Annotated in this window: 107 protein-coding genes and 2 riboswitches (1 of these 109 running past the window's edge); of the genes, 39 read left to right on the top strand and 68 right to left on the bottom strand. The window is 55.7% G+C overall.

Annotated elements, in window-relative coordinates:
• Positions 1–162 precede the first annotated feature (162 nt).
• From E5161_RS08905 to E5161_RS08920, 4 genes are read right to left on the bottom strand one after another with little or no spacing between them, the layout of a single operon-like run.
• On the bottom strand, positions 163–1,095 hold the full coding sequence (locus E5161_RS08905) for a hypothetical protein (RefSeq protein WP_136777376.1): 933 nt from the start codon (positions 1,093–1,095) through the stop codon (positions 163–165).
• Between the two features lie 44 nt (positions 1,096–1,139).
• Complete coding sequence (locus E5161_RS08910; RefSeq protein ID WP_136777377.1) at positions 1,140–2,714, bottom strand: UDP-glucose--hexose-1-phosphate uridylyltransferase; 1,575 nt, start codon at positions 2,712–2,714, stop codon at positions 1,140–1,142.
• 14 nt (positions 2,715–2,728) lie between these two features.
• Entirely contained in the window at positions 2,729–3,715 is a 987-nt protein-coding gene (galE, locus tag E5161_RS08915; RefSeq protein ID WP_136777378.1) for a UDP-glucose 4-epimerase GalE, read from the bottom strand.
• Position 3,716: 1 nt separating this feature from the next.
• Positions 3,717–4,898, bottom strand: a complete 1,182-nt coding sequence (locus E5161_RS08920) for a galactokinase (RefSeq protein WP_136777379.1) — start codon at positions 4,896–4,898, stop codon at positions 3,717–3,719.
• A 169-nt stretch (positions 4,899–5,067) separates the two neighbouring features.
• Between E5161_RS08920 and E5161_RS08925 the strand changes: the two genes are divergently transcribed.
• Positions 5,068–5,931, top strand: coding sequence for an AraC family transcriptional regulator (locus tag E5161_RS08925; protein WP_136777380.1), 864 nt, complete (start codon positions 5,068–5,070; stop codon positions 5,929–5,931).
• A gap of 201 nt (positions 5,932–6,132) precedes the next feature.
• Here E5161_RS08925 and E5161_RS08930 read toward each other — a convergent pair whose 3' ends face one another.
• The gene (locus E5161_RS08930) at positions 6,133–7,182 is read right to left on the bottom strand and encodes an asparaginase (protein WP_136777381.1); all 1,050 of its coding nucleotides are present in this window, start codon (positions 7,180–7,182) and stop codon (positions 6,133–6,135) included.
• A 210-nt stretch (positions 7,183–7,392) separates the two neighbouring features.
• Between E5161_RS08930 and E5161_RS20750 the strand changes: the two genes are divergently transcribed.
• Together E5161_RS20750 and E5161_RS08935 are read left to right on the top strand one after the other, a co-directional pair.
• Complete coding sequence (locus E5161_RS20750; RefSeq protein WP_169306643.1) at positions 7,393–7,569, top strand: hypothetical protein; 177 nt, start codon at positions 7,393–7,395, stop codon at positions 7,567–7,569.
• A gap of 17 nt (positions 7,570–7,586) precedes the next feature.
• A complete protein-coding gene (locus E5161_RS08935; RefSeq protein WP_136777382.1) occupies positions 7,587–8,480 on the top strand; it encodes a LysR family transcriptional regulator in 894 nt (297 codons plus the stop codon).
• 75 nt (positions 8,481–8,555) lie between these two features.
• Here the strand turns inward: E5161_RS08935 and E5161_RS08940 are convergent, their stop codons facing one another.
• Together E5161_RS08940 and E5161_RS08945 are read right to left on the bottom strand one after the other, a co-directional pair.
• Positions 8,556–9,542, bottom strand: coding sequence for a glycosyltransferase family 2 protein (locus E5161_RS08940; RefSeq protein WP_136777383.1), 987 nt, complete (start codon positions 9,540–9,542; stop codon positions 8,556–8,558).
• 42 nt (positions 9,543–9,584) lie between these two features.
• Complete coding sequence (locus tag E5161_RS08945) at positions 9,585–11,375, bottom strand: phospholipid carrier-dependent glycosyltransferase (protein WP_136777384.1); 1,791 nt, start codon at positions 11,373–11,375, stop codon at positions 9,585–9,587.
• 183 nt (positions 11,376–11,558) lie between these two features.
• On the opposite strand from E5161_RS08945, the gene E5161_RS08950 reads away from it, so the two are divergent.
• Positions 11,559–11,858: a YtxH domain-containing protein gene (locus E5161_RS08950; protein ID WP_169306644.1), complete on the top strand. Its 300-nt coding sequence runs from the start codon at positions 11,559–11,561 to the stop codon at positions 11,856–11,858.
• Between the two features lie 83 nt (positions 11,859–11,941).
• Entirely contained in the window at positions 11,942–12,445 is a 504-nt protein-coding gene (locus tag E5161_RS08955; RefSeq protein ID WP_136777386.1) for a hypothetical protein, read from the top strand.
• 149 nt (positions 12,446–12,594) lie between these two features.
• On the opposite strand, the gene E5161_RS08960 is transcribed toward E5161_RS08955, so the two are convergent.
• The 5 genes from E5161_RS08960 to E5161_RS08980 form a co-directional block, all read right to left on the bottom strand.
• On the bottom strand, positions 12,595–12,903 hold the full coding sequence (locus E5161_RS08960; RefSeq protein WP_136777387.1) for a hypothetical protein: 309 nt from the start codon (positions 12,901–12,903) through the stop codon (positions 12,595–12,597).
• Between the two features lie 260 nt (positions 12,904–13,163).
• Positions 13,164–13,505 carry a hypothetical protein gene (locus E5161_RS08965; protein ID WP_136777388.1) on the bottom strand — a complete coding sequence of 114 codons (342 nt, stop codon included), beginning with the start codon at positions 13,503–13,505 and terminating at the stop codon, positions 13,164–13,166.
• Between the two features lie 145 nt (positions 13,506–13,650).
• Positions 13,651–14,430 (bottom strand): sigma-70 family RNA polymerase sigma factor, encoded by a 780-nt coding sequence (locus E5161_RS08970; RefSeq protein ID WP_136777389.1) that lies wholly within the window; start codon positions 14,428–14,430, stop codon positions 13,651–13,653.
• Positions 14,427–14,867: an anti-sigma B factor RsbW gene (gene rsbW / locus E5161_RS08975; protein ID WP_136777390.1), complete on the bottom strand. Its 441-nt coding sequence runs from the start codon at positions 14,865–14,867 to the stop codon at positions 14,427–14,429. Before rsbW ends, E5161_RS08970 begins: the two co-directional genes overlap by 4 nt.
• A 32-nt stretch (positions 14,868–14,899) precedes the next feature.
• Positions 14,900–15,220, bottom strand: coding sequence for an STAS domain-containing protein (locus tag E5161_RS08980; protein ID WP_136777391.1), 321 nt, complete (start codon positions 15,218–15,220; stop codon positions 14,900–14,902).
• Positions 15,221–15,461: 241 nt separating this feature from the next.
• On the opposite strand from E5161_RS08980, the gene E5161_RS20755 reads away from it, so the two are divergent.
• Positions 15,462–15,626 (top strand): hypothetical protein, encoded by a 165-nt coding sequence (locus E5161_RS20755; protein ID WP_169306645.1) that lies wholly within the window; start codon positions 15,462–15,464, stop codon positions 15,624–15,626.
• A 101-nt stretch (positions 15,627–15,727) separates the two neighbouring features.
• Here the strand turns inward: E5161_RS20755 and E5161_RS08985 are convergent, their stop codons facing one another.
• From E5161_RS08985 to E5161_RS09020, 8 genes are all read right to left on the bottom strand, one after another.
• Entirely contained in the window at positions 15,728–16,225 is a 498-nt protein-coding gene (locus tag E5161_RS08985; protein WP_136777392.1) for a hypothetical protein, read from the bottom strand.
• Between the two features lie 33 nt (positions 16,226–16,258).
• Positions 16,259–18,262, bottom strand: a complete 2,004-nt coding sequence (locus E5161_RS08990) for a response regulator (protein WP_136777393.1) — start codon at positions 18,260–18,262, stop codon at positions 16,259–16,261.
• Positions 18,263–18,283: 21 nt separating this feature from the next.
• Positions 18,284–19,120, bottom strand: coding sequence for a CheR family methyltransferase (locus E5161_RS08995; RefSeq protein ID WP_136777394.1), 837 nt, complete (start codon positions 19,118–19,120; stop codon positions 18,284–18,286).
• Positions 19,117–22,833: a response regulator gene (locus E5161_RS09000; RefSeq protein WP_136777395.1), complete on the bottom strand. Its 3,717-nt coding sequence runs from the start codon at positions 22,831–22,833 to the stop codon at positions 19,117–19,119. Before E5161_RS09000 ends, E5161_RS08995 begins: the two co-directional genes overlap by 4 nt.
• Positions 22,830–23,990, bottom strand: a complete 1,161-nt coding sequence (locus E5161_RS09005) for a PP2C family protein-serine/threonine phosphatase (RefSeq protein WP_136777396.1) — start codon at positions 23,988–23,990, stop codon at positions 22,830–22,832. The genes E5161_RS09000 and E5161_RS09005 overlap by 4 nt, the downstream gene beginning before the upstream one ends.
• A 153-nt stretch (positions 23,991–24,143) precedes the next feature.
• Positions 24,144–24,467 (bottom strand): YflT domain-containing protein, encoded by a 324-nt coding sequence (locus E5161_RS09010; RefSeq protein WP_136777397.1) that lies wholly within the window; start codon positions 24,465–24,467, stop codon positions 24,144–24,146.
• Positions 24,468–24,487: 20 nt separating this feature from the next.
• A complete protein-coding gene (locus E5161_RS09015; RefSeq protein ID WP_136777398.1) occupies positions 24,488–24,760 on the bottom strand; it encodes a hypothetical protein in 273 nt (90 codons plus the stop codon).
• Positions 24,761–24,811: 51 nt separating this feature from the next.
• Positions 24,812–25,354: a DUF948 domain-containing protein gene (locus tag E5161_RS09020; RefSeq protein WP_169306646.1), complete on the bottom strand. Its 543-nt coding sequence runs from the start codon at positions 25,352–25,354 to the stop codon at positions 24,812–24,814.
• 243 nt (positions 25,355–25,597) lie between these two features.
• Here E5161_RS09020 and E5161_RS09025 point away from each other — a divergent pair, with 243 nt between their 5' ends.
• The 4 genes from E5161_RS09025 to E5161_RS09040 all read left to right on the top strand — a co-directional run bounded on the left by E5161_RS09025 (position 25,598) and on the right by E5161_RS09040 (position 29,428).
• A complete protein-coding gene (locus tag E5161_RS09025; protein WP_136777400.1) occupies positions 25,598–25,768 on the top strand; it encodes a DUF1328 domain-containing protein in 171 nt (56 codons plus the stop codon).
• A gap of 192 nt (positions 25,769–25,960) precedes the next feature.
• A complete protein-coding gene (locus E5161_RS09030) occupies positions 25,961–27,004 on the top strand; it encodes a nucleotidyltransferase family protein (protein ID WP_136777401.1) in 1,044 nt (347 codons plus the stop codon).
• A complete protein-coding gene (locus E5161_RS09035) occupies positions 27,001–28,188 on the top strand; it encodes a glycosyltransferase family 4 protein (protein ID WP_425456489.1) in 1,188 nt (395 codons plus the stop codon). The genes E5161_RS09030 and E5161_RS09035 overlap by 4 nt, the downstream gene beginning before the upstream one ends.
• Positions 28,178–29,428: a hypothetical protein gene (locus tag E5161_RS09040; RefSeq protein ID WP_136777402.1), complete on the top strand. Its 1,251-nt coding sequence runs from the start codon at positions 28,178–28,180 to the stop codon at positions 29,426–29,428. Before E5161_RS09035 ends, E5161_RS09040 begins: the two co-directional genes overlap by 11 nt.
• A gap of 100 nt (positions 29,429–29,528) precedes the next feature.
• Here E5161_RS09040 and E5161_RS09045 read toward each other — a convergent pair whose 3' ends face one another.
• Positions 29,529–30,599, bottom strand: a complete 1,071-nt coding sequence (locus tag E5161_RS09045; protein WP_246042157.1) for an RluA family pseudouridine synthase — start codon at positions 30,597–30,599, stop codon at positions 29,529–29,531.
• Positions 30,600–30,862: 263 nt separating this feature from the next.
• Here E5161_RS09045 and E5161_RS09050 point away from each other — a divergent pair, with 263 nt between their 5' ends.
• Entirely contained in the window at positions 30,863–31,204 is a 342-nt protein-coding gene (locus E5161_RS09050) for a hypothetical protein (protein ID WP_136777403.1), read from the top strand.
• 76 nt (positions 31,205–31,280) lie between these two features.
• Here E5161_RS09050 and E5161_RS09055 read toward each other — a convergent pair whose 3' ends face one another.
• From E5161_RS09055 to E5161_RS09125, 15 genes are all read right to left on the bottom strand, one after another.
• Positions 31,281–31,952, bottom strand: coding sequence for a tetratricopeptide repeat protein (locus E5161_RS09055; RefSeq protein ID WP_136777404.1), 672 nt, complete (start codon positions 31,950–31,952; stop codon positions 31,281–31,283).
• A gap of 946 nt (positions 31,953–32,898) precedes the next feature.
• Positions 32,899–35,412, bottom strand: coding sequence for an ATP-dependent helicase HrpB (hrpB, locus tag E5161_RS09060; protein WP_136777405.1), 2,514 nt, complete (start codon positions 35,410–35,412; stop codon positions 32,899–32,901).
• Positions 35,413–35,537: 125 nt separating this feature from the next.
• Complete coding sequence (locus E5161_RS09065) at positions 35,538–36,434, bottom strand: nucleoside hydrolase (protein ID WP_136777406.1); 897 nt, start codon at positions 36,432–36,434, stop codon at positions 35,538–35,540.
• Positions 36,435–36,447: 13 nt separating this feature from the next.
• A complete protein-coding gene (locus tag E5161_RS09070; protein WP_136777407.1) occupies positions 36,448–37,431 on the bottom strand; it encodes a Gfo/Idh/MocA family protein in 984 nt (327 codons plus the stop codon).
• 18 nt (positions 37,432–37,449) lie between these two features.
• The gene (locus E5161_RS09075; RefSeq protein WP_169306647.1) at positions 37,450–38,427 is read right to left on the bottom strand and encodes a Gfo/Idh/MocA family protein; all 978 of its coding nucleotides are present in this window, start codon (positions 38,425–38,427) and stop codon (positions 37,450–37,452) included.
• Between the two features lie 36 nt (positions 38,428–38,463).
• Positions 38,464–39,492 carry a LacI family DNA-binding transcriptional regulator gene (locus E5161_RS09080; protein ID WP_136777409.1) on the bottom strand — a complete coding sequence of 343 codons (1,029 nt, stop codon included), beginning with the start codon at positions 39,490–39,492 and terminating at the stop codon, positions 38,464–38,466.
• A gap of 45 nt (positions 39,493–39,537) precedes the next feature.
• The gene (locus E5161_RS09085) at positions 39,538–40,077 is read right to left on the bottom strand and encodes a D-lyxose/D-mannose family sugar isomerase (protein WP_136777410.1); all 540 of its coding nucleotides are present in this window, start codon (positions 40,075–40,077) and stop codon (positions 39,538–39,540) included.
• Positions 40,078–40,080: 3 nt separating this feature from the next.
• The gene (locus tag E5161_RS09090; RefSeq protein ID WP_136777411.1) at positions 40,081–41,022 is read right to left on the bottom strand and encodes a nucleoside hydrolase; all 942 of its coding nucleotides are present in this window, start codon (positions 41,020–41,022) and stop codon (positions 40,081–40,083) included.
• Positions 41,019–41,888, bottom strand: a complete 870-nt coding sequence (locus E5161_RS09095) for a sugar phosphate isomerase/epimerase family protein (protein ID WP_246042158.1) — start codon at positions 41,886–41,888, stop codon at positions 41,019–41,021. The genes E5161_RS09090 and E5161_RS09095 overlap by 4 nt, the downstream gene beginning before the upstream one ends.
• Before the next feature lies 1 nt (position 41,889).
• Positions 41,890–44,043, bottom strand: a complete 2,154-nt coding sequence (locus E5161_RS09100) for a hypothetical protein (RefSeq protein ID WP_136777413.1) — start codon at positions 44,041–44,043, stop codon at positions 41,890–41,892.
• A 19-nt stretch (positions 44,044–44,062) separates the two neighbouring features.
• Entirely contained in the window at positions 44,063–45,208 is a 1,146-nt protein-coding gene (solA, locus tag E5161_RS09105; RefSeq protein ID WP_136777414.1) for an N-methyl-L-tryptophan oxidase, read from the bottom strand.
• A gap of 75 nt (positions 45,209–45,283) precedes the next feature.
• Positions 45,284–47,332 carry an alpha-amylase family glycosyl hydrolase gene (locus E5161_RS09110; protein WP_136777415.1) on the bottom strand — a complete coding sequence of 683 codons (2,049 nt, stop codon included), beginning with the start codon at positions 47,330–47,332 and terminating at the stop codon, positions 45,284–45,286.
• A gap of 77 nt (positions 47,333–47,409) precedes the next feature.
• A complete protein-coding gene (locus E5161_RS09115; RefSeq protein ID WP_136777416.1) occupies positions 47,410–48,147 on the bottom strand; it encodes a phytanoyl-CoA dioxygenase family protein in 738 nt (245 codons plus the stop codon).
• Between the two features lie 18 nt (positions 48,148–48,165).
• Positions 48,166–49,242, bottom strand: a complete 1,077-nt coding sequence (locus E5161_RS09120; protein ID WP_246042159.1) for a Gfo/Idh/MocA family protein — start codon at positions 49,240–49,242, stop codon at positions 48,166–48,168.
• 170 nt (positions 49,243–49,412) lie between these two features.
• Positions 49,413–50,597, bottom strand: coding sequence for an ABC transporter substrate-binding protein (locus E5161_RS09125; RefSeq protein ID WP_169306648.1), 1,185 nt, complete (start codon positions 50,595–50,597; stop codon positions 49,413–49,415).
• A 1-nt stretch (position 50,598) separates the two neighbouring features.
• Here E5161_RS09125 and E5161_RS20760 point away from each other — a divergent pair, with 1 nt between their 5' ends.
• A complete protein-coding gene (locus E5161_RS20760) occupies positions 50,599–50,913 on the top strand; it encodes a hypothetical protein (RefSeq protein ID WP_169306649.1) in 315 nt (104 codons plus the stop codon).
• Between the two features lie 54 nt (positions 50,914–50,967).
• Here the strand turns inward: E5161_RS20760 and E5161_RS09130 are convergent, their stop codons facing one another.
• The 12 genes from E5161_RS09130 to E5161_RS09185 form a co-directional block, all read right to left on the bottom strand.
• Complete coding sequence (locus tag E5161_RS09130) at positions 50,968–51,912, bottom strand: carbohydrate ABC transporter permease (RefSeq protein ID WP_136777419.1); 945 nt, start codon at positions 51,910–51,912, stop codon at positions 50,968–50,970.
• Between the two features lie 5 nt (positions 51,913–51,917).
• Positions 51,918–52,802, bottom strand: coding sequence for a carbohydrate ABC transporter permease (locus E5161_RS09135; RefSeq protein WP_136777420.1), 885 nt, complete (start codon positions 52,800–52,802; stop codon positions 51,918–51,920).
• A complete protein-coding gene (locus E5161_RS09140; RefSeq protein WP_136777421.1) occupies positions 52,799–55,057 on the bottom strand; it encodes a DUF5696 domain-containing protein in 2,259 nt (752 codons plus the stop codon). Before E5161_RS09140 ends, E5161_RS09135 begins: the two co-directional genes overlap by 4 nt.
• Positions 55,058–55,067: 10 nt before the next feature.
• Positions 55,068–55,709, bottom strand: coding sequence for a YIP1 family protein (locus E5161_RS09145; protein WP_136777422.1), 642 nt, complete (start codon positions 55,707–55,709; stop codon positions 55,068–55,070).
• On the bottom strand, positions 55,706–57,199 hold the full coding sequence (locus E5161_RS09150) for an NHL repeat-containing protein (RefSeq protein WP_136777423.1): 1,494 nt from the start codon (positions 57,197–57,199) through the stop codon (positions 55,706–55,708). Before E5161_RS09150 ends, E5161_RS09145 begins: the two co-directional genes overlap by 4 nt.
• Positions 57,200–57,205: 6 nt before the next feature.
• Positions 57,206–58,069 carry a carbohydrate ABC transporter permease gene (locus E5161_RS09155; RefSeq protein WP_136777424.1) on the bottom strand — a complete coding sequence of 288 codons (864 nt, stop codon included), beginning with the start codon at positions 58,067–58,069 and terminating at the stop codon, positions 57,206–57,208.
• A gap of 7 nt (positions 58,070–58,076) precedes the next feature.
• The gene (locus tag E5161_RS09160) at positions 58,077–59,024 is read right to left on the bottom strand and encodes a carbohydrate ABC transporter permease (RefSeq protein ID WP_169306650.1); all 948 of its coding nucleotides are present in this window, start codon (positions 59,022–59,024) and stop codon (positions 58,077–58,079) included.
• A gap of 31 nt (positions 59,025–59,055) precedes the next feature.
• Positions 59,056–61,986: an extracellular solute-binding protein gene (locus E5161_RS09165; RefSeq protein ID WP_136777425.1), complete on the bottom strand. Its 2,931-nt coding sequence runs from the start codon at positions 61,984–61,986 to the stop codon at positions 59,056–59,058.
• Positions 61,987–62,205: 219 nt separating this feature from the next.
• Positions 62,206–63,087, bottom strand: coding sequence for an ABC transporter ATP-binding protein (locus tag E5161_RS09170; RefSeq protein ID WP_136777426.1), 882 nt, complete (start codon positions 63,085–63,087; stop codon positions 62,206–62,208).
• A 3-nt stretch (positions 63,088–63,090) separates the two neighbouring features.
• The gene (locus E5161_RS09175) at positions 63,091–65,979 is read right to left on the bottom strand and encodes an ABC transporter permease (RefSeq protein ID WP_136777427.1); all 2,889 of its coding nucleotides are present in this window, start codon (positions 65,977–65,979) and stop codon (positions 63,091–63,093) included.
• 34 nt (positions 65,980–66,013) lie between these two features.
• Positions 66,014–67,045 (bottom strand): efflux RND transporter periplasmic adaptor subunit, encoded by a 1,032-nt coding sequence (locus E5161_RS09180; RefSeq protein WP_169306651.1) that lies wholly within the window; start codon positions 67,043–67,045, stop codon positions 66,014–66,016.
• The gene (locus E5161_RS09185; protein ID WP_136777429.1) at positions 67,029–67,718 is read right to left on the bottom strand and encodes an ABC transporter ATP-binding protein; all 690 of its coding nucleotides are present in this window, start codon (positions 67,716–67,718) and stop codon (positions 67,029–67,031) included. The genes E5161_RS09180 and E5161_RS09185 overlap by 17 nt, the downstream gene beginning before the upstream one ends.
• A 292-nt stretch (positions 67,719–68,010) precedes the next feature.
• Here E5161_RS09185 and E5161_RS09190 point away from each other — a divergent pair, with 292 nt between their 5' ends.
• From E5161_RS09190 to E5161_RS20960, 4 genes are all read left to right on the top strand, one after another.
• Positions 68,011–68,862, top strand: coding sequence for a MurR/RpiR family transcriptional regulator (locus E5161_RS09190; RefSeq protein ID WP_136777430.1), 852 nt, complete (start codon positions 68,011–68,013; stop codon positions 68,860–68,862).
• A gap of 8 nt (positions 68,863–68,870) precedes the next feature.
• On the top strand, positions 68,871–69,599 hold the full coding sequence (nagB, locus tag E5161_RS09195) for a glucosamine-6-phosphate deaminase (protein WP_136777431.1): 729 nt from the start codon (positions 68,871–68,873) through the stop codon (positions 69,597–69,599).
• Positions 69,596–70,765 (top strand): N-acetylglucosamine-6-phosphate deacetylase, encoded by a 1,170-nt coding sequence (nagA, locus tag E5161_RS09200; protein ID WP_136777432.1) that lies wholly within the window; start codon positions 69,596–69,598, stop codon positions 70,763–70,765. The genes nagB and nagA overlap by 4 nt, the downstream gene beginning before the upstream one ends.
• A 461-nt stretch (positions 70,766–71,226) precedes the next feature.
• Positions 71,227–71,424, top strand: coding sequence for a hypothetical protein (locus E5161_RS20960; RefSeq protein WP_211246719.1), 198 nt, complete (start codon positions 71,227–71,229; stop codon positions 71,422–71,424).
• A 319-nt stretch (positions 71,425–71,743) separates the two neighbouring features.
• On the opposite strand, the gene E5161_RS09210 is transcribed toward E5161_RS20960, so the two are convergent.
• The gene (locus E5161_RS09210; protein ID WP_136777433.1) at positions 71,744–72,841 is read right to left on the bottom strand and encodes a ParM/StbA family protein; all 1,098 of its coding nucleotides are present in this window, start codon (positions 72,839–72,841) and stop codon (positions 71,744–71,746) included.
• A 180-nt stretch (positions 72,842–73,021) separates the two neighbouring features.
• Here E5161_RS09210 and E5161_RS09215 point away from each other — a divergent pair, with 180 nt between their 5' ends.
• From E5161_RS09215 to E5161_RS09225, 3 genes are all read left to right on the top strand, one after another.
• On the top strand, positions 73,022–74,023 hold the full coding sequence (locus E5161_RS09215; RefSeq protein ID WP_136777434.1) for a M23 family metallopeptidase: 1,002 nt from the start codon (positions 73,022–73,024) through the stop codon (positions 74,021–74,023).
• A gap of 5 nt (positions 74,024–74,028) precedes the next feature.
• Positions 74,029–74,484, top strand: coding sequence for a bactofilin family protein (locus tag E5161_RS09220; RefSeq protein WP_136777435.1), 456 nt, complete (start codon positions 74,029–74,031; stop codon positions 74,482–74,484).
• Between the two features lie 110 nt (positions 74,485–74,594).
• Entirely contained in the window at positions 74,595–75,440 is an 846-nt protein-coding gene (locus tag E5161_RS09225) for a hypothetical protein (protein ID WP_136777436.1), read from the top strand.
• 64 nt (positions 75,441–75,504) lie between these two features.
• Here the strand turns inward: E5161_RS09225 and E5161_RS09230 are convergent, their stop codons facing one another.
• The 5 genes from E5161_RS09230 to E5161_RS20765 form a co-directional block, all read right to left on the bottom strand.
• Positions 75,505–75,768, bottom strand: a complete 264-nt coding sequence (locus E5161_RS09230) for a DUF1294 domain-containing protein (protein WP_136777437.1) — start codon at positions 75,766–75,768, stop codon at positions 75,505–75,507.
• Between the two features lie 32 nt (positions 75,769–75,800).
• Positions 75,801–77,855 (bottom strand): Ig-like domain-containing protein, encoded by a 2,055-nt coding sequence (locus E5161_RS09235; protein ID WP_136777438.1) that lies wholly within the window; start codon positions 77,853–77,855, stop codon positions 75,801–75,803.
• Positions 77,856–78,370: 515 nt separating this feature from the next.
• Positions 78,371–78,841 (bottom strand): DUF1904 family protein, encoded by a 471-nt coding sequence (locus E5161_RS09240; protein WP_136777439.1) that lies wholly within the window; start codon positions 78,839–78,841, stop codon positions 78,371–78,373.
• Between the two features lie 152 nt (positions 78,842–78,993).
• On the bottom strand, positions 78,994–79,164 hold the full coding sequence (locus tag E5161_RS09245; protein WP_246042160.1) for a hypothetical protein: 171 nt from the start codon (positions 79,162–79,164) through the stop codon (positions 78,994–78,996).
• Positions 79,165–79,194: 30 nt separating this feature from the next.
• Positions 79,195–79,338 carry a hypothetical protein gene (locus tag E5161_RS20765; protein ID WP_169306652.1) on the bottom strand — a complete coding sequence of 48 codons (144 nt, stop codon included), beginning with the start codon at positions 79,336–79,338 and terminating at the stop codon, positions 79,195–79,197.
• Positions 79,339–79,430: 92 nt separating this feature from the next.
• On the opposite strand from E5161_RS20765, the gene E5161_RS09250 reads away from it, so the two are divergent.
• Positions 79,431–79,628, top strand: a complete 198-nt coding sequence (locus tag E5161_RS09250; RefSeq protein WP_136777441.1) for a hypothetical protein — start codon at positions 79,431–79,433, stop codon at positions 79,626–79,628.
• Here the strand turns inward: E5161_RS09250 and E5161_RS09255 are convergent.
• From E5161_RS09255 to E5161_RS09270, 4 genes are all read right to left on the bottom strand, one after another.
• A complete protein-coding gene (locus tag E5161_RS09255) occupies positions 79,612–80,574 on the bottom strand; it encodes a metallophosphoesterase family protein (protein WP_136777442.1) in 963 nt (320 codons plus the stop codon). The two genes, E5161_RS09250 and E5161_RS09255, sit on opposite strands and share 17 nt — an antisense overlap.
• A gap of 21 nt (positions 80,575–80,595) precedes the next feature.
• On the bottom strand, positions 80,596–81,234 hold the full coding sequence (gene trhA, locus E5161_RS09260) for a PAQR family membrane homeostasis protein TrhA (RefSeq protein WP_136777443.1): 639 nt from the start codon (positions 81,232–81,234) through the stop codon (positions 80,596–80,598).
• A gap of 155 nt (positions 81,235–81,389) precedes the next feature.
• A complete protein-coding gene (locus E5161_RS09265) occupies positions 81,390–82,967 on the bottom strand; it encodes an NAD(P)H-hydrate dehydratase (RefSeq protein WP_136777444.1) in 1,578 nt (525 codons plus the stop codon).
• Between the two features lie 15 nt (positions 82,968–82,982).
• On the bottom strand, positions 82,983–83,846 hold the full coding sequence (locus tag E5161_RS09270) for a DUF72 domain-containing protein (protein ID WP_136777445.1): 864 nt from the start codon (positions 83,844–83,846) through the stop codon (positions 82,983–82,985).
• A 160-nt stretch (positions 83,847–84,006) separates the two neighbouring features.
• Here E5161_RS09270 and E5161_RS09275 point away from each other — a divergent pair, with 160 nt between their 5' ends.
• Positions 84,007–84,909 carry an aldo/keto reductase gene (locus tag E5161_RS09275; RefSeq protein WP_136777446.1) on the top strand — a complete coding sequence of 301 codons (903 nt, stop codon included), beginning with the start codon at positions 84,007–84,009 and terminating at the stop codon, positions 84,907–84,909.
• Between the two features lie 138 nt (positions 84,910–85,047).
• Here the strand turns inward: E5161_RS09275 and E5161_RS09280 are convergent, their stop codons facing one another.
• The 5 genes from E5161_RS09280 to E5161_RS09300 all read right to left on the bottom strand — a co-directional run bounded on the left by E5161_RS09280 (position 85,048) and on the right by E5161_RS09300 (position 89,945).
• On the bottom strand, positions 85,048–85,590 hold the full coding sequence (locus tag E5161_RS09280) for a GNAT family N-acetyltransferase (protein WP_246042183.1): 543 nt from the start codon (positions 85,588–85,590) through the stop codon (positions 85,048–85,050).
• A 27-nt stretch (positions 85,591–85,617) separates the two neighbouring features.
• Positions 85,618–86,826 carry a lysophospholipid transporter LplT gene (gene lplT, locus E5161_RS09285; protein ID WP_136777448.1) on the bottom strand — a complete coding sequence of 403 codons (1,209 nt, stop codon included), beginning with the start codon at positions 86,824–86,826 and terminating at the stop codon, positions 85,618–85,620.
• A 90-nt stretch (positions 86,827–86,916) separates the two neighbouring features.
• The gene (locus tag E5161_RS09290; protein WP_136777449.1) at positions 86,917–88,020 is read right to left on the bottom strand and encodes a citrate synthase/methylcitrate synthase; all 1,104 of its coding nucleotides are present in this window, start codon (positions 88,018–88,020) and stop codon (positions 86,917–86,919) included.
• 402 nt (positions 88,021–88,422) lie between these two features.
• On the bottom strand, positions 88,423–89,223 hold the full coding sequence (locus tag E5161_RS09295; RefSeq protein ID WP_136777450.1) for a hypothetical protein: 801 nt from the start codon (positions 89,221–89,223) through the stop codon (positions 88,423–88,425).
• A 47-nt stretch (positions 89,224–89,270) separates the two neighbouring features.
• A riboswitch (cyclic di-GMP riboswitch) is annotated at positions 89,271–89,353 on the bottom strand.
• Positions 89,354–89,411: 58 nt separating this feature from the next.
• The gene (locus E5161_RS09300; RefSeq protein ID WP_136777451.1) at positions 89,412–89,945 is read right to left on the bottom strand and encodes a hypothetical protein; all 534 of its coding nucleotides are present in this window, start codon (positions 89,943–89,945) and stop codon (positions 89,412–89,414) included.
• A 187-nt stretch (positions 89,946–90,132) separates the two neighbouring features.
• On the opposite strand from E5161_RS09300, the gene E5161_RS09305 reads away from it, so the two are divergent.
• Genes E5161_RS09305 through E5161_RS09315 form a run of 3 tightly spaced genes read left to right on the top strand, consistent with a single transcriptional unit; the run spans position 90,133 to position 93,612 of the window.
• Entirely contained in the window at positions 90,133–90,516 is a 384-nt protein-coding gene (locus E5161_RS09305; RefSeq protein WP_136777452.1) for a hypothetical protein, read from the top strand.
• Positions 90,517–90,539: 23 nt separating this feature from the next.
• Positions 90,540–92,042, top strand: coding sequence for a sensor histidine kinase (locus E5161_RS09310; RefSeq protein WP_136777453.1), 1,503 nt, complete (start codon positions 90,540–90,542; stop codon positions 92,040–92,042).
• A gap of 4 nt (positions 92,043–92,046) precedes the next feature.
• Positions 92,047–93,612: a DUF3369 domain-containing protein gene (locus tag E5161_RS09315; protein ID WP_136777454.1), complete on the top strand. Its 1,566-nt coding sequence runs from the start codon at positions 92,047–92,049 to the stop codon at positions 93,610–93,612.
• Positions 93,613–93,693: 81 nt separating this feature from the next.
• Here the strand turns inward: E5161_RS09315 and E5161_RS09320 are convergent, their stop codons facing one another.
• Positions 93,694–94,419: a hypothetical protein gene (locus tag E5161_RS09320; RefSeq protein WP_136777455.1), complete on the bottom strand. Its 726-nt coding sequence runs from the start codon at positions 94,417–94,419 to the stop codon at positions 93,694–93,696.
• 48 nt (positions 94,420–94,467) lie between these two features.
• Positions 94,468–94,550, bottom strand: a riboswitch (cyclic di-GMP riboswitch).
• Between the two features lie 257 nt (positions 94,551–94,807).
• Here E5161_RS09320 and E5161_RS09325 point away from each other — a divergent pair.
• From E5161_RS09325 to E5161_RS21115, 8 genes are all read left to right on the top strand, one after another.
• A complete protein-coding gene (locus E5161_RS09325) occupies positions 94,808–97,702 on the top strand; it encodes a 2-oxoglutarate dehydrogenase E1 component (protein ID WP_136777456.1) in 2,895 nt (964 codons plus the stop codon).
• Between the two features lie 5 nt (positions 97,703–97,707).
• Positions 97,708–98,961: a 2-oxoglutarate dehydrogenase complex dihydrolipoyllysine-residue succinyltransferase gene (odhB, locus tag E5161_RS09330; protein WP_136777457.1), complete on the top strand. Its 1,254-nt coding sequence runs from the start codon at positions 97,708–97,710 to the stop codon at positions 98,959–98,961.
• 370 nt (positions 98,962–99,331) lie between these two features.
• Entirely contained in the window at positions 99,332–100,726 is a 1,395-nt protein-coding gene (locus E5161_RS09335) for a sensor histidine kinase (protein ID WP_136777458.1), read from the top strand.
• Positions 100,723–101,415 carry a response regulator transcription factor gene (locus tag E5161_RS09340; RefSeq protein WP_136777459.1) on the top strand — a complete coding sequence of 231 codons (693 nt, stop codon included), beginning with the start codon at positions 100,723–100,725 and terminating at the stop codon, positions 101,413–101,415. Before E5161_RS09335 ends, E5161_RS09340 begins: the two co-directional genes overlap by 4 nt.
• A gap of 30 nt (positions 101,416–101,445) precedes the next feature.
• Positions 101,446–101,898, top strand: coding sequence for a hypothetical protein (locus E5161_RS09345; RefSeq protein ID WP_136777460.1), 453 nt, complete (start codon positions 101,446–101,448; stop codon positions 101,896–101,898).
• Between the two features lie 34 nt (positions 101,899–101,932).
• Entirely contained in the window at positions 101,933–102,349 is a 417-nt protein-coding gene (locus tag E5161_RS09350) for a DUF6220 domain-containing protein (RefSeq protein ID WP_136777461.1), read from the top strand.
• Positions 102,350–102,482: 133 nt separating this feature from the next.
• A complete protein-coding gene (locus E5161_RS21110) occupies positions 102,483–102,596 on the top strand; it encodes a putative holin-like toxin (protein ID WP_246042161.1) in 114 nt (37 codons plus the stop codon).
• Between the two features lie 290 nt (positions 102,597–102,886).
• Positions 102,887–103,000, top strand: coding sequence for a putative holin-like toxin (locus E5161_RS21115; protein ID WP_246042162.1), 114 nt, complete (start codon positions 102,887–102,889; stop codon positions 102,998–103,000).
• A gap of 23 nt (positions 103,001–103,023) precedes the next feature.
• Here the strand turns inward: E5161_RS21115 and E5161_RS21290 are convergent, their stop codons facing one another.
• From E5161_RS21290 to E5161_RS09360, 3 genes are read right to left on the bottom strand one after another with little or no spacing between them, the layout of a single operon-like run.
• Positions 103,024–103,158 carry a hypothetical protein gene (locus E5161_RS21290; RefSeq protein WP_281279869.1) on the bottom strand — a complete coding sequence of 45 codons (135 nt, stop codon included), beginning with the start codon at positions 103,156–103,158 and terminating at the stop codon, positions 103,024–103,026.
• Positions 103,155–104,918, bottom strand: a complete 1,764-nt coding sequence (locus tag E5161_RS09355) for an ABC transporter ATP-binding protein (protein ID WP_246042163.1) — start codon at positions 104,916–104,918, stop codon at positions 103,155–103,157. Before E5161_RS09355 ends, E5161_RS21290 begins: the two co-directional genes overlap by 4 nt.
• Positions 104,905–106,656 (bottom strand): ABC transporter ATP-binding protein, encoded by a 1,752-nt coding sequence (locus E5161_RS09360; RefSeq protein WP_136777463.1) that lies wholly within the window; start codon positions 106,654–106,656, stop codon positions 104,905–104,907. The genes E5161_RS09355 and E5161_RS09360 overlap by 14 nt, the downstream gene beginning before the upstream one ends.
• Before the next feature lie 251 nt (positions 106,657–106,907).
• Here E5161_RS09360 and E5161_RS09365 point away from each other — a divergent pair, with 251 nt between their 5' ends.
• The 6 genes from E5161_RS09365 (at position 106,908) to E5161_RS09390 (ending at position 112,946) form a co-directional block, all read left to right on the top strand.
• Positions 106,908–108,134 carry an MFS transporter gene (locus E5161_RS09365; RefSeq protein WP_136777464.1) on the top strand — a complete coding sequence of 409 codons (1,227 nt, stop codon included), beginning with the start codon at positions 106,908–106,910 and terminating at the stop codon, positions 108,132–108,134.
• 163 nt (positions 108,135–108,297) lie between these two features.
• Positions 108,298–109,218, top strand: coding sequence for a hypothetical protein (locus E5161_RS09370; protein WP_136777465.1), 921 nt, complete (start codon positions 108,298–108,300; stop codon positions 109,216–109,218).
• A gap of 57 nt (positions 109,219–109,275) precedes the next feature.
• Positions 109,276–110,043: an ABC transporter ATP-binding protein gene (locus tag E5161_RS09375; protein WP_136777466.1), complete on the top strand. Its 768-nt coding sequence runs from the start codon at positions 109,276–109,278 to the stop codon at positions 110,041–110,043.
• Positions 110,015–110,767 (top strand): ABC transporter permease, encoded by a 753-nt coding sequence (locus tag E5161_RS09380; protein ID WP_136777467.1) that lies wholly within the window; start codon positions 110,015–110,017, stop codon positions 110,765–110,767. The genes E5161_RS09375 and E5161_RS09380 overlap by 29 nt, the downstream gene beginning before the upstream one ends.
• Positions 110,768–110,778: 11 nt before the next feature.
• Positions 110,779–112,263, top strand: a complete 1,485-nt coding sequence (locus tag E5161_RS09385) for a sensor histidine kinase (protein ID WP_136777468.1) — start codon at positions 110,779–110,781, stop codon at positions 112,261–112,263.
• Positions 112,260–112,946, top strand: a complete 687-nt coding sequence (locus E5161_RS09390; protein WP_136777469.1) for a response regulator transcription factor — start codon at positions 112,260–112,262, stop codon at positions 112,944–112,946. The genes E5161_RS09385 and E5161_RS09390 overlap by 4 nt, the downstream gene beginning before the upstream one ends.
• An 8-nt stretch (positions 112,947–112,954) precedes the next feature.
• Here the strand turns inward: E5161_RS09390 and E5161_RS09395 are convergent, their stop codons facing one another.
• A complete protein-coding gene (locus tag E5161_RS09395) occupies positions 112,955–113,851 on the bottom strand; it encodes an AraC family transcriptional regulator (protein ID WP_169306653.1) in 897 nt (298 codons plus the stop codon).
• Between the two features lie 151 nt (positions 113,852–114,002).
• Between E5161_RS09395 and E5161_RS09400 the strand changes: the two genes are divergently transcribed.
• Positions 114,003–115,343, top strand: the beginning of a protein-coding gene (locus E5161_RS09400; RefSeq protein WP_136777471.1) for a sugar-binding protein. The gene runs 1,458 nt beyond the window's last position; only the first 1,341 of its 2,799 coding nucleotides appear in the window; its start codon is at positions 114,003–114,005; the stop codon falls past the right edge of the window.

Raw genomic sequence — 115,343 nt, forward strand, 5'->3', positions numbered from 1 at the left:
ATTTCTCAATGGCTTCGATTTTTTCAAATCCTGATATTTTTGCTTTATGGGACATAAAAATGCTCCACCTCGCAGTAAACAGTTTTATTATTTCAACTGTCTACCGCAAGGGGAGCATATCAACATCGCGGCGATTTCGAGGTTTTTTCATGTGCTAAGCTATTAGTCTTTCACATAATGCTTCAACATCTGGACGGCTTCCGCATGCGGCGGCTTCCTCAAGTCGAGACCTTTCACCAATTGCCACGTTTCCTCGTGCACAACCGTTTCCCCGGACTCCACCTCGCGGTACTCGCCGAGCGTCTCCATCTCTAGCATGGAGCTATTGGTGTACATTTCAAAAGAGACGCCGAAATCCGGATATTCGCCGCCCGGTACCGGACGGTAACGTTTAATGAACGTATCCCCGTGATTGCTGTAGGCCGCCCAGCCGGACTCGTTGTCAATGCCGATTTTGTAGGGAGTCGGCCCCTCGCCTTGATCGACGATAAGCTCTGATTCGGTAAAAGTGATGCGCGGATCGTTCAGCCGGCTGTACGGCCACAAAATAAACCGCCGATTCGGCAGCAACCCGGTGTCCTTGCCGGCCATCGGCAGGATCGCACGGCCGCCAGCGCCCATTACGGACAGCGCCCATGGCGCAAAACGGATCGGCCAAGCGCCCTCGTTCGTCACCCGATGAATGACCGCAACATGCGGGCCGGCATGATCGATGCGAATTTCGATTTCCTTCGTGACCTGATTCCATCTTTCTTTCGCGGCGCGAAGGACGATCCCGTTATCTCCGACCTTCTCCCATTGTACCGGATCATTGTCCGGGTAGGTGGTGCGCGGGATCCGTTCCGGGCTCGTCCACAGACGGTGCCCCCCGTAATTTTTCCAGCTCCCTCCCCCTACCGGGGCAAAAGCTTCGCCGCTTTGGACCATTTCTCCGTTTCGGTCCTCGAAAAATAAGTTGGAGCCGCCTTCGGAAGATAGATGAATAATTCGTGGACCGAAATCCAAAGTGGCCAACAGTTCGATGCTGCCATTTCGGATGGAGACGCATTGCCCCCAGTGTTCATGGCGGATCGCTTCCCTTACGACTGCCGTCATTCGTATTCCCCTTTCATGAAATAAAATCACGGTACCCTCTTGCTTTAGTCCGCCATCAACGACGATGTAACGAGAAACCGCTGGAACGCTTCCTGTCCTCGTTCATCGGCCTTGAACACTCCGGAATCCCGAAGCACCGCGTAAAATTTATTCCCGACCTCATCCCGGACAATCGCTTCCGCTTCCGACAATCCGTTCGAAGTTCCGTAATTATCCACCAGCTCTTCGATCCAAGCCGAGTGTTTGTGCAATGGGTGATCTGGATTTGCCAACGTCGAGGAATCGTAAGGCTGCCTGCCGCTCAGCATAGCGGCGATAGACGCCGTTTCCTCCTGAAGACGGCCCGGCAATACCGCCAAGCCCATTACTTCAATCAGGCCGATATTTTCTTTTTTAATATGATGCAGTTCCTTGTGCGGATGAAAAATACCGTCCGGATGTTCGGAGCTTGTGCGGTTGTTGCGCAGGACGAGATCCATTTCATATTCGCCGTTATCCCGAAGCCGCGCGATCGGCGTAATCGTGTTGTGCGGCGTCTCCCCGGTGTAGGCCGCAATCTCGGCGTCAGGGTCGGAATATTCCCGCCAACGGGCTAATACATTCGCGGCAACACGAAGCACGGCGTGGCGGTCGGCCGACCGCAATCGAAGCACGGACATTGGCCATCGCACGATGCCCGCCCGTACGGACAATTCGCCGGCAACGGCAAACCATTCCGGCACAGCCGCTTTTTCCATCGGGAATGCGTGCCGGCCGGCCTGAAAATGGTCGTGATTCAAGATCGAACCGCCGACAATCGGCAAATCTGCATTGGAGCCGACGAAATAATGAGGAAAATGCTCGACGAAATCGAGCAGGCGGGCGAACGTGGACGGCGAGATGCGCATCGGCACATGTTCGTCCCTCAATACGATGCTGTGTTCATTATAGTACACGTAAGGCGAATATTGGAAATACCACAGTTCATCCTGCAGCGTCACCGGTAAAACGCGTAAGTTTTGCCGGGCGGGATGGTCCGGACGACCGGCATAGCCTACGTTTTCCTTGCACAGCAAGCATTTCGGATAATGGGCCGGAGGCAGCGTTTTCAGCAGGGCGATCTCCCGCGGATCCTTTTCCGGCTTGGAAAGATTGATAGTGATCTCCAGCTCGCCGTCGGGAGTGGAATGACGCCAGTAGCCGTTTTTGCGGATGCGGTCCATGCGGATATAGTTCGAATCGATATTCAACCGATAAAACCAATCGGTCGCAGCCTCGAGCCCGTTGTACCGCGCCTGTTCGAGAAAGATTCTCTCCGTTTCGGAAGGCCGGGGCATGAGCAGCCCCATAATCCGGGCTTCGAGCAAATCGCGGGAAGTCGTCGTATCGTCTTGCAGCAGCCCGATTTGGACAGCCGCATCCAATAACGGCTCCAGGAGCGGGACCGGACTGTCGGGCAACGGCTCTTCCACGTTCCAGTCCTGGTGGGCAGGCTCGTTTAAACGAAATAGATCCAGCAGCGCGTTTTGGGCATGCTCCCGGTCGAGAGGCTGCAACAAACCGCTCTTTAAGGCGAAAGCCACCAACCTTCCGATACTGTGGCTGATGGAAACCGGTGAAGCCTCATTCCGTATGTTCATTGCGGCCCCCCCATTCAGTTGTCGTATCCGTTCGGATGCCCGTTATGCCATCTCCAAGCGCTGGCGATAATGTCTTGCAACCGGCTGCGATAAGGATTCCAGCCGAGCTCCTGCCGCGCACGCTGCGAAGAAGCGACGAGAACCGCCGGATCACCGGCGCGCCGCGCCTCGATTCGAACCGGTATCTCACGGCCGGTTACTTCGCGGGCAATGTCGATGACTTGCTTCACGGAAAAACCTTGACCGTTCCCAAGGTTATATACGGCACTTTCTCCATTGCCGCGGAGCCGTTCCATCGCCAAAATGTGCGCGTCTGCCAAGTCGCTGACGTGAATATAATCCCTCACACAAGTCCCATCCTCGGTCGGATAGTCGTCTCCGAATACGGCGATGAATTCGCGCTGGCCGAGTGCCGTTTGCAGGACGAGCGGGATCAGGTGGCTTTCCGGCCGGTGATCTTCCCCGATACGACCGCTCTCGTGCGCGCCCGCCGCGTTAAAGTAGCGCAGAGACACCGACCGGATCCCGTGGGCAACGTCGAACCAGCGGATCATTTTTTCCATCGCCAGCTTGGTCTCTCCATATACGCTGGTCGGCTCGGTGCGGTCAAACTCGTCGATCGGCACGCGTTCCGGCTCTCCGTATGTCGCAGCCGTCGAAGAAAAAACGATGCGGGAAACGCCGGCTTTATTCATTTGCTCCAGCAGGCACAATGTGCCATATACGTTGTTGTGATAATACATTCCGGGCTTATACATGCTCTCCCCGACCAAGGAATTCGCTGCAAAATGGATGACGCCGTCGATCTCGTTTTCCGCAAACACTTGCGACAGGAAGGCTTCGTCCCGCAAATCCCCGACATATAACTTGCCGCCCAGCACTGCATCGCGATGCCCTTGATACAGGTTATCCACGATGACGACCTGTTCGCCTTTCTCCAGCAGCGCGGCTACTGTATGAGAGCCGATATAGCCTGCGCCTCCTGTTACCAAAACCGCCATTTTACGCTTCCCCCTTCAACTCGCGCACACCGTCGCCGATGTCGCAAACGTAAAAATCCGCGCGCAGGCCGGTCGCCGCTTCATATTTGGATCCCACTTCCGACAGAAACCGTTCGACGGAATTTTGATGAACGAGCGAAATCGTGCAGCCACCGAAGCCCGCCCCGGTCATTCTGGAGCCGAGCACACCCGGAACTGAGCGTGCGGCTTCTACCATTGCATCAAGCTCCGCACCCGTCACTTCGTAAAGATCCCGCAAAGAGTCGTGCGAAGCGTTCATGAGCAGCCCGAACTCGGCCAAGTCGCCACGTTTCAGAACATCCATGGACAACGCGACACGATGGATCTCCTCCGCTACATGGCGGGCACGTTTACGTACGGTCTCATCTTGAATGAGATGCTCGTGGCCGCGGAATTGCTCGATCGAAAGCTGGCCGAGCAACTGCAGTTCCGGGAACGCCTTCCGCAGGTCGCGGACCGCCTGCTCACATTGCGAGCGGCGTTCGTTATACTTCGAATCCACAAGGCCGCGCCGTTTGTTGGTGTTGCCGATGACGAGCTTGAACTCGCCGGTGCGGAACGGAACAAGCTCATACCGGAGCGTGTCGCAGTCCAGCAAAATCGCATGATCCTTTTTCCCGTTCGCCACCGCGAACTGATCCATAATGCCGCATTTCACGCCGATAAATTCGTTTTCGGCGTGCTGGCACCACACAGCGATGTCGACCGGATCGGCCGGTTTGCCTTCCATCGACAAGAGGGCGAACGCGGTGACGACTTCGATGGAAGCCGAGGAGGACAAGCCTGCGCCGTTCGGGATTTCACCGTGATACAGCAAGTCATATCCCCGGCTAAGCTTGATTCCTCGCTGGTTCAACTCCCATACGACTCCTTTGGGATAGTTGATCCAATCGTCTTCTTCGCGAAACGTCACGTTTTCGGTCGAAATTTCCCGGGAAATGGGAAAGTTTGTGGAGGCGAAACCCAATTTCCCGTCCTCCCTCGGACGAAGAAGCAGCGTAGTGCCGAACGTTAAAGCCGCCGGAAAAACGGAGCCGCCGTTATAATCCGTATGCTCCCCGATCAAATTTACCCGTCCTGGAGCCTCGTATACCGAAATCCCGGACTCTTCACCGCCGAAACGGTCTACAAATTTACGTTTTAATTCCGCAAGCAACGCCATATTAACGCCACCTTTTTTTCGATAATTGCTTTTTGTAATCTCAGTATAACGGATGCCGGATGTTTGGAAAAATGGCGGGATGTGCGGTTCATATGGAGAAATGTGACTTTTGAGAAGAGACTTGACGTGTTGGCGTGTTACAATAGGAGGAGTGAAAGGAGGAACGGACGTGGCGAAAAACCCTACCTATCATGTCGCTTCCAACCCCGTCAGCGTGGAGCCCGGCGAGTTAACCGTACTGTTCGCGGGGGAAAGCCAAACGAAGCCGAATCACCGCGTCGGGCCGAAAGTCGTCGATTATTTTTTGCTGCATCATGTGATTTCCGGGAAAGGTACGTTCCAATTGGGAGATATTCAAGCAGAGTTGGGGGCCGGAGACAGCTTCCTGATTCTGCCGGAGGAGCTATTCCGGTATGTCTCCGACGAACAGGACCCGTGGCGGTACCGCTGGGTGGCGTTCGCGGGGTCGCGGGCCGCCGCTTTGGTCGAAGCAGCGGGTTTGGGCGCTGCGCGGCCGGTCGCGAATACAGGTACAAGCCGCATTCCGGGAGAACGGTGCCGGAGCATTTTCGAGGCATTTCGCGAGAGGAAAGTTTCTGCCTCCATGGAGGCTTCCGGACATTTGCACTTGCTGCTTGCCGTCCTGCAGGAAGCGGCAGCCGGAGACACGGCGGCGCCGCTGCGGCCGGACACGCACAGCGAAGAGCTGGTGCGGCAGATTGCCGGGTACCTTTCCTCGCAGTACGCGGAGCCGGTGACGATCGAGGGGATGGCGGAGGCGCTTGGTTACAATCGGGCTTATTTGTCGAGGTTGTTCAAGCAACATACGGGTTTGACCCCGGCGACATTCTTGGCAAAGCTGCGCGTCGATCAGGGCCGGCGCCTGCTGCGTGAGAGACCGGAGCTTACAGTGGAGCAAATCGCCTCGTCGGCGGGATTTGTAGACGCTCTGTATTTCTCCAAGCAGTTTCGCCGCTGGTACGGCCAATCGCCCACCGAATACCGTGCCTCGGTCGGGCGCAAGGGGAAGTAAGGGCAAAGGTAGTTTGGATCGTGCGGCAGTCTTACTGCGGTTCGGCGGCGGTCGTAACTTGGAGCAGCACAGCCCAAGCGAAGGCGCAAGAACTTTGAAGTTACTCTTCGTTCTCTGCCACGCTTCACGGTGTACTGCTCCTTGTATATTCCGTCAAAAGTAACATTTCTCTTGGCAAGGGTTAAAGCCGATGGCATCAGCCTAAAATACGATCTCCCAGCGGCCTGCGATATCACCGGCGTCGTTGCGGTATTCCGCCGGGAAACGGGCACGCAAGCCCGCGAGCGTGTCGGCGGACACACCGCCCAACCGCTCGAGCAGCGCGATCACCACATGCGGCCACGCCCCTTCCGTTCCGTCCGCGACGTGGATCGCGATGCCGAGCCGCTCGCGGCGGAGGCCGATGGTGAACAGCCCTTGCGCTCCGCTCTTGGCGACCACGTTCGGGTCGGCAAGCAGCATGCTGGCCAATCGGCCGGGGCCTTCGACCAGCTCGGGGTGGCGGTTCATCGCGGCCGCAACGCGCGATGCCGCCTCTGCCGCCCTCTCATCCGCTGCCGCGTCCGGGCACGCCAGCCGCGCGTACGATAGCGCGATGCGCTCCAGCGGCATCGCCGCCACCGGCAGCCCGCAGCCGTCCCGGCCCAGCTCGAAATCATGCTCCGTCGCTCCGGCCCATTCCCGTACGCGGCGGGCAATTTCCCGCTGTGCCGGATGCTCCGGCTCGGCGTAACCTTCCAGCGGCCAGCCTTCCAGCTTGCTCCACGCCAGCATGCCCAAATGCTTGCCCGCACACGTATGATACAGCTTCCGCGGTTCGCCGCCCGCAGCCGCCCAAGCCTCTCTCGCTTCCGAAGATACCGGCTTCCCCGCTCGGAAAACGAACGCCTCTTCGGGAATGCCCGCTCGATCCAGCATCTCCTGCAGCGCAGCCACCTGATCCGCATACCCCCGCTGGGACGCGGCCATCAACGCCAAATGACGGTCGTCCCACCCGAACGCCTCGGCCGTTCCCGCCATGAGCGGAGCGATGGCCTGGATCGGCTTGGCCGTGGACCGCACGAACGTGAGCGCCGTAACATCGCCGTACGAGGCCACAGCTACACCACCATCCGCAGAAACGACACTGATACGTCCGCGGTGAACATTTTCCGGCACTCCCGCCCTTGTCGTCACGACCAAATCCAGATCTGCCGGCATGGACGGATTTCCATCATGACGCGCTTGTACATGCTGCTGAATGCTTCCCATTCTGACACCTCGAGATCAGCCGACCGGCTGGAATCTGACCTTATTCTTTATAAAATATGCACGAAAAATCCCGACGCCGCAACGCCGCCTGAGCCGCCGATGATGGCGTTTCCATGCAAAAAATCGATAGCTGCCATGTAAAACGTTGGATAACTCCCCCGATTCGCTTGGTGTTACGATGAAGCCAACAAAAGCCAGGGGGCGAAAAAAATGTTGATCCATGACTATGCGGCTCTTAAAATATGGGAAAACGAAACTTCAGAACGGGAACGGGAATGGATGCGCGATCTGGGGAAAAAAGCTGCCCTTACCGCAGCGGAACTCAGTCAATTCGCTGTAGGTGCTGTCGCGGCCTTGCTTTCCTTTGTTCTTCCGTTCCATCAGTGAGAAGGCGGTGACACCGGTTGGACTTGATTTATCTTCGATCCTTCATAGAAGTTGCGCGCTGCCAAAGCTTTACGAAAGCCGCGGAAAACCTGGGGTACGTACAGTCCAGCGTCACGACGCACATCCAAAAGCTCGAAAACGAGTATGGCGTCGTTTTGTTCGAAAGGTTCGGCAGGTCGATGCGACTTACTTCGGCGGGCGAGCAGCTGTTGGAAACGTTCGAACGGATTCTCGCCCTGTACGACGATTCCAAAAACTTGGTGTCTCGGCAAGTAAAGGGAAACCTTCAGATCGGCACCATCGAGTCTCTCATCGCCTTTTTCCTGCCGCCCGTGTTTCACCGGTTCAGAAAATCTTTCCCGCACATCACGATGCAAGTCCGGCCGCTTGTGGACGGTGAAAGCGTGCAAGGCGTGCGCTCCGGACAGCTGGATCTGGGCATCATCCTTGACCGTCCCATTGTGGCCGATGACGTGGAAAGCGTGATCATCCGGCAGGAACCGTTGGTGCTGGTCGCCGAACCCCGCCACCCGCTTCGCCATGAGAAATCGATCGATATCCAAGATTTATCGGGCGTCTCTTACATTGCCACGGAAACGAGATGCACTTATCGAGCTGCCTTTGAGCAGCTCTTCGAGCGCTGCGGAGTTCCCTACCACATCCATCATGAGTTCGGCAGCCTTGAAGCGATCAAGCAGTGTGTGTCGTTGGGCCTCGGCATCGGGCTGATCCCGAAAATATCGGTGACCCGCGATTTGGAAGAAGGGAGATTGATCGTGCTGCCATTTTCCCACCCGGACATTACGTTTTATACCCAAGTCATCTACCACAAGAAAAAGTGGCTCGACCCCGCGATCCGGCAGTTGATTGATCTGCTGATGGAAGAGAAAGGCGTGTCGGAGTCGGCATAAGCGCAAAACGGCGAAAAAAAGGCAGTTCCTCCGTCAACCGCCCGACGGGGAACTGCCCTTTCTCTTTCCGCTAGATCAATGTCTCATGCCAGATCCGACCGGCTCCTGTGCCGATTCCGGCTTCGCTTCGAAATTGACCCGGTCCGCCACCACATAGAGAGGCCGGCGTTTCGCTTCTTCATAGGTTCGGCCGATATATTCCCCAAGTACGCCCAGCAGTGAAAGCGTAATCCCGTGGAACAGCAAGCTGATCACAATGAGCGAAGTCCAGCCCTGCGTCGTAGAATCCGTGAACAGCCGCTGGTATAAGACCACGAGCAAATAAATGAATCCTGCGGCGGAGAGCAGAAATCCGAGAATGCCCGCCAGCTTCAGTGGCTTCGTGGAGAATGACGTAATGGCATCCAGCGACAAACGGATCATTTTGCTTAGCGGATACTTCGTCTCTCCGGCGAAACGCTCCTCCCGCACGTACTCCACGTACGTTTGGCGGAAGCCGGCCCAGCTGACCATTCCGCGAATAAACCGGCTGTTTTCCCGCATCGAACTCAGGGTGTCGCAAACTTTGCGGTCCATGAGCCGGAAATCACCGGTATCCAGAGGAATATTGACGGACGTCAGCGAACGGAGCAGCCGGTAAAACGCCGCCGCCGTCACTTTTTTGAACCAGGTTTCCCCTTTGCGCGCGGCCCGTTTGCCGTAAACGACATCGTAACCTTCCCGCCAGCGGGCGACCATTTCCGGAATAAGCTCCGGCGGATCCTGCAGGTCCGCGTCAATGAGCACCACCGCTCTGCCGGAGGCAAAGTCCATTCCTGCGGTAACCGCGATTTGGTGGCCGAAATTCCGTGAAAAATCGATCAGCTTCACTCGGGGATCGGAGGCGCAAATTCCGCGGACAATCTCCGCCGTCTTGTCGCGGCTGCCGTCGTTCACCAGCACCAGCTCGTAGGACTCCCCGATCGATTCCAGCACCGAAGTCAATCTGCGGTAAGTGGTTTCGATCACTTCTTGTTCGTTATACATGGGTACAACCACGGACAGGAAACACGTTCCGTTCATTTCCGTTCCCCTTTCATGCTGTAAATCCTAATCCGTTATTCATCAAAATCCCCAGCTGGGCAGCCATCTGAGTGCCGCGTTCATCCATTCCCGGCTGATGGTCATACCGGTGAGCACAGGATAGAACCAGATCATCAGACCCGCCGCGGCGAGGCACACGCCTGTCGTGAAGCGCCGTCTTCGGTAAGCCCCCTGCTCCCACCACCGGAGCATCCAGACGAGTGACAAGATCAGCAGCGGCACCATCGGAAAATAATGATATAAGAACGTGATGCTCCTTGGCGCCACCATCCACGGGACGTAGAAGGACAAGTACATGACGGCGACGGTTAGAACGATCCGGTCTCTTCGCCGTATGCCGATCCACCAGGACGCCAGCATCGCCAGTAATCCGCCCCACCAGATCAGCGGATTTCCGATGGCCGCAATGCTTTGGGCGTCTCCGCGCGGAAGGTCGGGGCCTCCGTAATACCAGACCGGCCGGAGCATCAAAGGCCAAGTATACCATTTGGACGCGTACGGGTGAGGCTCTTTTACGCCTTTGTGATAATTGTACATATTTTTTTGATACTTCCACAAATCGTGCCAGTCGTCATCGGCTTTGGTGGACTTGATGAACGGAATGTACGATGCCGTGTATATCGAAGCGGGAACCGCCGTGAACAACACAAGGGCCGCCAGCAACGTGAGTATGAATCGCCGCCCGGAGCCGGACTCGCTGTAACCGCGGTAATGTCTCCACAAGGACAGGAAGAACAAAATCGCCAGTCCCATGCCGCCGTATAAATAGTTCCATTTGACCGCCGCGGCGCAGCCGAAGGCGATGCCGCTCAGCGCCAGCCAGCCGATTCCCCGGCGGAAGCCGCCGTGACGCCAGGCGGTTTCACCGTACCGGTACATGGCGTAGTACATGACAATCGTAAAGGTGACCCCGAAAATATCGACGTTCGCCATCCGGGAGTGCACGAGATGAAATCCCTCGAACAACAGCAGCAGCGCGGCGATCACGGCATAGCGCGTGCGGCCGAACATGCCTTTCGCCGCCGCATACATGACCGGGATCATGATCGTTCCGAAAACCGCGGCCATGAACCGCCAGCCGTACGGCGTCATGCCGAACATCTTGACCCCGATTTCCAGCAGCACCTTGCCCAGCGGCGGGTGTGTATTTTCATAGGGTTCCATCCGCTCCACAAATTCATAAGCCGTACGTCCGTGATAGATCTCATCGAAGTACATGCTGTTCCGGTAATCCGGACGAAACGGAGCGAACTGCTGCTCGTCGAATACTTGCTGCCCGGTTCCCTCGGCGGAAGAGGCCGCTTTGCCGTTGTCCCGAATCTCTTGAATCGGGATCGGAGCCTCTGGGCTTCCTTTCGCAAAGAAAGCCGCTTCATACAGGCGGTATCCGATGCTTTGCGCAGTAAAACGCATATAACGGGCTTGAACCGGCTTGTCCTCCGTTTTCCACGTAAACACCCGATTCGTTTTATGCTCGATACTGGCATACGGTTCCCACTTTTGGCCGTCCACGGACCATTCGATTTTGGTCGTCCCTCTCGCCCCGGGACCCTCATACAGATTGAGCCGGTCGATCGGGCGGACTTGTCCGAAATCAACGGTAAACCCTTCGCCGCTCGCTCCCGGCATCCAAAAGCTCTGCGGAGCCGAACGGTTGCCGAGATCCGTAAACGACATAAGCGCCGAAGCGGCCATCAGCAGAATGACGAAAAACCAATCGATCGGCGACCAGCGCCGACGCTCCGTACGGTAGCCCCATCCGCCGCTCCGCTGCACCGGCGAAGATGATCCGACACTATTCGACAGCTCCATCCCCCGTCCCCGCTCTCTCCAAGATCTGACTCCCCTATTGTAGTCGAAACCGTTGTCCCGGGAAAGACCGCGTTTCTTATTGACAAAGGGCGGGTAAAGGAAAGCTAGGACGGCATGACCGCTGCAGCATGTTCCTTGGCGAACATGGCCTACCTGAGAAAAACCATGAAGGAGGAATTTGTCATGGCTGAAAGAGGCGGACTTCTAAAAGGCATACTGATCGGCGGCGCGGTTGGGGCGGCTGCTGGCTTGCTCTTCGCGCCGAAACCCGGACGTGAGCTCCGCTCGGACCTGAAAAACCGTTACTCCGATGTGTCGGTGAAAACCAAAGGAATGGTTTCCGACATGGCGACCAAGACGCAAAACATGGTGAAACAAGTCGGTCAGCAAGCGACGGACATTATGGACAGAACGAAATCGGCCGTCAACGCGGCCAAAACAGAGGCGCAATCTTATAAAAACGAGGAACCCAACATCAATTGAGACCGCGGAACCGAATCCGCACAGCAAGGCCACCCCGGCCCCGCCGGCGGTTGGCCTTCTTGTCGGATATGAAGGGAGATCACATGATGACGCCAGACACGATTCTGACTTTCAGCGCTCCGGCGGCTCGTTTGAAAGAAGCTCTGTCCCAGACCGGGTTTGTGCGGGATTCCGCCGTGCACGGTTCCACCTACCGCACCGAGCTGGAATTCCCAAGCGGATCCGTGTACGTGTTTCAGGTTCCCTTCGAGGAAGAGGACGGATCGCTTCTGCTGGACGGCGAAACTTCCTTTTTCGATGGCGTGTCGGATTCGGAAGTACCGGAAGAAGTGCGCGAGTCAGCCATGAAACGCCTGCTGGCCTTGCGTTCCCGCATTGAATCGCATGTCTCCCAATCCTACTCGCCCGATCGGGACAAGGACCGCAAAGCGACGTCGATGCCTACCCGTTCCGTCGCAAGTGCGGAAAACGGAAGGATGGTTCAGGACTTCGACGATATGCGAGCGTTGGGCAAAGACATGCAACGCGTGAAGACCGGTCAACAACTTCAAGAACAGGGCTTGCTGCCCGATCCGATACAACATTAATCCCCAAAATGGCGGCCGCTGGGCCGCCATTTTGACTGTATTAGTTAGTCTGAGTGACTATCCATTGTGATAATGGCGGAGGTTAGCATTTGTTAGTCAGTGTGACTGACTAACAAATGCCGTGACGGCGAGAATGCGCATATGTAAGTTCAAGGCGCCCGCTCGAAAAAGCTGCCCCAAGGAAAGCTGTTCAGTTCGTGGAAGAGTAAATAAACGAATAATACGTGGGCGGCCGAAATGATACAGACGTTCACCCATTCAAAACGACGAAAAAATTGATGCAAGAAATAGAACAGGATCCCGAACATAAGGCCAAACACGATGTAGAACTGCAAAAACACCATGATGCTCTCCGGCACCGAAACCAGGGTATATTTCACAACATATCGGATGAAATACAGCAAAGAAATGACCGTACTAAGGCACCATGCCAGTACGAACGGTTTAGGCCGAGCCATCCAAACACCTCCAATAGATCTAAATATAGAACGAAATAAACCGTAAATTGTTGGTGCCTGCGCCCGCCCAAACCGCTTTTCCCACCAATTTATCGATTTTCGGGTGCACTTTAGCACTCCAACAGCATTTTTCCGCTCCAACGCGCCTTTTGTAGTGCACTTTGGCACTTCAGCAAGAGGTCCTCTCAAAGTTCAATCGCATCTTCACAGAAACATAAAAAGCCGATACCCGAAGGTATCGGCGTGATCTATGCGGCCGCTCAATAGGTTCCGTACATCAATTCGTCCTTCTCCAGCATGCTTCTCATCTCGTCCGTCGACAATTTCTTGTCCAGCAGTTCCGGTACAGGTATAGGCGACAAACCGTCCTTACGCAGCTCCGTCTTTTCCAGATGGTAGCCATACTCCTTGGAAAGCGTATACATTTTGCAAAACTGTTCCGCCGCGTCCACCGCTTGACCGAGAGAACCATACTCCGCAAGCTTGTTGCCGAAACTGAGCGGATTCACCCGGGAGCCGATGGTGACGTGGAACCCGCTTTCCTTCTCGAGGACAAAAACATCACTCTCCGAACAACGGATTCGAAATTTTACCGTCATCATGTCCCACTCCTTCATTAGGGTGTCGTGCCGTACAGATAATTACCCCCGCCACGCACAATGAAACCCGTTTTTAGAGTTTTCCCGGGGGCTCCCTTTGAGGGAATGATAAAAGAACCTTCCACCGTGGTTGGTGGAAGGTTCTTGTCTATATCTCGTAATCTCCATCCTTTTCCGTGAGAAGCTGTTTCAGCTTGTCGATCGCCCGTTTCTGGATGCGCGATACACTCATCTGCGAAACACCGAGCCGTTCCGCAATCGTCCTCTGCGACAACCCGCCTTCGAACACGAGCAGCAGCACTTCTCTTTCCTCGGGCTTCAGCTCCGACATCGCTTCCTGTAAATCCAGCTTTCTCTCCAAAGCGGCGAATTCGTCGGTCGGCGAACCGATCAGCTCGCCCAGCACCGCCGTATTTTCCTCATCGGAAATCGGTGTGTCCAGCGAAACATAATGGTATAAGTCCCGGCCGGCCAAAATCTCCAGCGTTTCTTCGAGCTCGAGTCCCAAATGGGCGGCGATCTCGTCGACGTTCGGCGAGCGCTCCAGCGTGACCGTCAGCTCGTCGATCGCCTGCTGGACGACAAGGCCTTTTTCCTTGATTCTGCGGGGTACCTGCACATACCAGGATTTATCCCGCAAGTAGTTCTTCATGTGGCCGATGATGCTTTTCATGGCATACGGCTCAAATGGCATTCCCATTTCGGGATCGAATTGCTTCAGGAGGCGGAACAGCGACATCTGACCCACCTGGTACAAATCGTCGAACAAGTCGGGACGATTGCGCGACATTTTGTTGGCCGCCATGCGCACCATAGGTTCATAATGCCGGATCAGTTCTTCCGCCAGCTCGTTGGACAACGTCCGTTGATACTCGATCAAAACGGCGATCGCGTCGTCGGGCAAACGCGCGGACAGCGGCAAATTCATGCCGTCTCTTCAGACCGTGCCCTTTTCTTTGTCAGGATAACCGCGGTACCGCCGTCATGCTTCACTTCCACGCGGTCCATCAGTGCCTGCATCAAATATAAACCCAATCCGCCCGACTGGATTTCGTCGATCGACTTTCCATGAAGGGCGGCCGACTCCGGATTTGCGGACGGAGCGAAGCTCACCCCATGATCACGGACCGTAATGGCAAGCTCCTCGTCGGAGACCGCGAATGAAACCTCGATGATTCCGTCTTCACCGCCGTAAGCGTGAAGCACCGCGTTGTTCACAGCCTCGGAAACCGCCACTTTCATATCTTCGATTTCTTCAAACGAATATTTCATCTTGCTCGCGATGCCGTAAAGCGTCAGACGGATCAGGTCGACGTACTCGGCTTGAGCGGGAACGGACAGCAGCACTTGTCTATCTTTGGTCATGGAGGATTCCTCTCATCCTTTCCGAATATGGATTATTCCGCGGCCGCCAGGAATGGCGTAATACCCGTCATGTCGAATAGCTTCCGGATATGGCCCGGTACATGCTCCACATCGAAAGGAGCGTTGCGGGAATGTCTGGCTTTCAGCACGGATATAAGAATCCCTATACCGGTACTGTCGATATATTTCAAGTCGCGCAAGTTGAGGGTGAGACGCCGGTCGGACAGCTCCATGAGCGGTTCCATCGCGGCTCTCATTTGGGAGGCGACTTCAAGGTCGAGTTCTCCTCCTACGTAAACAATGGTTCGTCCTTCCCGGTTCTCGGTACGGAGCGAAAATTTGTTCGGCAGCATAACAAAGCCCCTTTCTTTGATACCTTGCAATGATCTTGCGGATCCTCCGATCGACGGCGCAGATCGCAGATCGGATAAAATAGCTCTAATCTTGTTATAACCCAAATCTTTCGACACCGAAACAGCAACCGAAGTTTAGCTCCCCGGGCGTTTCATGAGGAACCGTGTTCGGGTAATCGTTGGTAAGAACGTCGACGGCTTTCGAGCCGCACGGCAACTAATCGAAAAGGGGGCGTCTCCCATGAGCTATCGAGACCGTGACGTCGATATCGAAGAACGCCGTGTCGAAGAAAAGAACGATTCGAGCCTCGTGGCTTCGACTTTTATCAAATACGCGGCCTATCTAGTCATTTTCTTCGGCATCCTTTACTTTATCGTCCGGTATGTCTTCCCTTGGTTCCGTTAATTCATGCCAGCAAGAAGCTTCCGGGAAAATCCCGGAAGCTTTTTCATTTTACGAAAAAAACAAAAGAGGCCGCCCGAATCGGCGCCCCCCGTCACAACCGCTCAATGCAGCACTTCAGCGGCACCCGCATGGCGAAGAATGGAATCCGCGTTCGTATCCTCGTCCGCCTCGGTATACAGCAAAATCCGGCCCGCTTCGACTTCTTCCCCGCAGCGCTCGGATGCGTGCTCCGGAATGCCGATATCGCGCAGCCGACCTTCGCCGGTATCGTCATTGTCCCGTTCGAGGCCCCACAATCCGGCGGCTGCCGCCACCCCCGTCGCATTGCCCGGTCTGCCGTCTCCTCCGTTCATCACGGGCGCGGCAACCAAGATGGGCCACCCTCCGGCTCTTCCAGGCACATCATGATTGGCAGTCCGGTCCTGCAAGCCTGCCAGCTCTTCCACCGGAACGTCCGTGACAGAGGCGATCAAGGGGGCCGCTTCGGCATTTTTCACGATCACACGCATATCGTCATGGTCGACGCCGGCTTCTCTTAAGAGCCGGATCGCTTCCACCACATCCGCTTCCTTTTTGAAAATTCCAATGTTAACCGACATGCCGGTCACTCTCCTTTGGCGTTACTATCTTTGCTATACCCTGCGCAGGCGCCCTTGAACCGTGTCAGTTGACGTGAGCTCTGCCATAAGCGCCGACAAGCGGGCCATCGTGACCGGACCTTCCCAGAAGCGGCAGCCCGGAAAGGGAATTTCCTCCGGAGGAGGGTTGCCGTGCCCAATACAAACCGTCGGAACTGCGAATGCGGACCAGACCGGCAGAGCGTCCCGGTCTTTGTCCGAATACCCATCGATGATCGCCAATGCCGCAGGCTTCCCGTCCGGATAAACAACGGCGGCAGACGTGCAGGAAGTGACACGGGGCGTCATGCCGAGCTTGGCGACCAGCATCGACAGCAGCCTCCTGCGGTACGCGCTTTTGGCTACGATGATCGCGGCTTTATCCGGCCGTGGCTCTTGATTTGCGGTTACCGCGAGCTGCGGGAATTCAGAGGGCCACTCGAACGGCGCCACCGAAATCCGGCACACGAACCGGGTGCCTTCCGGGCTGCTTTCGGCCAGGCGCATACCGCCTCCCATTGCTTTGGTGAGCGTCTGGCACACGGCCAGACCGAGTCCTGTCCCGCCATGCTTGCGCGTCATGGAAGAGTCGACTTGGGAGAACGGCATAAACAGCAAGTGTCGCAGCGAATCGGGAATTCCGCTGCCTGTGTCCTGCACGGACGTCTCCAGCCGGATTCTGGGTTCACCTGCTCCCTCACCCGGCCGCGCCCGGACCAAAACATAGACACCCCCGTTGTCCGTAAACTTCACGGCATTATCCAGCATATGCCGCAAAATTTGCCGGTAACGGTGCGGATCGCCCACGACATATTCCGGGACGCCTTCCTCCATTTCCCACAACAATTCCAAGTTTTTTCGGGCGGCTTCCGCCTCATAACACGCCGCGACGTCCGCCAGGCACTCCCGGATCGAAAAAGGCTGTTCGTCGAGTTCGATTTTTCCCGATTCCATGTTGGTAAAGTCCAATATATCGTCCATGATTTTCAGCAGGCGGTTCGCATTGTCCTTGATGGCATGCGCATAGGTTTCCTGTTCGCCCGTCATTGCCGTTTCCAACATCAGCTCGCTCATCCCGATCAATCCGTTCATCGGGGTGCGGATTTCATGGCTCATGACGGCCAGAAATTGGCTTTTGACACTCGAAGCCAGCTCCGCCGTGTTTTTGGCATCCCTGAGCTGGCGCAGCGTGCCTTTGAGTTCGGTGATGTCACGAACGGTGCAGGCATACAGCCTCTCGGTGTTAATGATCTCTTTCCCGAGCTGAATCTCGGCATGGAACATCGTGCCGTTTCGCCTGTAGGCGACGGATTCGCGTACCACACCCGTTAAATAAAGCGGCATGTTATCGTGTTCCTGGGTTTGGGGACAGCGCATGAGAACGATCGAAGGAAGTACATTTTCCACCGCAGTGCCGATCAGCTCATTCGCGCTGTAACCGAACAGCCGCTCCATAGCCGGATTCACCGACAAAATGCGGCCGTATTCGTCGAACGTAAATATGCCGTCCATGGAGGTTTCGAAAATCATGCGCGATTTGGCTTCCGCCGTCGTCAGCCGGTACGTGGCCCGAAGCAGCTCCTCCTTTTGCATCTTGAGCAGGTCGCGCTGATATTGCAGCTCGCGGTTGTTCAGATACATACGGACAAAAGCGGAGATTTTGGCTTTCAAGATCGAAGGGACGATCGGCTTGATCAAATAATCGATTGCCCCTGCCGAGTACCCCTCGAATTGATCCACCGCTTCCCGGCTCGTGGCCGAAATGAACAAGATCGGCGTATCCTTGGTCTTCTCCCGCGACTTGATCAGCCTTGCCGTCTCGAAGCCGTCCATTTCCGGCATTTGCACATCCATGACGATAACGGCGAATTCTTCTCGCAGCAAGTGTCGCAGCGCCTCATGGCCGGATGCGGCACGAACGAACCGATAATTCTCCCCGTCCAGGGCTGCTTCCAACGCCATCAAATTTTGTACGTGGTCGTCCACCAACAAAATGGATACCGACTGTTCCTTCGCCATCTTGCTCTCCTTTCCCACCGCTCATTTCCGTTTTCGGTAAATCCGGTTGGGGTCGTTCCACACTTCATACCGGTCGGCCATCGGCGTAAACGAGATGGATTCCTTGTTGCCGAGCACAAGAAATCCTCCGTCCGACAAGCTCTCGTAAAAAAGCTTCTGCACCTGGTCACGGAGCGGCCATTCAAAATAGATCATGACGTTGCGGCAAAAAATCACATGAAATTCGTTAAATGACCGGTCGGTAACCAAATTGTGGCGCGCGAATACGAGATTGGCGCGTAATTCGGGTTTCAGCAGGACGACGCCGGACTCCGAACTGTAGTATTCGGAAAAGGAGGCTTTGCCGCCGGCCTTCTGGTAATTCTGCGTATATTGCTTCATCCGCTCGATCGGCAGCACGCCGCTTTTGGCCCTCTCCAACGCGTTCTCGCTGATGTCTGTGGCATATATGCGGGCTTTGCCCAGCAATCCTTCTTCGTGCAGCACAATGGCCGTCGAATACACTTCTTCTCCCGTCGAACAGCCGGCATGCCAGATCCGGATATAGGGCAGCTCCCGCAGTGCGGGCACCACAACTTGCCGGAAGGCAAGGAACGCGTCCGGGTCGCGGAACATCTCGGTCACCGGGATCATCAAATCTTCGAGCAGCCGCTGAAACGCAAGCGGATCGTGAAGAACCTGCTCCTGCAGCGCAGATAGCGTGGGCAGTCCTTCCATCTGAAGCCTGTGAAGCACCCGCCGTTTGATGGAAGCGTAAGCGTATTTGCGAAAATCATAGCCGTATTTGCGGTAAATGCCCTCCAATAGCAGCATAACCTCGATTTTATCCAGTTCCGGATTGGATAATTTTTCTTTCATCGGTATAACCACACCCTCATCAAGGAGAGCAGTTGATCGGTATTCACAGGTTTCGTGATGTAATCCGAGGCACCGGCTTCGATGCATTTGTTGCGGTCGTCCTTCATGGCCTTGGCGGTGAGAGCGATGACCGGAAGCTTTTTCCACTTCGCGTTTGCGCGAATCTTCTTCATCGTCTCATAGCCGTCCATTTCCGGCATCATGATGTCCATCAGAATCAGGTCGACGTCCGGATGCTCCTCCAGCCGGTTCAACGCGTCTTTGCCATTCTCCGCGTAGACCAAACGCATTCCCTTGTGCTCCAGCACGCTGGACAAGGCGAAAATGTTGCGCACATCGTCGTCGACGAGCAAAATCTTTTTGTTCTCGAAAGGCGCATCACGACGGTGAAGCTTGCGAAGCATGCTCCGCTTGTCTTCCGGAAGCTCGGATTCGACACGGTGCAGGAAAAGCGCCGTTTCCTCGAGAAGCCGTTCCGGAGACTGCGCATCTTTCAAAACGATAGAGCCGGCGAATTTGCGCAATTCCCGATAGTCGTCTTCCTCGTCCCCGCCGTAGAGAATAACGGGAATCCGGCGCAGCGTCGAAGAGCCTTGCATCCGTTCAAGAAGCTTAACGACGCCGTCTTCATGCAGTCCGGAGCTCAGTACGATACATTGGATCGTATCATCCGAAAGCCGTTCCCAAGCCTGATCGACGTCGGAAACGGCCAGCACGGACACATCCTTGTAACCGATCAGATCCGTTAACGCGCGTTGATCGGCTTTATTCGGCTCGACGAGCAGCAAACGCTTCGGCCGGCGCTCCAGCACCGTCGACATTTTGGAAAATGCTTCTTCCAACTGTTCTGCCGTCACCGGTTTTTGCAGTTGATCGATCGCGCCCATGCGCAGTCCGTGAGCGGACTGCTCCGCCACGGAGACGACATGCACCGGGATGTGCCGTGTCTCGGCGTCGTCTTTCAATTCATGTAAAACAGACCAGCCGTCGGTACCCGGAAGCTGAATATCGAGCAGAACGCCGTCGGGTTTCATCTCCTTAGCCAGCTGCAGCCCTTCGTCTCCGCGGAGCGCCACGACCCCTTTGAATCCTCTGGCGCGGGCCATCTCCAGCAGCACTTTCGCAAAATGAATATCGTCTTCGACGATCAGCAGCACCTTGTCGTCTTCGGCAATGGAGCCGCGGTCGTCATCCGGCTGCGGCTGTTTGGAGTCCGAAGCGGCTTCCGGCGTTTCAGTGTTTACCCCGGCTTCGCCCGCTTCCGCCTCTGTATGGAACAGCGGACGAGCCATGCTTGGTGCGGTTGCGGCCACCTCGGCAAACACGTCCTCTTTGCCGCTTGGTTCCGCCGCCGCGAGCTCGGGAATCCGTTCCGGGATAATGAGCGTAAACGCGCTTCCCCGCCCGGGCTTTGTATCCAGCAAAATCCAGCCTCCAAGCAGCTTGGCGAGTTCACGGCTGATCGTAAGCCCCAGCCCGGTTCCGCCGTATTTACGGCTTGTCGTGCCGTCGGCTTGGCGGAAGGCTTCGAAGATCAGCTCGCTTTTTTCCGGCGAAATTCCGATTCCCGTATCGGTAACGGTGAAGGCCACATATTTGTCTTCTTTGCGGAACGGCTTCCCATCGAAATCTTCATGGCGAGGCCTTCCGATGCGGAGGCTGACGCTGCCTTCATGGGTAAACTTGACGGCGTTCGATAACAAATTACGCAAAATTTGTTTCAGCCGGTGGCCGTCCGTCCAAATCGCTTCCGGCGCCTGATCGTCGGTGTCGAACGTGAGCGTCAATCCTTTGTGGTCGGCGAGCGGAGCGAACATCTGATCCAGGAAAGTCACGACGTCGCCGACGACCGTCCATTCGGGATGCAGCTCCATTTTGCCGGCATCCACTTTGGACAAATCCAGGATTTCGTCGATCATTTTGAGCAAATCCGAACCCGATACATGGATAGTCCGCAAATACTCTTTTTGTTTGTCGGTCAAATTGCCTTCCTTGTTTTCCGCCAAAAACTCCGACAAAATGAGCAGACTGTTCAGCGGCGTGCGGAGCTCGTGCGACATGTTAGCCAAAAACTCGGACCGGTATTTGCCGGTCAGCGCGAGCTGCAGAGCCTGTCGTTCCAGCTCCGCGTTCGCTTTGGCGATCTGTCGGTTCTGGGCGTCCGACCGCTCCAACTGATCTTGCAGCGCTTTCGTCTTCACGGTGAGCTCCCGGTTGGCATGCTCCAGCTCTTCCTGCTGTGACTGAAGCCGCTCTTCCGATCGCTTCAGCTCGTTGCGTTGCGCTTCCAGCTCGTCGTTCGTGTGCCGCAGCGCCTCTTGCTGCGTGATGAGCTCTTCGGACTGCGCCTGCAGCTCCTCGGATTGCGCCTGGGACTCGCGCAGCAGTTCTTCGACTCGTTGCCGGGAGTGAATGTTGTGCACCAGCATGCCGAGATGGCTGGCCAGCAGCCGCAGCAGCTCCCTGTTTTCCGGAGTGAACGGCTTCACCGCCGCCACTTCTATGACGCCCAAATGTTCTTCGTCGAACAGAATCGGCTTCAGCACGAGCTGCTTCGGCTCGGCGTCTCCGATGCCGGACCCGATTTTTACATACCCATCCGGCACATCATCCAAAACGATCGGCAAACCGGAAGCCGCGCATTGTCCGACGAGACCTTCCCCGAAGCGGATCGACCGACGTGCGTTGTCTAACGTATCGATGTCGCAATGCCCGGCGAAGGATGCCGTGAGATTGAGCGTTCGGCCGTCGGTTTGAGGATCCGTCAAATATACGGCCCCGTAAGCCGCGCCGATGACCGGACAAAACTCTTTCACAAACGCCTCGGCCAGCGTGCCGGGATCGTTCATTTGCCTCAGCAAATCGGTAAACCGCGCGATCTGGGCATCCTTAAACGCCTGTTTCTGTTGAATGGCGTTCAATTCCGCTTCCCGCTCGTTTTTGGCCAGCAAATCCAACGCAATCCTTTTGAAAATACGGGCCAATTCACCAAGTTCGTCTCTCGCCCGAATTTCCATTCGGGCAAAAGATTTGAGTCTGCCCTTGGAAAACCGTTCCGCCATTTTGTTTAACCGGTCCAAGCCGCTCGTGATGCTCGGAAGCACCCAAGCGAGTACGAGCAGGCCGAGCAACAGCCCGAGTGCGGAGAGCACAGCAACCAGGCGTACGGTATCATCGTACATTCGTTTGGTCGCGGCCATTTCCAAGTCCAGCGCTTGCTGCTCGTACGCGACCAATCCGTTCAAATCGGTCACGATCCGCTCTTGCGTTTGCCGTCCCGTATTCATGAACAAGGTTCGCGCATCTGCAAGCTTCCCTTGCTTCGCGAGTTCAACGAATGTGCCCAAATATTCACCGTAGGCTTTCCCGTCCGCCTTGATCTGCTCGGTCAGCTGCTTCTCGACCGGATCCGACTGAGAGGATTGGCTCAGCTTCTCGAATTCCTTGCCTGCCCTCGTCAAGCGGTCGGAGATGTCCTTTATGCCCATTTGCGTGTCGACTGCGCCAAGCAGCATTTCGCTTATGACCCGCGCAGAGACGTTCAATTCCCCGCGTGCGTCTTCAACCAACGACACTTTTCGAAACCGGTTTTCGTAAAAAGCATTTAATTTTTGATCCATACGGGAGAGCCGTTCGTAACCGAACAGCGTAATCCCCACCAGCATGACGACCAGCAGGGAAAATCCGATAATCAGTTTGTTTCTGATTTTCATCCTTTGATCTCTCCCGTCACGATGTCGACCCGAACCAAGCACCGGTCGTCCGAACGGCCGTCAAGCGGCTGGCCATGGATGAGGCGCTCCATGCTTTCCTCATCTTCGGACGCTTGTTGAAGAAACTTCGTCAACTGTTCGATTTGCTCCTCGTCTTCACCTTGGAAAGGCCCTAAAATTCCGTCGGTGTACAGATACAATTTGTCGCCGGGCCGGATCGACATGCTGCGCTTTCCGACTTCAAGCGATTCGAACATCCCCAATGGTGCGGAGGTTGCGCCCAGCCGCTCGGGTACCGCCTGCCCATCCGCGTACAGCAGTCCCGGCGGGTGACCGGCGTTCGCATATTCCAGCGTTCCTTGCTCCAAGTCGAACTTGACGCAAATCCCCGTGCAATAATATTGGACCAGCTCATTTTCCGGGTGAAGACTCATAAGCCGGCGGTTCAGATCCAGAAACACGCGTTCCGGAGACTGTAACGTACGCATTGATTCCTTGAGTACCGACGCGACGAACATGCTGACCAAAGAAGAAGAGATGCCGTGCCCCATGGCGTCGATGACGGCAAAAACCCATTGGCGGTCCCCCACCTGCTGCCAAGCGTACAAATCCCCGGCCAATTCTTCGGAAGCCCGGAAATAGGCGCAAACACGGACGCCGTCTTGAGCCGTTGCCTCCGGCAGCACCGCTTCCTGCACTTGACGGGCCAAGTTCAGCTCCTCGCGGACCCGGCGGTCTCTTTCCTTGTGCCAATCCAACTCGCTTTTCAGCCTCAAGGCGGAACGAATCCGCGCGAGCAGCTCGGTTTTGTTGATCGGCTTCGTCACGAAATCGCTCGCTCCGGCATCCAGCGCTTCCGCCAGCTTGCGAGAGTCGCCGATCGCTGTCACCATAATGACGGGGATATCCCGGTAGCGGCTGTCCGCTTGCAGCAGGCGGCATGCTTCAATCCCGTCCATCGTCGGCATCATCATATCGAGCAGGATCAGATCGATCTTCATCGCTGAATGCGAATCTTGTTCACCGGCTGCATTCAACAGCTCGAACATCTCTTCTGCCGAGTATGAGGCGCTGATCTTCTCGTACCCGGCCCGTTTCAGCATTTCTTGAATGACCATAACATTCATGGCGTTGTCATCTACGATTAATACACGCATCAGTTCTATGTCTCCTAACTTTAGGCAGGAAGAAATCTCCCAAATTTTAGCTTGGTTCCGCGGACGTGTAAAGCGAGACCGCAACAAACGCGAATAAGGAATGAGCGGCAGCGCGGCTGCCCTCATTCCTTATTCCCGATTGCCGCAGGCACTTTAGTGACGTGCCATGACCAGTACTTTGCCACGGTCCAATTCGGCTTCAAACATACTCGCTTCATGCGTATCGAAACCCATCGATTCGATTTTGTGCCGGAGTTGGTCACCACGGTCGCGGAACAGGTTGGCGATCGAGTCGAACATGCCTTCCTCCGATATGCCGATCTTGCTGGCATCCGTTGCATCGGCTAAGCGGTCGGTGCGGTCTTTGCCATGTGCCAGTACGTAGATTTCTTTATCCGTATACCCTTGGCGGTGCAAATCCTTGACGATATCGACGGCTTCCAATCCGTTGTTCACCAATTTTGCATACGGTCTCATGGTCACTCTCCTCCTTCGGCCTATATCTGTCCCATCATTACCCCATTCGCTTCCGGTTGAAACACCAGCCATTCCGAATTTTCGAAGACGCGTGCTTTCTCCGCGGCGGACTTCCAATCATGCCGGTTTCTGCCATCCGGTGCCGGGTGATCCGTTCCTTTATTTTTCGAATAGCCCCATTTCTCCGCATCCTCGTCGCAAGACCATGCCGCCGCTGAGGTCGGCGTCGATCCGGACGACGGCGTACCGTTACTGTTCTCTGCCGCAAGCAGCATCAGCCATGAAACTTTCATCCCGCTTCCTCCTCTTGTCTTGTTGATAAGATCGTGCGGAGCTGCACTGCCTTAATGTCTCAAATGTTCAATCTCATTTTCTCTTGGCTCTTGGACTCGAAAAGATTCCAGTTCCGGCTGCCGTCGCTCTGCAGTTTGCCGTTCTGCGTTACCGTGTTCGTTCCAACCTCTCCGGAGGCCGGACAGGACGCGGGTACCGAGGGAGATCCAGCGAACCCATTTGAGCGGCGGGGCTCCCCCATCAAGGGCCGCCGCTTGCCGGCGGACAGCGTGGGTGAGGTTCCGGGAAGCTTCTCTGGCGGTTCCGGTTACTTCTCTCAGCATAAGTCCGACATCTTGGACCGCATCGAATAACGGGTTGGTCGCTTGCAATTTCCCTTTAACATCCGTCGTCACTTCATTAATGGTTTCAGCCAGCTGTCTGATTTCACCTTGCAGTCCTTCGATCGTCTGCTTCACTTCATCTACCGCCGAGCGGGCGGATAACAGCGAACGCTGGGCAGTTTTCAGGAGACTGATCAAAAAGATACATAAGACGACGAAGGCGACGGCTGCTGCGGCTAGGCTCCATGCGATGATTTCGTTGGTGTTCAAATGCATCCCTCCGATTCGGCGTCGTGAGGCCCGGCAGCCTCCCGGACAATCACTGTATATAACTCTATGTATCTCGTTACCCGGTGCCGGACGGTTCCGAAACAAAAGCTTGTTGTCGTTTCACCCCCAAAAGGCAGGGGTAAGCAAGGACTAGCGCAACCCCGGCGGACTACCGGCCGAGGAGAAGCCTTTACCGGCTCAATCAAACAGCCGGACTATTCGAACTATAGGAGGAGATTGATCATGCTGTACTGGGCAATGGTATTTCTGGTCGTAGCTATCGTCGCTGCGATTTTCGGATTCGGCGGAATCGTAGGCGCAGCAGCAGGAATCGCGAAAATCCTGTTCTTCATCTTCCTGATTCTGTTCATCGTATCCTTGTTCACAGGCCGCCGCAGCCGGAGATCCTTATAAAAAGAAGCCTGCCGGCGATTTTTAAGGAAACCCGAAAGCCTTGGCAAAAAAACGACGCTTCTCGATCCGATGCGGATCGGGACGCGTCGTTTTTGAATCCGTTGCTGATTCGCGAAGCGCGAAAGTGCGTTAATAGTAAGACAGCCGCCCTTAGAGGCGTCTCGTAAAAATGAAACGGAGGCTGATCCATACATGCAAGCACTCTTTCTCGCCGGAGGTCTTGGAACCCGACTGCGTCCTTTGACGGAACATCTTCCGAAGCCTATGGCCCTGGTGGGTAATAAACCGTGGCTGGAGCATCTTCTCCGCCATTACAAAGAACAAGGCGTGAACGAGTTCGTCATCGCCGTTAAACATTACCGTGAGCTGATTGAAAGTCATCTCGGCGACGGATCCAAATACGGAGTTCGCATCGAATACGCGGTGGAAAAAGAACTTCTCGGCACGGCCGGCGCGATCAAAAACGCCGAACCGCTGCTTCGGGACCGCTTCATCGTCGTGAATGCGGACATCATTCATCAGGTCGATCTCTCATCCGCCCTGGCATTTCACGAGAAGCACGGCGGTGCGGTGACGATCTGCCTCACCGAAGTGGACGATCCTTCCCACTACGGAGTCGTGGAACAAACGCAGGACGGAGAAATCGTCCGGTTTGTGGAAAAACCGAAAAAAGAAGAATCGCCGACAAACCGCATCAATGCCGGCATATACATGATGGAGCGCAGGGCGCTGGATCATATTCCGGCAGGCCGGGCGGTTTCCATCGAGAAGGAGACGTTCCCGCTCTTGATCGACAACGGAAGCGGCGTATACGGGCATCCGATCGGCGGCTATTGGATGGACATGGGCACCAAGGCCCGATACCGCCAGCTGCACTGGGATTTGCTCGACCGCCGGTTCCCGCTCGCGATCGACGGTCAAGAAGGAGACGAGAGCGGCATTTGGCTCGGCGACAATGTGCGGGTCGGCCAAGGCGTTCTTCTCGTGCCGCCGGTCATGATCGGGGACGATGTGACGATCGGCGACCGCGCCGTCATCGGTCCTTACGCCGTAATCGGCAACGGCAGCAAGATCGGCAGCCAAGTGCGGCTGACCCACTCCATCTTGTGGGACCGCTGTAAAGTACGCAGCGGGGCTCAAATGAACGAGTGCATTTTCGGCTCCGGCATGCAAGTGGGCCCCCACATTTTGCACGAAGCGGTATGCAATCGTACTTTGGAGGTGCAACGCAGATGAATTTGAACGGACGCTTGCCTGTCATCGCTTATGTGAGCACGTATATTCCGAAAAAATGCGGACTGGCCACCTATACCCACAATCTCCGCGAAGCGGTCAATTTGTCCAAAGGCAATCGCGTGCAGGATCCCGTAGTGGCGATGTGCAACGAGGATGAGCGGGCGGATTACCGCGAGCCTTGGATGTGGCCGCTGCTCAAATCCGAGCCGGATGAATACCTCCGACTGGTGGATACGATTAACCAAAGCTCGGTCGATATCGTATCGCTGCAGCACGAATTCGGCATTTTCGGCGGAGACGCCGGCTCGTATATCATCGATTTTTTGAAGCGTTTAAAGAAACCGGTGGTCACTACGTTCCATACCCTTTTCGAGTCGCCGGTGGAGCCGTACTCCCCGGTGCAGAACGAAATCGCGCAATGGAGCGATCATCTGATCGTCATGAACCGCAAAGGCATCGGTTACCTGCACGACAGTTTCGGCATCCCGTTTGAGAAAATTTCATTCATTCCGCACGGCACGCCGGTTCCGCATCGGATCGACCGCGCTGCCGTCCGCCGCCGCATGGGCTGGGAAAACCGGAAGGTGCTGTTTACTTTCGGCCTGCTGGGGCGGAGCAAAGGGATCGAATTTGCTTTGCGTTCACTCGCCGGCGCGGTGCAAGCCGTTCCGGACCTGCTCTACGTGATCGCGGGCGCGACCCACCCGGAAGTGCGCAAAAACGAAGGCGAAGCTTACCGGGAAGAGCTGACGGCGATGATCCAAGAGTTCGGGCTCGAGCACCATGTCCAAATGATCAACCGCTACATTCCGGAAGACGAATTGGGTTCTCTCATATGCGCTTCCGACCTTTACATCACACCATACCCAGGCATGGAGCAAATCACGAGCGGCACGCTCGCTTATGCCGCGGGACTCGGTCGCCCGATTTTGTCCACCCCTTACGTGTACGCGAGAGACCTTGTTCAAGGCCACGAGGACATGCTGCTGCCTTACGGGGATACGGAAGCTTGGAGCGCCAAAATCATCGAGCTGTTCTCTTATCCCGGCTTGCTCTCCGAATGGCAGCGGATCATCACGGAAATCGGACGCACGATGCATTGGCCGCAAGTGGGCGCGCAGCACCTGCGGTTATTTCAGACAGTGGTAGCTGAGCAAAGGAGCAAAATCGCCGATGTCGGCTGAACGCATTTCCCGGCGCCGTTTCGCGACGCCCTCGTTCGACCATCTGCGCAGAATGACGGATGATACGGGGCTTCTGGAGCATGCGCTGGGAAGAATCCCGCGGCGTGTGGAAGGCTACTGCACCGACGATAACGCGCGCGCTTTATGGGTGGTGACCGAGTGGCTTTCGCTCGGTTCCAGCGCATTATCGCATGAAGATCAAGCCAAGTTGACGAAGCTGGCCGAAATTTATATGGCCTTCCTGTTGTGGCAGCAGCCCGACGACGGCTGGTGGCACAACAATGTGGCCTACGACCGGACGCCGGAACCGGAGAAGAAAATCCAGTCCCACGACTGCCAGGGACGCGCCATATGGGCGGTCGCGGACGCATGGGTCCGGCTCGAAGGGACGATGCCGAATACCGCTCGCGTCATGGTTCAGCGGGCTTTACCGACGCTCCGCCAGGTCGATTCCCGGCGGGGTCAGGCTTTCGCCATGGCGGCCTGCGCCCATTTGCTGGACGCGGGCAGCCGGGGTGCGATCAGGCTGCCGGATTCCTGGCGGGAAGAGCTCACCACGCATATGGAGAACTTCGAAAGAACGATGAACGAGCAATTCCGGAACTTCTCCGATGACAATTGGCGTTGGTTCGAGCCCGCCATGACTTACAGCAACGGCGTGCTCCCATGGGCGATGCTCCGTACGTATCAGGTCACCCGCCGGTCGGAGACGCTGAGGAACGGACTCGAAAGCCTTTCCTTCCTGCTGGAGAAAATGACCGCCGAAGAAGGCTGGCTGCGTCCGGTCGGCAACGACGGCTGGGGTACTGCGGAAAATGTGAGTCAATGGGACCAGCAGCCGCTGGAGATGTTCAAGCTGGCGTTGGCGCTGGAGGAAGCGGCGCGGGCGGTGGAGTTCGCCGATCAGCTCGCGGCCGCGGACGCCGAAGAGCATTATGTGACGAGCGGCGCGCCCGCCGGCTCTGCCGGCACGGCTCCGCGGACCGGCGGGGTCGGGTCCGGCATGACGCAGAGCAGCGGTCAGCATACGCCTACGTTGTATCGCACTTCCCATCTGCGTGCCATGCGCGACTTGTGTCTCGCCTGGTTCTATGGCGAGAACGACAAGCGGATGCCGATGTGCGACCCGCGTGACGGAAGCTGCTGCGACGGACTGATGGAGATCGGTCCGAACATGAACTGCGGGGCGGAATCCACGATTTCGTATTTGATGACCGAGGCTTTATGCCGGCGGGATTGAAGCCGGATGCGAAAAAAAGGGGCTTTCGGCAAGGTCAGTTTAAGACCTTGCCGAAAGCCCCTTGTTGTTATTCATCACTTGGTTTGGTCGTGAGCCACCCTCAGTTTCCTCCACGCAGCTGCTCGAGAGCCGCTTGAAAATCGTCGGGCAGCGGCGCCTTCACCTGCTGCTTCTCCCCGGTCCACGGATGCGGCCAGATCAGCTGCTCGCCGTGCAAGGCTTGGCGGGACATGATTTTGCGCGTACCGCCGTACATGCCGTCTCCGGCCAAAGGATGGCCGATGGCGGACATATGCACGCGGATTTGATGCGTGCGGCCTGTCTCCAAGCGAAGCCGGACAAGCGTGTGATCGGCGAACCGCTCGATCACCTGATAGTGTGTGACCGCATGATCTCCCGTCTCGCTGACCCGCCTGCGAGTGGAGTGATGACGGTCTTGTCCGATCGGCTTGTCGATCACGCCCTTGTCCTGGGCCACAACACCTTCCACCAGCGCGACATAGATCCGCTCGATTTTCTTTTCCCGCATCGCCTTGTCGTATTGGTAGTGTGAGAATTCGTTTTTGGCGTAAAGCACAGGGCCCGTCGTCTCTTTGTCGATGCGGTGAATGTGCCGGATGCGCAGCTGCTGGCCGCTGAATTCGTAGTAAGCCGCCACAGCGTTCGCCAGCGTGCGGCGCTGCCCCTTCTCGCTCGGATGCACTTCAATGCCGGCCGGCTTGTTCACCACAAGCGTAAACTCATCTTCATGCAAAATATTGAGCTCCATCCAGTCGGGTTGAAATTCCGGCCGTTCTTTCGGAAACAAATGCAGCCGCAAATTCGGCCCTTGCAGGAGCAATCCTTTGGACTGCAGCAGCTTGGAAACCAGCTTCGGCGGCAGCGGCAAAGCTTTCGCCACGTGCTGCAGCGGTGCTCCGGCCAACCCTTCCGGCAGCCGGATTTCCATCCACTCGCCCTTATGCCGGCCCATCTTCAGCATCTCACCCGTTGAGGAGCGCCCGGGAGACCTTGTTCCGCGTACGTTCGCGTTAGCGGGAGCGCTGAATGCGCGGGAATCCCGCCGGCTGCTCCGCTCGCTTCTCTCTTTTCGTTCCGTCGGGCGGGCTTTCCGTCCTCCTCCGTCATTTCGGTTCGGTTTGCGCGGCCCTTGACGTCCGGCTCGGTTCATGCGGTTTCCTCCGATTCCGTTCCAATGCCGTCAATATACGGGAACGCGTCTTCAATGTCAACTGAAACGGTTTCACCGCTCGACGGCATTCGCCGATGCGAATCGTTGGAACTTTTGACTACATTTCTGGAATGAACACGGAGTGTCCCGTTTTCGATAACAGCCGTCATTTTCCTTCAAAATTACACCGTTGCCAGTTTTTTGCATACGTTCTATCGTGTGAATAGGGGCTTGTCCCCAACAATTCGCGGGAGGTAATCGGAATGGACATCAACGAACAAGAAGTTACGGCAGTCGAAAATGTGGAAGCGGATGCACAAGCTGAGGTAGCAGCTGAAGCCGTATCCGAAGAGCAACCGGAAGCAGTTGCCGAAGCCCAGGAAGAGGAAGTCGTAGCTGAAGCCGAGGCAGAAGGCGAAGCAGCTGCGGAAGCCGAACAAGAACCGGTTGCCGAAGAAACGGCAGCTGAAGAAACGGTTGCCGAAGAAGAAGTCGTTGCGGAATCCGCTGACGACGCTGCGGTTGCGGAAGCCGACGAGCCGGCGCTTGCCGAAGTAGCGGCTGACGAAACCGAGCAAGCCGAAACGGAAGCGATCGGCGACTGATTTTACCATGAACGCAAGCCACAGATAAGGGGAGCCGCTCAAGCCAGCGCTCCCCTTTGATGTTGCGGTTCACCGCTTACCGGCTGCCTCGCAGCAAGCTCTTCAGCACCCATTTTCGTTCCCTGCGTTTCATGTATCGGGGTAAAGAAGCGTACAACTGCCGGCATTCGCGGAAGGCCGAGGCGGCCTCTTCCTTTTTCCCCAAAGCGGCATACAAAGCGCCAAGCCGATAATAAGCCTCGCAGGATGAGGAATTCACTTCCTTGAAAGCTTCCAAATAAGACAGCGCTTTGTGCGGATCCTTGGCGGTGAAAGCTTCGGCCAGTCTCAAGTAAGGCTGTCCATATTTCACGCGGGGACTGATCTCGAGCGCCTGAAGCATCTCCTTCTCCCCGTCCTCCAGCCTGCCGAGCGCCAAATCGCACGTCCCCAAATCGCTCCAATATTCCGCCGAATGCTCCATTTGCGACTCGATGCCGATAAGCACGTTGCGCGCCTGCGCATATTTCCGGCTCTCGATCAGCAGCCTCGCAAGCTCGGACTTCGCGGACACATCATAAGGGCTCATGTGAAGCTGCCGTCTCCATTTGGCTATCGAACTGCGCCGCCTGAACGGGCGTACTATACTGGGCGACAACCCTATGAACCGCCGCTCCAGCACATATAGAATCGCCAATAATACCAAAATCGCCAGAAACGGGTTGCCGAGCAACCACCATAACGCTCCAAAAAGCAAAACCTTGCTCATGGGCGCCTCCTTATCCATTTCTTCAATTTTTTCTTTTCATCCTATCATAATGGATATTGCGTCTAATCGGAACCATTTTGTCGTTTATCCCCCTTTGACGCTATCCCGTTCGCTCAGGGGGCAGTGCGCCCGCTCACCGCCACGAATAAGACTGTGCCATAACCTTACCGCCAACAACCACGCTCACCATTTTCGATAAGAGTTACCGGCATAAAGCCACGCTTTGTACGTTATCCCGTTCACTCAGGAGCATCGTGGTTATGCCACGCTTTGTATGTTATCCCATCCGCTCAGGATGTTGTTTTATGGCTGATGTACCGCACACATGCTTTGTCGCCATCCCCGATACTCAGAAGCACCGTCGTTATGCCACGCTTTGTCGCTATCCCGTTCGCTCAGGATGCTGGTTCATGGCTGATGTACCGCACACATGCTTTGTCGCCATCCCCGTTACTCAGAAGCACCGTCGTTATGCCACGCTTTGTCGCTATCCCGTTTACTCAGAAGCATCGTCGTTATGCCACGCTTTGTCGCTATCCCGTTCGCTTATGGCGATGTGATCCTCAACTGCGGATGAATGGAGGGTTGAAATGCGCTCGGCGCTGAGCGAAGGGGATAAGTGTTAAAGGCGGTTTATAGTGTCAGTGGTCATTCAGTTCTGAGTGCAGGGGATAAGGGTAAAAGGTGGCTTTTATTGGTAGAGGCAACACGAATTCTGAGCGAAGGGGATAACGGTAAAAGGCGATTTTTAGTGATAGAGGCAACACGAATTCTGAACGAAGGGGATAACGATAAAAGGCGGCATTTAGCGGTGGTGGTCATCCCAGTTCTGAGCGAAAGGGATAACGGTAAAAGGCGGTTTTTAGTGGTAGTGGTCACACGAATTCTGAGCGAAGGGGATAGTGACAAAGAAAACGTCAGGCGTGAATGCCTGACGTTTTCTTTGTCAGTCTCGCGGTTTGGCGCGGCGGGTGGCTTGGGCTTCCAGGGGGTTGTCGGGCCAGTAATGTTTGGGGTAGCGGCCCTTCAAGTCTTTGCGGACTTCGAAGTAGGCATGGCTCCAAAAGCTGGCCAAATCCCGCGTCACTTGCACGGGGCGCTGGGCCGGCGAAAGCAGGTGCAGCGTGAGCGGCACCCGTCCGCCCGCTATGCGCGGCGTTTCGGAAAGGCCGAACAGCTCCTGGAGCCGGACGGCAAGCACGGGCGAGTCTGGATCGGTGTAGTCGATCGGCAGGCGTGAACCGCTGGGAACCGACCAATGTGTAGGGGCGAGTTCATCGAGTTCCCGGCGTTTGATCCAAGGGAGCAGCGATTCGAGCGCTTCTTTCAGATTCAAGCGCTGCAAATCGGCCACGCTTTTCATATTCACCACGTAGGGAGACAGCCATTCTTCCAGCGTTGCCAGAAGCGCGTCATCGGACAGATCCGGCCACGATGGATCGCTGCGCCGCACAAACACCGCCCGTTCCTGGAATTGGCGGGCGGTGCGCGACCAGGGCAGCGACTCGGCGCCTTCTTCGCGAATCCCTTCGAGCAGTGCCGCCGCCACTTCGTCGGCGGGCGGCGACGGCATAGGCGTTTCGTCGAGCATCAAGGCGCCCAGTTTGCTTCGAACTCTCGCCCGCACCGCTTTCGCCGACCGGTCCCACGTCACGGAGCGTTCTTCCATGATTACATCGCGGAAATGGCGGAGAAGACCCGCCATCGTAACGGGAGCGGCGAGCCGGATTCTGCTTTCGGTGCCGGTATCGTCCACGTCCGCAACGACGATCCACTCTTCCCTTGCCAGTGGCTGCCCTTCCTGGAACGCGGCTCCCCGGCCGCCGCTCAGCAAATATTTGCCGCCCTCCCGACGGCGCCCGATCCGGTCGGGATAGGCGAACGCCAGCAACAAGCCGGCAACCTCTTCCGGCCGCTCGTCTATTCCTCTGTCTGCTCCCGTCTTCACTCCGCATTCCCGTTTCAACCGTTCCGCTTCCTCCAACAGGCGCCTTCTGGCGCCTTCGTCCGCCTTGAGCGGACCTCTGCCGTGCAATGCTTCCAGGCGATGCCGGAAATCGGTGTCCGGCCCGCCGGCGGCGCGAGTGAAATCCCGGTCACCCAGCAGCACGGCGATTTCACAAGCGATGCTGCCGAGTCCGAGCGGCATAACCCGCAGGAGCATATGAGATAATCGCGGGTGGATGCCGAAGGCGGCCATTTCCCGGCCATGCGGCGTGATTGCGCCTTCCGAAGTCAAAGCGCCAAGCATGCGTAGCAGCTCGCGAGCCTGCTGCACCGACGCCACCGGCGGCGCGTCAAGCCAGCTCAGTTCGGCCGGATCAGGCGTCCCCCATGCGGCCAGTTCGAGCACAAGAGGCGCGAGATCGGCCTCCCGGATTTCCGGCGAAGAAGAAGGCGCCAGCCGGTGCTGTTCTTCCTCGCTCCATAGCCGGTAACACGTCCCGGCCTGAAGCCGGCCCGCACGGCCGCGCCGCTGCTCGGCGGAAGCCGCGGAAACGGCTGTCGTTTCCAGTCTCGACATGCCGGTCCGCGGAGAAAACCGGGAAACCCTGGCGAGGCCACTGTCGATGACCACCGTGATTCCTTCAACCGTCAAACTCGTTTCCGCCACCGAGGTGGAAAGGACGATTTTGCGTTCACCCGGTATGGCCGGAGATATCGCGCGATCCTGTGCTTCGGGCGGCAGACTGCCGTGGAGCGGACAAATCCGAATCGCCGGACCGCCCGCGAATTCACCGATCATGGCCTGCAGCTTACGTTCCACGGCACGGATTTCCGCCATTCCGGGCAGGAAAACGAGCAAATCCCCGTCCCGCTCACGCAGCGCTTCCCGGACAACCGGTTCCACCCTATCCTCGATACGCAGGCCTGCTCTGGCCGGCCGCCGATAGAAGGTCTCCACGGGAAACTGGCGGCCTTCGCTGACGATGACCGGAGCGCCGCCAAGCAGCCGGGCGACCGGCTCGGCTTCGATCGTCGCGCTCATGACGAGCAGCCGCAAGTCCTCCCTCAGCAATTCCTGCGTCTGCAAGCACAAAGCCAATCCCAAGTCGGCCTGCAGGCTGCGCTCGTGAAATTCGTCGAAGATGACGAGCGCGATCTGTTCGAGACCCGGATCCTCCTGCAGCATTCGCGTCAACACGCCCTCCGTGACAACCTCGATCCGTGTGCGGGGACCGACTTTCGTATCCATGCGCACGCGATAGCCGACGGTTTGGCCCACCGGCTCCCCCAGCAAAGCGGCCATATACCGGGCTGCGCTGCGGGCTGCCAACCGGCGCGGCTCCAGCATGACGATTTTTCTTCCCTCCAGCCAAAGCTCCTCCAGCATGGCCAGCGGCACGCGCGTCGTTTTGCCGGCGCCGGGCGCGGCAACGAGCACGGCGCTCGTCCCTTCCGACAATGCTTGGCGCAAAGCCGGCAAACTCGTCTCCACAGGCAGCGTCGTTTCGCGCATCTCCGGCACCTCCTTTTGCTCGCTCATCATACTGCCCTTCAGCTTATCATGACTGGGCAAGCCCGGGAAAGAGCGGACAATATGAAAAAGAAGCCGCCCGAAGGCAGCCCCTGTTCCATTTCCCTCTAACGAATCAGCCGCTCCATCAGCATCTTCACAAATCTTGACGCTTCGACGTCAAGACAGACGTCGACCCGGCCGGCGGGGTCAGCCCAAGCGACGGTTTGGCCCGAAGGCTCGCGATGGTCGTAATCAATTTTCACTGTCATTTTCTTAGTCTGGACAAGAGAGCGGTCAATCAGTAAGGAGACCGCCAGCGGGTCGTGCATCGCCGTCCAGTCTTGCCCGATCACGTCCAGCCAGCGCTCGATCAGTTTGGCCAGAGCGGCGTTGAGCGGATCGCCGGAACTTTCCAGCATCCTGACTTCCTCCCGCCGGATTTTGACTTTCATCGTCACGTCGAGTCCAACCATGACGATCGGGGCTCCGCTGGTAAAGACGAGGTGAGCGGCTTCCGGATCGCTTTTGATATTGTGTTCGATATGCGGCAACTCAGCTCCGTTGTCCCCCAAGCGGGTCACGCCGCCCATGAGGACGATTTCCTTGACGTTCTGCGCGACGCGGGGTTCCCGAATGATCGCCGCCGCGATGTTGGTCAAAGGTCCGATCGGCACGATCGTAATCTGGCCCGGGCTTTTCATCACGGTATCGATCAGATAATCGACGGCATGCCCTTCTTCGAAAGGAATCTCTTCATCGCCGAGCACACCGTCACCCTCGTGACCGGGCCACCAAATTTCCCGGTTATGCAGCAGGGGCTTCTCTATGCCCGCAAATACCGGCACCTCGGGTCTGCCGCCAAGATGAAGGAGCTTTTTGGCCAACCGCGCTCGAAGTTTGACGTCGCCGTAAACGGTCGTAACTCCGACGAGATCCAGCTCGGTCGAACGCATGGCTAACGCCAGCGCCATCGCGTCGTCGACGTCTGTCGCAATATCGGTATCCAATATCATGCGCGTCATCGGACGATCCCTCCTATTTTCTCAGCGTTACGGGCTGTTGGAGTTCCGCCGACCGATACGCCGCAAGCGCAACTTCCATGGCACGCAGACCATCGACGCCGTTCGGCGAAACCGGCTTGTTATGCATGATGCAATCGATGAAATGATCAATCAGCCCCTGATCCGAATCGTCGCCGTAAAAATTTTCGGTCGTCTTCATTGTGTCGTCACTATGCAGCAGCACATTTTGCTTGAACAAATCCACCTTGCTGGTGCCATTCGTACCGAGAATGTCCAGTGTGACGTCACCCCATACCGGAAAAGACTTTGACCGCGACCAGGAAGGGTCGAGGGTGGCAATGACGCCATTATCGAAAGTGAAGGTTAAAAGTCCGCTGTCGTCGATGTCGAGATCCGGATGGAACCGGTTGTCGACCTCCGCATAAACCTCCGTCACTTCGGCGTCCGGCATATACCAACGCATCAAGTCCATGACGTGGACCGTGTGATCCATCACCGCGCCGCCTCCGGCCATCGAACGATCGATGAACCAGCCGCCGGGCATCGTGCCGCGGTTCGTACCGTTGATGGCCACCAGCTTGCCGAGCTTGCCGGATTCAACCAGCTTTTTCGTGCGCTTCGCAACCGTGCTGAAGCGGCACGGGAAGGCGATCATGAGCTGCACGCCGTTGCGCTCTGCGGCTTCGATCATCGCTTCCGCATCCTTTACGTTCGTAGAGATCGGTTTTTCACAAAGGATATGCTTGCCTGCGTTAGCCGCCTGGATCGTATACTCCGCATGTTTGGCGTTTTCGGAGCAGATGACGACCGCATCCGACGCCGCGAGCAGCTCCTCCGTCCGTTCGAACCATGGTATGCCGAGCTCCTCTGCCATGCGGCGGCCGCGCTCCGGATCGTCGTCGGTAATACCCGCCAGCTCCGCATCGGGGTTCCTTTTTAAGGCATGGGCATAAGAGTAAGCGTGCATATGGGCAAAACTGATCATTCCGATTTTCATCTCATAAGCCTCCGTTCCTTAAGATAAAAAGACAACTTGTCCGGTTTCGGCCGAACGAATCGCCGCCAGTGCCAGCTCCAGCGATTGGGCCGCGTCCTCGCCGTTCACCGACGGTTCCGTTCCGGAAGCGATACAATCGATAAAATGCTGCAGCTCATGAAAATAACCATCCGGCTCAAGCGGACTTTCCAACTGATGTGTCAGTCGTTCTTCCCCGCGTAGAGTTGTCTTGATCGAATAGGTGTCGGCCGAATCGAACTTGGCCACTCCGCCGGTACCGGCCAGTTCGAGGAACGTGCGGAACCCGTCCGGCTGTGCCCAGCTGCCCGTGATGTGCGCGATCACACCGCTCTTCATGCGGATCGAGACGACGGCGTGCTCGCCAGGCAGGCCTTGTTCCGTACCGGCCAGTTTGGCGTACACCCGTTCCGCCTCACCGAAAGTCCAACGAAGCCAGTCCATATCATGGATCGCCAAATCGAGCAGCACGCCGCCGGACCTTTTGTTGTCGCCAAACCAGGCGCTCCACCCCGGTGCCGCGCCCTCCCGGATCATCCGTACGGTTCCGACTCGGCCGAGACGACCGTCCTCCACCATTTGTTTGGCTGTACGATACTCGGGGGAGAACCGGAGCACATGTCCGATCATCAGCTTGACGCCGGCTTTGCGGCAAGCTTCGACCATCGCCTGCGCTTCTTCGGACGAACGGGCCATCGGTTTTTCGCAAAACACGTGTTTTCCGAGCTCGGCGGCTCGAACCGCGTACTCTTTATGTAAGTCAGTCGGAAGACAAATATCGATCAAATTCGGATTTTCCGCACTCACCAATTCATCGAGCGACGTGTAGTGAGCAACACCCGCTTGCTCCACCAATCTGCGGGCCGCCTCTTCCCTCGCATCGACGACCCCGACCAGCTTGGCTCCCCGCATACCGGCCAAGGCCGCGGCATGAACGGCCCCCATGCCTCCGGCTCCCACCAAACCCACTTTCAGCATACTGATTTCCTCCTCCATGTTTACGCTTTTCATCATTTAGGGCTGCACGATTTCGTTCCTCTCAACACCCGAGCTTTCCCTCACGATCAATTCAGTAGGAATTACGATCTTGCGAGCCGAACGATTTTCCGAAAGCTGCTCCACCGACTGAAACAATAGGCTCACGAGTTCTTTGCCGATATCGGTGATGGGCTGCCGCACGGTCGTTAAAGCCGGCTTAAACAAACTTGCCGAAAAAATGTCGTCATACCCGACAACCGCCACTTCTTCCGGGACACGGATGCCGGCTTGCTCCAACGCTTTGATCGCGCCGAGAGCCAACAAGTCGTTGCCGCAAAACAAAGCGTCGAACATCACGCCCAATTCCAACAGCACCGTAAGAGCTCCGTAGCCATCCGAAAATGTTTGCCCCTGAACGAGCCGAATCAGTGCTTCATCGACATTCAGTCCGTGCATCATCAATGCTTTCCGGTAGCCAAATTCCCGTTCGATCGAAACCGCCGGTCCCCCGATATACGCGATCCGACGGTTTCCCAATCGGATGAGGTGTTCCACAGCGGTCAGGGATCCGTGGAGGTGATCGCCTACTACACTGCTCACGCCGGGCATGCTCTTATCCAACATGACCAACGGGATGCCGGAATTTCTGAGCATCTCCATTTGCTCCTGCATATCCGTCGGATCGTCCGGCGAAGCGCAATATATAATGCCGTCCATCCGCCGCTCGATGAACATTTTTAAGTAGGCCTTCTCTTTGTCCGTTCGGTTATCCGTTGAACAGATCAACGTGGTGTACCCGTTCGACCAGCACTCGTCCTGGACTATTTTCGACAGCAAGGACCAAAATTCGTTCGATAGCTCGGGAACAAGAAGCCCTATAGTCTGCGTTTTCTTGTTGATCATCGCTCGGGCCGTATGGTCCGGGTGAAACTTCAGCTTGTCAATAGCCCGCCGAACTTTGTTCAACGTACTTTTGCTCACCCGGTCCCTGCCGTTAATAACCCGTGACACGGTGGAGATCGAAACGCCCGCTTCTTTGGCGACTTCTTTAATGGTTGATTTCATCGTTATCCCTGCTTCGCTAGTGGAATCAATCGCCTATCGAAACAGTCAATCGGGCAGACGACGGATGCGCGGATCGGTAAAAATATCCGATTCGTCATCGCTCGTGCTGGAAAATTCGGACACGACAGCACCTTCATCGCCAGCTTGAAACCAATGCAGCGTGTTCGGCGGAATCGTATACTGCTCTCCCGGATTGAGCTCGATTTCGTGAAAAACGGTGTAGCAGGCTTCGCTTCCGGCCGGCGGTATCGCTTTCGGCGAAGCGGCGGGCGTTCCTTCGACATAAAGAAAAACTTTTCCGAATCGGCAGCGGAACGTCTCCATTTTGCCCGGATTCGTCTCGCTGAGCGGTGGATGCCGATGTTCCGGGCACGTTTGGCGGGGCATCAGCACCAGATCTTTGGCGCAATACCGGTCCGTGTTGATGTACGTAATGAGCTGAAGTCCGCTTTTTTCCAATTCCCCAAGCCCCATGTCGGTCACTTCCACTTTGGCCTTCTCTTCTTCCGTCAATACGACCCCTATTTGTTCCAGCATGCGGATCGTCCGTCGTCTCGCTTCTTCCCTGCTGATCGATTCCGTCATTGTTTATTTTCCTCCATCACATAGTCGATTGAAAAGCAAATCCAAAAAACGGTCGGCGTCCACGTCCAGCGCTACTTCTACTGTACCATGCGGATCGGCGACCGCAACCGTTTGTCCTGTTCCTTCGCGGTGATCGTAGACAACCTGGACCTTCATCCGGCGCGTGGTGACCAATGTTCGATCAATGGCAAGCGCCATAGCGAGCGGATCGTGCATAGGCGTCCTGTCTTCCCCTATTCGCTGCAGCCACCGTTCGATGACATCGGCCAGCGCTGCGTTAACCGGCTTGCCCGAGTCGATCAACCTCTGGGTTTCCCGCCGGGAAACGGTCACCTTGCACGTTACGTCGAGACCCACCATCACAATCGGAGCACCGGAAGAAAACACGACGGATGCCGCCTCGGGATCGCACTTGATGTTGTGTTCAACCGGGTAAAGCTCAGCACCGTTGCTGCCGAGACGCGTGACGCCGCCCATCACAATCAGCTGCTTGACCTGCCGAATGACGCGCGGTTCCATGATGATCGCCGCCGCGATATTCGTCAGAGGACCGATGCACACGAGCGTGATTTCGCCTGGATGGTTTGTTACCGATCGGACGATGAAGTCCACGGCATGGCCGGCGTTTGGAGGCTGGGAGCCTTGATCCAGCAAATCGCCCATCCCGCTGTCGTCCTGCGTATCGGAGTCGGACGTCCAACTGACGTTTCGGTTGCGAAGTAGCGTTTGGTTCAAGCCATGATAGATCGGAATCGGACGAGAGCCGGCCAGTTCGAGCAACCGGGCAACACGGCGTGCGTGATAATGGACGTCGGAATAGACGGTCGTGATGCCTTCGATCATCATCTCCGGGGAAGCGAGAGCCAGCGAGATCGCCGTGGCATCGTCCGGGTCGCCTCCGATATCTGTGTCGATGATCACACGTTCTTGGCGCAAGCCGCTCATTTCGCTTCCTCCTCCCATTCAGCCGCAGTTTCCTTCGCCAGGTGCTCCAACCGGTCCGCCATCCACAAATTCACTTCCCATAAATCTACGACCGGCTGCCTTGTATAAGGCAGGGTGGGCATGTAACCCGGAGGCCCGAATTCCGGCGTGAACGTGATCGTTTCCGCGCCTTGGGCCAGCCGGCTTTGGATGATTCGTTTCCACCAGCTCTCGTGGACGGAAAGCTCTTGAGCGAATTCCGGCGCACGCGGATCTGCAACTTGCGGACCTTCGCGGTGGCCGACACGCCCATGAATGTGAATGGAACGCTGACAGGCCAGTTCCATCGCATCGTCCTGCTCCTCGAGCAGAGATTCCGCCACACAGCACCAATGGCTGAAATCGGCGTTAATTTTCAGTTCAGGCAACTGCTGCAGCATAACGGCCGTATGCCAGGGTGTATACAAAGCGCGGCCTCGATGCGTTTCATGAGCGACGGGGATACCGATGGAACGCTCCATTTTCAGCGCCTGTTCGAAAAACGCCAGCTGCTCCTTCGGACCGTCACTGTCTTTGCCGCTTTGCGACACGATGAACAGCGGATCGAACGAGGCCGCCCGCTCGATTTGAGCCGCGAACGAAGCGGCATGATCCGGCCCGCCGGTCAAAACTTGCGCGATAAACGCCAGCCCATAATCCGCGAGCAGCAGCCGGAAAGCCGGCTCCTGATCGGCGGCGGGCAGCGGACTTTCAATCCCGTGATAGCCCGCTTCCGCAACGCGTTCGAACACACGGCCGATGTCCCGGGGCATTCGTATGGTCAAAGGCGATCCTTCGAACCCGACGTATTCCCACAGCGATTTAAACCGTTTGATCGCAGGCGCCACGTCACACCTCCGCCGTATGGCACGCGACGAGCGCGTAAAGAGGCATCGAAGGAAGTGTCACCGACAGGCAGCCGTCTGAATAATGCCATTCGGCGTCGATCGTCCTGTCGTCCAGGGTATGTACGGTCAGGCCGGACACCGGTCGATCCGTTCGGAGGCGGAAGCTCACGTTGGCAATCGGGATGACGCGATCCTCTTCCCGGCTGAATTGATAGTTTACGAGATGAACGGCCGTGCTTCCGTCCGCCAATAGGTGAGGATTCAGCCCAATGTCAGGCCGGCCTTCCACTTCGATCTGGAACTTCCGGTCGGGCAGCACGTTGCGGATGGCGGTGACGAACCCGTACAGCCTTTCCGCCGGGTCGCACACGATCGTTCCGGCATGCCCCAGAATTTGCGCGGCAAGCTCACGGTCTCCCATCTCATCAGCCAGTCGGCCATAAACCACCACGCGTCCGCCGGCGTTCAAAAACTCCAGCACGACCGCCAGCTGATCCCCCGTCATTTTGTTGTTGTCCGGGAGCACGAGGCATTTGTACTTCTGCAAGCTTGCCAGCGTGAAATCGTCTTGGAACAGGTCGCCGTCGGACGAAATCAGAGCATCGAACGGGACATGCTGCTTACTCATTTCTTTGATGATGTCCCAGAATGGCATCACCACATCTTTGTTCATCGTAGGAGACAGCATCGTCGCCTGGTTCGGATCGTTCTCGACTGCATCGTTCTCACGATAATAATAGCTGGGATAGCTGTAATTCACGACGATTTCTGCGCCGGATACATCGGAGATCAGGTGATCGTACTTTTTTAGGAACTGCTGCACGGCCATCGTCGGCTTTTTCGGCGCATAGAAAGCGTCCCGAATCGTATTGCCCATCCACCCGCCGTAAGGAACGGCCAAATTGCAGCCGAACGTCGTCGCTTCGAGCAGCATGAGCTGGAACTGTTCCGCCATTTTGCCCGCGCGCAAATTTTCAAGCAGCTCCGGTACGACGCCTCCGTAGGGGTTTTCCACCACCGTCATCGGCTTGCCGTGGGCAAATCCGTTAGCATACCGGTACCAATAAGCTTGCCGGTACAGCGTGTTGCGCATTTCGGTAGCGATGATGTCCACTTCCGGCTGCAGCGGCATGTATTGGTGCATCACATGGAAGAAGTTGCCCGACACCAGCACTTCGCGGCCTTTCGAACGCCCGTAGCTACGCACATAATCCGTCAACTCTTTGAAATAGCCGGTCATGATTTTCATCTGGAACTGGAAATATTCCGTGAAAAAAGGAACCTCGGATGCCTTGCCGGGATAATCGACGTTTCTTTCTTTAAGGTACTGCCCGTAATGAAACTTGCTGAGATCCATATGCTGAAGCTCCGCAGGCAAATCGCCTTTCGCTTGCCGGCTCAGCAAATAGGCATTGAACTGTTTCATGCAGTCTTTGCAGAAGCAGCCGCCGTACCCGATGGCCGTAATCGGCAGTTCGCATTCGTCCAAATGGACGCCATGAACGCCGGCATCGATCTGAATTTCGATGATTTTTTTCAGATAGGCCCGCCAGACCGGGTTGTTACGGCACATTTGATAGCAAATTTGTTCATGCCCGACCACTTCCACCCAACCCGCGTGAACGGCGGTACCGTCCATTTTCCGGGCTGCGCATTCTTCCCACAGGTCAGTCACTTGCTCGCCGTCGCTGTTAAGGAGACCGTCCGGGAAATAGTCGCGGAATGTTTTTTTGAACAGCTTCGGATATTTGTCCTGGCTGAATTCGCGCAGGCCGTACCAGGTTTTTGTGCCTTGTCCCCGCATGATGTTGAGGCCGAGCAGCCGCGTCTCGTCTTCGCTGATCTCCGCCGGAAATTCCCAGCCCTGCACCTCGAAAACGACGCCGAACACTTTGATTCCGTGTTTGTCGCATTCGCGTATGAACTCCTGATCGTTCATGTACCCGTACATGCGCAGCCGCGGCGGCACTTCCCCAAAAGCCTCTTCTTCCAAATAGGGCAGGGAAACGACACCTCCGCCGAGCGCGGACCATACCAGCAGCGTCGCCTCGTAATCCTTCAGATCCTCCACCATCTGCGTCCTGCGCATCGGCAGGCTGGGGTGATAGCAATGTTCGTCCCGGTACCATCCGTCAAAATAAATTCCGCGTTCCACGTCGGCCTCATCCTTTCAACTATACGTTGCTTTTGAATCGGTCAAGCGAGAATAGCGAGAGATCAAAACCGGGCGATTCTCGGAAAGCCAGCTTCGCCAGCATTTCTCCGATGACGCTGGCAAACTTGAAGCCGTGTCCCGAAAAACCAGCTCCGATGGCGATATGCGGATACTCCGGATGGCTGTCCACGATAAAATGTTCATCCGGCGTCATCGTGTACGTGCACGCCGAGCCTTTGGCCGCCGCCGGGGTTACGCCAGGCATGTACCGTCGCACGTACTCGGTGATGTCGTGCCCGTCCTCCGGATAAGTCCCGAACGGAGGCATAGGTCTGTCGAGCGGCGAAGGACGGGATTCCCCATCATGCCTTCCGACTTTGACGCCGGAGCCTTCGATGCTGGGGAAGCCGTAGTAGATGCCTTCCGGCAGGTCGAACAGGAACGCCGGAAAACGGTCCGCATCATAGTCGTGCGTTTCGGTCGGGAACCAGGCGACCGTTTTGCGGATCGGCTTCAACGCCGGTTCCAGTCCAACGCTGCGCAGCATCGGTCCGGCGAATTTGCCCGCGGTCAGCACGAGCGCCTTCGCCCGGTACGTTCCTTCGTTCGTCACCACGGTGACACCGTCGGAATCCGGCAGGATCTCGGTGACAGGCGTGTTCACCTTCAGATCCGCGCCCTTGGCCAAGGCGGCATCCCGATAGGCGGCGATGCACGCTTCGCACAGCAGCAGTCCGCTGTCACCTTCGTAACAGCCGATATGCGACTTCGGAAGGGCCAGGCCGGGCCAGCGACCTTGGATAGCTTCCGAGTCCAAAATTTCGACCGGCAGATTGTGCTCCTTCGCGCTTTCCATCATTTCGCTGAGCATTTGGGAGCCCGGCTCGCCGGTCTGAAGGAGTCCGGTTCGCAGGAACAGCTTGCGGCCGGTTTCTATCTCCAGCTCGTACCACAGAGCCTGGGCCCTCAAAGCCATCGGCGTATATTCGCGGCCTTCTCCATAAGCGTGCCGGATAATGCGCGTTTCTCCATGATGCGTGCCATTGCCGTGCGGCGGATTATCCGCGTCGATCAGCAAGGTTTTACGGCCGCCCGCCGCCAAGTGATATCCCGCCGACATTCCCATCGCACCCGCGCCTACTACGATTACATCATACTGCTGCATGAGCGTTCCTCTTTCCAATGTTGCAAATTTCGGTCTGTAGTTTCTATTCTAACATTTAGAGGCAATAATGCTCTATTAAGTCAGCCGCCACACCGCGCAGCCGTAGCCGGCGAGCGTGACGCGGGTGCCGGTCGAAGATTCCGCGCCGCCGAGCAGCAGTTCGGCGCCGGCAACGCCGGCGTCCGTCTCTAACAAAGCCGGCTCCGGCCCCAAGTTCACCGCAACGAATCTGGCTTCGTCCCCTCGGCGGCGGTAAAAAGCCATCACCGGCGTACCGGTGTACACATATTCCGTTGTAAAGTCGTTGCTCAGATGCTTTTTGCGCATCGTGAACAACTCCCGGAAAAACTGCCGCAGATCCGGGCCGTCGCCGCCATAGATCGAAGCGTCTTCATCGCCTTGATAGATCATCGGCATCCCGTCTATGCAGCTGAGCACGACCCATAACGCTTTGGCCTTGTCTACACCGTACCATTTTGTGGCCCGTGCTTTGTTCCACACCCAGGTGACGGTATCATGGTTGCCGAGAAAACGCAGCTTCACATAGCCCGGCATTGTGCTCAGCATCTCGGCCTCCAGCCAGCGGGTGAGTTCACGCGCGTACGCTTCCGGCGACAGCGCCGCACCTTCCAGTTCGAACAGCACGCGATAAAGCGCCATGTCATAGAAGACATCCGTATACGGAGCATAAGCCGGAACCGGATTGAAATTTTCCGGCGTCACCAGCGGTTTTTTCCCGGCTTCCACGAAGCCGTCCCGGATCGCCTTCGAGATTTCGATGCCGCCCATCAAGTTGGAATTGCTCGGCCGGTGGTCTCCGTACGGCCTCCAGTTCGTCAGTCCGCCCATCGCGCAGTCGATGCGCGCGCCGTCCACCCCAAACCGCTCGACATGCTCCTTCACGAGATCCTTCGTGTACTGCAAATATTCCGGGTTCGTCATGTCGAACGACAAGCAATTCCACTCGATCTGCGGCATCCCGTCCCGCCGAAGCGAAGCCCAATGCCGATGTGTCTTTCCGAGCGGATCTTCAAGCTCCGGCCCATGCGGTACGTAGTCGAACAACAGCGTCATGCCCAGCTCATGAAGCCGCCTGCTGAACGCGCTTACCGCTTCGTCTCCTCCATACCGCCGATCTACAATTCGCTGGTCTGTCGGATGGTAGACCCCCCGATCGAGATGCTCGAAAATCGGCAGCACCCAGACGTGGTCGATTCCCACCTCCCGCAAACCTTGCATTTCTTCCGCATACTGATAGAGATCCCGCCGGATAGGGAATCCGGCGTCCATGGTGCCGTGCGGATGACAGGAATACAGGACACCGTCCCGATGGCCGTTCGTTGGCGGCAGCCATCCTTTTCGTGTATATAAAGCACGAATCGGAGCGAAAGGATCCGCAGTTCCCACCGGTTGAATATAGAGAACGCCTGCGGTGAGAGGCCGTCCCGGTTCCAGGTTGGCCTCCACCGCCGCGAGATTGACCGAATGTAAAGTATCCCCGGTGCGATAAACGCCGGTCGCCCATTTTTCTTGTTCGTCCACAAAAATCAGATTCGTGTTGTGTCCGTCCGAGCGAAGACGGATGACGGGATTGACCAACCCGGTGCTCACTACGTTGCCATCCTGCATGTCCTCGGCACGGAATTCGGGATACGGCACGTTGCCTGGAAAATCAAACACCGTTGAAGAAATTGCATGCTGCGAAGCTATAAAAGCAACTCCGTTGATATGTTTCATCGCCTTACCACGATTCACGACAACAGCGGTTATTTCCAAGGTGCCTTCAACCGCTTGATATCTCATTTCTAACGCTAACTCTTCCAAAACAAACTTCGTGCTCAAAACGCCGGCGCTCTCCTCAAATCCCCGGAACTCCCATTCTCTCCCCGATAACGCCGAGTCCGGCGGCTCGATCCGAGGCAGCTCCCATGTATTCGCGCCTTCGAAAGAATGATAGACAAGACGCCCGGCGGTATAATTCCCGTCACAGCCGACGTCCACTGCGAGACTGCCGTGCCAGACCGCCTCATGACTCGAAACGGCCAGCAGCCCGCCGTTACGGCGGTCAAACGTACAAACGAGTCCATCTCCCGCAAAATGGCGGATATCGTCCGTCAAAGGCATCCTAACCGTCTCCTTCCTCTGTGACAACACACACGATTCGGAGAAGGGGGCAGCGCGGCCCCCACCCCCATCCAATCTTAAACGTTGACGTATTTATTGCCGGCAAGATCGACCCCGCGGGCCAAAATAATTTCCCAATTCTCGTTCTTCTCCGGAATCACTTTCGTGTCCGTCGAAATAAAGCGCATCGTATATCCGCAGCGCCGGTATGGACTTGTGTTGGCCGCGGCTCCGTGAATGATGCGGGAGTCGTGAAGCGAGCATTCGCCCGGCTCGAGCTCGAAGTAAACCGCCTTGTCCTCGTCGATGTTTTTGATCTGCGCATGGAACGTGTTGATTTTCATATCGACGTCCTCATATTCCGAAAAGCCGTTGTTATGCGTACCCGGAATAACGCGCATGCAGCCGTTTTCTTTCGTGCTTCGGTCAATCGCGAGCCATACGGTGACAATTTTGTCGTATTTGTCGAACCGGCCGTTCCAATATGCGGAATCCTCATGCCATGGCGTAGCACGCCCGACGTAAGGATCTTTGCAAATAAAATGGCTGGACCAAAGCATAATGTTCGGCCCGATTAACGGTTCCACAATATCCAGCACCTCGTCCGCCAGCAAAAACTCCAGCAGCCGCTTGTCCCGGAAATGTGGCGTATCGAGCTCGTCCGACAATTTGTCGCCTTTTTCCGCCAGATGATCCTCGAAGATGCCGCGGAGACGATCCATTTTGTCGGCTGAAAATACCGGTTTTTTATAAAGGTGGTATCCTTGTTCCCAATATTTGTCCACTTCCGGTTTCGTAAGGGTATGAATCGCCATGATCTCAACCTCCGTGAATTAAGCGTTTTGGAGTAAAGCGTCTGTTATCATTTTGAACAAAACAAGATCGTCCTTATAGTCTTCCGGCGTCGTCTTCGGCTTGACACCTTGGGTCACCACATCGTAGAAATGTTCGAGCTCCACCGTATACGGATCTTTCAGCGTCGGGCGTTTCACCGTCTCGTGATACGCTTCGCCGATCGTCTCTTTCACGCTCAGCGTGGTCGGCAAGTGCCGAATGTAGGGCGTATCGTACTGGACCATCAGCGTTTTGGTTTGCCCGAACACTTCGATGTGCGCGTCAAAACGGCGCTGGTCGTCCACACCGGTCTCGAACGTGGCATAGTAACCGTCGAATTCGAGAATGGCCGTAATGTAGCCGCCTCCGTTCCACTGGGTTGCGGACACAACGCGTTTCGGCATGCCGAGCAGCTCCCGCATCGCCGACAGGTCGTGGCTGTTCAAGCCGGCAAGCAGCCCGTAGGCATTGTAGATCTCTTGCGGAACTTCTCCGATCGCTTCCTTGATCATGGCGGAGCGCCTCGTCCAGCGATCGTTCATCGCTTCCTGGGGAATATCCGAGAAACGGTGCACCGTGCTGGATTGCTCGATCATCAACCGGTTTTGGCCGATGATGTCACGGATTCTCGCGTACTTGATCGGGCCGAGCGTTCGGATCTCCTCCAGCGCTTCGGTAAACGCGGGGGCATAACGCCGCATATATCCAACCATGACTTGGACGCCGGCTTCATCGCGTGCGCGAATCATGGCATCGGCATCCGCGTGATTCAGTGTCATCGGCTTCTCAATCAGCACATGCTTTTTGTTGTTCAGCGCATGAATCGCGCATTCCGCGTGATACTCGTCGCTGTTGAGTACGAATACGGCGTCGAGATCCGCTTGCTCCGCGAGCTGCCGGGCATCTGTATACAGATTCGCAACGCGGTGTTTTTCACCGAGCAGCTTGAGCAGCTTCGGGGAAATGTCGCAAAGAGCGGCAATCTCATATCGGTCCGCCAAATTCTCCAAAATCGGCAGGTGAGTGATCTGCGCCACTTCGCCCAATCCGATCAAACCTACTTTTAATCGTCTCAAGGTGTACAACTCCTTCATAACTGTAACATGACAAAACCTGGCGGCTTCTGCTTGGCGGTTCGGAACGGCAGCAGCTCACGGGACCCGTGTCGGCTGAAAATGCATAGACACAAAGCACGAGTCCCGCGCATGCAGGCTGCCTCTCAACCTTTCTTGCCTTGTGAAATGTTTTACTTCTTGCCCATCTTTGTGAGAAGCGCATCTCTGTCCTTGCTTACGGCCTTCATCACGGCATCTTGAATTTGCTGCAGCGCCGTGTGCGAATCGGTGTTTTTGTCGATCGCTTCCTGCAGCATTTTGTTCCAGATGTCGTTCGCTTTCGCATCGAGCGGAGTCGGGATGTTGAGCGGGATATTCTTCACAAGCTCTTTGTACATCATCAGCGGCTTCTGCCCGCCGAGAATTTCAAGCGGCTTCTCTTCCGTCTTCGCCAGGTCGAATGCCGGCAGGAATCCCGTCGGGTTGCTCCATTGAATGGCTTCCTTATTGCTGTTGTCCATGCCCAGGATGTTGAGGCGGATATATTCCCAGCCGCCCAGCTTGTTCTTCGCTGCGGATGGAATCGCCAGCGAAGCGCCGCCCATGCCGCCATACACGCCGAACGGCAGGTTCGTCACGCGCCATTTGCCTTTGGTGTCTTTGGCCTTCCCGTCGATGTCCCAAACTCCCCAGTCGCCGGAGTAGAACATGACCGTCTTGCCTTTCGCCATCGCTTGAGCACCTTTATCGTCATAGAAGTTGATGTTCGAAGCCAGCTTTTCTTTCTTCATTTCCTTTGCCGTATCGAGTGCGGTGACGAATTGGTCGGTGTTGCGGACCCAGTTCAGGTCGCGGTCGAAAAATCCGACGCCGCTCGTCATGACATTGACGATCGTGGTGTCGTAGTCATAAACGTACTTCTTGTCGGCCGCCAGTGTTTTCGCGAGATTAATGAAATTGTCTTTGTCTTGAATGTATTCTCCGAATTCTGCCGGATCCGAAGGGAATCCCGCGGCGTCCATCACGTCCGCGCGATAGAACGAAAGCGCAGGCGGAGTCGTCCACGGAATCGCCAGAAGCTTGCTGCCGTCAAGGGATTCGAAACGCTGCCAGTGGGAGTCCGCGAAGAAAGGCTTATAGCGGCCCGCGTCATACGGCTGCTGCAGCAGATCTTCCAGGCCGTCGATCGTGTTGAATTCGCCCATCTTGGAGCCGTCGACCATGACGACGTCCGGAACCCCTTTGCCGGCGGCAAGCACGGTTTTCAGTTTGTTGTGCAGCTCGTCGAACTGCATGACGACGTTATTCACTTTCACGTTGGGATATGTGTTGTTGAAGAACGTGCTGAGAGATTTCAATTCCCAAGAGGACCACACGGTGATTTCACCGGAAATGTCCTTCTTCTGCTCTTCCGGCAGCGGAGGGAATTCGGATGCTTCCGATTCAGAAGCGGAAGGAGACGCAGAAACATCGGACGATGAAGCGCTGGCCGATGCCGATGGGGATGCCGCGGGCGATGATGAACCGGAAGCCGACGGGGAACCGGAATTGCTCCCCGATCCTCCGCAAGCGCTAAGAACCATCATGAGTGCGAAAATACCAATCAGAGTCAGTACAAATGATTTTTTCATTGACCCTTACACCCTCTCACAAGAATTGGTAAGCACAGTGGATCTTCATTCTAAAATCTGAACTCCGCGGCTTTGCCTAGACGATAGGCATTCCCCCTCTCAAGCGGCCCGCCGGTCATTCGCCCGCGATCCCGGTGCGCTCCAGACTTTCCACAAAGTAACGCTGGGCGTAGCCGTACAGAATGACAAGGGGCAGAATGGTGAGCAACGCGCCGGCCATGTTGCGGTTATAGCCTGTCGGGACCGAAGTCAGCATGGCACCGCCCATCATTTTTTGCGCCTCCGACAGCTGTTGTTCGGCCTGAGCATTTAGAATCATCAAAGATTGCGGCAAGTTGTAATGCTCCGAAACCATGAAATACAAATTGGGCTCGAATACGTCGTTCCAATGCCAGACTACGGAGAAGAGGAAGACGACGAGCATCGCCGGTCCGGCCAAAGGCAGCATAATGGAGCGGAACGTGCGGAACGCTCCCGCACCGTCGATCCGTGCCGATTCCTCCAACTGATAGGGAAGTCCCCGGAAAAACTGGATAAAGATCAAGACGAACAGCGCCCCGCGAAGACCGTGGCCGAATGCGCTTGGCACCAGGAAGGGCAGATAGGTGTTAATCCACCCTAAATCGCTGAAAAACATATACAGAGGAACGACGATCGTCTGCGGAGGAACCAGGAAAGTGAACAATACCAGCCCAAGCAGCACATTGTATCCGGGAAACCGGTACCGGGCGAACCCATACCCGACGATCGCGCAGCTTATAATCTGCAGCAGCGCCGCACCCAGCGAGGTGACGGTGCTGTTCATGAAGCTGCGCCAGAAATGCAGACGGTCAAACGCAAAGCGGAAATGCTCGAAATTCAATTCTTTGGGAATCCATTGCACCGTTGCATCCGCGATGTCGTTCACCTGCATGAGAGACTGGCTCACAATATAGAGCATCGGGTAGACAAAGACGAACGACAGGCTGAGCAGGATCGCGTAGTGGAACAGATGGGAGCCGAAGCTCCGGGCTTTGCGCATCGGGAACATCCGAACCGTTTCTTTCCATTCGCCAAGCATGCTCGTCACCTCTCTTCCCGGTTGTAGTTGTTGGAGCCGGCGTTTCGGAAAATGTAGAGCACAATCAGAATGATAAGGAAGATGATCACGAAATAGATCCAGCCGAGTGCGGAAGCGTATCCGTAATTGTTTTTCTCGAACGCGATCATCTGGATGTACTGCATGACGCTGTTGCGGATCTCCGTGAAGGAGTTGACGATGCTGAACAGCGTGTTGACAAGAATCATCGGGGTAATGATTGGAAGCGTAATTTTCCAAAATTTTTCCCACGGGGTTGCGCCATCCATGTCGGCGGCTTCGTACAAGGAGACCGGCACCGACTGCAAGGCGGCGAGAAAAATGAGAATTTGTACGCCGGAATCCCAAATCACCAAGGTGAGCGAATCCATCATGCTCAGCAAAGGAAGCAGCACGGCAGTCGGCACGTAATCGTTCAGCTTGTTCGCCACATCGTACTGCAGAAAGATCGGCAGCGTGGCCGCTCCTTGATCCAACAGCTTCTGCAAAACCGTACCCGAGGCGATGATGACCGGCAGGAAGAAAATCGAGCGGAACGCCAGTCTTCCGACGAATGGGCGGTTCAGCAGCAACGCGCTGAACATGGCGAATACGAGAATGAGCGGGACGTGCAGCACCAGGTTGGTCATCGTATGGATTAAAGCGGGCGTGAAACCGACATCAACGGTGAAAGCGTCACGAAAAAATTGGAATCCGTTAGGTGATGCCTTGAGTCCGTTTGCCGTGATTTCCAGCCGGTGAAACGCGAAGTAGAGCGACCGACCGAGCGGCACCGCGAGAAAAAGCAGAAAACCGACGACCCAGATGGAGATGAAGGAATACCCTTCGAGAATGTGCCTGCCGCGCATTGAGATTTTGAAAGGTTTCTTCATCCCCGGCCCTCCTTACCTGCAACAAGCGCGTAATCCGACGCCGGAACGCTTACTCCGCCGGCATTGTACGGTTTGCTGCCATAATTCACGATGATCTGTGTTCCGTCGGAGTAAATCGTTCGATACACATCCGGACTCAACTGTTCGTGCCCTGTAATGGTCATATCCTTCACCCGGTCCAGAGCATCGGCTGCGCGTTTGTAAGTCTGAGCTGAAATCTGCATCCAATCTTTGTAGTAGGAGCTGACCAGATTGTCTTCCCAAGAACGCTGCAGTTTGGAAGTCTCCTCATAAGTCAGTTCGTAGGAAGGCATCGCTCCGTATTCCACAGCACGCAGAAAATCGGTCTGCAGGTTGTCGCTCAAGTTGAGCGGAGAACTTGTGTAAGGTATAAGTCCGTGAATCGCGATTTGATAAAACGGTACAGTGCGGTCCGCGTACAGAAAATGGCTGGAATCCAGCGGAATATCGTCGATTCTGTCCACGTGTCCAAGCACATATCCGAATCCGTAATCCACGGCCGACGCTCCGGTCGTTCGGCGCAGCAGGTCAAGCGATTGGGTCCAAGCCTTCATGCCGTCCTCGCGATTGAGCGGCTTGGATGAGCCGGGGTCGGAGTACAGATAACTGCCCATATTCCCCAGCTGTACGCCCTGAACGCCTACATCCGCGAAGTGTTCCGACTCGCTGGTCACGTATTTGCCGTAAGCCCTGTCCGGACGCAGAAAGTAGTATCCGATTCCCCATGGCTGCCGGGTGGTGCGGCGCGGATCGAACGATTTCATGTACTCCTTGTTAAGCCCCCGGATCGCGTCGCTCGATTTCTTAAGGGCACTCTCCTCGGCATCGACGCGCACATAATTCGTTTTCAGGAACAGCCGGACGCCTTTGTCCTTGGCATAAGCGGCCAATTTCTTCAGTTCGCCGTTGCCTCCAAGCTGAGACGCCGCCGGAAAATGCCGGGGCTGGGAGCCGTAAACCCCGCCCTTGGACCAGCCGTCATAAGTGACTTCCAGCGACTTGATCCCCTGCTTCATCAATTCGTCGATGATGGTTCGGGCTTGCTCGAATGTCGTCATGGATACGAACGACGTACCGATGACTTCGCCTTGCTTGACTCCGCCGAGCAACCGGAGCTGGAAGGGAACGGACTTCTCTTCTACCCGCTTAATCCCTTTCTCTTGGACCAGATAGTCGCGGTAAGTCTGCGCCATGCCGACATAGCCGGCTTTGTCTTCGTTCAGCAAGATATACCGAACCTGCCGGTCTCCGGGTATAAAACGGCTTTGCAGCAGCGGCACTTCACCGCGATCACCCAAGTAGACCAAGTCGTCATAGCGGTAAATGAACTCCGCATCCGTCCTGTAGAGCTTGATATTACGGATCCCGGAAGGTACCGCATTGATCTTGGCGTCGTGATCGCCTTGCGTCACAATGCCCAGAAAAGCTTGGTTCTGCTTATAGAGGCCGAAGATGGGAAGGGAAACTTGCTCCTGCTGCCAGGGACTTACATTTTCCGTCGGTATTTGAGACGTTTTGTCCAATACCTTGGATGGGAAGGCATGGTCACCGCCGTAAATTGATTGGCTGTAGGAATTGAAATATCTGGGATGATCCTTCGTGAACGTGATCAGAGCACCCGAGCCGTCAGGAAGAACGACCGCGCCTTTGTCGTTCTCGGAAGCGGCTTCAAAGAAGGGCAGAGGCTCTATCGAAATCAGACGGTACTGGCTGCCCTCCTTGACGGATCCAAAAGGAACCGTCATCTCGAAACCGTCCTCTTTGAGGCGCAGAACAACGCTGAAAGAGACTGCGATCTTCTTCAGGTTATAATCCATCCGAATCGCGTCGCCCTCCCGCTTCACGGAAAGCGTGCCCTGTTCTTTGAACGGATAGGTTTGGACGGTCTCCTTGCCTTCCGAGTAACGGACGAACACCGGAGAGCGCACATAACGCTTGTTGTTGCTCGGCAGCTTGCGCGTTTCGGCTTCGGGAAAGCTTGACCAGACCTTTCCCGATGTTTTATCTGTAAGGGTAAAGCTTCCGTATTTGCCGTCCATGGAAAGCTTGAAACGGTTGTTCTCCAAAGCCGCATTGCCGGCTTTGAATTCCTCAAGCTCTTTGACTTCCTCCTGATCCTTATCCAGCAGCCCCCCTTGCCTGACGAGTGCGGGAGGTTTGCTGATCACGTTGAAGAAAGCGACGAGGAGAACGAGCACGATGACGGATCCTGCCAGTTTGCGTACGATCTTCATCTGTTTCCTCCTATCGCCGGAACATGATTTCTTTATAAACGGTAATAACGAACGAGATCGCCTGGTTGATCAGGCCGAAAAGGAGAAGGCCCACGAACCAAATGATGAACATGCCGATGATCGACAGCACGATGACCCAGAACGTTCTCTTGAATTCGAAATCGTGCAGCACTTTCACATGCAGGAACAATTGGAGAAACAGATACAAATACATGAAGACGAGCATGGAAACGTATAAGGTATTCGGATTTCCGGTCGTGTCATAGTCGAAATTCAAAGTCATCAGATTGCTAAGTCCCGCTATTCCGAGCGAGAGCGGGATATAGGGAACGAACACGAAAGCGCTCGTGGCGAGAATGTCGATGAACTTGCCCTCTCCGTCCACAATCGTGCTGACTCCCCAGCTGGATACGGACCAAGTGAGCCAGGGAACGATGATCCACATGGCTTCCACCGGCACGGAAACCTGATAGGGAGCTTGCGTTTGCAGAGCAAAACCTGTAATCAGCAGAGAGATCACCCTCGCGGCAACGGCGCAAAGAATAATGATCCCCGCATATAGCAGCTTTTTTTTCCGGTCGATCAAGGGAAAATCGTAAAAGAAATCGAGCGGGTGTCTCAGCGACCGGAGCGCCCAGCTATAAGTGTTCATCCGTTGAGGCCCTCCTTTGCAGCTTTACCGTGAAGCTTCCTTTCGCCCGTCTTCTTCTTCCGATACATAAAGCGGCCGATTTTCCAGGCGAGATACAAGCCGATGACGCCGAAAGCGATCTGCCCGAAATGCTGCCGGAGAAAAACTTTCCGGTATCGAGCCAAAGCGTCCGAATAGCCGTATTTGTCTTTGCCGAGTTTGAAATATCTCATCGCTTCCAAGTAATTCTCTTGTTTAACGAGCGCCATGCCGATGCCGGAGTAGCCAAAAGTATAATTGGCGTTCATTCGAAGCACTTCTTTCCAGATAGGCAGTGCCTGTAAGTATCTGCCGTCCGTATGCAGCAGCGAAGCTTCGTGCACTTTGTCCCCGAACGGTGTCGTCTTGAACCGGTCGATCCGGTTGCGTCCCTTGTCGGCGACGTAAATCGTGCCGTCCTGCGTTTCCGCGATGCTGCTCGGCGCCTGAAACAAACCGTTCTGATCCCCGATTCCGCCAAACACGAAGAGCATCGTCTTGATCTGGTTGTACTGAAAAACTTTGCCCGTCACGCTGTCGAGAGCGGTAATTAAACCGTCCGGGCTTACTGTAACGTCTACGAAGGATTCGAACGCGGGCGTATAGTTGATTGTCGGCAGGTCGTAGTCTCCGTAGGTGTTCTCTTCTTTAGAGCCCCCTTCTCCGTCTCCGTTCAGAATATCGACTCCAACGGTGCTGAGGCGTTTGACCTGATTGATATGAATGCCAACCGACGTCGTGTAATAAAAACCTTCCGTGTCCTCGAAAAGATTGGAGAATTCCGGCGGTTTCTCGCTCGCCATCTGGTCCTTCTGTTCCTTGGTGGCGATCAATTTCACCAGAAACCGGCCAAGACTCCATTTGAGATGGTTGGCTCCGAAAAATCCGGCGAACCGTCCTTCCGGGCTGATTTGGAGCAAGCCTTGACTGGCCCCTTCGCTGACGACGAACAGGTATCCCCGTTTATCCACCACCACTTTGGATGGCGAGAAAATGAAATCTTTTCCGAGGAGCGGGGAGTCCGGTTTTAGGAATTCCTGAATGAAGCTGCCCTTGGCGTCATAATGGACGATTCGGCGGTTTCCCGTATCGGCGACATAGATCTCGCCGTTCTTCGCAACGAAAACCCCCTTGGGCGTATTCAGCAAACCTTTGCCCTCTTGATCACCGAAGGTCAGCAGGACGTTCTTGTTTTTATCGATCCGAACGATCCGGTTATTACCGCTGTCGACGATGTAAATCGTATCGTCATCCGCCACGAACAGATCCTCGATGGTGTCGAAAGGTCCGGTCGGGAGTTGGTAACCGTCGATGGAATCGGAGTATTGGTAACCGTTAACCGATGCCGGCGTTCGTTGGTTGGGGTCATAAACGTACCCCGGATACGGGGATTTGGCGGACACCGGCAGAGCGAGCAGCATAAGCGTAAGCGACAAAGAGGCCAGCAAAAGCGTACGGATCGTCTTTTTCATCGCGGCTCACTCCTTAATCCCCGAATGGGCCATCGTTTCCAGCACCATTTTTTGCGTGACGACAAACACAATAACTGTGGGAACGATCATAAGCAGGCTTGCCGCCCCCACCGTGCCGACCGTGGCGATGGCGTTTGCCCCTCCGCTGATTGTGGTCAGGGCGTACGGCAGCGTTTTCATATCCTCTGTCGTCGTGTACACGGCGGACGACCACGGGTCGTTCCATGCCGCAATGAAGATAAACAGCGACAGTGTGGCCCACGCGGGTTTAAGCATCGGCATGACGATCCGCCAAAAGATCGTCCATTCCTTCGCTCCGTCCACTTTGCCGGCTTCCAGCAGCACATCCGGGATCTGATCCAGAAACTGTTTGATCAGGAACAGGCCGATGGGATAAGCCAGATAAGGAAGAATGAGTGCGAAATAGGTGTTCATCAATCCGATTTTGCTCATGATGATGTATTGCGGAATTTGTGTCACTTGAGGCGAGAACATGAGCGCCAGGATGACGAGATTGAAGATCGCCTTGCGGAACGGCATATCGTGCTTGCTCAGCGGATAAGCCGCCAATGCCGAGATCAGAACACCCCCCACGACGATCACCATGGACACGACCAAGCTGTTGAAGATGTAGCGCGAGAAGGGGACCATTGTCGTGCCGGATGCCTGAAACAGACTATAGAAGTTTTTCAGCGTCGGATTCATGACGAAAAATCGCGGCGGGAACAAGAACAGCTCAGAAATCGGCTTGAATGCCGTAGATACCATGTACACGAGAGGGGTGAGCATGACGAACCCCATCAACGTCAGAAACACGTACAGGAACAGGCCGCCCCAGTCGATCCGTCTGCCTTTTACTATGGTGGTCATCGCCCGTTCACTCCTTACTCCCGAGTACTTTGAACACCATCCGGTTCAAGCCGACCATCAGGAGGAACAGGACGACGGCGATCGAAGCGGCATAGCCCATTTCGAACCGGATAAATGCATAGTCGAATGAGTGGGTCATGATGGTGTGACCTGCATACAGCGGGCTCGGCATCCCGGCGAGCTGCACGCTCACGTCGAACACCTGAAGGGAGAACACGATCTGCATGACGGCCCCGAACAGCAATTGCGGTTTCACCGACGGGATCGTGATGTACCACAGCTGTTGCCACCGGTATTTCACCCCGTCGATCGCTCCGGCTTCATATAATTCTTTCGATACATTCTGAAGGCCGGCCAGGAAAGACAGAAATCCGATCCCCATACTCATCCACAAGCTGACGATGATCAGGACGGGCATGATGGTCCGCACATCCTGCAGCCACAGAAAAGGCTCATTCAAAATACCCAACTTGATCAGCCATGTATTAATGAGACCGTACCGGTCGCCGGAGAACAGATACGTCCAGACGACCGTCATGGCCACGGCGCTCGTAATCGCCGGCGTGTAATAGAAGAACGTGTAGATAAAGCGATACTTGACCGGGATCTGGCTGATGAGCCATGCCAGGAGAAATGCCAGGACATAACTGACTGGCCCCGTGACGACAGCGAACTTAATCGTGTTCGAGACGGCGATCAGAAACACGTCGTCGTCGACGAACAGGAGCCGGTAATTGCCGAGCCCGACCCATCGCGGAGCTTCCAGGATGTTGTAGTAGGTAAAGCTCAAACCGATCGAAGTCAGGACCGGGGCCACGGTGAAGACCAAGAACAGCAGCATAAAAGGAGCCATGAACAAGTAGGAGATTTTGTTTTTGACCATTTCTTGAAGAAGAGTTTTCACTCGCCCGGGCCGGGAGACCGGTACGGTTTCCGTTACCATTGTTTGCGCCATTTTACCGTTTCACCTCTAGCTGCCGGATCGGCTATTGATCGAGACCGAATTCTTCCCGTTTCTTGCGGAGTTCCCTGTTGATTTCCTTGACTCCGTCTTCGACGGCCTCGCGCCGGTTCTGGCCGCTCAGCACGATTTGGTTCCAAATGTTATCCACATACCGGTTCGTGTAGTAACCTCCGAGAACGACTTCTCTCTCCCGGAACCAGTTCCATTGCTCCAAAATCGCCGCAAGGTCTTCGGACGGCCAAGGCAGCCGATTGATCGCTTCCACATTGGCCGTATTCCAGCGGGCTTCGACGCCGAGAATGGATTCGAGCTCGGTACCGAACTGCTCCTGGATGTCCGCGCTGGTCCACCATTTTAAGAAGTCCCACGACTGCTGCTGTTTGTCCGAGCTTTTGAAAATCATGCCGGTCTGCGACATGCCGCCGGTCGAGCGGTTGATCTTGCCGTCCGGCTGCTTGATGCCGGGCATCGGGCTCATGCCCCACCAGCCGGTTAATTCAGGCGCGGCCGTCGAGAGCATCAGGTAAGTCGAGTAGTCGGCGACGCCGATCGGCATTTCGCCGCTGCGGAAGCGGTTGTAGAAGTTGGCCTGCTTGCTGATCTTGTAGTTGGTGAACAGTCCGGTCCACATTTTGAAAGCCTGCAGCGCCTCCGGGGAATCGAGATCGGACGTCTTCCCGTTGTCCTTATAGAAGTCCCCGCCGTTCTGGAACAGGAAAGGCGCAAACTCACTGATGGCGTCGGCATGCGGATAATAGAAGTCCATCCCGTGCTTCTGCAGCGTCGGAATAATGTCCATGACTTCTTCCCACGTCTCGGGAACTTTGGTAATGCCAAGCTGCTGCAAAATGTCTTTCCGATAGAAAAGCATGTTAAAATTTTGGTTTTCCGGAAGCGCGTAATCTCCTCCGTTGAACCGATAAGGAATGAGAGCACCCGGACGGAATCTTCCGGCGACTTCCTTGTAATCCGGCAATTCGTTCAAATTCACCACGGCATTCCGTATCGCGAAATCGATGGGCACTTGGCCGTCGACGCCCAAAGCGACGTCGGGAGCTTTGCCGGACGTTTCGGCGAGCATGAGCAGGTTCATCGCACCGACAGGTATAACGTTGACGTTCACCTTGATGCCGGTTTTGGGCGTGAAATCGTTGTCCGCGAGCTGTTTGATAATCATGGCCCAATCCCGGCCGCGAGCCACCCACACGTCCAACGTTTTGTCCCCATCGTAGATGTTGCCGATTCCGGAGTAATCGTGGCGGAAAGACAACGCGAAGTCATGAATCGTATGCCAAGTTTTCTTCAAGAAGCCGGCTTCAGAAGACGGCCATTGTACGTCCGGCGATTTGACGGCGAGCCAGTCAAGATCCAAGCTTTGTTCGCTTTGCGAATTGATCCACGAACCGAGCGAAGATTGCGTCTCCGTCATCGCATCCAGCCGTGAAGGAATCGTATCCGGGTTGTCGGCCATATGCAGCAGCTGATCCCGCGTCATGCCCAGCTGGCTGATGCTCGAGCTGGTTTCCGACACGCCCAGGTCGATCATTTCGTTCATGGCGGTGTCGATTTCGCGGGCCATGAGCCGGAGCCGAGGCACCAGATTCGTGACTTTCTTGTCCAGCTCCCAATCGAGGTTCGGGTCGGGATTCGTGCCGGTGTACAAAATGATCTCGCGGCTCAGCAGCGACATTTTGTGTGAAACGTCCTGGACCTTGTCGAAAACGGAGCCGAGAGAACCGATCTGCACTTCCATGCGGATCCGGCGCTTTCCTTTCTCGAGATAGAAGAGAAACGGTTTGCCGGTTTTGTCGGATAAACTTCCGACCTGCCATTTTTCTTTGTACGGAAACTTCTGACTGTTCATTTCCTTGAAGGGGAGCTTATCGTCGATCGTCACGATCCGTTCGACGGGTACACCGTTCAGCCACCAGCTGCCGAAGCGGCCGCCAATCTCGTAAAGCCCGCTTTGGGGTACATCGAATTCCCATTCCGCCCACTGACCGCCGGTTTTCCATGCCCGGTCTCCGAAGGCGTTCAGCACGATTCCATTGCTGTTGTACGGCTCGGTCAGCGGTTCCCGGTTTTCAATGCGCCGCAATGTCGGGTCGGATTTCAGAACAGCCTGCTCCGCTTGAACTTTGATGAATTGACCGGTAGTTGCGTGATACCCTTGCTGATCATATTGCTGTCGAACTTGCTCGTAACTTGGAGGAGTTACCGGTGAGTGGACGCTCAGTTCCCCGATAGCGCCCGCCTCGCGAAGATTGTTAATTCGTACGGTATGTACGCCTTGGCTCAAATAAAAACGGAACGGTTCGCTGACTTTGGCGTCCGCGTCGCGGAAGTCCTTGTACTGCCAGCCGGGAACCTCTATATTGTCCGGGTTGTATTCGTTGCCCTGGTTGTCTGTCCAAGTGGGGCCGGCTTCCTTCCACATCCGTTGGAAAACCATCCGCTTCGCTTGGAAGAAAGGAAACTTCCCGTCAATTTGCACGTTCCGAAGAAGAGCGGATCGTCTTCCTTCTATCGGATAGTAGCTCATGCCGATTTGGTAAAACCCATCCCGGGGAATGTCGATGCTGAACTCGATCCAGCTGTCTTCCGCCTCCAGTACGACAACTTTGCCGGATTGACCGCCGAGCGAATCGGCTTCTCTTGTACCCGCCGGGCTGACGCCGGAATTTTGGGAGGAAGGAATGCGGATGTCGACTCCCTCTGTGTCGGACTTGCCTTCTTTCTGTAACTGTTCAAAATATCTCGTATAGGACGGTTCCAACTTGGTAGAGATATCATCGGCTTCCAGCATGGAAGTTTGATCTATATTCGAATAGTCGGGGATGCCCGCCATCGCATTTTTGTCAAAACGTTTTGATGGATAAAAATAAACAGCAGCGGCTAAAAGAACTGCGATTATGAGCACATTCAGGAGTCTTTTTGTCCATTTACGGTTCATTTCAGGTGTTCCCCCTTGTTCGTAGCCCTTTTTGATAACGTTTACAATTTGGGAGATTCATAGAAGCTGCAATTATAGATCGAAAGATTGTAAAAACGTTTTTGCAAATTTCTCATAAAAAAGGCGTTTCCGCCGTTTACTGTTATATGGAATAAAAACGCTTACATAAACAAATATATCACGTTCCCATTGAATTGAGAAGTTAGCGTTGGAAAAATTTTATTCCGGAGAGGTCAGAACGATTTTACCGTCTGCGAGCTCCACCTTTACCTTGTTCGTATCCTTAATCCCGATGGACTCGAGATAAGCGGCCGGTACCTGCAGGCGGCCCGCTTTATCCAGTATCGCATACTCGACGTGGGTATCCTCTTCCTCCGAAACGGCAATGCCCTGCTCTAGCTCAGCCAGTTCCTCGGCGTACGATTTTCTGCGCAGCATCTCAGAAGAGATTTTGCCGTCGCGGATGGCGACGACGCGGTCCACTTTCCGCGCGAGGTGCGGGTCATGCGTCACAATGACGATCGTGATGCCGATCGTGCGGTTCAGCTCGCGGAACAGGTCGAGAATTTGATCGGCCATCTTCGAATCGACCGAGCCGGTCGGCTCGTCGGCCAGCAGCAGCTTCGGATGGTTGGCCAGCGCAATCGCGATCGCGACACGCTGCTGCTCGCCGCCCGACAGCATGTGCAGCTTGCTGTTTTTGCGGTGCGTCAGACCGACCGCTTCAAGCAGCTCCAGCGCGCGGAGCCTCTTGCGCCGGCCCTGCAGCAAAATCGGCAGCTCCACATTTTCGAGCGCGGTTAAATACGGAATAAGATTGCGCGCGTTATTTTGCCACACGAATCCGACGCTTTCCCGCTTGTACCGGACAAGGTCGGTCTCCGACATCTTCAGCATGTTTTTGCCGTCTACCGTCAGGGAGCCGGCGGTAGGGCGGTCGAGGCCGCCCAGCATGTTGAGCAAAGTCGATTTACCGCTGCCGCTGTTGCCGATGATGGCCATTAATTCTCCAGCCTCCACGCGGAGATCCAGTCCTTGAAGAGCGAACACTTCCAAATCCGCAGCTTTGTAAATTTTGACCAATCCTTCGCAGTGGATCACAGCTTAGTCCTCCCCTAGCTTCAGTGCTTGATGGACGCGAATGCGCGACAGCATGTATGACAAAATCCCGATGCCGATCAGCAGCATGATGCCGACCGTTGAGTACAGACGCAAGAAATCGATCGCTTTGAACACGACTTGGAATGGCGGCACCAGGCTGCTCGGGTTGAAGGCAATTTGAAAATTCGGCACATAAAGCCGGCTCGCCAAATTCCCCACGAATACTCCGATGAGAATCGCCACACCCGAAGTCAACAGCTGTTCGAGAGCCAACATGGACACGAGCTGACGCAGCGAGAGTCCGACCGCGCGCAGGATGCCGTTTTGCAGCGTTCTGCCTTTTAACGACAACACCCAATACAGCAGGAAGCCGACAAAGCTGATGAGAATGGAAATGATGAAGCCCAACGTCAGCACGCCGTTCAACGCCATAAGGAACGGATCGTTTTTCGCCTTCACCAAATCGGCCCGCGTGTTGACGATCCGGGTTACGTTCAAGTCGGACTTCGCAATTCCTTGATAAAGCTCTTCGGTCGTCGTGCCAGGTTTGAGCTTCAGCCAGACTTGATACGGTTCCAACCCGAGTTGCAGTTGCATCCGCGACAAGTGGCCGACAATCAGCATCGGCGCATTATCCTTCGATTGCTCATCGGCGGCATCGATGGAACCGAGCGGCGGATTGGGGTTGAAGGTTGGAAAATAATCGATCACGCCGTACACGAGAAACGGCTGCTTGTCGGTTTCTCCCCACCCCGCATAAATCGTGTCTCCGGGTTTGACTTTGCGCTGTTCCGCCAGCGTGCGCGAGATCAAAACAGCCCGCGAATCGGACGCGATCAAATTCAAATAGTCGTACAAAGGATAAGGAAGCAGCCGCTCCGGAAACCATGCGGTACGCCCAAAATCGTCAGAGTCGATACCGATCAGCGTGGCGGAGCCGTTCGCCTCCCCGACGTAAAAAGAGGCTTCCGGCTTAACAAACACTTTGGCCGCCGCTTCTACTCCCGGCAATTTCATATAAGGATCGAACGGCGGTTCCAAATAGTGCACGACGCTCGGAACCGGAGCGGCTGGAGCGGCTATTGCGCCTTGCGGCCCCGCAGGCGCCGGAGGCGGCTTGTCGTTCGGCCATTCGGATTCCAGCACCACATCGGCTCCATTGGCATACCGGATGCGGTCCTCCGTGTTGTTGTTCAACGTACGGGCCGCGCCCGCGCTGAAGACACCGATGGCAATCGTGAGAATGAGGAACACCATCAGAAACTGATACTGGCTGTTGGACCGCCCCACCTGGATCAGCGTCGCATATAAGGAAGGCGGCCACCATTTGCGGCCGATCCAATAAACGAGCCTAAGCGCGTAGGGGTATACCCGCAGCAGCAGCAATCCCGCACCAACCACGAACAAAGCAGGGACGACGAACTGCAGAGGATCGATCCGCAAATCGTCCACGTTCAAGCCGAGTTTTTGAATATCTTTCAATTTGGTACGGAACGTATACAGCCCGTAGATTGCTATACCTAACGTAAGGACGTCCAGAAAAGCCTTATGCCACAGCGGCGTCTTGTTAAATCTCGCAAGCTGCTGCTTATGCCCGACGATCGTGACCCGCGTGGCGAGCAGCGCCGGGATCAAGGTCATGAGGAACGAAGCGGCCGCCGCCAGTGCCCCGTACAAATAGGCGTCCGAATTCAGATGAACGGGCATCCGCGCCCGCTGCACGAATTCGAGGAATCCGTTCGAAGCGCCGAGCACTTCGGTGAGCTTGAGGCCGATGGGCGGGCCGAGCGCGAGTGCCGCCGCGCTGAGAAGGAGGCCTTCCACGGCGAAAGAGGCGACGATCTGCCAACGGGCGGCTCCGCGGCTCCGGAGCACGGCGATCTCGTTGCGCTGCCGATCGACGATCAGGTTGGAGACCATGAACATATAAAAGCCGAGCATGATGAGCACAGGAACATTTAGCGACCACATCAGCGTGCGAAGCTTTGTGGCCCGGGCGAAGTACGACTCGATCGTATGCAGTGCGGGCACTTTGAAATCGGCCTGATAGCGGCCGACTGAAGCGGTCAGCGTATTTTTAATCAGCTTGTTCGTGTCCAGAAAGCTCTGCACGTTGCGCAATTCCATTTTGGTATAATCCAGCACGAAAAACCAGCCGGAGGACGAAACCGGAATTTTGCCCTGCGCCGTAAATTCCGATTGGAACAACGCGTCCGTAACGATAAACGAATTGCCGAGATCGCTGAGCAGCGGATCCCGGAAATACGGATCGTCATCTTCCTTTTTCACGAAAACGCCGACCGGCTTGATTTTCACCGTGCCTTTGATTTTGGGATCTTCCAATACGAGCACGGTATCCAGGACGATTTTGAAATTGGTGAGCGCTCTCTCCGTGACCAGCGTTTCGTACACGCCGTTCACCGGCTTGTCCGACGGCATGCGGCCGTCTGTCAGCTTGATATGCTTCGCAAAATCAGTGAAGGAACGCAGTGACGTGCTGGGCTTGGAGCGCTTCGGATCATTGCGGGCGGACTCCTCGAAGGAGAACGTGACCGACTTCGTCCGCCGTTCCGTCACCAGCTCTTCCACCGGAATGCCGAATCCCGGTGCGGCCTGCGTTTGCATGAAGCCGTCCAGCCGGGCGAGCAGCGCCCTGCGCTTCTGTTCGGACTGGTCGAAAAAGTTGATGACCGACCAATGCGAGCCGGGATACACGGCGCTCTCCGTCTGAGACGTTTCGAGATCTTTGACGAGCATGCGGGACAAAATGGCCTCCGAATAAATCGGCATCGTGCCCACCAGCGCCACCGTCATCAGCATCCCGAAGAACAGACTGGAGACGAGCCATTTGTTTTGCACCATTTTGCGGATGATCATGACGAATAAGGCCAAAGGAAAGCCTCCTCACGCTCCAGTTACTTAGCGGTTATTGCAGAATAACGTCCTGGCCCTCTTGCAAGCCTCTTACAATCTCCACTTCGGTCGGCGTGACGACACCCTGCTCCACATCTACTTCGCGGATGCGTTTGCCGTCTTCCAAAACCCGCACGAAATTGCGCCCCAAATAGGACCGCAGCCCGCTTCTCGGAATTTTGAGCACGTTGTCCTTTTTTTGCGTAACGATTTTGACGTCTACTGAGGAACCGATTTCGGCCGCTTTCGGGAGCTGGGGAACTTCGATATACAGCGTCCTCGAGTACTTATCCGCCAAATCTTTGTTCAGCGTCATCGGCGAGGAGCTCGGCGTCTGGACAACTTTTCCCTGCACAGTCTCGTTTTTCAAGGTAATCTCCGCCGTCATGCCGACGTCGACGTCCTTAATATCGTTCGAATTCTCCACGCGAAGCGCGACCCGCAGTTTGGTCGGATCGGCCACCGTCACCAACGTTTGATAAGCCTCGACCAAATCGCCTTCCTTCAGGTCTTCCGCGAAAATGACCTGCCCGTCGATGCGGGCCCGAAGCTGCTTGCTGTTGAATTGTTTGCTGAGACGATCGTACTTGATTTGTTCGATATCCGTCTGAAGGCTCGCGATGCGAAGCGCATCGGCGTCCGATCCGTTTTTCTTAGCTTGGCTGTACGCGTATTTGGCCCGCTCAAGCGCCAGCTGCTGCTCCTTCAGCTGCAAATCGAGCCCGTCCATAATGAGCTGCACGAGCAGGTCACCTTTCTTCACCTGATCTCCCGGGTGTACGGCAACAGACGCGATCCGCCCTCCCTGTCCGGTGAATTGGGCGACGTCCGTGGCGACCGATTCAAGCGAACCGGAGCCGGTTACTTGCTTAACAATGTTACCCTGCGTCACTTTCACGGTTCGGTAATTTTCGGACGCGGGCTTCACCAGCGGCGCCTTCAGCGGCTGCTCCTCGCGGGGCAGCAAGGAACAACCGGCCAGCACGGCCGCTGCGGTCACGACGGCGGTGACGGCTTTGACGGCTTGTTTAAGATGGCGTGACAAATTGTCCATCCTCCAGTTCGTAGACGTGATCGACGATTTCCATGATCGCCGGGTCATGTGTGGTGATGATGACGGTCATGCCCTGCTGAACGAGATCCCGGAATACTTTGATGATGTGAAGGCCGGTCCGGGAGTCCAGCTCCGCGGTAGGTTCGTCGGCCAGCACCAATTTGGGCCGGTGGGCAATCGCCCGAGCAATCGCGGTCCGCTGCTGCTCTCCCCCCGACATTTCGAAGGGGCGGTGATTCATGCGGGGCTTAAGGCCGACCTGATCGAGCGCCTGTATGGCCGCTTCTTTGCGCTGAGACGCCGGAATACCCGCAATGCGAAGCACGAATTCCACATTCTCGTAGGCGGACATGAGCGGCATGAGGGCGAACGATTGGAAAATAAGCCCCATCTGCGACCGGCGGATTTCATCCCGCTCGCGGTCGGACAGCTCCGTGATGTCCCGGCCGTCGAACGCGATCGTGCCTTCTGTGGGCCTGTCCAGCGCTCCCAACAAATTGATCAGTGTCGTTTTGCCTGATCCGGATCTGCCTTTGAACGCAATCAGGCGGCCTGGAGGGATGGCGATATCCACCCCTTTGAGTACCGTGACCGCGCCTTCGCCCCGTCCGAACGTCCGCTTCACACCGGATGATTGAATGATGTAAGGTGACGCAACGCTCATGGTAACCTCCGTCGATAGAGGATTAGTTCCGAATGCCCATTTTCCTCTACAATGTTCGACTCTTTTTGCAAGCGCTTGCACAAAAGGATGTCCTTCCAATATAAGGAGCGTCCGAAGAACTGTCAACCCGAAAACATTTCCGAAAAATGAAGCGAGCCGGCCCGTACGGGAACTACGCAAATTTAAGTTGCGGAAATGAACTCCATATCGTATGTTAGGGTTGAGTGTGAAAATAATTTTCTTGATTGTTTAAATACTTATGTAACTAATTTTCTTAGGAGGTGCGGGCGGCATGAGCATCTTGAGTGCCATGCAAGACAAACTGGACAGCCTGCATCCCAAGGAGCGGAAGCTCGCCGCCTATTTGCTGGAACAGCCGCTGGAAGCCGTGCAAATGACAATCACCGAACTGGCCGGACGGACAGGCAGCAGCACCGCCACGATCTCCCGGTTTTGCCGCACGTTTCACAGCCAGAACTTCCCCGAGTTCAAGCGGAAGCTCGCGGCTGAGCTCGCCGGACAAAGCGGTGCGGCACAGTATCAGGATATTGTCGCCGGCAACCCGCTTCCGGACATCGTGTCCGCGATCACCGCCAACCATCTGCGCTCTTTGACAGATACGACCCGGCTGCTCGATCTGGCCCAGCTCCGGCAGGCGATCGACGCCCTTCACCGGGCGAAGCGGATCGACCTGTACGGTTCGGGTACGTCCGGCGTGGTCGCGCAAGATTTTTTCAGCAAGCTGATCCGCATCGGCAAAGCCGCGGCAGTCTTCTCCGATCCGCACATGCAGATGACGTCCGCCGCTTCTTTGGATTCGCGCGATGCCGCAGTGGGTATTTCGTATTCCGGGGAAACGCCGGAAACGATCCAAGCGCTCAGGTGTGCGTCCGAACGGGGCGCCCGGACGATCTCGATTACCCGGTTCGGCACGAACCCGCTCGCCGCGGTCGCGGACGTCCGGCTGTTCACCTCTTCCTCGGAAGCCGGCATGCGCCGGGGCGATATGGCTTCGAGAATGGCACAGCTGCACGTTGTCGACATTTTGTTCACGGGTTTGGTCAGCGAGCATTTTGACGAGTATGTCCCCCGGCTGGAGAGTTCGTTCCAAGCCGTCAGGAGATATATCACCAAAGAGGAGTGAAGCGGAAAATGAACATCCTGATTTTCGATGGCGACGAGAAATTGAACGAGGCTGCGGCGAATATTATCGCCGGCCTGATCCAGACGAAACCCCGCGCCGTATTGGGACTGGCGACCGGCGGAACCCCGGTCGGGATTTACCGCCATCTGGTGAGCGACTTTAAGCTCGGCATGTTCAGCTTCAAAGAAGTGACCACGTTTAATCTCGACGAATACGCCGGTCTGCCGGCCGATCATCCCGAAAGCTATTATGCTTATATGCGACGGAATTTGTTCGACCATATCGACATTCAACCTTTTCAGACTCACCTTCCGAATGGCAAGGCTCCGGATGCCGAAGAGGAATGCCGCCGGTACGACGAGCTGATCGACAAGGCGGGACAGCTGGATTTGCAGCTGCTCGGGCTCGGCCACAACGGGCATATCGGGTTTAATGAACCCGGGGACGAGCTGATCGGCGGCACGCACGTGACGGAGCTGGCAGAGGCGACGCGCGAAGCGAACGCCCGGTATTTTCAGTCGCTGGACGAAGTGCCGACTCGTGCGCTGACGATGGGGGTCGGCACGATCTTGAAGGCGAAAATGATTTTGTTGGTCGTCAAAGGCGCAGACAAAGCCGACATAGTGAAGCGTGCGCTCCAAGGGCCGATCACCACGAAGTGTCCGGGCTCCCTGCTGCAGACGCATCCGAATTTGGTGGTGCTGCTCGACCAAGCCGCCGCGGAGAAATTGGCATGAGCGGACCGGCGGATCGTCTCCTCTTGAACGCCCGGGTCGTAACGACGGAAGGCGTCCTGGACGACGGCTGGGTGTGGATGCGCGGTGGAAGCATCGGTGCGGTAGGACACGGCGCGGTGCCGGCGGAAGCTGCAGGCGCCGATCGCGTCGACGGCCGGGGCGGTTGGGTGCTTCCCGGCTTCATCGACGTGCACGTGCATGGCGGAGCTGGGCACGACTTTATGTACGCGGACCAAGAAGAGCTGCGGGCGATTACCCGATTTCACGGCCAACACGGCACGACGGCCATGCTGGCCACCTCTCTCACAGCGTCCCGGGAAGAGCTGACACGGGTATTGGAACGCGTCAGCCGGTTCATGAGCGATCCTATGCCGTTCGCTCAGTTGCTGGGGGTACATTTCGAAGGCCCGTTCATCAACGTCAAATGGAAAGGCGCGCAAAACCCCGCGCATATAGTGCCTCCGCAAGCCGAGTGGCTGGAAGATTGGATGCGCAGATTCCCCGGCGTCATCAAACTGCAGACGCTGGCTCCCGAGTCGGAAGGCGCGGCGGATTATATCGAGCGGCTGGACAGGCACGGCATTGTGCCGTCCTGCGGGCATACCGACGCAACGTACGATCAGATTGCGGCGGCTGCCGGACACGGTCTGCGCCATGCGGTTCATACGTTTAATGCCATGAGTCCGTATCATCACCGGGCGCCGGGAACAGTTGGCGCGGTGCTGACGGATGACCGGATCACGGCGGAAGTGATCGCCGACGGGCACCATGTTCATCCGGCCGGCATTAAGCTGCTCATCTCCGCAAAAGGCACGGACCGCGTCATTCTCGTGACCGACGCAATGGCTGCCGCAGGCATGCCGGACGGCGAATACGACCTGGGCGGACTGCCGGTCGTCATGAAAGGCGGCGTCGCCCGCCTCAAGGAAGGCGACAGCCTCGCCGGCAGCACGCTGACGATGATCGACGCGTTCCGCTTCGTCGTTCGCGAGATCGGCGTGTCCGTGGCGGAAGCGAGCCGCATGGCCAGCGGCAATCCGGCCCGGCAGCTGCGCATCGACGAGCAGCGCGGCTCCTTGGCCGCCGGCAAGCGCGCGGATGTGCTGCTGCTGGACGATTTGCTGGCGCTGCAGCGCATCTGGGTCGGCGGCGCGGAAATGGCTTGAGTGAGGGTTCATGTTCAGAAAGCTCACGAGAGATAGGCTCACGAGACAGAAAACTCACGGGACTTGTGTCTCGTGAGTTTTTTGTTCACATGCCGTTCTGTAACTGCATTTCGCCAAATTACAGCGAAGAATTCGCCTTGAAACGATTTGTAATGCTATTTAGTCAAATTGGAGAGATGGTTTGCGGAGGCGCGTGCTCGAAACGGCTCTGTAATTTCGCAAAATGTAGTTACGGCATCGTTGCACACCTAAATCGTGTTTTTAGCTTGGCAAAATGAAACTACAGTCCACCTCCCTCGCTTCTCCTCAGCGTACTTAGATGTTATCGAGCGGTTTGGCCGGATATCAGACAAAAATAACTGTACTTTGGCGCTTAACGGGTATTCGAAAGTTGACGAACGGGATTCCGGTTGGATGGCGGTTGAAGTATAGGGTGAAAAGTCGGTTAAAGTGTTGGATGAGTGTGTGGTGTCGGGTTCGGTGTCGGGTTGGGTGTCGGGTTGGGTGTCGGGTTGGGTGTCGGGTTGGGTGTCGGGATCGGTGTCGGGTTCGGTGTTGGGTGCGGTATCGGGTTGGGTGTCGGGTTGGGTGTCGGGATCGGTGTCGGGTTCGGTGTTGGGTGCGGTATCAGGTGGGTGTCTGGTGATGAGGTTGCGTAACGGATGGCGCTTCGAGTGTAGTAACTGGAATGATGACGGTGTGACGGGTGACGTGGTATGTAACTCTATCGCGCCTTCCTACGCCAACTGCTCAGCGAGGTGCCAAAATGCACTCTAATCTCTTAACTAACTCGATTTTTCTCCGCTGAGGTGCCAGAATGCACTACAATATCGCGAGAAATCGCGTTTCCGCCCATTTTGTCGGTTTTCAGGTGCACTTTGGCACCCTGTGCTGAGTATCTTGCGAGATGATGTGCGGCCACAAAAAAGGCATCCTCCCTCAAACTGGGAGAATGCCTTTTGTCGCTGCCGAACGAACTTACATCGCCACATCCGTCTGGCTGGTCTTGTTGCGAGCGAGCTTGAGGTAGCCGTATACGTTCTGCAGCTCGCTGTCTTCCACGAAGCGAAGCCGCATGCTCTCGGCCGCTTCCAGAATGTACGGCTTCAGCGCGGCTGCGCCGCCGCCGAGGACGTAAAAGCATTGAATGTCAGGGTACTTCTTCCAGCGTTTGCGGATGAGGTCGACGATTTTTTGCGCCGCCCGTCCGAAGTAGGTGTCCACGATCGGCCGGATGTCCGCTTGACCTTCGCCTACCCGCTGAATGACGAATTCGTTGCGGCGGATGCGGCGAATCAGCTTCGTGCGGCTCGGGAAACGGTAGCCGAATTGATCTTCCACGTCGCGGATGATGGAATCCAGATAGGAGGCCAATCCGAGCTGCTCGCCCGTGCTGAACTGATTGTCGATGCTCATCCGTTTCACCACAGGGAAATCGGTCGTCAGCGCACCGATCTCGCAAATGCCGATGCAGCCGTAGTACAGTTCCTCGTCGCGCACCTGCAAGTTGTCATGCGTCGCCATTTGGAACAGGGCTGCCGCGCCCTCGATCGAGACGACTGCACGCCGGATGTTCACGCGCACCGTGCGACCGCGTAGCTTGGGCGTGGAGAGGAAGGTCACCTCGTGCTCCCCTACCAGCCGCTCTTCGAATATTTGATGATAACGGGCATAGGTGCGCACCGGAAGCCCCGTTCCGATGACGTACTCCACTTGGTCCACGGTTTCGCCGGGCTGCAGTGTTTGGGACACGTTGGTCACGCTGGCGTACGCGAGAGCCGTCAACGCTACGATGAGCGCTTGGTCGCTGGTCGCCTTGTTGTCGGTGTCCTCGAGCTCCGCGTTGTCTTGATCTTCCGAAGCAAGCAAGCCTACGAAATATCGCTGGCTCTTCTTCTTCAGCTTCGGGCTGTAAATCATGACGTCGAGCGCCTTAAGCGGGGCGTCCTCCTCTTGGAGAACGTGCCGTTCGTATCCTGGAGAAACGATGCTCGGAATGATGATCGGCTCGTTGGATCCGCTGACGACCAATTTTACGCTATCGTTTCCGATGTCTATACCTGCCAATTTGATCATGACAATCCTCCTGGTCTAAAGACTGCTAACATACAGATTTCGCTGAGATCCGAGAAATTCCTTCTTATTTTCGCTATTATGCGAGTTTTTTTTCCGAAATAAAGGAAAATCGAGTCGACAGGTCGAACTTAAGAGGGATGAATCTATGAAATCAGCAGGTGATGATGCAGGAGGAAAGTCATGAAGTGGAAACGGCAAAAGTTCACGTTCATGGTCATACCGGACGCGAACAGCAGTCGAATCGTAAAATTCCAGCTTTCGGCCATCGTGCTCACAATCGCTCTGGTAACGACGGCCGCATTGACGTCGGCCGCTCTTATCGTTCTGTTCGTTTATAACGCCCACGCCGGCGAAGTCGGACGCCTCAAGCACGAACTGGCGAACGCGTCGGGCAAATACGAGAAAATCATTTCCGAAAAAGAGCGCCATATCGGAGATTTGCAGACGGAAGTGGCCAGCTTATCCGATCAAGCCAAATCGATCCAAAATAAAATGGCCGACCTGAGCAAGCTGGAAACCCAACTGAAACAAATCGCGGGCCTCCCTTCTTCGAATAAGAGCACAGTCAAAGCCAAGCCCGAAGACAGCGGCCAAACGAACGACTACGCGATGGACGGCGCCGGAGGCGAGGAGCTTCCGGTTCCGCAGGAAGCGATGGATTCGTTGGTGGTGGAAACCCGCAGCGACTTCTCTTCCCTTGACCGGCTCATTCAAGAGCTGACGCCGCGTTTGCTGCAGACGAAAGAAGCGGTGCTGAAGAGGCAAAAAGAGTTGAGCGTTACGCCGACGATCTGGCCTACGGTTTCCCGAAGAGTGACGTCACTGTTCGGCGTCCGCACCGATCCGTTCACGCATCGGGCTCGCTATCATGCGGGAATCGATATCAGCGGTGACGTCGGCGATCCTGTCTACGCGGCCGCGGACGGCACGGTTACCGACACCGGCAAGCAAGACGCCCGCGGCAATTACGTGGAAATCTCTCACGGCAACGGATTGCGGACCCGGTATATGCACCTTCACAAAATTTTGACGTCCCCCGGCACCAAAGTGAAAAAAGGCGACCTAATCGCCGAACTCGGCAATACCGGCCGCAGCACCGGACCCCACTTGCACTATGAAGTTTCTGTGGACGGCGGCAATGTCGATCCTAAACCTTATCTTCAGTCAACTAGAAAGGAATAACGACCATGTTTAAAAAGCAAAAAGTGAAAATCGACCCGAATATGACCGACACGCTGATCGGAGAAGGAACGCAGTTCGAGGGCAAAATCAGATCCGCGGCCGGCATCCGGATCGAAGGGCAGCTGACCGGCGATATCGAATGCACCGGTGACGTCACCATCGGCGAAAACGGCGTGGCCCGCTCCAACATCCGGGCGCGCAATGTCATTCTGGCCGGTCATGTGACCGGGAACGTAACGGCGACAGGCAATTTGACCATTAAAGCGAGCGGAAACCTGAACGGCAATTTGACCGCGCAAGAGCTGTCTATCGAATCCGGGGGCGTTTTCCAAGGCTCAAGTAAAATGGACTATCAGAGGGAAAGCACAGCCGACGAAGCCAAAGCGCTTGCCGCCGCGGCCAAGGAAACGGAACTGCTCACCGCTTCCGACGATTCGAATTCCATGCTCAAAACCTGGTAACGAAACGATAGAACGTGCCTTCATAGCCCCCGTTTCCCGCGTTGGAGTCGGGGGCTATTTGCGCATTCTTCGGCGGTTCGTGTATCATTTTCGTGGGGGAGTGAACAACGTTGGATGAGTTGAGACAAGCTTACGAAACTTTGGGACTGCCGGAAGACGCCATCCGGGAACAAGTGGAACAGCGGTATTTTTTACTCCTGAAGAAAGCCCGGTCCCGGAAACAGCGGCAAGGTGCCGAGACGGAGGACAGTCCGGACCTCGAAGCGGTTAACCTCGCATACACGCGGATTATCGGCCATGAGTCGGAGAAAGCCGTCACCGTCCCGAAACAGGGCAAAGCAGCGCACTTTTTTCATTACTATAAATGGCATCTGATTATCGGCGTTATCGCATTGATCCTCGTTGTGACCGCGGTGAAGGGCGTTGTGGACAGACGCGCCGAAGAGGCGAACAAACCTCCTCTCGACGTATCCGCAACGGTGTTCGGCAATTTCTTCGGTACGGACGCCGATAAGCTGTCGCAAAACCTGCTCGGAGAATTTCCGGAGTGGAAACGGATCGACGTCTCCCTCACGGCCATCCCCAAAGAGCTCAGGAGCCAGCAGGACATGGCCCTTCAGCAGAAAGCGATGCTGACGCTTATGACCGAGAAAACGGATCTGTTTATCCTCGACGAGAGCAACTTCAGCGTACTGGCCAAGCAACATCTGTTTATGCCGCTGGACGGACTGCCCTTCTGGGCGGATTTGAAAAAAGACCAACAGCGTATACGGACGGCGCTCACTGACCAGGATACTGCCGCCCACCCTTACGGTGTGGATATTACCGGGAATCCGATTTTTACGGGTACGAATGTGGAAGCCATGGGCGAAAGACAAATTATCGCCGTGCGATACCAGGCGCCGGATAAGGACAAAGCTTTACGCGTGCTGAAGGCGCTCACGCTGGGCAAATAAGAAAACCTCGATTCCGTCACGGCGAATGCCGGGGGAATCGAGGTTTTTTCGTATTCGTGGACGATCAGCGGGACAGCCAGTAGGCGAGGATGCCGATATGAATCGCCAGCATGAGCGGAATGCCGGCCGCGAACGCCGCATGTTTCGTTTTGTGGCGGCGGCTTCGCATCGCGATCCAGGCGCCCAGCGAACCGCCGGCGGCGGCCGTCGTCAGCAGCGTACGTTCCGCAATTCTGCGGCCGCCCCTGCGGGCCTGTGCTTTATCGAAGGACATGAGTGCATATGCTGTTGCGTTTATGAAGGCGAGGTAAATCCAGATCTGTAACAACCCATTTTCCTCCGAATCAGCGCTTTATTGCATTATACCCCGCGGAACGTTTTTGTGAAATCATCGGTACCGCTTTTCGTTTTCCATCCGTTCCATCCCGCCGCGTCGGTCACGGTGCCGGAAACGAACGACATCACATACAGATGCCCCGATTGAAGCGGATCGGTGAGCGTAAGCACCACTTCCGTCGTGACTTTGCTTAAGCTGTTCAGCGAATCGGCGGAAATCCGGATGTTGGTCCCATCCTGTTCCTTCAGCAGGAAGGCCGCTTTGCTCACATTTTTGACCGGTTCACTGAACGTGACTTTCACCGATGTGGCATTGATGGCCGTGACACTGGCCACTTCCGGAATCGCGTTCGCTCGTTCCGTACCGGCAAAATTCAGCTGGTTCGCATTATTCGTGGTCACCAGGTTGGGAATGCCGGTGACACGGGTGAGGTAAACGTGACCCGGCCGAAACAAGTCGGGACTGGCATCGCCGGAGGTACGGAATTGGACCGTCACCGCACGGTCGTTCCCGGTTACGCGCATCTTGAACGCCGACCAGCCGCTCATGGATACGGTATTTCCGTTATCCGTCAGGACCGCGGTACCGAGTTTGTTCACATCGTCGTCGCTAAGCGCACGATTGAAGGTGATCAGCAGCGTATTTTCATTTTCTGCCGAGATCGATTGCAATTGTATGGACTGGACCGGATTCGCAACCCCGGCGAACACGAAGGTTTGCGTGTCCATCACGTTGCCGGCCAAGTCCGGAATACCGGAAACGGTTAACGTATAAAGGGTGGCATCCCTTTGCGCGGAAGTTCTGAGATACACCGTTTTTCCGTCCGCATCGAGATCCGCACGAACGACGGCAACTCCTTTGTCAATGCTGTAATGGCTCACACTGACCGCTTGCTGGGCATTGACCTTCTCGCTGAAGGTGAGGGTAATCACAGCAGTGGAGTCGTTGAAGCTGAAGGCAGCCGTAGGTTTCTTATTGTCCGCCAGGAAAGTCGTGCTCCAGGCGTCCATCACATTACCGGCCAAATCCTTCACGTTCCGGACCGTCAGCGTGTAATGGGTTCCTTCGTTTTGCCCGGACGTCGTCATCGTGACGACGCGTTTATCGTCCGACAGCTGGATGGAGGTCAGTCTCAGGCCATTGTTGAACGAATAGTTGGCGGAATTGATGGCCGAGTTGCGGTCCACCTGCTCCGAAAAGACGATTTGCAATACGCCGTTCGTGCTACGGCTGAATGAGGAGACGACCGGCTTGGTGGTGTCGTCGGATGGGGCCGTGTAGACGTATGCCGTTCCGTCAATATAAAGCGTATGCGTGCGGCCGGAAACTTGGCGGTCGGTTACGAGCGTGACGCTGAGGCCGTCTGGAGCGAGAATCGCCTGCTGAATGTTGACGGTGACGCCGAGAATGTCCTTCAGCAGGAACCGGTCTTGGGATACGGAAGAGACGGCTTGATTCAGGGTGACACGGATCAGTTGGTTCGAAACCGGGTCGACCGATCTGACTTTGAGCGGGTCTACTTGCGTCTTTACATAAACGGCATAAGCGGCTTCAACGAGCAGTCCGCGGGTGGCGGGCAGCGTGTAGTCTTTCATTTCCGGAATCAGGTTGTTCTGCAGCGCAATGCCGACGGACGCTCTGGCCCAGGCGGACACTTTGCCGGAGACGTAAACGCCGTTCCCCGAGAAACCGTAGCTTCGGACGAGAACGGAGCACAACTGCTCGACGGTTACCGGCGATTCGGGAGAAAATTTACGGTTGCCGACGCCGGACATGAGGCCGGCTTTCGTGACGGCTTCAATCGACTGGAAAGACCACCTCGTTTTGATGACGTCCACGTAAGTGGGCGACCTATTGGGCTCGGGCATCTCGAAAAGCTTGAACAGTACGACAGCAAATTGCTCCCGCGTCATGGACTGGTACAAACGGGACGATCCGTCGCTGAAGCCGGAAAAAATCCCTTTTTGCTTCAGGATTTCGAACTTCTGCTCGGTCGTCAAGCTTGTCGCGCCAGCCGCGGTAATGGGAAGACTGAACAACAACGCCAGTGACAACACCCATAGTAAAGCCTTCCTCATGACGATGCCCTCCTCGTACCGCCGTATCTTTTGCGTCTTCCTTTCGGCGGCGGTATTTGGTTTGACGCAAGATAGCTACATAATGTTTCGCTTACTTGGCAAAAATTTGAACTTTTTGAAACGAAATGGAGCAAGGCTTGTTCGGGGGGAGAGGAGCGCACCCCAGCGATGGCTCGGGGGCGGGGCGGGCGCCGCTGTAAGTTAGTGTGAGTAACTAACGATGGCTCGTGGTCGGGGCGGGTGCCGCTGTTAGTTAGTGTGAGTGACTAACGATGGCTCGGGGGCGGGGCGGGCGCCACTGTTGGTTAGTGTGAGTGACTAACGGTGGCCCGTGGTCGGGGCGGGCAGCATTGTTAGTTAGTGTGAGTGACTAACGATGACGGGGTCGGGGCGGGCGCCGCTGTAAGTTAGTGTGAGTAACTAGCGATGGCTCGTGGTCGGGGCAGGCGCCCCTGTTAGTTAGTGTGAGTGACTAACGATGGCTCATGGTCGGGGCGGGCGGCCTCGACTCTCCTCTACTCCCTTAATGCGTCTCTCAGTCTGCTGGACATGGAAGAGTCGGAGGCGGACGCTTTCCTTGCCTTTTGTAGTTGTGAGAGTAGGCGGGCATTGGTGTCGCGAAGCGTCTGCATTTGTTGCTGTAAGTCTTCCTCGCCGGCGCCCGCGGGTTCGCCGTTGATGTAGTATGCATCCTCACGATATGTACGAAATGCGATCTCGGCCTCGGGCACGCCGAGAGCGCGAACATGCCGATCTACAATTTTCGCAAACCTCCCTCGTACCTCCGATCCCCTCTCAAACCAAGCAACTTCTACGAATGGATAAGATGCGGCAATTTCCCCGTCAAATACCGCAGTTGTATGTAAGCACTCCAGCACGAAATGGTCGGACGGGCAGCCGCACAGTTCAGAGAGTTCGTTCACAAGCGGGCTGCTGATTTGCCGAACTTGCTCCACCGACAAACCGCGAATGAGAAGATGAGGCACGACAACGTCTCCTTTTCAAAATATTCTACCCGTTTATCATAGTAGCTCACCGCTGCTAAATCCAGCCACTACCCTTCGGTTCGTGTCTTCTGCTGCTTCAGCCGGCCAAACGACGCAGAAAAGCCGGCCCAAGAGCCGGCTTGCCGGACGCATTATTTCCGCTCTTCCTGCTCCTCGGGCACGTCGTACTTGTTAATGTGCCCCACGAACGCTTCGACAGCTTCCCCTGCATTGGTGCTGGCGGGCACTTCCTTCACTTCGTCTTCCGTTTCATCCAAAAAATTTTGCTGGTCGGCACGAATCGCATCGATGCTGTTGCTCACGCTGTCACCTCTCCTCTCGTAGTCCGGCATTCAACCTTTCAAGGAATACAGCCACTCCTCATAACATTCCGGGCACAGCAGCCGCAGCCGGTCCTCGACGCCCTGCTCGTCATAAATCGTGATCGTGCTCGCCGATTCCGACTCTTGCCCGCAGTCTTGACAGGTATAAGCCAAAACAAGCTCCCCTCCAAAATAGCCGTGTGGAACTTATTGTTGCCGGGGAAGAGGATTTTCACTTATAGTGAGAACCGGAGGTGTTTTCCAATATGGCCAATTCCAAAACGAAAAAAGCCCGCCTGAGAGCAGAACGGGCCGGGCACTTGAACCCGGACATCGTCCGCGGCGAATGGAGCCGCAAACCGCAAACCCAAGTCGTACCGAACGTGAAAGCAGAACAGCGCCGATCGCAATGCCGCCGAAAAGGCAGCCGCGAAGGCGCTGATTTATTTAGAACCATTTCCTGAGCTTCTCCTTCAACCAATAGCCCCAAGGCTGGTGCACCCGTGGATGTTCAATCCGGCGGCCGCTGCGCAGCGTCACCCACGTTTCGAACTCCCGCTTCCCCGCACGAAGCCGAATGACCCGAGCCCCGCGCGAGTAAAACGGACGCCCGTAAGCCTGATAGCCGCTGGCCCTGCCATAGCATAAGCGGATACCCAGCAGCTCCCCCTCATAGTCGTTCGTGTGATCATGGCCGCAAAACGTGCCCAGCACATCTCCGCGTTCCGCCATGGCCGCGAAAAAACCCGAATTCACACGGGGAGAGGCAGGTTTCTCATGCCGGTGGCCGTAGCATTTGCGCGTTTTCCACACCTCATTGTACTCCGGCAGCGGAATATGAAAAAACACGAGAGACGGCATCACTTCACCGCCGCGGTCCGCCTGAAGCTTCTCGGAACGCTCGAGATACCAAGCGATCTGGTCCCGCCGAATCCAATCGTAACCTCGTATCCACGGAACCCTCGACACGGCGCCGCTGTCCAAAAAATACAGCTCCGCCTGGTGATTCCCTTCCGCATCAGCGATGGGCAGCACGTAATTGCCCACCCCGCTGACACCCGGCTCAGTCGGCTTGGCGACGCATCCTTCATGCTCGCGCAAGATGCCGAACAACTCCTCCCGGCTGACCATCCGCTCCGAATCATGATTGCCGAACACCGCAGCCCAAGGAATACCGCTTTCTTCGGCCGCGGAAACGGCCTGACGAATCGCCTTGCGCGGATCGGCGGCTTTCGGACTGAAAATGATATCCCCGGTAAACACGATCAAATCCGGCTGCTCCTGCTCCAGAATCCGCTTCATCAAATCCCGGGTCTTGTGATCGGCGGGCTCGCCGTTCTGCCAGTGCAAGTCGGAGAACTGGACGATGGTGAACGTTCCGTCGCTCCGAAATTGCAGCCTTCGGTTCATCGCGTCCAGCTCCTTTCCGGATTAAGGCAGCACATGTAAAATCGCAAAAAAGTGAAACGCGGAACCGGCGACGACGAACATATGCCATACCGCGTGATGATACGGAAAGCCCCGCCAAACGTAAAACACTGCGCCTACGGTGTAGCATAATCCTCCGACTACCAGCAGTTGGACGCCTTGCGGCGTCATCAACGTCTGCAGAGGCTGCCAGGCAAACACGATAAGCCAGCCCATCGCCACATAAAACAAGGTGGAGAGCACCAGAAATTTTTTCGTGAAAAACGCCTTGAACACCACACCGCCTACCGCCAGTCCCCAAACGACACCAAATAGGGACCAGCCCAGCGGACTCCGCAGAGGACCCAGCATAATCGGCGTATAAGTGCCCGCTATAAACAAATAAATACAGGAATGATCGAACGTTTCAAATAAGTCCTTCACTTTGCCCTCGGGAAACGAATGCACCAGTGTGGATGCCGTGTACAGCAGCACCATCGTCACGCCGAAAATCGTAAAACTGACCACATGCCAAGCCGTACCCTTCGTGACGGAAAACACGATCAGCAGTACCAGCGCCGCAATGCTCAGCGCCGTACCGATGCCGTGCGTGATGGCGTTGGCCACTTCCTCCCGCCGGGTGTAAACATGCGTATTTGCCATGGATGATTCACTTCTTTCTTTATGCCGGTCGTGTAAAAATTATATTCCTTTTTCGCCAGGATAATCCTTCTCTTGAGAGCGTTCGACGCACTGCGGGAAGAAACGGCGGAAAAAGGGAAACATTATATGTTGAGATGTACCGTTCGTCGTACGTGTTAGAGTTCGTGGATGATGTCCCCGGCGATCAGGGAGCCGGGGGACGGACGTTTGGCCGCGGCGAGATCTCCGGCCGTGCCATGCAGGAACACGCCGGCCGCCGCCGCTTGGCCGGCGGTGAGCCCTTGCGCCAGCAGGCCGGCGATGACGCCTGCCAGCACGTCGCCGGCTCCGCCCGTGGCCATGCCCGGGTTGCCGGTGGTGTTGACGTACGCGTCGCTGTCGGGGGTCGCCACGACGGTACGCGCGCCCTTGAGCACGAGCGTTACGTCGTGCTGTACGGCGAACTGCCGCGCGAGGCCGATGCGGTCCCGCTGGACATCGCGTACGGACATGCCGCACAGGCGCGCCATTTCGCCGGGGTGCGGTGTGAGCACGGTGGTAGACGCGCGCCGCGGCCATGCGGCGAACGGCGGCACGTCGGCCAACTTGTTGGCATCGGCCAGCATGTTCAGCGCATCCGCATCGAGCACGAGCGGCGCGTCCACCGCGTCCCATAACTCGCGCAGCCAAGCGCTGTCGCCCGCCCAGCGGGCCATGCCCGGCCCGATCGCAACGGCTTGTTTGCCCGCGGCAAGTACGGCGAGTTCGGCGGCCGGGATATTACGCCATTCGCCGGTGCTGCCGTCTGGCAAGCCGCGCAGCATCGCCTCCGGCAGCCGTCCGGCCAGCGTCAGCTCGAGCAGCTGCGGCACCGCCCACGTCACGAGCCCGCAGCCGGAACGAAGTGCGGCTCCGGCGCACAGCAGCCCGGCGCCGCTCATATGGCGCGACCCGGCGGCGACCAGCACGTGGCCGTAAGTGCCCTTGTGCGTGTCCGCTTGGCGAGGCAGCGGAATCTGCACACCGAGCCGCCGCTCCAGCGTACGCTCGTCCAGCACGAAGGTGCGGACCTCCCGTTCCTCTGCCGCTGCGGTGGGAATGCCGATGGACCGCACGACGACTTCTCCTGCGATTTCCGCGCCCGGATACAACAGCAGCCCGCGCTTCATGAACGCGAGCGCCACCGTCACAGTGGCGCGGAGGCAAGGATCGGCGGGCTCGCCGGTGTCCGCGTCCAGCCCGCTCGGCACGTCGGCCGCTACGATCGGCAGCCCGCTCGCGTTGGCCGCGCGGATCAGCGACGCGTACGGTTCCCGCGGCGCTCCCGCGGAACCGGTTCCGAGAAGTGCGTCCACGATGCCGTCCCAGCGGCTCCAATCCGGCGGCGCGCCATCCGCGTAATACACCGTGGCCGACAAACCCATCCGCCATGCAATATCACGCTGCACCGCAGCCTCTCCGCCGAGCTGTTCCGGCGGCACCGCGTACAGCAGCTCTACCTCATACCCCTGCTCCACCAAGTGACGGGCGCACACAATTCCGTCTCCTCCGTTGTTGCCTTTTCCGACGAGCACAAGCCATCGGGGCGCCCGACTGACGCAGCGTCTCTCCGCACCTCGCCCTTCTGACCATCGCACAACCTCTTCCGCGATCGCCCGGCCGGCGTTCTCCATTAGGACAAGAGCTGGAATGCCGATGTTTTCGATCGTATGCCGGTCAATCTCCCGCATTTCTTTGGACGTTACCAGATGCATGCGTCACCTTCCCCCTTATGGAGAATCGAACAAATCGAGCTGCACCGCCCGCTCCGGCAGCTCCGGCGCGGCTTGTCCGAGCAGCCGCATCAGGTCGGCTGCATTGCCCGCCGCATGGCCGCCGGAGTTATTGTTGAAAATGACGCAAATCTCATTCGTCTGCTCTTCCAATGCCCGAAGTCGATCCGCCCATTCCGACAGCTCTTCCATGCTATAGTGATACAAATAGCGGACATCCCGCCAATTCGGCGCTCCGCCTGAATTCCATCCTTCTTCATTACGTCCATGCATGCGGACGATCGTGAGTTCCGGATCCGTAACGTGGAGCACCGTCGGCACTGACCCCGGCCCCGCCTGCGGCTCGTCGCAAATACTATGAATCCAGCTTTCCGCCTCCATGAACGCCAGCGTCTTTTCCCGAAATGCCGGCTCGAACCAGCTTTGATGGCGAAATTCAAGCGCACATGTCCAACCCGCCATACGCTCCTTGGTCTTCCGCAGCACTTCCACGTTTCCGCGGGTGCAGTCGAACCAAGGTGGGTATTGAAATAGCACCGCCATGAGCTTGCCTGCCTCTTTTGCCGGTACCAAAGACTCGCAAAACGCCGAAAACACGGCATCCAACTCGGCATCCCCAAGAGGCTTTCCCCTCTGGTGCCCCGTGAGGCCTTGGTAGGCTTTCACCACAAAATGAAAATCCGCCGGCGTCTCCCGGGTCCAAACCGCAACCCGCTCCGCCGTATGGACCGCATAAAAAGTGCTGTCCACTTCAACTACAGAGAATCGGCGGCCGTATTCCCGAAGCTTGTCCTGCGCCTTGATACCGGGCGGGTACAGCTCGTTGTGATCTCCCCAGCCCGCTAGACCGACTCGGATCATTTTCCGCCTCCCGCCCCTTTCTCCGACTTTCTTTGACTCTTATTATAGTCCGGCAAGCCCGGTTTGCCCAATTAAGCCGCTCTACTCCGCCAAAATCCGTTTTGGTGCCTTTGAAGAGGGTAAATTCTAGATAACCTATGCGGAGAGGTGATACACAACAATGGAACAAAGACAGCTTGGCAAAACGGATATGAAAGTGTCGGTCGTCGGATTCGGCGGTTATGAAATCGCGATGAAAAGCGTAGACACCACAACCGAAGCCGCCGGCAAACTGTTGAATACCGCCTTGGACCGAGGGATGAACGTCATTGATACCGCATCCATCTATCTCGACAGCGAGAAAATGATCGGAGATACCGTTTCCCACCGCAGGAAAGACTTTTATTTGTTCAGCAAACTGGGAGAAGGCAAAAGCGCCGGCCTCCCGTATCCGGAATGGGACGTGCGCAACGTGCGTCCGAGCATTGAGCGTTCGCTCCGGGACTTGAAGACGGATTATCTCGACATGCTCTACATCCACAGCTGCTCAGAAGCGGTGCTGCGGCGCGGCGAGCTGATCGAGGCCGTCCAGAAGCTCAAGCAGGAAGGATTAACCCGCTATATCGGCTACAGCGGCGACAGTACGGACGCTCTCTATGCGATCGGCACAGGCGTGTTCGACTCTCTCCAAACCTCGCTTAACATTGTGGATCAGGAAGCCGTCACCTTGACGCTGGATAAGGCCGCTGAGCAAAACATGGGCATTGTGATCAAGCGGCCGCTGGCCAACGTTGCGTGGGCGCGGGAAGGTGCCGAAAATGCTCCTCAGGACTATGTCCAAAGATTCGAAAAGCTTAACTTTCCGTTCAAGGACGGCGATCCGGACAAAGTGGCGGAAATCTCGCTGCGCTTCGTCCTCTCTTTCCCGCAGGTTCATGTCGCGCTCGTCGGCACCAAGAATCTCGACCATATGCTCAAAGCGTTCGAGTTCGCGGGCAAAGGCAAGCTGAGCGACGAACAATTCCAAGTTATCCGCAAACGTTGGGAAGAGATTCACGAGCCGGCTTGGGCGGGGTTAGTATAATAAGCAGATGTTGGCGGATATCTTTTATCACCCATTGCCGGGGAGGTTCGTACGAATTTTTCAGTTTATGAAGCGCCACACACTCTCCTGAGCGGAAGGGATACCGACAAAAAAGAAGTCTGGCGGGCGAGTTTCCCGTCAGACTTCTTCTTCGTTCACAATGGCGAGAACCTGGTGGTCTTCCCAGACTCCGTTGATTTTGACGTTTTGGCGTGCGACACCTTCTTTGTGGAAGCCCACCTTCTCGAGCACACGCATGGAACGCGCGTTATTCGGCATGACGCCGGCTTCCAGCCGGTGCAGCTTCAGCACGCGGAACGCATAATCGACCGCCAGCTTCACCGCCTCCGTCATATATCCTTTGCCGTTGCACGCTTCATCAAGATAATAGCCGATATAGCAGCTCTGCAGCGGTCCGCGGAGCACCTCCGACAACACCAAGTTGCCGACCAGCTCCTCCGTGTCTTTTTCGAAAATACCGAACAAGTACCCTTCGTCCACTTCCTTTTTATCGCGTGCATTGCGTATTTGTTCCAGCTGGCCTTCCAATGTGTAAAACGATTCGCTGCGTAATGGAGTATACGTTTGAAAGAACGCCCGATTCCGGAGCAGCAAAGCCAGACTAGCCTCGGCATCCCGTTCCTCGAGCCAGCGGAGGCATACGAGCCGGCCTTCCCTCACCCACATGACCAAACCCTCCAATATCCGTTATCCCCGATTCGTCGCCTCGGACACAGCTTTCACGCGCCCGACTTGCGTGGCGAGATAAAGAATGAAAAGCAGCAAAATGACGCCGATTCCGATCACCGACAGGTTGACCGACACCCGCAGCTCCGTCATGGCCAAGTACACGGTCAATCCCATGACGGTCAGCGAATTTTCCACCAGGTTCTGCACTGCAATTGTTTTGCCTGAGCCGATCACTTCTTTGCCCTCTTCCTGCAGCATCGTGTTGAGCGGAATCAGGAAGATGCCGCCGAGCACCCCTACGCAAAATAACAATCCGACCATGACCCACACACTGTGCGTCAAAGTCGCGGCCATTACGCATACCACCATGAAAAATCCGTAGTAAAACGCGTTGTACAATTTGCCCTCTGGCACAAGACGCGGTGTCAGCGCCGCGCTTAACACGACTCCGATCGCGGTGACGCCAATGATCATCGATTGCTGCTGCGTATCCGAAATGCCGAAATTCGCCGGCAGCCAGTCCACCAGCGCAATCCGCAGAACCGATGCGGTGAGCCAGAACGCGCTCGTGCCGATCAGCGAAAATCTCGCACGGCGGATGCGAAACAACGCGCGCACGTCCAACAAAAACCTTTTTGCAGATTCGCCATACCGAAGAGTCGCATCCCCGCCCCGAACCGGAACGGCGAAGGTGAGTAACAGCGACAGTAAATACACACCGAGACAGCACAAAATCGCCGGCAAATCTGAATTTTGCGCCAGGATGCCTCCCGCAACCGTACCCAGCAGGATGGCCAATATCGTCGTGCCTTCGATTTTGGCATTGGCGCTCAGCAGCTCGCTCTCGTTGGAAGTTAACTCTGCGAGGATGCCGTATTTCGCAGGTGAATACACAACGGCTCCGACGCCTACGAACAAATAACACAGCGCAGGCGGCAGCCCGAACAGCAAGAGGGCAATTCCCGCTCCCTTGATCAAGTTGCCGATCATCAGCACACGGGATTTCGATTTTTTATCCGCGAAAGCCCCTACGACCGGCGCCAGAACGACATAAGCGAGCAGGAATGCGATCTGGATATACGTGACCACCCCGCTCGGATGTTCGACGCCCTGACGGTTGACCAAACCGACGATCAAGAAAAAATTCAAATTATCTGCAAACGAGCTTAAGAACTGCGTAAGCACGACCGCGTTAATCGGTGAAATCCACTTGCTGCCTTGAGACATGTTATTCTTCTGCACCCTTCTATCGCGTATCGCGGCTTTCCGATCCAGTCTTCAGTATACATCGGTCGCCCGATATCGTCGAAAAGAAGTTCAGTCACCGATCGCCGGCATCGGCCCCGTGTATACGGATAATGGCCGGAAAATGCGGTTGTGGGCGGATTGCTCGAGCATGTGGGCGGTCCAGCCCACCGTTCGCGCCGCCGTGAAGGTCGGCGTGAACAATTCCGCGGGCAGCTCGATCGCCGTCATGATCGCTGCAGCAAAAAACTCCACATTCGTGTACAGACGGCGGCCCGGCTTGTATTCTTCCAACAGGCGGATCGCCGTCTTTTCCACATGCAGCGCGAATTCGAAGGCGTGGTCACGGCCCGTCAGCCGCTCCGTCACGATCCGCAGCGCTTCCGCTCTCGGATCTTTCGTTTTATATATGCGATGGCCGAAGCCCATGAGGCGTCCGCCGTTTTCCAGCTTGCAGCGCAGCCAGGGCTCAGCGTTCTCCTCGGTGCCGATTTCCTCCAGCATGGCGATGACTTCCGAAGGAGCCCCTCCATGCAGCGGCCCGCTCATCGTGCCGATCGCCGCACTCACGGCCGTGAACAAATCCGACTGTGTAGAGAGCGTGACCCGGCCGGCAAACGTGGACGCATTCATTCCATGCTCCATGCCAAGGATCAGATACGCTGTCAGCGCTTTGGCATGATCCGAATTCGGCATTTCGCCGGTCAACATATATAAATAATTCGCAGCATGATCTAAGCTCGGATCCGGTTCTACGGGCGGAAGGCCTCGCAATCTGCGATACCGATAGGCGATCACGGTCGGCAGCAGCGCGGTCAAGAACTCCGCTTGCGCCGCCGAGGGCGGCCAACCCGCGGAGGCGATCCCCGACAGTGTGGCCACGGAAGCCTGGAGAACGCCCATCATCGGCAGCTCGGCCGGCAAGGCATCAAGTACACGTCGCAAAGCTTCCGGAAGCGCCCGCGCGGCGCGCATTCTTTCTTCAAGTGCCGCCAGTTGGCGCGCATCCGGCAGAGCCCCGTACCACAGCAGATAAGCAGTTTCCTCGAAGCTGTGATTCACCGCCAAATCTTTGGCCCAATATCCTCTGTAAATCAAATGTCCGCGTTCTCCGTCCACATGGCCGATTTCCGTCTCAGCCGCCACAACACCTTCTAATCCCGTCACTTTCGGCATTTCGTAATCTCCTCGCTCCTTAGATATTAAGAAAAGGATAACGGGAGTGGATGATATTGTAAATTTATAATATTTTTTATGAGTGAAAAGTTTTGTTTATTGAGCACATTGGCCGACATTGGGCAGGTTCGCGGCAGTTAAGCCGTTGGCACCCGCTTATCGGCGGCACCAGGCTTCTTTGCACGGCGGTTAAGCCGATGGTACCCGCTTAACGGCAGCACCGGGGTCCGTTGAGCGGCGGTTAAGCCGATGGTACCCGCTTAACGCCAGCACCAGGCTTCTTTGCGCGGCGGTTAAGCCGATGGTACACGCTTAACATGCACACCGGTACGTTGGGCGCTGGATGAGCCCAAACAAAAATACCCCCGCATCCTTTGCGGGGGTATTTCGCGTGAAAGCTGCCTATTCGTCGTCATGGCCGTGCTTGTGTTCTATCCGGTCCCTGTTCTCGTGCTCACCCTTCTCGTCGTCATCCTCTTCATTGTCGGGAGAGACCGCTTGCTGCACGGAGACGGACAGGAGATGCTCGGACGTGAGCATGGAGCCGAGTGATTTGTTCACTTGTTTGGTCAGTTCCACTTGCTGCGTCTGGATCTTCAAAGCTTCCGAATAGTTTTTGGCCTTCACCGCTTCATCAAAGCCGGTCTTGAGCTTAGCGGCCGTTGCTGCCGATTTGTCGAGCTGCTTGTCGGTGGCGAGCCAACGCTCGGCCTGCGAGGAGGCCTTGTCCAATTGCTTGCCAGGGAACAACCCGCTAAAGCTTTCATCCTCATCCGCCAGCTTCTCCAAAAGCGCCACGAGCGCCGCGTCAGCCTTGTATGGAGAGGTTGTGGCTGCCGGATCCGTCGTCGTTCCGCCCGTAGGCGCTGTCGTAGGCACAGGAGCCGTCGGTTCTGTCGGAGCGGGCGCCGCGGCTTCCGCTGGGGCCGGCTTCTGGGCCTGAGCCAAGGCGTCTTGCAGCTGCTTCAGCAATTGGATCCGGCTCTGTGTCAGTTTCTTAACCAGAGAAGCCTGCTGTTTCGTGAACTCGGCGTTCGCTTTGTCCAACGCCGCGCTTAGCTTCTTGAATTGTGCCTCATCTATTTTCTTAACCGGCTTTTTCTTTTTCGCAGATACGGCATGCGGTGCCGAAACCGCCGCGACCGCCGATGTCGCGAGGACTGCCGACAGTGCGATCAAGCTCGCCTTCACGATTTTCTTCATCTCACGCATCCTCCCGAAACAAAATAAAAGGCAGCAAAAAAACACCCTTTGGCAACCCGGCCGTCGTAGCGTACGCCTTAGACCCGTGGCTTTGCGTCCCCGCCTTTCGGCGGGTTTGCCTTTATCAGCAGTGCTTTTCGCACCTTTTCGACACCCCTATGGTAATTCACCCAGGCAACATTTGTAAATCAACCTTGTCGATTTTGAGTCATTGGACCTAGCTCGGTTAGCGTCAGCAGAACATGCCGGACCAGCTCCGGAATATCCCCCATTTGCTCCTCATCGATTTGACGCGCGAAGCGAATCTCCACCGTATTACGATAAACGGCCGGCTCCGTCCCGTATACGAAGCTCAAAGTCTGCACGGGCGGAATGTCCGGCTGCCAGATCCTCTCCACCACCTGCCGGATCTGCTCGCATTGCGATGCGGGATCTTCCACCTCCAGCAAAAAGCGAACACTCAGCTCGCAGCCCGGCGTCTTGCCCGGTATTTCCAAAATTTCCGCCGCCAGCTCTTTTAGCGGAGCTACCAGACGAATTTCGGCTTGTATCCCATCGTTGCCCGTCAACGCGAACAAAACGGCGAACTCTCTTCCCATAACCGACAGCTCCAGCCGGTCGGTCCGGCCGGTGATCCGGATTTGCCCGGCGAGATTATCCAAATCGTATAGATGATTCTCAAAACCGACCTTCAAGTTGTCAAACACGGTAGGATCGAACATCGTGCGTCTCCTCTCTTCACTTCCATGATCATGACGATTGTTTCGTCGTTCCTTCGACCTATTCTCAAGACCCCAGTCCCGAAAACATCGACAAACTTCGAGGGAATCGGCAGGAATTTGCCGTGTGTCTGTAGAATATTTCCTGTTCATAGGTATCGTATCAGATAAAAATGTAGGGGTGTATCGAGTGAAAAAGCTATCCGTGCTGTTATTCTGTTGTTTATTATTGGCCGCATGCGGCAATGGAAAAACCGATGGCTCGAATGCAGCCGAGGCACATCAATCCCACAAGCCCTCATTGGACGCAAAAGTGGAAGTGAACGGTCATGACGTGAAGGTAACCGTCACCACCGATATGACCATTTCGAAGAATCATTATGGACAAGCCCGCCAAGACGGCGAGGGCCACATTCATATGTATTTGGACGGCGGAGAAAAAATGGGCGTGAAAGCACCGGAGCATGTAATCCCCAACGTACCGACCGGCCACCACAGCCTCAAGGTATCTCTTCACAACAATGACCATACGCCGTACGACGTCACGAAGACGTACGAGTTCGAGGTCAAATAACGATTCTTTAGAGGAGACCCGTCGTGCTGCGTAATCTCAAACTCAAACTTCAAACCCGAATCCTGCTCTCGGTCAGCCTGGTCACGATCCTCATGATGGGCGCGGTCGTCTGGTTCGATTCCTACAGCCTGCAGAAATCGGTAGAAGAAACGTACATGAGCCAGCTGGACGGCATGACCACGGCGATCAACGGGAGATACGAGGAATCGCATAACCCGAAGGACGTTCAGCAAATTTTCGATTATATCCAATTTAAAAATCCGAAAGTGCTTCAGCTGACATTATACGGAAAAGACGAAATCACTGCGTCGACGGACCGGACCAAAATCAAAAAGCCGACCCCGATGCACATCCAAAGCACGCTCGCTTCCCTCAAAAAGACAAGGCTTACGCATTTGCCCGCGGACAATGACGGATTGAACAAAGATCTGCTCATGTCCCCTTTGAAGGAAGACGGAATGACGATGGGAGCGATCGAGCTTGTGCTCGACACTTCCGAAAGCGCTGCGCTCGTCCAGAATCGGATTCGGATCATCATCCTCATGAGCTCTTCCATCACGATTTTGCTCTTGGTGGTGCTTTACTTCATCATCCGCGGGCGGCTGATCCGGCCGCTCATGAAATTGAGGAACGCGGCACTATCCGTCAAGCAAGGGGCGGCTTATAAAGATATCTCCTTAAATGCCAGCCAGGAGATCAACATCGTGGCCTCAGCCTTTAACGAAATGGTGCACGACCTGGAAAGCCGTTATCTCGAGTTGCAGCTCGCCATGAAGCAGCTGGTCGAATCCGAGAAAATGGTCGCGCTCGGTAATCTTGTCGCGGGCGTTTCTCACGAAATCAATACACCGATCGGAATCGGCGTTACCGCGGCTTCCTTCATGGAAGAGAAATCGAAGCAGTTTCAGACACTCTACCGGGAAAATAGGATGAAAAAATCGGATCTGGAAGAATACCTGAACACGGTGCGCGAAACGACGGGCATGATCCAGGCCAATCTGCACCGCGCCTCTGAGCTGATCCGCAGCTTCAAGCAGGTAGCCGTGGACCGGTCGGTCGACACGAAACGAAGATTCAACATGAAAGAGTACATCAAAGATGTCCTGATCAGCCTGCAGCCGAACCTGAAGAAAACGAAGCATCACGTGACGGTGCGGGGCAATGAAGGCATCGAGGTGCTGAGCGATCCCGGAGCGATCTCGCAAATGATTACGAATTTGATCATGAACTCGCTCATTCACGCCTACGGCCCGGATGACGAAGGGCATATCTCGATCGACGTCATTCAAGACGATCAGGAACTGATCATTCAATATTCCGATGACGGTAAAGGAATGCCCGAAGAAGTGGTCGAGCAAATCTTTCATCCTTTCTTCACGACCAACCGCGGCGGAGGAGGAACCGGGCTGGGCATGCACATCGTGTACAACCTCGTGACCCAGTCACTCGGCGGTACGATACGATGCGAGAGCAAAGTCGGCACCGGCACCACCTTTTATATCCAAATTCCACTGAATGAGGGATGACAGCATGCCTAACGACCAACAGGACGAATTCCTGACATTTGCCGACGAAGAACAGGCGGCATCGCACTCGTCGGCCACGCACAACGATAAATGGAAAGTCATTATCGTGGACGATGAACAAGAGGTTCATCAGCTGACGCGCATGGTTTTGAACGATTTCGAATTCGACGGCAAACGTCTCGAGTTTCTGAGCGCCTACACCGAAGCCGAGGCGATGCGCACGATCGCGGACCATCCGGATACGGCCATCATTTTGCTCGATGTGGTGATGGATCAGGACGACAGCGGCCTGAAAATCGTCAAATACATTCGCGAGCAGCTGAAATTTCAATCGGTCCGGATCATTCTCCGTACGGGACAGCCGGGACAGGCGCCGGAACGGATGGTCATCAGCAACTACGACATCAACGATTACAAAGAAAAAACCGAGCTGACCACGCAGAAGCTTTTTACGACCGTCATGACGGCTTTACGTTCTTACCGGGACATCATGGTGATCGAAAACAACAAAATCGGGCTGGAAAAGATCATCAAGTCGTCGGCGGACCTGTTCGAGCTCAAGTCGCTCAAGAAGTTCGCATCCGGCGTGCTCCAGCAGCTCACCTCCATTTTGAATCTGAATAGGAACGCGCTGCACTGTAACAGCTTTGCCGTAGCCAAGGGCCAAGAGGACATTTATATTCTCGCGGCCACCGGCGATTATGCGTGCGATGACTGCGAAGAGATCCGCGACCTCATTCCGCATCATGTGCTGAGAAGCATCGAAAATACGTTTCGGGACAAAAAAGGGGGGTTTTATGACGATCATTTCACTTGTTACTTCCAAAGCAAGACGGGCAGCGAAAATGTGATTTACTTCGAAGGGTCCAAGAAGTTGAACGAGTGGAACCGGTACTTGATTGAAATTTATACTTCCAATGTATCGGTAGCTTTCGAGAATTTGTACTTGAACGAGGAAGTCGAAAATACGCAGCGGGAGATTATTTTCACCTTGGGCGAAATTGCGGAAACACGATCCCGGGAAACGGGCTTTCACGTCAAACGCGTGGCGGAATATTCGAAGCTGCTGGCGCTTAAATACGGGCTGCCGGAAGAAGAAGCCGAGCTGATCCGGCTGGCCTCCTCCATGCACGACGTGGGCAAAGTCGCGATTCCCGACGAAATCATGAACAAGCCGGGCAAGCTGACGACTGAAGAGTTCGAAGTGATGAAAGAACACGCAATTTATGGCTACACCATGCTGAACCACACGAAGAGCAAAATGATCCAAACCGCCGCTATCATCGCCCATCAGCATCACGAGAAATACAACGGTACGGGGTACCCGAACGGCTTGGCCGGCGAAAACATTCATCTGTACGGCCGCATCGTGGCACTTGCCGACGTGTTCGACGCACTGGGCAGCGAGCGGGTGTACAAGCGGCCTTGGACGAACGAGGAGATTCTCTCTTACTTCCAGAAGGAACGCGGCGGGCATTTCGATCCCGGGCTGGTGGATATGTTTTTCGAAATTTTGCCGGACATTATGAAAATCAAGGAACAGTACGCCGATCCGAATCAACCGGTATGAAAAAACGTCCCGTTGCCCCACGTTGGGGTGAACGGGACGTTTGCTTTTGCTGGATGCTCGTTGCTGATTGCTGGGAGCAGCTTATCTGTATACGTCGTGGTAGACGGAATTGTCGGTGTATCTGCCGTCGTATGAATCGCCGCTGTCGGAATAGTCGCTGCCCGATTCGACGTCGCTCTGCGCGCTCAACACATCGTCGAAAACGGAGTAAATATCGCTGTCTACGGACAGTATGGATTTCAGAACCTCGTTGATTTTCTTATCCAGGCTGATTTGCTGCGAACGCACGTTCAAGGCTTCCTGATATTTTTTGTCTTTCACGTAGCTGTTATAGGTGGTGGTCAGTTTGTCGTAGGAAGCGGTCAGTTTGTCCGCCTGCTTCGCGGAAGCGATCCACCTGTCGGCGAGGGAAGATAACTGATCCAGCTCGTCCTGAAGGAAATATTCCTGCACGCTCGCATCCTGATCGGACAACTTCACGAGCGTGTCGGTGAAGAATGTGTACATTTCGTCTTCCGTAGCACCGGCTGCCGTCGGATCCCCGAAAATTTCCCCGATTTGTCCTGTCAAAATCTCAATGTGCTGCGTGAGCAACCCGTAAAGATAGTTTTGATCTTTTTTGACTGCGTTGCTCGTCTTCGCCAACTCGGCCAGCTTCTTCTTAAATACGCCGGCGTCCATTTTGCGGGCCGGGGCCGATTTTTTCGCCGCGGCTACAGATATGGAAGGTGAAACAGCCGCGGTTGCGGTCGATACTGCGAGGACAAGCGTAAGTGCGATGAATCCGGTTTTAAGCCATTTGTTCATGTTGGATTTCCTCCTATGGAATGAAAAATTGCATAGAAAAAAACACCCTTTGGCAACCCAGCCGTCTTAGCTCTCGCCTTAGACCTGAGGCTTTGCGTCCCCGCCTTTCGACGGGTTTGCCGTTATCAGTCGTGCTTTATCATAAGACTATCGTAATGAGTCTATAGTAATATATTGGAACTAGATTTGTAAATAGCGGAAAATTTAAAGGAAGAAAACGGATATCGGCCGATAGAATGCGGGACGAATGGGAACCAATATATAGAAAACGACTTTAACCGGGGATGACGATCACGCCTCCGCCCTTTTACCGAGAGGGAAAAATGGGTATCGAAATACAGAAGATCCCTGTCGGGATTCGAAGACGATGATAATCGAGGGATGCACAATGCCAAACGAACAACGAAACAGCCGGGAGCTGTGGAGGCAGTTTGCCGGCCCGAACCTCGGCTACATCCAGCAGCAATATGAAATTTACGCGGAAAATCCGGAGGCGGTGAACCCCAAGTATCGCGAATGGTTCGAGCGCTGGGGAGCGCCGGAGATCGATGCGGATGCGGCTCCGCCTGCCGTCACGGCTGAACGGCCGGCCGGCCCGTCGGTGGACGCCCGTCTGCTCAAGCAAGCGATCGCGGCGGGCAAGCTTGTCTGGAACATTCGCTCTTACGGCCATTTGGCCGCCGATATCGATCCGCTGGAAATCGGGCCGCGGGCGGAAGCCCGGATGCTCGAGCCGGAATCGTACGGCTTGACCAAGCGCGATCTTGCGGCGTTGCCGGCGGAATGGGTGTGGGAAGACGCGCCTTACCCGCTGCAGAACGGCTGGCAGGCGATCGAGAAGCTGATGGCCGCTTATACGGGAACGCTCGCCTACGAGTTCAACCACGTACAGGACGAGAAAGAACGGAAATGGCTGAACCGTCAAGCTGAAGCGGAGCTCCCCTCTTCCTCGCCCGGTTCGGACCAGCGCAAAGGGCTGTTGAAGAAGCTCATCGCTTCGGAGCAGTTCGAGGACTTTCTGCATCGAACGTTCGTCGGACAGAAACGGTTTTCGTCGGAAGGACTCGATGTGCTGCCGGCGCTCATGGACGAGATTATCCATGAGCTGACCAATGACGGAGCGCGGCACATTCTCATGGGCATGGCCCACCGCGGACGCTTGAACGTGCTTGCCCATGTGCTGGGCAAGCCGTACGGCAATATTTTTTCGGAATTTCATCATTCGCCGAACAAAAACCTGATCCCGTCGGAAGGCTCGATCGGCATCAACTACGGATGGACCGGGGACGTGAAATACCATCTGGGCGCCAACCGCTCCATTCCGTCCGGGCAGACGGCCGAAACCCGACTCACGCTGGCCAACAATCCGAGCCATCTGGAGTTCGTCAACCCGGTGGTCGGCGGGTTTACCCGTGCGGCGCAGGAGGATCGGAGCGCGCCGGGGTACCCCTCGCAGCGGGAAGAGAAGGCGGCGGCCATCGTGATTCACGGCGACGCCGCATTTCCGGGAGAAGGTATCGTGGCGGAGACGCTCAATTTCAACAATTTGCGCGGCTACTCGAACGGCGGAACGATTCATGTGATCGCGAACAACAAGATCGGCTTCACCACCGAAAGCCACGATTCCCGCTCGACGCACTATGCCAGTGATTTGGCCAAAGGCTTCGAGATTCCGATCGTTCACGTCAACGCGAACGACCCGGAAGCCTGCATTAAAGCCGCACGTCTCGCAGCGGAGTATCGGACGCTGTTCCATAAAGATTTTTTGATCGATTTGGTCGGGTACCGGCGTCATGGCCACAATGAGACCGACGATCCGGAGACGACGCAGCCGCTGATTTACCGGAAAGTGAAAGCTGCGCCGAGCGTAAGCGTGCTGTATGCGGACAAGCTGGTTCGCGAGGGCGTGCTTGGCGCCGACGAAGTCGAGCAAATGCGACAGGAGGCGCTGGACCGCCTCAAGGAAGCCTACGAGGAGATCAAGCAAAAGGATTACGAGGATCCGGTCCATCAGCCGGCCAAAGTGCAGCAGACCCCTCCGGAAAGCCCGGTTAAAGCCGAAACCGGCGTTCCTGTCGAGACGCTGCGCCGGATCAACGCGGATTTGCTGAAGCGGCCGGAAGGTTTCCATGTGTATCCGAAGCTTCAGCGGATTTTGGAGCGTCGGGCGGACGCCTTGAACGACGGCGAAAAAGTGGACTGGGCGCATGCGGAGACTTTAGCGTTCGCGACCATTCTCGCGGACGGACGGCCGATCCGGCTGAGCGGCCAGGATGCGGAACGCGCGACGTTCGCCCACCGCAATCTGGTGCTGCACGATATCGAGACGGGCGCCGCCTATTGCCCGCTTCACGGGCTGCCGGATGCCAAGGCCTCGTTCGCCATCCATAACAGTCCGCTGTCCGAAGCGGGCGTACTTGGCTTCGAATACGGGTACAACGTGTATGCTCCGGAGACGATGGTGATTTGGGAGGCGCAGTTCGGCGACTTCGCTAACGCCGCGCAGGTGCTGATCGACCAGTTCATCTCCGCGGGACGGTCCAAATGGTCGCAGAGATCCAGCTTGACCATGCTGCTCCCGCACGGCTATGAAGGCCAAGGGCCGGAGCATTCGAGCGCGCGGCTCGAGCGGTTCTTGCAACTGAGCGCCGAAGAGAACTGGACGGTCGCTTACCTTTCTTGCGCCGCGCAATACTTTCATCTGCTCCGTCGTCAGGCCGCGTTGTGCGGGACCGACGAAGCGCGGCCGCTCGTGCTTATGGCGCCGAAGAGTCTGATCCGCAACCCGCGCGTCGCTTCTCCCGCGGCGGAGTTCAGCTCGGGATCGTTCCGGCCGGTGCTGGAGAATCCCGGGACTGGCGATTCGCCCGAGCTGGTGGAACGGCTCGTCCTGTGCAGCGGCAAGGTTGCGATCGACCTGGCGGAAGCGCTGGAGAAGCCGGCCGATGAAGTCAAGGAGCGGCGCGATTGGCTGCACGTCGTCCGGGTGGAGCAGCTGTACCCTTTTCCGGCGGAAGATATTCGGGCGATAGTGGAGCGGATGCCCAAGCTCAAAGAGATTTGCTGGGTGCAAGAGGAGCCGAAAAATATGGGCGCTTGGAGCTACATGGAGCCCCATGTATGGGCATTGGCGCCGGCAGGCGTGACCGTCAGCTATATCGGGCGTCCCGAGCGCTCGAGCCCGGCCAGCGGGTTCCAGCAGGTTCACAGCTTCGAGCAGCAGATGCTCCTTTCGCACGCATTGACCTATAGTAAGCGTTTGGCGCAGACAACGGGGAGGTAACGTCGATGTTCGAAATCAAAGTACCGGCGATGGGCGAATCGATCACGGAAGGCACGATTTCCAAGTGGGCCGTCAAGGAAGGAGACGCGGTCCATCAGGGGGATGTGCTGCTGGAGCTCGAGACGGATAAAGTGAATCTGGAAATCAGCGCGGAGCAGGACGGCGTCGTCGAGCGAATTGTCCGGCAGGAAGGCGATACGGTGCAGATCGGCGAGGTCGTCGGCGTCCTTGGAGCCGGAGGAGCGCAAGGCGCTGCGCCGAAGGCTCAGCCGGCGGCCGAAGCTGCTCCTGCGGCTCCGGTGGTGCCTAGCGCGCCGGCGGCGAGTGCGCCTGCTGCGCAGCCCGCGGGAGGCGACGCTGCGGAGCTGACGGCAACGCCGGCAGCGAGGAAGCTGGCCCGCGAGAAGGGCATCGACCTCAGCAGCGTGCCTGCGCGCGATCCGATGGGACGCGTCTCCGCGGCCGACGTGCAGAACGCCGGCAACCGGCCGGCTGCCCCTGCACCTGCTCCTGCCGCCAAGCCGCAAATGCAGCAGCCGGACGCCGTCGCCCCCGGCAAACCGCAGGAGCGCAAGCGCATGTCCCGTCGCCGCCTGACGATTGCCAGACGGCTCGTCGAAGCGCAGCATAACGCGGCGATGCTGACCACATTTAACGAGGTCGATATGACGGCCATCCTGGATGTCCGCAAGCGACGCAAGCAATCGTTCCAGGAAAAGCATGAGGTTGGCCTCGGCTTCATGTCCTTCTTCACCAAAGCAGTAGTCGGCGCACTGAAGCAATTCCCACTGCTAAACGCCGAGATTGACGGTGAAGACATCATCGTCAAGCAATACTACGACATCGGCATCGCCGTTGCTGCCAAAGAAGGACTCGTCGTGCCCGTCGTCCGCGACGCCGACCGTCTCGGCTTCGCAGATATCGAGCGGAAGATCGGCGAGCTTGCGAAGAAAGCCCGCAGCAACACGCTCGATCTATCCGATCTGCAGGGCGGCACGTTCACGATCACGAACGGCGGCGTGTTCGGCTCGCTCCTCTCCACCCCGATTCTGAACGCGCCGCAAGTGGGCATTCTCGGCATGCACAAAATCCAGATGCGCCCGGTTGCCATCGATCAGGAGCGGATGGCCAACCGGCCGATGATGTACATCGCCCTGTCCTACGACCACCGCATCGTCGACGGCGCCGAAGCGGTACAATTCCTGATGCGCATCAAAGAAATGCTCGAGGATCCGGAAACGCTGCTGTTGGAAGGTTAAACGTAATAAGTTGGCCGGGCGGGGTTCTCCCCTGCCCGGCCAACTTATTGAAAAGCGTAACCGAGAGTCTGTAACTCTATTTCGCCAAATTACAGCGGCAAATTCCCTCCGAGATTCTCCACAGTTTCATTTTGCCAAATTGGAGAGCCGGTTTCTGGGGTCCAGTCGTCGGAAATCCTCTGTAGTTTGGCAAAATGAAGTTATAGCCGCTTTCATGCCCATGCGACCTCTTTAATTTGGCAAAATACAGTTGCAGAAGCGGCCGCCGGGCAGGTTCTCTCCTGCCCGGCTTTTTTATACTTTTTTTAGATTTCATTAAGACTCCATATAGAGATGGAGGTTACGATGAAGGACAGGAGGAGAATCGTCCATGTCCATCAAATCAAGATTATTGCTTTCCTATATCGCCATGACCTTCATCCCGGTCATCTTGTTCGCGATGATTGCCGCAGCGCTGGCTTCCGTATTTTTGAAAGATACGCCCGGCGGGCGCAACGGTCCCCCGTTCTTCCAGCAAATGTCCAGCGAGCAGCAAGAGCTTTTCACCGGAATGAAGTTCATCGCGCAAACCGAGCCGGACCGGTTATCCGACCCCGTGTTCCTTGACAAAATGGGCGAGCGCATGAACCGGCTGAAAACCCGCATGGTTGTCGAAAAAAACGGAAACGTCATCCACACAATGTCCAACGCGCCTTCACCTTCTACAGAACATTCCACCGCGAAATACGATTTCACATTCGGCGACGGCAGCCGAGGCACTTTGCTCATGATGACGGCGGGAAATCCTTGGTCCGGCGGTGAGCATACCTTCTTCCCGCTTCTTCTGCTGTCCTTGCTTACCGTGATCGCGCTGACCAATGGGGTGTTAACCTATTTGGTTTCCCGCAGTATCATCAAACCGCTGTATGCTCTGAAATACGCCGCAGAACAAATTAAAGACGGCGACCTCAGCCACGAAGTCGCGCTCAAACGTAAGGACGAGATCGGGGAGCTCGGCGGGGCCTTCGAACAGATGCGGGTCCGTTTGAACGAATCGATCAGACTGCAGCTGCAATACGAGGAGAACCGCAAAGAGCTGATCTCCAACATCTCCCACGACCTGAAAACCCCGATCAGCGGGATCAAAGCTTGTCTGGAGGGTATTCAGGAAGGCATTGCGGAGTCCGGTCCGATGCGCGAGAAATACATGGAGATGATCGAAAAAAAAACGGACGAAATGAACCGCCTCATCGATGAACTCTTGTTATTTTCCAAATTGGACTTGAACCGGCTTCCATTCGATCTTGAGCGTGTCGACCTGGCCGCTTACTTGCGCGACTGCCTGGAGGAATTGCAGCTTGATCCGCTGTTGGCTGGAGTTACGGTGAACTTCTCCCGATCCGGTGAATCCCTTTATGTCGTCGCCGACCGAGAGAAGCTGCGCAGGGTCATCATGAACATTATCGACAACAGTTTAAAATATATGGACAAACCGCATCCGGAAATCCGGGTGGAGCTTAGAGACGATCAAAATGAAGCAACGGTGGGCATTCGGGACAACGGATCGGGCATCGAAGCCGCGGTGCTCCCGCTCATTTTCGACCGCTTCTACCGCGCGGATCCTTCGAGAAACGCGAAGACCGGCGGCAGCGGCCTTGGTCTTGCGATCGTCAAACAATTGGTGGAGGGCCAAGGCGGCAAAGTGTGGGCGGAGAGCGTTCCCGGAGAAGGCACCGGCATTTATTTTACATTGCCCAGAAGCAAAAATGGCGGTGAGCAAACTTGAAACGAATTTTGATTATCGAGGACGATCCTGTCATCTTGGAAGTTCAGAAGGACTTTTTGGAGGCCGGAGGTTTTGAAGTGGATATCGCGAAAAGCGGCGATGCGGGTCTGCACAAGGCGCTGGAGCATCATTACGATCTGATCATCCTCGATCTCATGCTGCCCACAACGGACGGATTTGAGATTTGCAGACAGGTCCGCCGGGTGAAAAACATCCCGATTCTGATGGTGTCCGCCCGCAAGGAAGACATCGACAAAATACGAGGACTAGGACTCGGCGCCGACGACTATATCACCAAACCGTTCAGCGTGGGAGAACTGGTCGCGAGGGTCAAAGCGCACCTTGCCCGTTACGACCGGTTGATCACCGATAACCGGCTTAAGCACAACGACGAAATCCGAATTCGCGGGATTGTCATCGATAAAAATTCCCGGAAGGTGTTTGTTCACGGTAAAGAAATACCCTGCACGTCCAAAGAGTATGACCTTCTTCTGTTTTTGGCCTCCCATCCTGACCGGGTTTTCAGCAAGAACGAATTGTACGAGAAAATTTGGGGGCTCGACGCGATCAGCGACAATGCCTCGGTAACCGTGTATATCAGCAAGCTTCGGGAGAAAATTGAGGCGGACCCGTCCAAACCTCAATATATCGAAACTATATGGGGCGTAGGATACCGGTTCAATTTGTAGGTATAGTGCCGGATGGGGGAGGTGAAATTTGTGGAGAAAATCAGCGTTGCCCCACGCAAGTGGCTGCTCACGCTTCATCTACTCTTTTCCGCCATTATGTTGGGTAACGCCGTCGCATTTTTGATTTTAAGCCTGACCGCGGCTGCGGTTCACGATGCCGAAGCGCTTAAGGCCACCTATGCAAGCATGCATGTGCTGGCCAGAACGTCTGTCCGGGCTTCGACCATCGGCGCCGTGGTCACCGGAGTATTGCTTTCCGTACTCACCCGGTGGGGGCTGTTCCGATTTTACTGGATTATCGCCAAAGAAGCGTTAGCGATCGTTGCGATCGGCTTAGGGCCGTTCGGCATGTATTTCTGGACGCTCAAAGCGGGAAGTTCTTGGCAGCTGTGGAGCGGAATTGTCGTGCAAATTTTAACGCTCGCTTCTCTCTTCGTGATTTCGGTTTTCAAACCTTGGGGACAGAGGCAGCGGAAAAATTAAATTTCATTTTGGGCAATGGAGAGGAGAAAACAACATGGAAAAAAACATCGGCCGTATCCGGTTCGTCCGCTTTCTGTACGGACTGCTGGCCACAGGTTACTTGGTTTGCGTCATATTGCAAGTTTTCTTCGCGGGTCTGGGGATTCTCGCGGATCCGAACGGTATGCAGCTGCATCGCGTGTTTGCCAATTACTTTGAGTTCGCATCGGTCATCATGTTTGTACTGACATTCTTTGGGCGCATCCGCGGAAGCCTTCGGTGGCTGCCTCTCGTCATGTTCGGCATTACGGCGTTGCAGCATATCACCATCCAACAGTTTTCCGGAGATCTCCGGGCTATTCACGTCGTGGATGCTCTGGCCTTGTTTGCGATCTCGATGCATTTGGCCAAGCGATCGTGGTCATGGCTGCTTCTTCGGGAGAAGGACATCCCTTCTACTTTCACTTTATAGGAGGCGCTAAGCCTTTAGCATCATTTTTCGATTTTAGAATGCGAACATGTGTTCGTGCATGTTATAATTTGGTCAGGTACACAAGATGGCTGGCAAGGGCGGTCGGCTAGTCTCCCGGAGGGGAGGTGATGCCGTGCAGGTTAAGGATGCTTTGACGCTGATGATCAGCTCCGTAAGCGCAGTGATTACGCTGCTGTCGTTCATCGTAACGATCGTCTTGGCACTTATCCAAAATAAAAAGAAATAGACCGCCCCCACCCAAGGTTCGGTCTATCCCATGGACCCTATCTTGCCGACCGCCTTTGAAGCGGTCTTTGTACCTATGGAGCCGGTTGCCGCCGGCTCCTCTTTGTTATTATTATAATGCTGCGTGAAGATCTGTGCAACCGCGCGCTTTAAGTAAACTGCCGGGTTTGTAAGAAATGATAGGTATATCGAAAGATACAAACACACGTTCTCGGAATGTATAATGAATATAGGCACATAGAAAGGCTCGCAAGGGCGGTCGGCTAATCTCCCGGAAGGGAGGTGATGCCTGTGGAGGTTAAGGATGCTTTGACGTTAATGATTAGCTTCGGCACACTGGTAATTGCGTTGCTGACGCTTGTCATATCCATCGTCACGGCACTTATCCAAAACAAAAAGAAATAGACCGCCCCCAACAAGGTACCGGTCTATTTCTTGACCAAACCCAAGCCGACCGCCTTCGCAGCGGCTATGTGCCTGAGGAGCCGGTTGCCGCCGGCTCCTTCTTTATTTTTATTATAATACTGCGTAAAAATGTGTGCAACCGCGATATGAGTGTTCACCCCGCCCCCGCCTCCATTTTGCCCAGCGAGTGCAAATAGAACTGCTCATAGTACCCGTGCAGTTCCAGCAACTGCCGGTGGCTTCCTTCTTCCACGATCCTGCCGCCGCGCATCACAATGATGCGATCCGCTTCTAATATCGTAGACAGTCGGTGCGCAATGACCAGCGTCGTTCTCTGCTCGGACACGACATTCAGCGCTTTCTGAATCAACTGCTCGGTATACGAGTCCAAGTTGGCTGTCGCTTCATCGAGAATCAATACCTTCGGCTGGAACACGATGATTCTGGCAAACGAAATCAGCTGCCGCTCTCCGGCCGACAGCCCGCTTCCTCTCTCCGACAGCAGGGTGTCGTACCCATGCTTCATGCGCCGGACGATTTCGTCCGCACCAACCAGCCGGCTGGCCCGAATGACTTCTTCTCGGGAAATCGATTCATCGAACATCCGAATATTATCGACGATGCTGCCCGAATACAGAAACGGCTCCTGCTGGACAAGCCCGACAATCCGGTGAAGCTGACGCTGCGGAATCTCGCGAATATCCACGCCATCAATCGTGATGCTCCCCTCGTTCACATCGTAGAACCGGCACAGCAGGCTAATTAGCGAGCTCTTCCCCGCCCCGGTCGTACCGACGATCCCGATCATCTCTCCCGGCCGAATGTGCAGGTCGAGATCGTGAATGACCGGGCTTCCTTCCCGATAGCCGAACCGGATATGGTCGAAATCGATCCGGCCTTTCACCTGCTTCAAATCCAGGTCACGCACGACGGCGGCGTCCTTCACTTCCGGCGGAACGGAGAAAATATTCCAGATCCGGCTGACGGAAACCGAGGTCGACTGCAGCGTGTTCCATTGCTGGGTAATCGTGCTGATCGGCTGAAAAAACTGACGAATATACGTTATAAAAGCGTAAAGTACCCCGAACTCGATCGATTGGTGGAACACCGCTTCCCCGCCCAGCCACACCACGAAAGCGACGGATAAACTGCCCAGCATGTCGAAGGTACGGTTAAACACGACGTTGGTCCGGATTTCTTGCAGATTGGCGCGAAAATACGTCTGGTTGCGATCCGTGAACTGGTTTTGCTGCTCTTTCTCCTGGTGAAACGCCTGGATCAGGTTCATGCCCGCCAAATTTTCTGCCACGAAGGCGATCAAACGGGAATACGCGGTCCTTGAGGCTTGATAAGTCTTCCGCATATAGGTTCGAAACGCAATCGCGATCAAAGCAATCACCGGCAGCAAAATCAAACAATACAGCGCCAGCGTGACGTCCAGTTGGAACATCATGACAATGATGAAAATCAAGGTCATCCCGTCGCGTACCACGCTTAACAGCACTTGCGTAAAAAATTGATTCAGCGTTTCCGTGTCGCTGGATACGTGAGTAATCAGGCTGCCGCTCGGCATCCGGTCGAAAAACGACATCGACAGCTTCGTAATATGCTCGAACAAATCTTTGCGAATACGGGCAACGATGCTTTGTCCCGCTTTTTGCAGCAAATTATTTTGCAGATAGGTAAACAGGAAGCTGGATATGGACAAACCGAAATATATCGAGCAAATGATCAGCAGCTGGCGGTAATCGTTCGTGCCGATCAACAAATTGTTATCAATCGCGATCTTGACCAAATAAGGCTGCAGCAGATCCGCGGCAATGGCCAGCAAGGTGCAGCAGATAAACAGAAGAAAGGTGACCCTGTACGGTCTCATATAGGAAAATAAAAAGCCGAACGTCGACTTAGAGGGCTGCATCGGAATTCCCCTCCTCTTGAATGGCATGAAGGGTGGCGTAGATGCCTTGGTGCGCCAGCAGCTCGTGGTGCGTTCCGCGCTCCACAATTCGCCCTTCGTCCAACACGACGATTTCGTCCGCATGCTTCAATGCGCTGACACGGTGCGCGATAATCAAAGTCGTCCGATTCCTTCGCTCCGACCGGATCATGTTGATGATCTTCTTCTCCGTTATGGAATCCACCGCACTGACGCTGTCGTCCAAAATCATGATCGGCGAATCCTTGATGATGCCGCGGGCGAGACTCGTTCTTTGCCTCTGCCCTCCCGACAGCGTAATGCCGCGTTCCCCCAGCTTCGTCTCGAACTGTTCCGGAAACTCCGTAATATTCGAATAGATCTGCGCCTTTCGAGCGGCGTCCTCTACCCGATCAAAAGCCGTGTCCCGGTGATAAAACGCAATATTATCCCGGATCGTCGTGCTGAACAGAAAGCCGTCCTGCGGAACGTAACTGATCTGGCTGCGCAAGCTTTCCAGCGACAAATCTCGGATGTCCACTTCTCCAAACCGGATCGTTCCCCGGGGAGCATCGTAAACTCGGAGCAGCAGCTTCATGAGCGTCGTTTTGCCGCTTCCCGTTTTACCTGCGATTCCTACTGTTTTGCCGGGTTCGATCTTCAAATTGATATTATGCAGTGCGTATCGGTCTGAATCCGGATAAGAAAAGGACAAATTGCGGATGTGGATGGCGGCGTGACGCAAATCGATGGACCCGGACGATTCTACTTCTTGTATGTCCGGCTTCACCGCCAGCAGTTCATTGATGCGTTCCAGCGAAGCGCGCGAGCGCTGCATCGTGTTGATGACGTTGCCGATTTGTTGGAGCGGGTTCACCATCATGCGGACATATAACGTTAGCGCGACGAAATTGCCGAGCGTGATCCGGTCATGAATCGTTAAATAGCCGCCGAAGGCCACCGTCACCACCAGCGACAAAGCGCCGAGAAAAGGAATCGACGCTTGGAACAGGGACGATACGCGCACCAGATGGAGCTGGTTATCGCGAATTTGGTCCACCGCAGCTCCAAAGCGCCGCATCATAATCGGCTCGACCGCAAACTTTTTCGTCACGCGAATTCCGCCGAATTGCTCCTCCGCCGCCTCGGTCATTTTCCCCAGAGAGTCCTGGACGGTTAAGGAACGTTTGCGAACGACGGGTCCGATGCCGGTCACAATCCATGGAATAGCCGCGAGCGGCAGCACGCAGGCCCCAATGAGATACAGCGGAATCGAGCTCAGCAGCATCATCGTCATGGCGGACAGAATCGTGATGGTCGCGTTCGTCGTTTGATTCACGCCCATCGCGATCGACTCGCGAACCGCGGTTACGTCGTTCATGACATAGCTGAGGAGCTTGCCCACGCCGTTTTTCGAATAAAACTGCTCGCTTAGCGTCGTGAAATGGCCGAACAGTTTCCTGCGTGTAACAAATTCGAAAAGCCTGCCCAATCTGACGACGATATATTGCCCGATACCGCCGAGCACGGCGAAAGAGACACCCACCGCGAGCAGCAGCAAGCTGTACTCCACAATCACCGGCTGGGTCATTTGCCCTTGATCCAATTGATCGGTGAAACGCCCGAGCAGTCTCGGAAAGAAAGAATTGATAATATTCGCGGCTACGATGAAGAGGATGGCAGTCAAATAGAAATACCACTTGCTGGTGAGATAATCTCTCAATATTTGCTGCGCCTTCACGAACCATCACTTCCTAAAACCGTATTCCCCGCCTTTGCCACCCATATTAAAACTTTTCGCTACGCCTAACAAGTAAACGATTTGATAGCCAGCCAAACAAAAACGGCGCGGTTGCGCGATGAACGCAAATCTTTGCGGTGCAGTCCCCAATCTTTGCGTTAAAGCATCAAATCTTTGCGCGTTGGAGCTCCTAGCCTTTCAGTATGATTAGCCCATAACATTCCAATGAGAAGAAAGGTGTTGTCTCCTTTATGCGTGCCATTTTTGCCAACCGCTTCATCCAGTCCATTATGTTATCCGGCTTGTTCCTGCAGACCGGCATCTGGGTTCGGAATTTCGCCATCCTGCTGTTCGTCACGGAACAGACGGATAAGGATCCTGTTGCCATCTCCCTCATCTCGGTGGCCGAATTCGCCCCGATCTTCCTGTTCTCCTTCATCGGCGGTGCCTTCGCCGACCGTTGGCGGCCGAAGCTCACCATGGTCGTATGCGATCTGCTGAGTGCGGCATCCGTATTCGCCGTATTGCTCGCCTTGATTTACGGAGGATGGGAAGCGATCTTCTTCGCTACGCTGGTCTCGTCCATCCTGTCTCAGTTCTCCCAGCCTGCCGGCATGAAGCTGTTTAAGATTCACGTGCCGGAGGCCCAAATGCAAATGGGGATGTCGATGTACCAGACGGTCATGGCGATGTTCATGGTAATCGGTCCGATGCTGGGCACTTTGGTTTACTTCAAGTTCGGGATCGACACGGCGATTGCCATTATGGGTACTTGCTTCCTGCTGTCCGCGGCGGTTCTGACGCTGCTGCCTGCTGATCAGAAGGTTGAAGGGAAAAAGCCGGAATCGAAGCTCGGACAGGAAATGAAAATGGGCTTCCATTATGTATGGTCCAACAAAATCTTCGTCTATATGGGCTTTTTCTTCTTGGCTGCGGGATTAGGGCTCGGGCTGGTGAACCCGCTCGGCATTTTCCTGGTCACGGAAAATCTGGGTTTAACCTCGGAGTCGCTGCAATGGTTTACGGTCGTCAACGGCGTCGGCATGGTGATCGGCGGGATGGCCGCCATGGGGTTCGCGAAAAAAATGACCCCGCAAGTGATGCTGATGACCGGCTTTGTCTGCAGCGCCATCTCGGTTGCAATCCTGGGTAACATCACAATGGTCGGGTGGGCGCTGGCTGTCCAATTCGTCGCCGGCTTTATGGGTCCGCTGATCCATATCGCCTGCAATACGCTCATTCTGAATCACGCGGAGGAATCTTTCGTGGGCCGCGTCAACGGCATTCTGAACCCGCTATTCATGGGCGGCATGGTCATCAACATGAGCGTGGTCGGCCTGCTGAAAGCGCAGCTTCCGCTTGGCACTCTGTACCTCATGGCTTCCGGCTTGTTCCTCATCGGCGCGGTCGGCATGCTGCCCATGCTGCGGATCAAAGCGGCGAAGCAAGTGAAAGTCGCCCATTCGATGCATCATTGATTCCGTCGCAAATACTGCCGGCGAAAGCCGGCAGTTTATTTTTTATTAATAAATTGATTATTTCCTGTTAATCTCAGTTTCTTGGGAGTTTAGAAAGGGGGTTTATGATCGAATTGTGGGCAGCAGAAAATGCGACCGCAACAAATTTTAGGAGGTAGTTGGTATGAAGAAGAAAGTATTGATGTTGGGAGCGGGGCTGGCAATCGGCAGCGCGCTTGTGGTAACGTCCGCGTTCGCGGATATCGGAGGGGCTAAAGGCTACGAAGCTTACAAATCCGCTCTAAAAAACACGGCTGCGGCCACGAGCTCGACGCAAAATGTCGCCCTGACGATCCGGGATAACGGCAGCGAGTTGCTGAACGTGAAGACGACGGTGAAAGAGAACGAAACGATCGGAAGCGTCAGCGGCCAAGCGGCGATCCAAGCCGGCTCAACCTCGCAAACGTTCGATTTCTACGATTTGAAAGACAAGCAAGTTTTCAAAGCGGGCAACAGCGATACTTACTACGTGACGACAGAGTCCGAACGGAGGCACTGGAAAGAGAAGGCTGATGAGCACAAGAATGATCCAGCCCTCAGCAAAGAAATGGAAAACGTCGTCGACGCGCTGGTCGGCAATCTGAAGAATTACGTGAACGTGAGCAATGCGGAAGGCGGCAGCCAAACGATCGACGCGAAGCTGACCGGCTCGCAAATCCCCGCCGCAGCCAACGTCATCGGTTCCATCCTCGTGAAGGAAGCGCTGAGCGGCAAGCATGCGCAGGATGAGTTGGATCAACAAGAACAATTCGGACACAACATGCTCGGCGTTAACGTGAAGCAAATCACCGGGACGTTGCCGAAACTGACGCAAAACGTGAATATCGACGAAGTGGCGCTGCACGCGACGATCGACAGCAACAACTACATCACCGGCCAGCAAATCGATTTTACGATTTCCGGTAAAGACGCTTCCGGCCAAGCGCACAAAGTCGTCATCACCGCGGACATCGCGACGTCGAATCTGAATGCCACGACACCGGACAGCATCGACCTCGCAGGCAAGAAAGTCACCACCATCCAAGAGCGGGAATTCAAACACTAATCCAATCGATCAAGAGAGTAGCCGCAAGGCTGCTCTCTCCCTAGGGGAGGGCTAATCATGAACAAGGACACGGTGCTGGACATCCAGGGGCTGTCCAAAACCTACAAAAATAATCGCGGTATCGACAATATTACGCTGCAGGTTCGCAGGGGCGACGTGTACGGCTTCTTCGGCCCGAACGGCGCCGGCAAAACGACGGTGATGAAGATCGTCACCGGCTTGGTGAAAGCGGATCGGGGAAGTGTCCGCGTGTTCGGGTACGACGTGAACGAGCATTACGAGGAAGCGATGAAAGACGTCGGCGTACTGATCGAGAAAGCCGAAGCCTTCGAATATATGAGCGGCCGCAAAAACTTGGAGCTCGCCGCCCGACTGTATCCGCACCTTCCGAACACTCGGGTGGACGAAGTGCTCGATTTGGTGGGCCTGTCGGCCAACAAGAAAGAGAAAGTCGGCCACTACTCGCTCGGCATGAAGCAGAGACTCGGCATCGCCTCCGCCATTCTGTCCAAGCCGCAGCTGCTTATTTTAGACGAACCCACCAACGGTCTCGACATCGAGGGCATGGTGGAGATTCGGGAGTTGATCCGACGGCTGGCTGTGGAGGAGCAAATCACTTTTTTCGTCTCCAGCCACTTGATCACGGAGATGGAGATGATCTGCAATCGGATCGGCATTATTCATAACGGCCGGTTGATCCGGGAAGGCGACATCGGCGAGTTGTTGCAAGAATCGGGTCAATCCCTCGAAACGTATTTCGTCCAGCAAATTCGTGCAGAAAGAGAGGCGGCGAATCATGAGCCTGCTCCTATCCAGTACCATTAATGAATGGGTCAAAATGTCGGCCCGCAAAAAAACGATCTTCTTCCTTGGCTTGATCGCGATAATCCCCTTCCTGGGGCTGCCGGTCGTCCTGAGACTGCAAAATGGCCTCGGCATTACGGCCGTCGCCGGTGCGCACTATCCGATCAACATTTTGAATATGTTGACGTTGTTCGTGCTGCCTCTCATGATCTTCATGTCTGTATCCGATATGTTCTCAGGAGAGTTCGGCGACCGCACGATTCGCTCTGTGCTGCTTCGCCCGGTCGGCCGCTTCAAAATCTTCACCGCGAAAGTGCTCGCCGCGTTCGGGCTGATCGCTGCCGGTCTTATGCTCGGTTGGTTGAGCTCGACGATCGCCTCCTTCTTCCTCCCGGCTTCCGAAGGCATGGCGGGCGGTATCGCGAATTCGGCTCTTGCGTATGCGGTAGCGGCATTGCCGATGTTCGCGCTTTGCACGGTTGCTGTGTTCATCGCGCAATTTTTCAAAAACGCAAGCGGCGCGCTGGCCATCTGTATCCTCGTCTATGCCGCAGCCAAGCTGATCACCTTCGTTTTTCCGGAATACACCGTGTTCTCGCCGACCGCCTATACGGACTGGTACGAGATTTGGATCGGAAGCGCGGTTTCCGCCGGCAAGCTGATGACCATCTTCAGCTTTCTCACAGGTTGCGCTATAGTGTTCTATACGTCCGGTTATTACCTTTTTGACAAAAAAGAAGTTTAGGAGTTGTCCCCATGTCCATCCGGATTCGCCTCTTGCTCTCTTACCTGGCCATGCTGCTGGTGCCGCTCGTGCTGCTCAGCATCTCGATCGTCATCATCGCCGCCTCGGTATTCGGGGACCTTCGGTCCGTGTTTACGCTGGATACCCAGCATAAGAACCCGATCGCGGCCGTGCTGGGCGAAGAGGCGGACATTGCGGCGGACATTCGTCTTCGGATGAGCAACAGCCCGGATTCGCTCCGGGACAAGGCTTTGATGCAGGAGTACAGCGACCGACTGAAGAAGATCAACATGGGACTCATCGTGCGTCTTGACGATCAAGTGATTTTCGCTTCTCCTGCCTTTGATGGGACGAACGTGCCGGCTCAACTGCCTGCTTATGGAAGTGGGAGCAACCATTTCGACAAAATGGCCGAAGCGAGCGATCATAACTGGCTCCTGAACCGACAATACGATGTGACGTTCCCCGACGGATCCAAGGGCAGCTACTACATCCTCATGAACGTCGATTTTCTGAACTTTTTCATGGCGAAATTTTCGAAATCGTTCTTGATTACTTTGCTCGTCATTCTTGTCGTCGTGAACGGTATCCTGACCTATTTCGTATCCCGAAGCATCATCCGGCCACTCCGTGCCTTGAAGCGCGCGGCGGGAGAAATCAAGGAAGGCAATTTGAATTATCAAGTGAGGCCCGAATCGCGGGACGAGATCGGCGAGCTGGCCTGGGCGTTCGAAGAAATGCGGCTCAAGCTGAAAGAATCGATCGATCTGCAGCTGCAATACGAGGATAACCGCAAAAATTTGATCTCGAATATTTCACACGACTTGAAAACGCCGATGACCGCGATCAAAGGGTACGTAGAAGGCATCATGGACGGGGTGACGGACACGCCGGAGAAGCTGGACCGGTATGTGAAGACGATTCATAACCGGACCGTCCAACTGGATCACATGATCGACGAGCTGTTCCTGTTCTCGAAGCTGGACCTGAAGGGGCTACCGTTTCATTTTGAAGAAGTGGAACTGTCTTCCTTCCTGCAGGATTGCACCGAGGAGCTTCAGATGGATGCGGAGAAACGCGGCGTGCAGTTGGTCTATGAATCTCCTGTTAGCGCGCAGCCTGCGATGATCATCGGGGACCGGGATAAGTTGAAGCGTGTGTTCACGAATATCATCGAAAATGCCATGAAGTACATGGATAAAGAAGACGGCCGCATCTGGATCTCTCTGAACGAGGAAAAGGATGTGTACCGGGTCGTCATCAAAGATAACGGACGGGGAATTTCTCCGGAGGCGCTGCCGCATATTTTCGACCGGTTCTACCGGGCGGATCCCTCACGGAACGCGAATGCCGGAGGCAGCGGGCTCGGGCTGGCCATCGCCAAGCATATCGTGGAAGAGCATGGCGGCACCATCAACGCGGCGAGCGAGCTGGGCGTCGGTACGGTCATGATGATTTCGCTCAAGAAGCGGAATGACGGGGGGATTCAGGTATGAAGCGCATTTTGATTATCGAGGACGACATCAACATTGCGGAACTGGAACGCGATTATCTGTTGCTCCACAATTATGAAGTGGATATCGAATCCACCGGAGACAAAGGGCTGAAGCGGGCGCTTGAAGGCAATTATGATTTGATCATTCTCGATTTGATGCTGCCGGGGATCGATGGCTTCGAAATTTGCCGCACGCTTCGCACCAAACTGGACATTCCGATTCTCATGGTCTCCGCGAAGAAAGAAGACATCGAAAAAATCCGCGGTCTCGGCCTCGGCGCGGACGACTATATCATTAAGCCGTTCAGCCCGAGCGAGCTGGTCGCCCGCGTGAACGCCCACCTCGCCCGGTTCGAGCGCTTGTCCGGAGGCGGCCAGAAAAAAGAAGAGATCCGCATTCGCGGTCTCCTCATCGACAAAGCCTCCCGTCGCGTATTCGTGAATGACAAAGAAGTCCCTTTCACCACGAAGGAATTCGACCTGCTCACGTTCCTGGCTTCGAACCCCAACCGCGTGTTCAGCAAAGACCAGCTGTTCGAGCAAATCTGGGGCATGGACTCCCTTGGCGATATCGCCACCGTCACGGTGCATATCCGGAAGATTAGGGAGAAGATCGAGCTCGATCCTTCGAATTCGCAGTATATCGATACGATCTGGGGAGCGGGTTATAGGTTTAAGGTGTAGGTCGACGTTTATTTCAAAATATAATAGTGCTTCGGAAGCTTCCGATACTTGTTCGGGCTTACGCCGATGAACTTCTTGAACGTCCAGTGAAAGTGCGTCACGTTGTTGTACCCGACCTGAAAAGCGATTTCCGTCACCTGCGAATCCGTGTGCAGCAGCAGTTCTTTGGCGTGCGAGATGCGCTTGTAGGAAATGAACTCCACCACGGTGTAGCCGGTGTTTTTCTTGAACTCCCTGCTTAAGTAAGACGGATTCACCCGAAGCTGTTCGGCAATGGACTTCAGATGAATGTTTTCGTGGTAATGTGCGTTTATGTATTCCATCGCTTGATGCGTAACCTCTTTAAAACGGATCCCTTTCCACGATTCAAGTCCGCTATATCGCTTGTTATTGGCGTAAGCGCGGTTCAGTTCGACGAGCAGCCACTGCAGCAGGGATCCGACCACTCTCAGTGAAAAGCCCTCCTTCCTCCCATACTCCTCCAACAAGAGGTCGAAGCCTGTTTTGAGCTTCGCGCTCAGCGCGAGCCCAGGTTTCAATTGATGCGAGAACTCCTCCGGCCGCTCGTAAAAAATGGACAGCGGGTCAAATTCGTCCTCCAGCTGCCAGCTTTGAGCCAGCCTCGGATGGAACAACAACACCAGCGCCTCAAACGGTTCATCGTCGATGAGTTCACTCCGATGCAGCTCATGGCTGCCGATCACGAACAAGTGCCCCGGCTTGAACCGATACTCCTTTTCCCCGATATAACATTTTCCCCGCCCAGATAGCACGTAGAAAATCTCCACCGGCTCATGCCACTCCAGCGGCATATGCCAGCCAGGTTCGCTCCGGTTGATGAAAATTTCGAAATCATCGAAGCTTCTGAATGTGTGCAGCGATTCCGGCAGATTGTACAACCCCATCCCCGCCTTCCAATCGATTGTGCCGCTACCTATTCTTTGTCCCATTTTCGCGAAGTTAATCTTTCTGAATTTATAGTCAAAATATCGAAAGTATTCGCCCCGGGTTCTGTTCGATAATGAAGAGGAACGCCGAATTTGGCAGGAAGGAGCCATGAAGATCGACGAAACCAATTTGAGAGGGGAATGGAAATTGAAGAAACCATTTTCAAAGCTTGCTGCCGTAGTTGTGCTCGCGTTACTATGCAGTCTTCTCCCGCTCACCGCATTCGCACAAGAGAATGCCGATTCCCACAAAAATGCCGCGAAGCTGGACATGCTGTTCATCGGCGCGCACCCGGACGATGAAGCCGGCGGACTGTCCACTTACGGGCAGTGGATTGAACAATACGGCTACAAAATGGGCGTGCTTACCATTACCCGCGGAGAAGGCGGGGGCAATGCCGCCGGTCCGGAAGAGGGTGCGGATCTAGGCATTTTGCGGGAAGGCGAAGAACGCGCCGCGGTGTCGCTGGCAGGCATCGGGCAGGTTTTCAATTTGGATAAAGTCGACTTTTACTATAATGTAAGCGCTCCCTTAACAGAGCAAGTTTGGGGACATGAATCGACGCTGGAGAAAGTGGTTCGCACGGTGCGCATGACGCAGCCGGAGATTATTTTTACGATGAACCCCTCTCCCACGCCGGGCAATCACGGTCATCATCAATATGCGGCGCGGATGGCGGTCGAGGCGTTCTACGCGGCAGCAGATCCGAACGTGTTCCCGGACCAGATCAAGAAAGAAGGCTTAAAGCCATGGAAAGTGAAAAAAATCGTATATCGCGGAGCCGCCGGAACAGGCTCGAACGTCGGGCAGGCTTGCGAAGCGGTGTTCACGCCGACGGAGCCCACGGATAAAGTGTACGGCGTCTGGGGCGGCAGGACCTCGGCGAAGTCGGGCAAAACATGGGCCCAAATCGAACGCAACGCGCAAAAGCTGTATGTGTCTCAAGGATGGGCGGTTTTCGGGGACGTACCGACGGATCCGAACCAACTGGGCTGCGACCGGTTCACGGAGTTCGACAGCCGGGTGCCGATCACGAAGGACAACACCTCGTCCACCGCGCTGCTGGAAGGCGCATTGCTGACTGGAACTCAAGGGATGCCGCTTGGCACGGAGTTGCATGTCACAACTTCGGATTACAACATCACACCAGGCGAGACATTCAAGATTACAGCTGAAATTGTAAACAACGGCGGCCCTGCGATGACGGATGGCGTGGCGACATTGGAGCTGCCGGACGGGTTAGTGGCGAAGAGCGAGGTGAGCGTTCCGGTGAAGCTCGCGAAGGGTCAATCCACGAAAGTAACCTTCGACGTCGGTACCTCGGATTCCTTCGCAGCCAAGCGTTATCGCGTGAATGTGAAGCTGACGGCCGGAGGCAAAACAGGCTGGTCGAGCAGTATAGTAGAAGGCGTGTCTGAGGTCACCTCTGCGTTGCAGCCGTTGCCTCAT

It is taken from the genome of Cohnella pontilimi, assembly GCF_005049045.1.
GTDB lineage: Bacteria > Bacillota > Bacilli > Paenibacillales > Paenibacillaceae > Cohnella > Cohnella pontilimi.

Coding starts and splice junctions, on each gene's coding strand:
- E5161_RS09370 (WP_136777465.1), top strand. CDS start 108,298: ATGAAGAAGAAAGTATTGATGTTGGGAGCGGGGCTGGCAATCGGCAGC.
- E5161_RS09040 (WP_136777402.1), top strand. CDS start 28,178: ATGTCGGCTGAACGCATTTCCCGGCGCCGTTTCGCGACGCCCTCGTTC.
- E5161_RS08970 (WP_136777389.1), bottom strand. CDS start 14,430: ATGAATTTGCCGCTGTCCGCGCGTTTGCCCGACGACGCGATCGCCGTT.
- E5161_RS09375 (WP_136777466.1), top strand. CDS start 109,276: ATGAACAAGGACACGGTGCTGGACATCCAGGGGCTGTCCAAAACCTAC.
- galE (WP_136777378.1), bottom strand. CDS start 3,715: ATGGCGGTTTTGGTAACAGGAGGCGCAGGCTATATCGGCTCTCATACA.
- E5161_RS08905 (WP_136777376.1), bottom strand. CDS start 1,095: ATGACGGCAGTCGTAAGGGAAGCGATCCGCCATGAACACTGGGGGCAA.
- E5161_RS09320 (WP_136777455.1), bottom strand. CDS start 94,419: ATGAACAAATGGCTTAAAACCGGATTCATCGCACTTACGCTTGTCCTC.
- rsbW (WP_136777390.1), bottom strand. CDS start 14,867: ATGACCAAAGATAGACAAGTGCTGCTGTCCGTTCCCGCTCAAGCCGAG.
- E5161_RS08940 (WP_136777383.1), bottom strand. CDS start 9,542: ATGAACGGAACGTGTTTCCTGTCCGTGGTTGTACCCATGTATAACGAA.
- E5161_RS09045 (WP_246042157.1), bottom strand. CDS start 30,599: ATGAACCGAGCCGGACGTCAAGGGCCGCGCAAACCGAACCGAAATGAC.
- E5161_RS09030 (WP_136777401.1), top strand. CDS start 25,961: ATGCAAGCACTCTTTCTCGCCGGAGGTCTTGGAACCCGACTGCGTCCT.
- lplT (WP_136777448.1), bottom strand. CDS start 86,826: ATGTCTCAAGGCAGCAAGTGGATTTCACCGATTAACGCGGTCGTGCTT.
- E5161_RS09380 (WP_136777467.1), top strand. CDS start 110,015: ATGAGCCTGCTCCTATCCAGTACCATTAATGAATGGGTCAAAATGTCG.
- E5161_RS09335 (WP_136777458.1), top strand. CDS start 99,332: ATGTCCATCAAATCAAGATTATTGCTTTCCTATATCGCCATGACCTTC.
- E5161_RS09145 (WP_136777422.1), bottom strand. CDS start 55,709: ATGAACACTTATAGCTGGGCGCTCCGGTCGCTGAGACACCCGCTCGAT.
- E5161_RS08985 (WP_136777392.1), bottom strand. CDS start 16,225: ATGTCGGTTAACATTGGAATTTTCAAAAAGGAAGCGGATGTGGTGGAA.
- E5161_RS09000 (WP_136777395.1), bottom strand. CDS start 22,833: ATGAAAATCAGAAACAAACTGATTATCGGATTTTCCCTGCTGGTCGTC.
- E5161_RS09295 (WP_136777450.1), bottom strand. CDS start 89,223: ATGAAGAAAATCGTGAAGGCGAGCTTGATCGCACTGTCGGCAGTCCTC.
- E5161_RS09250 (WP_136777441.1), top strand. CDS start 79,431: ATGGCCAATTCCAAAACGAAAAAAGCCCGCCTGAGAGCAGAACGGGCC.
- E5161_RS09390 (WP_136777469.1), top strand. CDS start 112,260: ATGAAGCGCATTTTGATTATCGAGGACGACATCAACATTGCGGAACTG.
- E5161_RS09235 (WP_136777438.1), bottom strand. CDS start 77,855: ATGAGGAAGGCTTTACTATGGGTGTTGTCACTGGCGTTGTTGTTCAGT.
- E5161_RS09210 (WP_136777433.1), bottom strand. CDS start 72,841: ATGATCAAATTGGCAGGTATAGACATCGGAAACGATAGCGTAAAATTG.
- E5161_RS09355 (WP_246042163.1), bottom strand. CDS start 104,918: ATGCAGCCCTCTAAGTCGACGTTCGGCTTTTTATTTTCCTATATGAGA.
- E5161_RS09130 (WP_136777419.1), bottom strand. CDS start 51,912: ATGCTTGGCGAATGGAAAGAAACGGTTCGGATGTTCCCGATGCGCAAA.
- E5161_RS09160 (WP_169306650.1), bottom strand. CDS start 59,024: ATGGCGCAAACAATGGTAACGGAAACCGTACCGGTCTCCCGGCCCGGG.
- E5161_RS09090 (WP_136777411.1), bottom strand. CDS start 41,022: ATGAGCGGCTTGCGCCAAGAACGTGTGATCATCGACACAGATATCGGA.
- E5161_RS09255 (WP_136777442.1), bottom strand. CDS start 80,574: ATGAACCGAAGGCTGCAATTTCGGAGCGACGGAACGTTCACCATCGTC.
- E5161_RS09155 (WP_136777424.1), bottom strand. CDS start 58,069: ATGACCACCATAGTAAAAGGCAGACGGATCGACTGGGGCGGCCTGTTC.
- E5161_RS09385 (WP_136777468.1), top strand. CDS start 110,779: ATGTCCATCCGGATTCGCCTCTTGCTCTCTTACCTGGCCATGCTGCTG.
- E5161_RS09270 (WP_136777445.1), bottom strand. CDS start 83,846: ATGATCCGAGTCGGTCTAGCGGGCTGGGGAGATCACAACGAGCTGTAC.
- E5161_RS09190 (WP_136777430.1), top strand. CDS start 68,011: ATGAGCATCTTGAGTGCCATGCAAGACAAACTGGACAGCCTGCATCCC.
- E5161_RS09395 (WP_169306653.1), bottom strand. CDS start 113,851: ATGGGGTTGTACAATCTGCCGGAATCGCTGCACACATTCAGAAGCTTC.
- E5161_RS09365 (WP_136777464.1), top strand. CDS start 106,908: ATGCGTGCCATTTTTGCCAACCGCTTCATCCAGTCCATTATGTTATCC.
- E5161_RS09055 (WP_136777404.1), bottom strand. CDS start 31,952: ATGAGCAAGGTTTTGCTTTTTGGAGCGTTATGGTGGTTGCTCGGCAAC.
- E5161_RS09015 (WP_136777398.1), bottom strand. CDS start 24,760: ATGAAAGTTTCATGGCTGATGCTGCTTGCGGCAGAGAACAGTAACGGT.
- E5161_RS09325 (WP_136777456.1), top strand. CDS start 94,808: ATGCCAAACGAACAACGAAACAGCCGGGAGCTGTGGAGGCAGTTTGCC.
- E5161_RS09150 (WP_136777423.1), bottom strand. CDS start 57,199: ATGAAAAAGACGATCCGTACGCTTTTGCTGGCCTCTTTGTCGCTTACG.
- E5161_RS09185 (WP_136777429.1), bottom strand. CDS start 67,718: ATGAGCGTTGCGTCACCTTACATCATTCAATCATCCGGTGTGAAGCGG.
- nagB (WP_136777431.1), top strand. CDS start 68,871: ATGAACATCCTGATTTTCGATGGCGACGAGAAATTGAACGAGGCTGCG.
- E5161_RS09315 (WP_136777454.1), top strand. CDS start 92,047: ATGCCTAACGACCAACAGGACGAATTCCTGACATTTGCCGACGAAGAA.
- E5161_RS09050 (WP_136777403.1), top strand. CDS start 30,863: ATGGACATCAACGAACAAGAAGTTACGGCAGTCGAAAATGTGGAAGCG.
- E5161_RS09300 (WP_136777451.1), bottom strand. CDS start 89,945: ATGTTCGATCCTACCGTGTTTGACAACTTGAAGGTCGGTTTTGAGAAT.
- E5161_RS09165 (WP_136777425.1), bottom strand. CDS start 61,986: ATGAACCGTAAATGGACAAAAAGACTCCTGAATGTGCTCATAATCGCA.
- E5161_RS09010 (WP_136777397.1), bottom strand. CDS start 24,467: ATGAGACCGTATGCAAAATTGGTGAACAACGGATTGGAAGCCGTCGAT.
- E5161_RS08980 (WP_136777391.1), bottom strand. CDS start 15,220: ATGCTGCCGAACAAATTTTCGCTCCGTACCGAGAACCGGGAAGGACGA.
- E5161_RS08960 (WP_136777387.1), bottom strand. CDS start 12,903: ATGGCTCGGCCTAAACCGTTCGTACTGGCATGGTGCCTTAGTACGGTC.
- hrpB (WP_136777405.1), bottom strand. CDS start 35,412: ATGCGCGAAACGACGCTGCCTGTGGAGACGAGTTTGCCGGCTTTGCGC.
- nagA (WP_136777432.1), top strand. CDS start 69,596: ATGAGCGGACCGGCGGATCGTCTCCTCTTGAACGCCCGGGTCGTAACG.
- E5161_RS09080 (WP_136777409.1), bottom strand. CDS start 39,492: ATGAAATCAACCATTAAAGAAGTCGCCAAAGAAGCGGGCGTTTCGATC.
- solA (WP_136777414.1), bottom strand. CDS start 45,208: ATGCAGCAGTATGATGTAATCGTAGTAGGCGCGGGTGCGATGGGAATG.
- E5161_RS09035 (WP_425456489.1), top strand. CDS start 27,001: ATGAATTTGAACGGACGCTTGCCTGTCATCGCTTATGTGAGCACGTAT.
- E5161_RS09135 (WP_136777420.1), bottom strand. CDS start 52,802: ATGAAGAAACCTTTCAAAATCTCAATGCGCGGCAGGCACATTCTCGAA.
- trhA (WP_136777443.1), bottom strand. CDS start 81,234: ATGGCAAATACGCATGTTTACACCCGGCGGGAGGAAGTGGCCAACGCC.
- E5161_RS09110 (WP_136777415.1), bottom strand. CDS start 47,332: ATGCCTTTGACGGACGATATCCGCCATTTTGCGGGAGATGGACTCGTT.
- E5161_RS09115 (WP_136777416.1), bottom strand. CDS start 48,147: ATGGCGATTCATACCCTTACGAAACCGGAAGTGGACAAATATTGGGAA.
- E5161_RS08920 (WP_136777379.1), bottom strand. CDS start 4,898: ATGGCGTTGCTTGCGGAATTAAAACGTAAATTTGTAGACCGTTTCGGC.
- E5161_RS08930 (WP_136777381.1), bottom strand. CDS start 7,182: ATGGGAAGCATTCAGCAGCATGTACAAGCGCGTCATGATGGAAATCCG.
- E5161_RS09025 (WP_136777400.1), top strand. CDS start 25,598: ATGCTGTACTGGGCAATGGTATTTCTGGTCGTAGCTATCGTCGCTGCG.
- E5161_RS09070 (WP_136777407.1), bottom strand. CDS start 37,431: ATGAAAATCGGAATGATCAGTTTTGCCCATATGCACGCTTACTCTTAT.
- E5161_RS09215 (WP_136777434.1), top strand. CDS start 73,022: ATGAAGTGGAAACGGCAAAAGTTCACGTTCATGGTCATACCGGACGCG.
- E5161_RS09075 (WP_169306647.1), bottom strand. CDS start 38,427: ATGCTGAAAGTGGGTTTGGTGGGAGCCGGAGGCATGGGGGCCGTTCAT.
- E5161_RS08910 (WP_136777377.1), bottom strand. CDS start 2,714: ATGAACATACGGAATGAGGCTTCACCGGTTTCCATCAGCCACAGTATC.
- E5161_RS20750 (WP_169306643.1), top strand. CDS start 7,393: ATGTTGATCCATGACTATGCGGCTCTTAAAATATGGGAAAACGAAACT.
- E5161_RS09140 (WP_136777421.1), bottom strand. CDS start 55,057: ATGAAGATCGTACGCAAACTGGCAGGATCCGTCATCGTGCTCGTTCTC.
- E5161_RS08955 (WP_136777386.1), top strand. CDS start 11,942: ATGATGACGCCAGACACGATTCTGACTTTCAGCGCTCCGGCGGCTCGT.
- E5161_RS09290 (WP_136777449.1), bottom strand. CDS start 88,020: ATGCCGAAAGTGACGGGATTAGAAGGTGTTGTGGCGGCTGAGACGGAA.
- E5161_RS08990 (WP_136777393.1), bottom strand. CDS start 18,262: ATGGCGAAGGAACAGTCGGTATCCATTTTGTTGGTGGACGACCACGTA.
- odhB (WP_136777457.1), top strand. CDS start 97,708: ATGTTCGAAATCAAAGTACCGGCGATGGGCGAATCGATCACGGAAGGC.
- E5161_RS09220 (WP_136777435.1), top strand. CDS start 74,029: ATGTTTAAAAAGCAAAAAGTGAAAATCGACCCGAATATGACCGACACG.
- E5161_RS08945 (WP_136777384.1), bottom strand. CDS start 11,375: ATGGAGCTGTCGAATAGTGTCGGATCATCTTCGCCGGTGCAGCGGAGC.
- E5161_RS08950 (WP_169306644.1), top strand. CDS start 11,559: ATGGCTGAAAGAGGCGGACTTCTAAAAGGCATACTGATCGGCGGCGCG.
- E5161_RS09085 (WP_136777410.1), bottom strand. CDS start 40,077: ATGACGGAATCGATCAGCAGGGAAGAAGCGAGACGACGGACGATCCGC.
- E5161_RS09265 (WP_136777444.1), bottom strand. CDS start 82,967: ATGCATCTGGTAACGTCCAAAGAAATGCGGGAGATTGACCGGCATACG.
- E5161_RS09005 (WP_136777396.1), bottom strand. CDS start 23,990: ATGCGTGTATTAATCGTAGATGACAACGCCATGAATGTTATGGTCATT.
- E5161_RS09065 (WP_136777406.1), bottom strand. CDS start 36,434: ATGACGCGCATGATATTGGATACCGATATTGCGACAGACGTCGACGAC.
- E5161_RS20755 (WP_169306645.1), top strand. CDS start 15,462: ATGAGCTATCGAGACCGTGACGTCGATATCGAAGAACGCCGTGTCGAA.
- E5161_RS08995 (WP_136777394.1), bottom strand. CDS start 19,120: ATGAAAGAAAAATTATCCAATCCGGAACTGGATAAAATCGAGGTTATG.
- E5161_RS08965 (WP_136777388.1), bottom strand. CDS start 13,505: ATGATGACGGTAAAATTTCGAATCCGTTGTTCGGAGAGTGATGTTTTT.
- E5161_RS09350 (WP_136777461.1), top strand. CDS start 101,933: ATGGAAAAAAACATCGGCCGTATCCGGTTCGTCCGCTTTCTGTACGGA.
- E5161_RS09275 (WP_136777446.1), top strand. CDS start 84,007: ATGGAACAAAGACAGCTTGGCAAAACGGATATGAAAGTGTCGGTCGTC.